We start from the raw sequence: 113788 nt of genomic DNA, 5'->3' as shown, positions 1-113788 counted from the left end.
CCGCGGTGCCGCTGGGGCCGCAGCGCCCCGGTGGCCCACGGCCACGCCCCGCACCCACCCGTTCCGGCGCCCGTCCGCCCCGCTCCCATCCCGACCGGGCGGGCCCCGGAGCGCGCCCGGCGCCGCCCAGACCCCGGACCACTCCCGGAAAGGCCCACCCGCATGAGCCTCCTGCCCGCCCGCCGCCGCCCGGCGACGGCCCTGCTCCTGTGCACCGTGGTCCTGGCCCTCACCGGGTCGGCCGCCACCGCCCCGGAGCCCGCGGCCGCCCCGTCCGCCGCCGTCCTTCCCTACCAGGACGCCTCCCTGCCGGTGCCGGACCGCGTGGACGACCTGCTGTCCCGCATGACGCTGGACGACAAGCTCGGCCAGATGACGCAGATCGAGAAGGACGCGCTGGTACCGCAGTCCGACCTCGCCACGTACCGCATCGGATCGGTGCTGTCCGGGGGCGACTCCACGGTCAGCCCCAACAACGCCCGGACCTGGGCCGACACCTACGACTCCCTGCAACGCACCGCCCTGGCCACGCCGCTCGGCATTCCGATGATCTACGGCATCGACGCCGTACACGGTCACAACGCGGTACGCGGGGCCACCCTCTTCCCGCACAACATCGGCCTCGGCGCCACCCGTGACCCCGCACTCGTCCAGCGCATCGGACGGGCGGTGGCCGAGGAGATGTCCGGGACCGGCATCGACTGGGACTTCGCGCCGTGCCTGTGCGTGGCCCGCAACGACCGGTGGGGCCGTACCTACGAGTCCTTCGGCGAGACTCCCGGGCTGGCGTCGGACATGGCGACGTTCGTCACCGGCCTGCAGGGCGAGACCCTGGGCGCCGGCCCCGCCTCGGTGCTCGCCACCGCCAAGCACTACCTGGGCGACGGCGGCACCACCGGCGGCGTGGACCAGGGCGACACCGAGCTGTCCGAGGCCGAACTCCGGGCGGTCCACCTGCCGCCGTTCCGGGAGGCGGTGCGCCGCGGGGTGGGGGCGGTGATGCTGTCCTACAGCAGCTGGAACGGCGTCAAGTCCCACGCCCACGAGTACCTGGTGACCGACGTGCTCAAGGGGGAGCTGGGTTTCGGCGGGTTCGTCGTCTCCGACTGGGCCGCGGTCGACCAGCTCGACGGGCAGAGCGGCTTCACCGGCGCCGAGATCCGTACGGCCGTCGCGGCGGGCGTCGACATGGTGATGGTCCCGCACGACTACAAGAAGTTCCTCTCCCTGCTGCGCGGCGAGGTCACCGCGGGCCGGATCCCGCAGTCCCGGATCGACGACGCCAACCGCCGCATCCTCACCAAGAAGTTCGAACTCGGCCTGTTCGAGCGTCCGTTCACCGACCGCTCCTACACCTCCACGGTGGGCTCGGCCGCACATCGCGCGCTCGCCCGCGACGCGGTACGCGCCTCGCAGGTGCTGCTGAAGAACGACGGCGGGATCCTGCCGCTGGCGAAGTCGGCCAAGGTGTTCGTCGCCGGCAAGTCCGCCGACGACATCGGCAACCAGAGCGGGGGCTGGACCGTGGGATGGCAGGGCCGCAGCGGCCCGGTCACCGACGGCACCACCATCCTGCAGGGCATCCGCGCCGCCGTCACCGACCCGTCCCGGGTCACCTACGACCGGTACGGCAACGGCATCGACTCCAACTACAGCGCCGCCGTCGCCGTCGTCGGCGAGACACCGTACGCCGAGGGCAAGGGCGACCGGCCCGGCGGCATGGGGCTGGACCAGGAGGACCTGCAGACCCTCGCCCGGCTGAAGGCGAGCGGGGTGCCGGTCGTCACCGTGCTGGTCTCGGGCCGCCCGCTCGACATCACCGCCCAGCTGCCCGACTGGAAGGCGCTGCTCGCCGCCTGGCTGCCCGGCACCGAGGGCGCCGGCGTCTCCGACGTCCTGTTCGGCGACCACGCCCCCACGGGCAGGCTGCCGGTGTCCTGGATGAGCAGCGCGTCCCAGCAGCCCGTCAACGAGGGCGACGGCAAGACCCCGCTCTTCCCCTACGGGCACGGACTCACCTACGCCGGCACGGAGCCGGACCCGACGCCCACCCCCACGCCGACGCCGACGCCCACGCCCACGCCCACGCCTTCGCCGACACAGGACGAGTGCACCGCGCAGTTCCGCACCACCTCGTCCTGGCAGGGCGGGTACCAGGCGGAGATCACGGTCAGGAACGCCGGCTCCGCTCCCCTGACGGGCTGGTCGGTCGACTGGGACCTGGCCGGGGCCACCATCACCAGCCTGTGGAACGGTTCCCTGACCACCGCGCAGGGCCGGGCCGTCGTGGGCAACGCCGCCTTCAACGGCTCCCTGCTCCCCGGCGCCACCACCTCGTTCGGCTTCACCGCGAACGGCACCGCGGGCACCCCCGCAGTGCACTGCACCGGCAGCTGACACACCCCGGACCGCCGTCCGGTCACCCTCATGCCCCACAGACACACCACCGCCGTACCAGCATCCTCGTCTCCGGAGCCGACATGTCACGACACCGCTGGATCGGGCCCTTCTTACTGGCCCTCCTGCTGACCGCCCTCATCCCCTTGCCCAGCGCCGCGGCCCGCCCCCTCCCGGCGGCGGACACCACGCCACCGCGGACATCGGCGGCCGAAGGCACATACCCCGTGCCCCTGCCGTCGCTCAGTGCGACGACCACCCAGGTCGCGTCCGGGCTGAGACGGCCCACCGCCCTCGTCGCCCCCGACGACGGCACCGGCCGGCTCTTCATCACCGAGAAGTCCGGCACCGTACGCGTCTACCACCCGGACACCGGCCTCGCCCGGACCCCGCTCATCGACATCACCTCGTCCGTCGACGAGTCGGGCAACGAACGCGGCCTGCTCGGCATCGCCCTCCCGCCCGACTTCGCCGACAGCCGGTCCCTGTACCTGGCGTACACGGCACTGCCCGACGGCGCGGTCACCCTCGCCCGCTACCGGCTCGACGAGTCCCGCCTGGAGGTCCTGCTCTCCCAGGAGCACGCCGAGTACAGCAACCACAACGGCGGCCAGCTCGCGTTCGGCCCCGACGGCAACCTCTACTGGAGCATCGGCGACGGCGGCGGCTCGGGGGACCCCTTCCGCGCCGGGCAGCGGCTGGACACCCTGCTGGGCAAGATCCTGCGCATCGACGTCAGCCGCACCTGCGGCCCGCTCCCCTACTGCGTCCCCGCCGACAACCCGTTCGTGGACAGGGCCGGCGCCCGCGAGGAGATCTGGCTGTACGGGCTGCGCAACCCCTGGCGGTTCTCCTTCGACGACGCCGACGGCTCGATGTGGATCGGCGACGTCGGCCAGGGCCGATGGGAGGAGGTCGATCACATCGCCCCCGGACGGGGCGGGCTGAACCTCGGCTGGTCCTGCTACGAGGGCCTGGAGAAGTTCGAGGGCGGCCACTGCACACCCGGTGAGACGTACACCGAGCCGGTCTTCACGTACTCCCCGTACACCGGCGGCTGTTCGGTCATCGGCGGCCGCGTCTACCGGGGCGAGAAGTACGCCGGCCTGGTCGGCGGCACGTACATCGCCACCGACTACTGCTCGTCCACGGTGTGGGCGCTGCGCCCCGACGGCAGGGGCGGCTACGAGCAGGCCGAGATCGGGGAGATGCCCACCCAGGTGACGTCGATCGGCACGACCGCCGACGGCGAGTTCTACGTGGTCAACGACCTGCCCGGCGGCCTGCACCGCGTGTCGTTCACACGCGAGGAACCCACCTGCCGTGTGGACCGCACCGTGAAGACCTGGGGTACCGGCACGACGGTCGACCTCACCGTCACCAACACCGGCAGCACTCCGGTGAACGGCTGGACGCTGGAGTTCCCGCTGGCCCTCGGTCAGACCGTCGTCTCCGACTGGAACACCGACCTGACCCAGGGCAGCAACACGGTCACGGCCACCAACGCCCCGTACAACGCCACGATCGCTCCGGGCGCGAGCATCACCCTCGGCTACCTGGCCGACCACACCGGGGACGCGTCGCCGCCCACGCGCTTCATGCTCAACGGGGACGCCTGCGCCCTCGGCAGCCCATGACCGGCCGGCGAGCCGCTGTTCCCGGAGATGTCGAGCCGGAGTCTCATCCGAGCTCGCGGAGATACTCCTCCAGCGCCGCGGCTCCGGTCAGCAGCGCCCGGCCACGGGCGGACAGCCGGCCGTGCCAGTCGCGCAGTGCGGCCTCCAGCGGCTCCAGCCCTCCGGCCGCCCGCACCTGGCTGATCAACGGGGCGATCTGCTCCAGCAGATAGCCGCCCCGCCTGAGCTGGTGGGCCAGCCGGGCGTCCCGTACGTCGGCCTCGTCGTAGACGCGGTAGCCGGTGCGCGGGTCGCGGCGCGGGCGCACCAGCCCGGCGCGCTCCCATGCGCGCAGCGTCGCGGGCCGGATTCCGAGCTGCCCCGCCAGCGTCCCGATGAACGTGCCGCCGGGCCCGGCCACGGCCGGCTCGGACCCCGCACCGGGCCCGGGCACCGTGGCGGGCTCCAGGTCGCCGAGGGCGCTCTCCACGGCCTGGAGGGTCCGCCGGTCGTCGAGGAGCTGGGCGTGGCTGGTGTCGATGAGGCGGAACGCCTCGTCGGCCGCGCCCCGGTTCACGGCCCGCATGATCGCCGCCGCCGTCCGGTGGCCGTGACCGGGCACCAGGGCGAGAAACGCGCGCAGGGCCGCCGCATGCAGCGAGGTGTAGGTGCGGTAGCCGTGGGCGGTGCGACCGGCGGCCGGAAGGATGCCGGCCTCCTCGTAGTTCCTGACCGCCTGCGTGGACAGACCGTGCCCGCGCGCCAGGTCGATCGGCCTGAACCGCCCACCACTTTGAAGGTTTTTGCCCATCTGACTGAGGCTATCGCGGAAAAGCTTCCATCGGATGTTCAACGATACCGTTGAAGGCATGGTCACCGACATCAAGGACACCACCCATGCCGTCGATGCCGCCGCCGTCATGGGGCTGCTCCCCGGCCGGCCCCGGCTGCTCGCCCTCGGCGAGCCCACTCACGGCGAGGACACTCTGCTCGACCTGCGCAACGAGCTCTTCCGGCAACTCGTCGAGCAGGAGGGCTACCGGACGATCGCGATCGAGAGCGACTGCATGATGGGCCTGGTCGTGGACGACTACGTCACATCGGGCAAGGGCACCCTCGACGAGGTCATGGAGCGCGGCATCAGCCACGGTTGGGGCGCGTTCGCGGCCAACCGTGACCTCGTGCGCTGGATGCGCGCCTACAACGACGGCCGGCCCGCGTCCGAACGGCTCCGCTTCGCCGGTTTCGACGGCCCGCTGGAATTCACCGCCGCCGCGAGCCCCCGGCAGGCCCTCACCGCGCTGCACGGCTACCTCGCGGCCCGGGTGGACGCGGATCTGCTGCCCTGCACCGCGGAAACCCTCAACCGCCTGCTCGGCGCCGACGACCGGTGGACCGATCCCGCCGCGATGACCGACCCGTCCCGGTCGACGGGGCAGTCGGCCGCAGCCGGCCGGCTGCGGCTGCTCGCCGACGATCTGGTGGCACTGCTCGACCAGCAGACGCCGCACCTGCTCGTGACGACCTCGCCGGACGACTGGGACCGGGCGCGCCTGTACGGGCGTACCGCGACCGGCCTGCTGCGCTACCACCACTGGATGGCCGACACCTCACCGGCCCGCATGGCACGGCTGTGCGCGCTGCGGGACCTGATGATGGCCGACAACCTCCTCGCCGTCGCCTCTCGGGGCCCGGCACTCGTCCACGCCCAGAACTCCCATCTGCAGCGGGAGAAGAGCACGATGCAGCTGTGGCAGGGGCCGGTGGAGTGGTGGAGCGCGGGTGCGCTGGTGAGCGCCCGGGTCGGCAAGGAGTACGCCTTCCTGTCCACGGCCCTCGGCACGATCCGGCACCGGGGAGTGGACACACCTGCGCCGGACACCGTCGAAGGACTCCTGTACACGCTCCCGGAGGACCACTGCCTCGTCGACGCCCCGCGGCTGGCCACCGCCCTCGGCGACACGCCGCCCGCGCCCCGCGTGTCCCCCTGGTTCGGCTACGCCCCGCTCGACCCGGCCCACCTGGCGGACCGCGACGGCATCGTGTTCGTCAAGGACGTCCGGCAGAGCTGATGCCGGCCTGCGCCCACCCGTGATGCCGTGCCTGCCGGCCCAGTTGAATCCGCGCGGCCACTCCCGCGCGGTCCATCAACGCCCGTATGCGGCGCCGGACGCTGCGGGCGGACAGCTGTAGCCGGTGGGTGACGGCCTCGTCGGTCAGGCCCGCGAGCATCAGGCGGAGCCGCCGCTACGAACGCAAGGCCGACCACTTCCTCGCCTTCACGAGCATCGCCTGCACCCTCATCTGCTACCGCAGACTCGGTGGCCTCCCGTCGCGCTAATTCGATGGCGTGCGTGGAGCGGGGTGATCACCCTGATCCAGTGACAGAACCCAAGCACCAAATCCGAGCCCTGCACACGGACCGCACGATCACCGTCTACCAGGCATACTCGCCGGCGATCGGTCTGCCGGCGGCCCGAGACGGCCGTTTCCCAGCGGAGTGGAAGCGGGACCGAATGACGTGGATCAAGCCGTCGTTCCTGTGGATGATGTACCGCTGTGGATGGGGCAGCAAGGACGGCCAGGAGAGCGTCCTCGCCGTAGAGATCACCCGAGAGGGTTTCGAGTGGGCACTGCAACACGCCTGCCTGTCCCATTACGAGCATGGCCTCCACACCGACCGCGCCACGTGGCAGCGCCAGTTGAGGCGGGCTCCCGCCCGGGTGCAGTGGGACCCCGAACGCGACCTGCACCTCCAGCCACTTCCGCACCGATCACTGCAGCTCGGCCTCACCGGCGAAGCCGCACATCGCTATGCCGACGAGTGGATCGTCTCCATAACCGATGTCACACCGCTGGCCCGCATGATCCACGCCCATGTACGAAACGGAGAGCTGGACGTCGCCCGGCAACTCCTGCCGCGTGAACGTACCTACCCCGTGAGCGGCGAGGCTCTGGCCCACCTACACCGGTAGGTCAGCACCCACCAATTGAGATGACCTCTAAGGTCAAGGGCCACGTCTGCAAGGGGGGTGCCCTGACGGCCTGGGGATACCGCCAATGCGGGCGGGTGGCCGGGGGTGTGGGGGCGGAGCCCCCGGCGTCTTCCCTGACCTGGCCTGTTCGCCTCTTCCTTGATCACCTCGTGTGGTGCTGTGCTGACTCCTTGTCAGTGCCCCCTGTCACCATGGGCGGTCGGCGGGGAGTTCGCTTCGAGGGGGAGGCTTGCATGCCTTGGGTGCGGCCGTACGTGCGCTCTGACGGGACACCGGTTCGCGGGCATTCACGATGGACCCGCGGCCGCAGTCGATGGTGAAGTACCCGATCCGGTTCGACGACGTCCCGGCGATACGGGTGAAGAAGCTGCCGCAGCCCACAGTGTCGTACCCGATCCGGTGGGAGCGGTGACCCGGCGGCGGCCGCCGGCGCGGCGGCGTCCACGGAGGACCAGCAAGAGGCAGCAGCAGCGGGACGCCCGCGGACAGTAGGCCCGTTCGGCCAAGGCGGGCGCCGTCCCGCCGTGAAGCCGACAGGTTCGTTGATGACCGCACAGGACAGGAATCCCCGCCGCTTCACCGAGCGGGCGGGGCCGTTCTTCTGTCACCGGATGGCCGGTCTTGTGGGCCTCTACACGAGCTGGCCGGCGAAGGAGCGGCTGAACCGCCCGCCATCGCCGAGGCCGTCGCATCCGGCCTGCGGCACGGCGCGCCCCTGCCCCGGGCGCTCGCCGCCTACGAACGCAAGCGCCTGGCCCGGGCCAGCAGCCTGATGCAGTCCGGACAACGCCATCGTTGGGGTGTGAGCCGACGGCGGTGAGTCGGCTGGACCAAGCCGCGGCTTGGCAACTCGGAAGCGGCCGACCGGTGGACCTGGCTCGTGATCGCCGCCTACGCCCAGCTCAGGCTCGCCCGGCCCTTGGCCGCCGACCTCCGCAGGCCCTGGGAGAAGCCGACCGAGCCGAACAATCTGACACCCGCCCGCGTCCGCAGTGGGTTCAGAAACCTGTGCACGAAGGCCGGCTCACCCGCCAGTGCACCGAAACGGCCCGGCCCGGCCCAGGCAGGCCGCCGGGCACGAAGAATCACCGCCCAGCAACCCGCCACGAGGTGGGCAGAGTCCTCGCCACCGGCGAGGCGTTCAGCCGTCCGCCCACCACAAGGTCGGCACCAAGCCCCGCCGTGGCGCCTGAAGCTCCGCCCGTCTGTACCGTCAGGAAGCCGGCGAGGTTGGATGGCTTCATGGTGAGACCAAAGCGGGAGAAGAGGCGAACTCCCTTCGGCATGCCGAAAGGCATCGTCCTGCTCGCGACACGTGAAGGCTGGCGCCACAGTGTCCTCACCGCGGAAGGCGGGATGCTCTGCGGGCGCCTCGCCGAGGTTCCGGTCAATGCCGGCCCAGCCGAGGCCATGGCCGCCGCGGCGGCCATGGTGGTAGGACTCGCACACGACTTCCACGAAGCACGCGTCGACGTGACCTGGGAGCCGCCCCGGGAACCCAGGTCCTGGACCGCCCGGGTCACCGTTGCCTCGACCCCGCCGAACACCTGTGGCTAGACGACAAGGTCAGAGTCTGTGAACAAACCCCGTCTGCGAGCAGCGGCGTCCGGTGCGCCCGCCCTTTCGGGCGGACGGCGGTTTGTTCACAGGATCTGAGCTGAACCGCTGACGGGGTGGTTCCGGAATACGCCGGAGACCTGCCTTCTGCCAGCAGCAGAACACCAGCCCGACCGGGCTCGACGATCACTACAGTCCGGGCTCATGACGACGGTTACAACGCGCACGATCGAATACGCGGCCGACGGCCTGACAATGATCGGGCACCTCGCGCTCCCGGCCGGTGTCGACCGCCGGCCCGCGGTCCTGGTCGGGCCCGAGGGGGTGGGGCTCAGCGACGTCGAGCGCCACCGGGCCGATGCGCTCGCCGAGCTGGGATACGTGGCCCTGGCCTTCGACCTCCATGGCGGGCGCTATTTGGGCGACCCTGAGGAGATGCTGGCCCGTTGCATGCCACTGCTCGCCGACCCCGACCGGATGCGAGGCATCGGCCACGCGGCGCTCGACGTGCTCCGCGCCGAGCCGCGGACCGACCCGGACCGGATCGCCGCCGTCGGCTACGGCACCGGCGGCGCCATCGCGCTGGAGCTCGGGCGCGACGGCGTCGACCTGCGCGCGATCGCGACAGTCAACGGACTGACCACGGGCCGACCGGGCGAGGCGGCGCGGATTCGCTGCCCGGTGTGGGCCGGGGTCGGATCGGAAGACCCGATCATGCCGCCCGCGCAACGGAACGCGTTTACCGCTGAGATGCAGGCTGCGGGCGTCGACTGGCGCCTCGTGGTCTACGGCGGCGCCTTGCACGCCTTCCATCACCCACCGGTCGACCACATCGTGCTTCCCGGGGTCGGTTATCACCCGCAGCACGCGCAGCGGGCTTGGCGGGACGTCGTCGACCTGCTCGCCGAGTGCCTGCCCGTAACGGAGTGATCTGGTCGGCAACCACGATCCCGGACCGCGTGCCGACGCCGCTGCGCAGATGGACTCGAAGGGTCCCTGGCCGTAGTCGATGAAGGCGATGAACGAGTCCTGGAGTTGTACGCCGTCGGCGATCCCAGCCGGTCCCCAGCGGGCTGGGTTCCTCGGGGACCCGGCGACGGCTCGACGGTGCAGCAGACCGTGGTCCGCGCCCACCCGGTGCGCTGACGCCCCCGGCCGTCCGTTTAGCGGCTCGGGCAGCCCGGAACACCTCTGCGGGAGCGTGCGGAATCTGCCGAGGGGAATGACGGTATGCAAGGTTTCACCCGGGAGCCGGGGGTCCAAGGCCCTCTCGCGGTGATCCCGGCCGCCGGGAAACGGAAGATCTTCCGGTGGACCGCGACGATCGCGGTCGGAGGATTCCTCTTCGGCTATGACACGGGTGTCGTGTCCGGGGCGCTGCTCTTCGTCACGCGCGAGTTCGATCTGAACGCGGCCCAGCAGGGAAGCATCGTGAGCGTCCTGCTCATCGGGGCGATGGTGGGTGCGCTGACCGCCGGCCGGATCGCCGACCGTCTGGGACGAAGGAGGACGCTGGCCCTGGAGGGCGTCGTCTTCGTCGTCGGTACGGTGATCGCGGTGTCCGCGACCGGATACGGGATGCTGCTGGGCGCTCGCGTGGTGCTGGGCCTGGCCGTCGGCGGAGCGTCGGCCACGGTCCCCGTCTATCTCTCGGAGATCGCTCCGGCGGAGATCCGGGGCCGGATCCTCAGCGCGAACCAGCTCATGATCACTGTCGGCATTCTCGTCTCCTACCTCGTCGACCTCGCGTTCTCGGGAAGCGGTGACTGGCGTGCCATGTTCGCGATCGGTCTGATCCCGGGCTGTCTTCTGGTCCTCGGCGCGCTGCTCGTCGTTCCCGAATCCCCGGTGTGGATGATCAGGAACCACCGCACCGCGGAGGTGCGGAAACTGATCGCCTCGGTGACCGGCGAGGAACAGGCCGACCGGCTGATCGCGAAGTTCAGGAGCCGGCACGAGGAGCAGCAGCGCTCCGGGAGTGCTGCCGGCCGCCCGGAGCGGAAGGGGTGGCGGGCCCTGACGGCACCCGCCGTGCGCCCCGCGCTGATCGTCGGTCTCACGCTGGCCGCCATCCAGCAGTTCGGCGGCATCAACACGATCATCTACTACGCGCCGACCATCATCGAGAAGACCGGTCTGACGGCCTCGAACTCCATCTTCTATTCGGTCTTCATCGGTGTCATCAACCTCGTCATGACGTTGGTGTCCATCAAGCTCGTGGACCGGATCGGGCGCAGGCGCCTGCTGACCGGCTCGCTGGCGGGGATGCTCGTCACGCTCGCCCTGCTGGGCCTGAGCTTCGTGGCCGGGCTGCCCTCCGAGCTCTCCGTGGTGTTCATGGTCCTCTACATCGCCGCGTACGCGTGCGGTGTGGGGCCGGTGTTCTGGGTGCTGGTCGGTGAGGTCTTCCCGCCGTCGGCGCGGGCGGTCGGCTCCAGCGCCTCGACGACGGTCAACTGGCTGTCGAACTTCGTGGTGAGCCAGGCCTTCCTGCCGGTGGCGGGTGCCATCGGCCAGGGTGAGACGTTCTGGCTCTTCGGGGTGATCTGCGTGGCCGGCCTGGTGTTCGTCGGCCGGTTCGTGCCCGAGACCAAGGGGCGTGACTACGACGAGGTCGACATGGAGCTGCAGGCCCGCTTCGGACGACGGCGGAGGCCGGTCGGGACCGGGCAGCGGGGCTGATCCCGGCACGCCGGCCTCATCGCGGGCGTGCCGGTCGCCGAGGCGGCGGCCTACTTGGATTCGACTCGTCCGACGGGGTCGGGGCCGGCCGTCAACGCGTCACACGCCACCTTCCAGGCGGTGTCCCCGGGGTACAGCTCGGTGCGGAGGTAGGCCCAGGTGAGCCGCTGCACCGCGGACACGCGCCCGGGGTTCTCGTCCGTGGTCTCGGCGACGTCGTACCCGGAGATCCCGCCGAGCCCGTGCTCCGCGTCGAACAGGGTCAGCAGGGACTTGGGGCCCGGGGCGAGGACGTACGGATCCGCGTGCCAGTCCGCGCCCATGACCGTCAGGAATTCGGAGTGGTCCTTGTCGCCCGCCACCACGAGCGCGGGCGTCGTCATCCGGGAGAAGTCGGTGGTCCGGAAGAAGGAGTAGTTCTCGGCCGCGAACTCGCTGAGGGCGTCGCCGCCCCGGCCGGGTGCGGCGAGCAGCACGCCCGCCTTGATCCGGGGCTCGGCCAGGTTCACCTCGGTTCCGTCGCGGGGATCGGTGAGCCGGGCGCCCAGCAGCAGGCTCACGGTGTGCCCGCCCATCGAATGCCCGGCCACGGCGACCTTGTCGTGGTCCAGGCGTCCGGCGAGCTGCGGGACGGCGGCCTCGATCACGTCGAGCCGGTCGAGGATGCGCTTCATGTCCTCGGCCCGTGAGCGCCAGTGCGGGACCGCCCCGGGGGCGTCGGGATCCAGGCTCAGCGTCCTGGAGTCCAGGTGGGTGGGCTGGATCACGACGAAGCCGTGTGCCGCCCAGAAGTGGGCGAGCGGAGCGTAGCCGTTCAGTGAGGAGAGGTTGTTCGAGAAGCCGAGTCCGTGCGACAGGAGGATGACCGGCAGGTCGCCGCCGGTCACGGGCGCCGAGACCCGCATCTCCAGGTCGACGGCCCGCCCGGGCACCGACATCACCACCGGGCTGACGGAGAGGACCGGCGTGGGCGAGCCGAAGGTGTCGGCCGGGTGAGTCGATTCGCTCATGGTGCGTGTTTCCCTTCAACGGCCTCCGCCGCCGGTCTCGTCCGGCCGGCGGGTGAGGCGGTCACGAGCATCCGGTTCCCGCCGCGACTGAAACCGGAGCACTGTTCCGATTAACATACGGAGCAGCGTTCCGCTTTGTCAACGGCCGTCGGGGACAGCACGCGGCGGGCGCATCCGGCCCTCGCCGATCCGCCGGTCCGGCAGCCCCTGCCCGACACCCCTGTCAGCGGTTTTTGGACCCACCTGGCCGAACACCAGGGCGCGCGTCATCAGTCCGTTCGCACTTCCGTGCTTCGATCACGCCAGGAGGCACGACGCGACCCTGCCTCCGGCGCTGGCCGCCACCGTCCCGACCGACGAACCGCGCCAGTTCTTCGTCCACTACGGGGCCGCCGGCGATGCCGTGGGGCTCGCCGAGGGCCTTCGCCGGGCCGTGGACGCCACCCACGTCGTACCGATGCCTGGAGGAGCCGGCTGATGACCGGGGACAAAGAGACGATCGTCTGCCCTTTCGACTTCAGCGAAGCGCTGGACTTCGACCCCGCGCTCGCTGATCTGATGCGTCGCGACGGCCCCACGAGGATCCGGCTCCCCTACGGGGACGCCGACGCCTGGCTGGTCACCGGATTCGACGCCGTCAAGCAGGTGACCACCGACCAGCGGCTGAGCCGGGCGGGCATCATCGGTCTCGACTACCCCCGGATGACGCCGGAGCCCATCGTCTCCCCCGAGTCGATCAACGTGATGGACCCGCCTCACAGCACCCGCGTGCGCCACCTGGCTTCGCAGGCCTTCACCCAGAGCCAGGTGGACGCCATGCGGCCCCGTATCGTGCGGCTCGCGGATCTCCTCCTGGACGAGATGGAGAGGCAGGGCCCGCCCGCGGACCTGGTCCGGCACGTCTCCGACCCGCTCCCCCAGCACACCGTCCTGGACCTGCTCGGCATCGAACGGCAGGAATGGCCCCGGATCCAGGAGTCCGTGCACCAGCTGCTGGTCGTCGGTGCGGACAGCAAGGAGGCGGCCGTGACCGCCAAGGCCGACCTCACGGCCTACTTCGCCAAGCTGGTCGAACAGCGCCGGCACTCCCCCGGCACCGACCTCATCAGCGCGATGGCCGCGGCGCGGGACGGCGAGGAGCAGCTCGACGACAAGGAACTGGCGGTCATGGCGCTGATGCTGGCCCTCAGCGGCCAGGACACGGCGACGTGCGAGATCAGCGACATCACCTACCTGCTCCTGACACGTCCCGAGCTGATGGAACACCTCAGGCGCCGGCCCGAGACACTGCCGGACGTCCTGCACGAGATGCTCCGCTACATCCCGTTCCGCAAGGGCATCGGTATCCCCCGGGTGGCTCTGGAGGACCTGGAACTGGACGGTGCGCACATCCGGGCGGGGGACTTCGTCCACGTGTCCTACCTGACGGCCAACCGCGACCCGGAGCGCTATCCGAACCCGGACGTCATCGACCTCGACCGCCCCAACACCCCGCACATGACGTTCGGCTGGGGAGGGCACCGGTGTATCGCGATGCCCCTGGCCATGGCGGAGCTCGAAGTGGCCATCGGGCGGCTCCTGGAACGCTTTCCGGAGCTGCGGCTCGCGGTGGCGCCCGAGGAACTGCGGTGGGACACCGAGACGATCAGGCGGTTCCCGCTGGAGCTGCCCGTGGCCTGGTAGGCACCCCTGCCGGACGAGAGCGGCACGGGTCGTCGGTACTCAGCGGGGGACCCCGGGCCGCTCCCCGAGGGGCACCACACGTGCGTGCTGCCCGCGGGCGCAGGAGACCAGCCGCTCCCGCAGCCCGAGCCGGTCGACCTCGGTGAGGAAGTCGTCGAGCGGCGAGCGGAAGACGGAGTAGTCGTCGTAGTGGACGGGCAGGACGCCGGGGCAGCCGAGCCGGCGGGCGAGTTCGGCGCCCTGCGCGCCGTCCATGGTCACGACGAAGCCACCGGGCAGCCGGGTGCCGCCCAGGTGCAGCACGGCCAGTTCGGCGTGGGGGAAACGGCGCGCGATCTCGTCGAGCCCGTCGTACAGGAGCGTGTCGCCCGAGACGTACAGCCGCAGACGCACCGGCCCGTCGCGAGGGCCGAACTCCAGCATGCTGCCCATCACGGGCGGCAGCAGCCGGCGCAGCACGGGCTGCAGGGAGTGCCGGCCGGGCAGCGACGTCACCCGGACCTGTGAGCCGCCCTGACGGAACGTGCAGCTCTCCCAGGTCCGCAGGCCGCCGGCCCGGTCGAACCCCTGCCAGGTTCTCAGGCGGCGGGCGGCGTGCGGGGTGGTGACGATCGGCACCGAGCGGTCCAGGTGGCGCCGGGCCCGGCGGTCCCAGTGGTCTCCGTGCAGGTGGGAGAGGACCACGACGTCCAGCGGCGGGAGCTCGGTCACGTCCAGGGCCGGTTCGGTCAGGCGCGTGCTCGTGAGCCCGTATCCCAGGTGGGCGCGCTCGCCGCGGTGCAGGAAGTTGGGGTCGGTGAGCAGGGTCAGGTCGCCGTATCGCAGGAGGACCGTCGCGGTGCCGATGAAGTGCAGGTCGAGGGCGTCGTCGTCGAAGGCTGCCATGGGGATCCCTGCCCGACGGGTACCGGCCCGTCCGCCGGCCGGGGACAGTGCCGTCCGGGTGGCCCGGACTCACTCGGAGTACCCCGGGCGCGGTCGGGCACACGGCGCCGCTCGCCGGACATGCGACGTGGGCCGGTGGGCACCCGGTCCGTGTCCGTCCTGGGTCGTGGTGGGCCGGTTCGGGGAGCAGCATGGAGAGAGCAGGCCCGCCGACGGGTGCCCCCGGGGTATGCCACAGAAGGGAGCTGGGCGGGATGGAGGCAGACGCACCTCCCGAGGCCGAACGGCTGGGCTTCGGCCGGACGTGGGAATCGCCAGGGGGGCTGCTGGATCTGCTGAGTGTGTCGGCGGTCGTGCTGGACGCCAGCGGGCGGATCGTGTTCTGGAGCCCGCAGGCCAGTGAGACGTTCGGATACACCGCCGAAGAGGCACTGGGCCGGTACGCCGCCCCGCTCCTGCTCAGCGAGGAGCACCGGGAGCTGGCGATGACGCTGTTCGCCGGGGTGATGAGCACCGGCGAGGGCTGGGCCGGTGTCTTTCCCATCCGGCACAAGGACGGCGACACGCGCCTCGTGGAGTTCCGCAACATGCGGCTGCTCGACGACCTCGGTGACGTCTACGCGCTGGGCATAGCCGTCGACCAGAACACCCTCCACGGGGTCGAGAACAAGCTGGCGCTGTCCGAGCAGCTGGTGTCCCAGGCTCCGGTCGGGATCGCGCTGCTGGACACCGACCTGCGTTACCGCCTGGTCAACCCGGCGCTGGAACGGATCAACGGTGTCCCCGCGGCCGACCACATCGGCCGCCGCCCGCGTGACATCATCCCGTTTCCCGGTGTGGAGACCGTCGAGTTCGCGCTGCGGCAGGTGCTGACGACCGGCACACCGCTGATCGACCAGTACCTCGTGAGCCGTACCCTCGCCGACCCCGACCACGATCATGCCTGGTCGGTGTCGTACTACCGGATTGACGGGCCCGGCGGGCGGGTGATCGGTGCGGCCACCTCGGTCGTCGACGTCAGCGAACGCCACCGGGTCGCCGCCGAGGCCGACCGCGCCCGGCGCAGGCTGGCCGTGATCGCCGACGCCTCCGCCCGGGTCGGCACGACACTCGACGTGGAACGGACCGCGCAGGAACTGTCCCAGGTGGCCGTCCCCGATCTCGCGGACGTCGCGGCGGTGGACGTCCTCGACGCCGTCATGGCCTGCCGTCGCAGTACGGGCGCCCCCGACCGGCCGGAGGTCTTCCGCGCACTCGCGATCGCCTCCGCCTACCCCACGGACATCACCGCTGCCGCGGACGCGGTCGGGGAGGTCGCCACGTACGGGCCGGACCGGCTGATCACGCAGTGCGTGCACACCGCCCGGCCCGTCGTCGTACCCCGGATCGATCAGCAGGCCCTGCTGCGGATCGCACGTGACCCGCAGTCCGCGGCCGTGTTCGCCCGCGCCGGCGTCCACTCGTATCTCGCGGTTCCGCTGCTCGCCCACAACGAGGTCCTCGGTGCCTTCGATCTCCTGCGCGCCCGCAATCCGGACCCCTTCGGCGAGGACGACGTCGTCCTCGCCCGGGAACTGGCGGCACGGGCCGCCGTGGCCATCGACAACGCCCGCTGGCACCAGAGCGTGCGCAACTCCGCGGAAACGCTCCAGCGCAGCCTGCTGCCCAGCCGTCCCCCCGATCTCACCGGCCTGACGGTCGCCTCGTTCTACCAGCCCGCCCAGGCGTCCAGCGCGGTCGGGGGCGACTGGTACGACGTCATCCCGCTGGACGGTGACAAGACCGCCCTCGTGGTCGGCGACGTCATGGGCAACGGCATCGACGCGGCCGCGACCATGGGGCGCCTGCGCACCGCGACGCGTGCCTACGCCGACCTCGACCTCGCCCCTCACGAGGTGCTGCAGCACCTCGACAAGATCACCCATGGGCTGGAGCACTACATCGCCACCTGCCTCTACGCCATCTACGACCCCCACCGCCACCAGTGCCGTATCGCCAACGCCGGCCACCTGCCGCCCGCGCTGATCCGGCATGGCCGGCGCCCCGAGCTCCTCGACCTGCCCACGGGCGCGCCGCTGGGCGTCGGCGGGGTCCGGTTCCGTACCGTCTCGTTCGACCTGAGCCCCGACGACCGGCTCCTGCTCTACACCGACGGCCTGGTGGAGACCCGCGACCAGCCCATCGACGAACGCATCGACACGCTGCTCGACGCCCTGGACGACCAGAGCCCGTCCCTCGACGCCGTCTGCCGGCAGCTGCTGGACGCCATGGGGCATCCCGACGACCACGACGACGTGGCCCTCCTGCTCGCGAAGGCCGGTCCGCTCGCCTCCCGCCCGGCACCGGGCGGCAGCCCGACCGGCATGACGGCCGGCACATGACCCGGCTGCCCGGCGTGCGGCGCTGTCACTTGCGGTAGCCGAGGATGGTCATCATGCCGGTCTCGGAGTGGTACTGGTTGTGGCAGTGGAGCATCCACAGGCCGGGGTTGTCGGCGTCGAAGTCCACGACGAGTTTGCGGTGCGGCAGCACCACGGCGGTGTCCTTGCGGGCTCCCACGGCGCCGAATCCGGTCACGGCGAAGGTGTGGCCGTGCAGGTGCAGAGGGTGCCACATGTCCGTTGCGTTGATGAGGGAGATCCGGACCCGTTCGTCCTGGCGGACCGGGTGACGGTCCGTGAGGGAGTGGGGCTTGTGGTCGAAGCCCCAGTTGTACTCCCGCATGTTGCCGGTGAGCCTGATCCGGATCTCCCGGTCGGGCTTGCGGTGGCGCAGGGCCACGGACTCGTGCGGGCGGAGACGTCGGGCCGGCACGACGGCCCCGTCGAGCTCACGGGGGTGGGCGGAGGGCGGGGGAACCTCCTTGCCCTTGCCGGTGCGCAGCAGGGCCATGGCCCTGCTGCGCTTTCCCTCGGCGAGCGCGACCAGGGGGAACACCCCGTCCTTGGCGGTGACGAGCACGTCGTAGCGCTCGGCCATGCCGATCAGCAGCGCGTCCGTCTTCCTGTGTTCGACCGGGTAGCCGTCCGTGTGCGTGACCGTCATCTTGTGGCCGCCCAGTGCCACCCGGAAGGCGGTCTCGGCGCCGGCGTTGATGATCCGCAGCCGGATGCGGTCCCCGGGGCGGGCCTTGAAGACCGTCGGAGCCTTCGGAAGACGGCCGTTGATCAGGTAGTACGGATAATCGACATGGCCGGCCACACCCTGCAGCAGGCGGCTGTGGGCGTGATGCAGGATGCGGTTCGAACCGCCCCGGCCTTCCTGCAGTCGGGCGAGTACGCCGTCCGGGGTGGAGCCGCCCACGCCGTCCAGCCAGTCGTCCAGGAGGACCGTCCACTCCTTGTCGTACGACAGTGGCTCCTTGGGGTCGTCCACGATCAGCGGCGCGTACAGGCCCCGGTCGAGTTGCATGCCGGAGTGCGAGTGCAGCCAGTACGTGCCCGGGTGCGTCACGGCGAAGCGGTAGGTGAAGTCGGTGCCCGGTTTGATCGGAGCCTGGGTCAGATCCGGTACGCCGTCCATGTCGCAGCGCATGCGCACCCCGTGGGCGTGCAGTGTCGTGTCCTCGCGCAGATGGTTGGCCAGGGTGAGATCGAGGATGTCGCCCGCGGTGATCCGGATCTCCCTGCCGGGCAGGGTGTCACCGTAGGCCCACGTCCTGACCTTCCGTCCGCCCAGGTCCAGCGACGTCTCAATGGTGGTGAGCCGGAACTTGCGCACCGGACCGGTACCGCGCCTCTTCTCGACGGCCAGGACCTCCGGGCCGGACGGATCGATGTATCCGTCGGGTCCCTTGGGCACGAACGGGCGATGTCCGTGGTGACTGTCGCTGTGACCACCGGCGGACGAGCGCGGCGTGGCCTCAGAACCGGTACCGGGCCCTGTGCGCGGGCCGCGTTCGGTGCCCGCGTCGGGGCCGCTCTCCGAACAGCCGGCCAGGATGCCCGAGCCAACAGCCAACATCGAGGCTCTGAACAGGGTGCGTCGCGTATGTGTAGGCACAAGTGAATAACACACCTTTATGACCGCTTTTGCGAGAACTGGACCCTCGCGTTTCGCGATCTGGTCGAGGACCGGAGGCCTCGGATCGGGCCCGGCGTCACGGGGGCCGGCCGCGAAATCCGGTCGACAAGTGTGCCTGCACGGACTGGGATGGGGCCTGACCGCTCGCCGCACGGAGCGAGCCGGCCTCAGGAGGCACCCGTGGCGACGGGTCAGGACCCGGACACCCGCCCGCTGATCGACGACGTACTGGTCAGGCGCCTGGTCGACACGCAGTTTCCGCAGTGGGCCGGGCTTCCGCTGCGGCCGGTCCGGCCGGCCGGCTCGGATCACGTCATCCACCGGCTGGGCCGCGAGCTGGCCGTCCGGCTGCCCCGCCATGCCGGCGCCGCCGGGCAGGCCCGGAAGGAGTTCGCGTGGCTGCCCCGGCTCGCCCCGCACCTGCCCCTGGCCGTTCCGGTGCCGGTGGCGGTCGGGGAACCGGACTTCGGCTACCCCTGGCCGTGGGCCGTCTCCCGCTGGCTGGACGGCGAGGTGGCGACCGTGGAGGCCATGGCGGACTCGGCGGAAGCCGCCGTCGGACTGGCCGGGTTCCTGATGACACTTCAGCGGTCCGCGTCGGCGGAGCTCCCGGCCGAGGACGCCCGCGGGAACCTCACCGGCCGGCCGCTGGCCGCGCGGAACCGGGCGACACGGGCCGCCATCGCGGCGGTCGGGGGCGCCTTCGACACCGCCGCCATGACCGAACTGTGGGACGCGGCGCTCGGCGCCCCCGGTTGGGACGGCCCTCCGGTCTGGTTCCACGGCGACTTCCACACCGGCAACGTGCTGACCGTCGGCGGGCGCCTCAGCGCGGTCATCGACTTCGGCGAACTCGGCGTCGGTGACCCGGCCTGCGACCTGATGATCGCCTTCACCCTGTTGTCGGCCGGCCCCCGGGCCGCATTCCGCGCCGCGCTCGGCGTGGACGACGCCACCTGGCTGCGAGGCCGCGGCTGGGCACTGGCAACGGGTCTGAACGCCCATGTCTCCTACGCCGCCGTCGATGCCCGGGTCGCCGCACAGACCACCCGTCAGATCAACGCGGCTCTCGTCGGCTGACGCGCGGTCTGGCGCGAATGCTCGCAATCGCCCCTTCGGGTCTTGATGGCCGATTCACCGGCTGATCGGGGGGCCGCCAGACCGCGGCAGGGTTCCCGTAACCACCATCGGACAGCCTCCTGTGAGTCGTTGGGATACGGGAGGCTGAAGTGAAGCACACGCGCAGAAGACTCGCCGGTGCCGTCGTGGCCGTGCTGAGCGGTCTCACTCTGGCGATGACCTCGACGGTCGCGCACGCAGACGAGGGACTGGACGTCATCGCGCACCGCGGTTCGTCGGGCATGGCGCCGGAGAACACCGCGGCGGCCGTCGACCTCGCCGTCGCCCAGCGGGCCGACTTCGTCGAGATCGACGTGCAGCGCACGAAGGACGGCAAACTGGTCAACTTCCACGACTGCACCATGGAGCGGACCACCGACATCGAGGAGGTCTTCCCGGACCGTCCCCGCTACCGCGTCTCCGACTTCACGTGGGCCGAACTGCGCAGGCTGGACGCCGGTTCCTGGTTCCACGAGGACTACGCCGGCGAACGGCTCATCACGGTCGACGACGTCATCTCGCGCATCAGGAACACCGACACCGGGCTGCTGGCCGAGATCAGCCCCTGCAGCCACTACACGGGGATCGCGACCGACCTCGCCGAGAGCCTGCTGGACAAGCCGCGCTACGTCCGGCGCGCACTTGCCGAGGAGCAGCTCGCCGTCCAGTCCTTCCAGGTGGACGACGCCCAGGAGTTCCAGGCGCTGATGCCCGAGGTGCCGATCGGTTTCCTGGACGCCGAGCGTCCCACCGACGAGGAACTCGTCCAACTGAGCACATGGGCTGACCAGGTGAACCCGCAGTACACGGTGACCGACCAGGCACTGGTCGACCGGGTGCACGAACTGGGCATGGACATCAACGTGTGGACGGTCGACGAACCCGGCGCGATGCGCCGGATGGCCGGCCTGGGCGTCGACGGGATCATCACCGACTTCCCCCAGTCCCTGACCCAGCACTGACCCACCCGCCGCGGCCGACGGCGACCGGCAGGGCCGAGCCGCGGCCGAAGTGATCACCAGGGCGTTCCCGGGGGCGGTCCGGGGAGGATCGAAGTGCCCCGGCCGGCGTGTCGGGCTGCCGGGGAGGGTACCCGTGCAGGCCGACGGACAGCACCCGGGAGGGGTGACGACGTATGGTCTCCGAATCGGTGAGGGTCCCCTCGGGAGACGCCGCCCTCGCGGGCGACCTGGTGATCCCGGCCGGGGCACGTGGGGTGGTCGTCTTCGCGCACGGCAGCGGCAGCTCGCGTCTCAGTCCCCGCAACCGTGCGGTCGCCGAGGAACTGCAACGGGCGGGGCTCGGCACGCTGCTGCTGGACCTGCTGACCGAGCACGAGGACCGCGAGGACGCGGTCACCGGCGAGCACCGTTTCGACATCGCCCTGCTGGCCCGGCGCCTGGTCGACGCCATCGACTGGCTGCAGCAGCGGCCGGACACCGCGGATCTGCCGGTGGGCCTGTTCGGCGCGAGCACGGGAGCGGCCGCCGCCCTGGTCGCGGCGGCGGAGCGCCCGAGGAGTGTGTCTGCGGTCGTGTCCCGGGGCGGCCGGCCGGACCTGGCGGACGCCGCTCTGCCCCAGGTCAGGGCCCCGGTCCTGCTGATCGTCGGTGGTGACGACGAGATCGTGCTCGACCTCAACCGCAAGGCGGCCGAGGCCCTGTCCGCGCGGAACGCCACCCATGTGGTGCCGGGCGCGACGCACCTGTTCCCGGAGCCCGGCGCCCTGGCACAGGTCTCGGCGGCCGCCACCGACTGGTTCCGCGACCACCTGCACCGGCGCGACGGCGGGGGCCCCGCCGGCTGAGACCGCACGCGCACCGGCCGCCGTCGGCCCCGACGGCGGCCTTCCGCCCACGCGCCGGCGGGTCACGGGCGCCTATCCGCCGGCCGGCGTTCCCGGAGGCAGGGTGAGCGTGAGGGTGCCCGTGGGCTGGAGAGCCACGCCCACGCCGTCACTGATCCTCGCGAGCGTCGCACGCAGCCAGGCACGCTCCTCCTGCGGCGCGGGCTCCAGCCGCATCCGCCGGACCCGCAGGGGAACCATGCGGACTTCGGCCAGCCGGCCGGTGCCGGCCGTCACCGACACGAGGTAGGCGATGCGGAGGTCGTCACGGTACTCCTCGTAGCCGGAGATGCCCTCGTAGTCGTCGATGAAGTCGCCGCAGCCGTGCAGGATCAGCCGGTCGTGGTAGACCTCGATGGGCCGGGGGTGGTGCGAGGAGTGTCCGTGCACGATGTCGACGCCCCCGTCCACCAGGGTGTGAGCGAAACCGACCTGTGCCCGGGGCACGCGGTACCCCCAGTTGGACCCCCAGTGCACGGACACGACCACGATGTCGCCCGGTCCTTTCACCTGCCGTATCCGCCTGACCAGGGCCTCGGCCGCCTCGGGGGTCGGGGCGGGGACGTAGGCGAGTCCGGACTGTTCCGCCGTGGCCGTCCAGCTCGGCGGGATGCCGCTGGACGACATGCCGATGGCGAACACCAGGACGCGGACGGCGTCCCCCACGGGGATCACGGCCGGTCTGCGGGCGGCCGTCGCGTCACGTCCGGCTCCGGCCGCCCTGAGGCCGGCCCCGGCCAAGGCGTCGAGCGTTTCCGCCAGGCCTCGGCGGCCGAAGTCCAGCACATGGTTGTTGGCCAGCACGCAGACGTCGGGCCGGGCCACCGACAGGGCCGGCAGATTGGCCGGGTGCATCCGGTAGTGGACCGCCTTGCCGTGCGCGAACTCACCGTCGCCGGTGATCGCCGTCTCCAGATTCACGATCCGGACGTCCGGGGCCGTCCGCTCCAGTACGTCCAGTGCCTCGCCCCACGGCCACGCCGGTCCGACCGGCGCGGGGATCGGCCCGCCGACCCGTTCCGCCAGCTCCACGTAGGACCGTGCATCACGCACGTAGTCCTCCCGCAGCTCCGGGTCACCGGGGTGCGGGAGGATCTGGTCCACGCCGCGCCCGAGCATCACGTCACCGCACAGGAAGAGCGTCACCACACTGGGGCCCATGTACCCACCGTAGGCCGCCGGAGGTGTGCCGTGGGCGCCGCCGGCCGGAAGGACCGGGCGGGCGGATCGGCGGCCGCCGGACGCGGCCGGGGCGGGCGACGCCGGTGACGGTGGCGTCGAAGCGGACCTTGTCGCCGAGCACGTCGGCGAGCGGCTGCAGATGGCGCTCGGCTTCCAGGACCAGCGGTTCGATGCCGCGCTCGATGAGGCGGACGGCGGCTGCCTGATGTGTGTGCCCATAAGGTGGCCTCATGCCTGCCACGTTGAGTTCCGCGAGAACCCGCGCCGCCCTTCGTACAACCGCCCGTGTCTCGGCCGAGTCGCTGCTGGTGCTCGCGATGCTGGCGGTGGTCCTGTGGGTCCTCGGCCGCATGTGGTCGATCGTGTGGCCGCTGCTCATCGGTCTGTTGCTCACCACGTTGACCTGGCCGCTGACCCGCTTCCTGCGACGGCACGGATGGCCCCCGGCCCTGGCGGCGGCGTCCGTGACGTTGCTGTTCCTCCTGGCCGCCGGGGGCATCGTGGCGCTGATCGCGGTGCCGACGGCGTCGCAGACAGGAGAGTTGACCGACGGCGTGACCGACGGCATCCAGAAACTGCGTGAGTGGGCCGCGGGACCGCCGCTGAACATCGGCGACGACGAGATCACGGGTGCGGTCGACGCCGCGATGGCCCGCCTTCAGGACAGCGTCGGCAGCATGGTCACCGCCGTGGCCACGGGGTTGAGCACCGTCGTCAACGGCCTGATCACCGCCGTCCTGGCGGTCTTCCTGATGTTCTTCTTCCTCAAGGACGGCCCGCGGTTCCTGCCGTGGCTCGCTCGCCAACTGCCCGGCCGGCTCGCCACCGACATTCCGGCCGTCGCCGAGCGCGGTTGGGAGACGCTGGGCTCCTTCGTGCGTTCCCAGGCACTCGTGGGACTCGTCGACGCCCTCTTCATCGGCCTCGGTCTGTGGGTCCTGGGGGTGCCTCTGGTGCTGCCGTTGGCCGTGCTCACCTTCGTATCCGCGTTCGTGCCCATCGTGGGTGCGCTGTTCGCCGGCTTCGTCGCGGTTCTGATCGCGCTGGTGTCCAACGGCCCGACGGACGCGCTGATCGTGCTCGCGATCATCGTCGTGGTGCAGCAACTGGAGGGCAATGTGCTCCAGCCCATCATCCAGAGCCGTGGACTGGGCCTGCACGCCGCGGTGGTGCTGCTGGCCGTGACACTGGGCGGGAGCCTCGCCGGCATCGTGGGCAGTCTGCTCGCCGTACCGGTCACCGCGCTGCTCGCGGTGGTCTGGAACCACGTACGCGAGCAACTCGGTGAGCCGACGGAGGAGTCGGGGAACCCCGAGCCAGTGCACGCCAGTACAGCTACGGCTGCCACGGCTACGGCTACGGCTCCTCAGACGTAACCGTCTTCGCGAAGCGTGATACGACGGTGGCACATCACACGCACGGGTCGACGAGCAGTCGAACGTGCGGAAAACGACAGCACACGTCCCGCTTTCGTAGTATCACTGCAGCATCGGTGTGCAGCAGTAACTGATGTCGTGTATGAAGCACCAGCGCACACAACACATGCGTTTGGTCCTGCAAGCTTGCAGACATGCCGCTCGCAGTCTGCGAAGGCAACAGAGAGGTTCCGAAGAAGATGTCCGAAACCACCGCCAACACACCCGGTCTGACCTCGCAGTACACCGCGCAGGTCGCGGAAGACCTCGAACGCAACAGCAAGGAGCAGGAGCGTGTCAGCGCGGAGATCGCCGCGCTGCAGCAGCAGTTGTCCGCTCTGCAGCAGGACCACAGCGTCCTGGTGAATCTCCAGCAGGCCCTCGGCCTCGCGCCGGCACCGACCGAGCCCGAGCCCCAGCCCGAGCCCGCTCCCGTCGCGACGGTGCCCGCGCCGCGCAAGAAGACAGGCACCAAGTCCGGTGCGAGCAAGCCGGCCCGCACCAAGAAGGCCGCCGCGCCCAGCGTCAAGCCGGCCGCGAAGAAGGCCACGGCGAAGAAGAGCCAGTCGGAGGCGGCCGCCAAGAAGAGCACGGGCACGTCCGCCCAGCCGACACTCGTCGACATCGTCCGCGCCCACCTGGCCGAGCAGAGCGAACCGCGCTCCGCGGCCGAGGTCGCCGCCGAGTTGGGGCGGCAGTACCCCGAGCGTGCCATCAAGACCACCGTCGTCCGCAACACGCTGGAGAGCCTCGTGGCCAAGGAGCAGGCACAGCGCTCCAAGCAGGGCTCGTCGGTCTTCTACACGGCGGGAACGCCGAAGTCGGCCGAAGCGGCGCAGGACAAGCAGGAGCAGTCGGCCTGACGGCGTCGCCGGCCGGCGGACGACATGTGAGGCAGTTGCCGAGGATGTGCTGCCGGGGTGCCTGACGGCCACGGCAGCATCTCCTCGTCCCGGACCCGTGTCCTCACCCGCGACGCACTGCCGGTGAGGGCGGGCGCGGTCACCCCGTGGCGCCGACGGGGGTGAAGGTGACGGGGAGCCGCGTGGGGCCACGCAGTCCGCCGGGCCGCCATGTCAGTTCGGCCGACGGCACGGCGAGGGCCAGTCCCGGGAGGCGGCGCAGCACGGTTCCGATGGCGGTCCGGCCCTCCAGCCGGGCGAGAGGCGCCCCCAGGCAGTAGTGGATGCCGTGTCCGAAGGCCAGATGGCCGTTGTCGGGCCGGGTGACGTCCAACCGGTCCGGGTCGGGGAACCGCGCCGGGTCCCGGTCGGCGATGGCGGATGCGATCAGTACCGTCGCACCGCGCGGAACGGTTGTGCCCGCGATCTCCACGTCCTCGCGTGCGAAGCGGGCGATGCCCGGGCTGACCGGGCCGTCGTAGCGGAGGAACTCCTCGACGGCGGTCGGCAGCAGTTCGGGGTTGTCGCGCAGCAGCCGCAGTTGGTCGGGGTGGGCGAGGAGCGCGGCGATGCCGCTGCCGATCAGGTTGACCGTGGTGACGTAGCCGGCCACCAGCAGCAGGAACACCATGGCGATCAGCTCGTCCTCGTTCAGCCGCTGCTCCTCGTCACGGGCGTTGATCAGGGCGCTGAGGAGATCGTCTCCCGGCCGGGCGCGCTTGTTCTCCAGGAGCCCGGTCAGGTAGGTGTGCATGTGCTGCCACGCCTCGTTCATCGCGCCCGGGTCCGGCCTCTCCGCGCCGCGCATGAGCATGTCGTCGGTCCACCGCTGGAAGTCGTGGCGGTCGTCCACCGGTACGCCGAGCAGTTCACTGATCACCGTGACCGGGAGGGGCAGCGCGAAGTCCGCGGTGAGTTCCGCCCTGCCGACGGGGGCGACGGCGTCCAGCAGCCGGTCGGTGATCTCCTGGATGCGGGGCTGGAGCTCCGCGACCCTGCGTGCGGTGAACGCCTTGGAGACCAGGCGCCGCAGCCGGGTGTGGTCGGGCGGGTCGGTGCGCAGCATGTTCCTCGTCATCGACTCCCGCTCGAAGGCGGGCAACTGCTCCATGAGGCGGGGGTCGGAGGCGTCACGGACGTCGCTGCTGAGCCTCGGGTCGGACAGGGCGGCGAGGCCGTCCTCGTAGCGTGTGACCAGCCAGGCGTCGAGGCCCCCGGCGATGACCGCGCGCCGGACCGGGCCGTCCTCGCGCAGCTGCCGGTAGAGCGGGAAGGGATCCGCCAGGAAGGCCGGGTCGCCGTAGGGAAGAAGGACCGGCTGCTGGTTCATCGTGCCTCCCGGTGCACCTGGTGACCATGTGCGGCGATGCGCTGCGACGCGCCGGCATACGTCCCAGTGTCTCCGACGAGTGGGCATGCCGCCCTGCGGCATCCTCACCCTGCCTGGCCCCTGCGTGGCCCCGGCCGGGGCCACGCAGGGGCGGCCCGCCAGCACGCCCGCCGGACGACGGCTGCTAGAGCTGCGCCGCCCCTGTCGGTGCCGGATACGGCTCGCGGAAGGTGAACGCCTGCGGACCGGGGCCGTGTTCGCGCAGCATCCTGACCCGCTCCATCGCCTCGGCGACGGTCGGGCGGTGGCCGGCCGGGATCCACCACATGGCCTGGTGGGCCTCGCCCATGCGGCGGAACCACTCCCGGCGGCGGCCCAGCAGGCGCAGGTGATCGCTGTGGTAGGTGAAGTTCCGCAGGGCTTCGACCGACTCCCAGACGGAGCAGTTGATCAGCAGTAGGGCGTCGTTCCCGTCGGGACGGATGCCGGTCGCGTCCTTGCCGCCGTCGTCGACCAAGCGCCAGACGAACCCGGGGCTCCGGTCGGCGAGCGCGTTGATCTCCGGCTGCTGGGCGACGAAGTCGGCCAGCTCGGGGCTGTCCAGTGGGGCGACGATACGACCGATGTTGACCTGTGCCAGGTGAGTGTCACTCATGGGGCACAGCATGGCCCGCCCCCGCTTCTATAGTCAATGACTTTTCTTTTTAGAGAGGGCCACGCAGCAGCCCCCGGGACACGGATCCATCTCCGGTGACCACTGCTCGGGCGCCAGGCCCTCGATGAGCGCCAGGTTCATTCCGCAGATCAGTGCCGGGAACTCCGTCGCCAGCGTGTGGAAGGGGCAGTTGCGCAGCCGCAGGGTCTCCCCGTCCCAGAAGGGCTCGTAGCCGCGGTCCCGCAGCACCGCCTCCACGTCGTCGGCACGCGCGTCCGGCTGTGCCGCACCCGCCGTCCTCGCCGCGGCCTGCAGTTCCCGGTCCAGCCCGGCGTTCTCCAGCACCTCGGCGAGCAGCCGGCCTGCGGCGTCGTACGACCTCGGTGGCAGGGAGACGGCGTGCTCCCCCTCGGCGCGCCGGTACAGCTTCGCCGGCCGCCCCGCCCCGGGTCCGGCGCGGCCGGAGAGCCGTCGGAAGGACACGGCCAGGAGTCCGGCCTCGACCAGCTTGTCCAGGTGGAAGGCGGCCAGCGACCGGGAGACGCCGACCGCTTCCGCGGCCGCCTCGCGGCCCACCTCCTCCGGGGCGGCGGCGACATGTCGGTAGAGCCTGCGGCGCACGGGGTCGCTCAGCAAACCCAGCACGTCGAACGTGGAGTCTTCATCAGTCACACACCGACTCTATGACCAACGAGGGCTCGAGAAACACTGCCGCCCGCCCACCCCGCCCACCGCGGGCAGGGTGAGGGCCGAATGGGCCGGTCGTCCCTCGCCGGAGGGCATGGCGCTGAGATTGCGCAGCATGTCGTTGCGCTGCTCCAGGGCCCGAGCGGTGGCCGGGAAGAGTGTGGCACCGCCCTCGCCGGCCTGGTCCTGGTTCACGGTCACGAACTCACGGGTGCTGTGTTCGTAGGCGGCGAAGCCCGCGGCGTGTTCCCGGCCGGCCAGGGAACCGGCGAGCATGTACGCGCCGACGAGCGCGAGGCTGGTGCCCTGGCCGGTAAGGAACGAGGGCGCGTACGCGGCGTCGCCCACCAGCGCTACCCTGCCGCTGGACCAGCGGGGCATGCGGATCTGGCTGACCGCGTCGAAGAACAGGTCATCTGCGTCGCGCAGGGCGGCCAGCATGCCCGGGACCTCCCATCCCGCGTCGGCGAAGACCGCGGCGACCAGCTCCCGTTGGGCTTCCGGGTTCCGGAATGCGTCGGACGGCGGTTCCGGGTGGGCGAAGTCCAGGAAGGCGTGCACGTCGTCGTTGTCCCCCACGGCGTACAGTGCCGCGGCCCTGCCCGGGCTGTTCCACATCACGGTCTCGTGGGAGAGCCCGAAGGTGTTGCGCATGGTGAACACGGCGAAGCAGTGGCCGAGATACCGGTGGAACTGCTCTTCGGGGCCGAACACGAACTCGCGGGTGCGTGAGTGCAGACCGTCCGCACCGACCACCATGTCGAACGTACGCCTGCCGCCCCCGCGGAAGGTGACGTCGACCCCGTCGCCGGGCTGGTCGAGGGTGTCGATGGAGTCGTTGAACAAGAACTCCACGTCGTCACGGACCGCCGCGTAGAGGGCGTCGGTCAGATCCCCGCGCCGCACCTCCAGGTCCCGTCCCGCGACACCGCCGGTGACCTTGTGCGGGTGGAGTGAGGCCACCTCGCCGCCGTCCCCGTCGAGGAAGGTCAGCCGGCGCAGGTCGATGTGCGCTTCCCGCAGTCGCGGCAGGATTCCCATCCTCCGGACGACCTCGAGTGCGGTGCCGCGCACGTCGATGGGGTATCCACCGCTGCGCAGTGTGCCCGCCTTCTCGACCACCGTGACGGCGAATCCGTAGCGGTTCAGCCAGAACGCGAGGGCGGGCCCCGCGACACCGGCACCGGAAACCAGGACCGTGCGCTCCGTGTGGATCATTCCTTGACTCCTTTGTTCATGGTCCGGGCGACAAGCAGGGACAGCGCCGTGACGGCGCCGGCTATGACGAAGCCGGTGACGAAGGCCGATTCGGCCGGGACATCCGACCCGGGAGGGGTCCCGGCGGTGAGGAGCGCACCACCGACCTGCGCACCCACGGCGTAGCCGATCACGCGAGTCACCAGGACCAGGCTGGTGGCGATGCCGGTGTCGCCTCGATCGACGGAAGTGGCGGTGCTGGTCACCATCGCCGTGACGCACAGGCCGTTGGCGAGTGAGATCATCATCTTGCCGATGACGAGGTGCCAGACCTCGGTGTGCACGGCTGCCAGGGCGGTCAGGGCGGCGGCCATGATGACGATCCCGGCGGTGACCACGGCACGCGAGCCGAAACGCCGCGCCCCGATCCCGCCGATCGGCCCGGCCAGCGACGCGGCCACGGCGCCGGGCAGCAGGAAGAAGCCGATCTCGGTGGCGCCGGCGCCGAAGCCGTACTCGTCGGCGGGCACCGCGAACAGCTGCGGGACGAGGTAGACCGCCACCGAGGTGCCGACGCAGATCACGAACGTCAGCACACACGACGTCCACATCGCGGGCCGTGCCAGCATGCGCAGATCGACCATCGGCGAGGCCGCGCGCCGCTCAACGGCTGTCCATCCGGTGGCGAGGGCGGCCAGAAGCACGATGAGGGCGCCGAGCACGAGTGGCTGCGAGCCGATGTCGGGCGCCAGCGCGAGTACGAGCATGAGCGTGACCAGCGTTCCGCTGAGCAGGCCCAGGCCGGGCCAGTCGACCCCGCCGTCGTCCGGCCGGCCCGGCGGATCACTCGGCATCAGGCTGTTCACCAGGATGGTGGACCCGATGACCGCGATCGTCGGCAGCGCGAACATCCAGTGCCGGGACAGCCCTTCCGCCACGGGCCCGGCCGACAGCGTTCCCGCCATCCCGCCGCCCACGAACAGCCCGCTGACCACCCCGATGGCCACCTTCGACTCTCCCGCGGGGAGGTGTGTGCGCACCAGGATGAACGACAGGGGCAGCGCGCCCACCATCGCTCCCTGCAGTACTTGGCCGAGCAGCAGCACGGGCAGGTTCGGCGCCAGGGCGGACACCAGGCCACCGGCGGAGACCACCGCCATCAGCCGGATCAGGACTCGTTTTCCGCCGTAGCGGTCGCCGAACTTGCCTGCGACCGGTGTGACGAGCGCGCCGGTGACGAGGAGCACGATGCTGAGCAGCGCCCCTTCGGCCGGACTCATGTCCAGCTCACGTTGCAGGAGCGGGAGCGTCGGCGTCACCACCGACTCCAGGGCACCGGTGGCGACCGCCAGCGTGCCGAGGGCCCCGACAGCGGCCTTCCCGATGCGGACCGGGGGAGCCAGAGTTGCGGTCATGGACGTCCTTTCCGTCATTGCCGGGCGCGTAAGGGTTCGGGCGTACGCATGGGCTACGACCAGCGGCGCAGCGGCGGCACGTACGGCGCCTCGCCGGTCAGGCCGTGCATCATCGGGACCAGCGTGGCCGCGGCGATCGCGGAGCCGAGGACAGCCGCCGAGGACCGCGGCCATGGCGTTGTCGGACCAGGCGCCCAGCTTCGCGTCGAGGTTCTGCTCGGTGGCCCAGCCGGAGGCGTCGGTGACCTTGCCCAGAGCGGTGAGCGATGTCGCCGAACCGCCCCGTACCAGCAGCGTGCTGTCGAAGCCCGAGGTGACGTGCCCGCGCTCAGCCTCATGGTCCGCCCTTTCGCGATCTTCTCGTTCCGATGAAGAGGAGTGTGCGGGGACGGCTGCGCGCCGGGCGTCACACCCGGGAGCCAATGTGGGGGTGCTACCGCGGTAGGGGGTGGTGGAGGGGCAGGTCCTGCCCCTCCACCGGAGGGCTGCCGCCGGGGGCCGTAGGGTCCGGGCTGCCGCCGGCGAGGGAGCCGCTGTGCTGGGGTTGGGGGCGCCGCCCGCGCCGTCGCGGATCGTGCAGCGCGCCGCCCCGGTGGCAACGTCCTCGGGGTCGCGGGGCTCAGCCCCGGGCAGGGGCTGTCTACTCGCCCGGGGCCACCAGCCCCGATTCGTACGCGAAGACCACCGCCTGGGCGCGGTCGCGCAGGTCGAGCTTGGTGAGGACGCGGCTCACGTGCGTCTTCACCGTCTGCTCGGCCAGCACCAGCGTCTGTGCGATCTCCGCGTTGGACCGGCCGCGGGCCACCAGGGTGAGGACCTCGGTTTCGCGTTCCGTCAGGGCCTTCGGCCGCAGTGCGGGCTTGCCCCGGACTGCGGGACGCTGCCGGGCGAAGTCCGCGATGAGACGGCGCGTCACGGAGGGGGCCAGCAGCGCGTCGCCCGCGGCCACGACGCGTACCGCCGCGATGAGGTCGGCCGGCGGCGCGTCCTTCAGCAGGAAGCCGCTCGCGCCCGCCCGCAGCGCCTCGTAGACGTAGTCGTCGACGTCGAACGTGGTGAGCATCAGGACGCGCGGCCGGTGCTCCTGCGCTGTCCGAGGGGCGTGGGCGGTGCCCCCTCCGCCGCCCGGCGGGGGTGCGAGGATGCGGCGCGCTGCCTCCAGGCCGTCCATCTCGGGCATGCGGACGTCCATCAGCACGACGTCGGGATGGGTGCGCCGGCTCAGTTCGACGCCCTGCGCACCGTCGGGGGCCTCGCCCACCACGTCGATGTCGCTCTGAGCAGCCAGCAGCGCGGCGAAGCCGGCCCGCACCATGGCCTGGTCGTCGACGATGATGACCCGGATCGTCATGCCGCCCCTTCAGTGTCGTTCTCTGTCACCGGCAGCCGCGCCGCCACCCGGAAGCCGCCGTCCGGCAGCGGCCCGGTGTCCAGCTCGCCGCCCACCAGCCGCACCCGCTCGCGCATGCCGACGAGGCCGTGCCCGGTGCGGCCCTGCTCCAGCGGCGCGGCGGGCGGCTCGGGCGGCGGCCCGTTGACGACGAGGACGGTGAGCCGCTCCCCGTCCTCCGACACCGAAACCTGCGTCGGAGCACCGGGCGCGTGCCGCACGACGTTCGCGAGGGCCTCCTGGACGATGCGGTACGCGGACAGGCCCACCGCCTCGGGCACGTCGGCGTCCCGGGGGGTGAACTCCACCGGCACGCCCGCCCTCACCGTCGCCTCCACCAGCTGCTCGATCCGCGTCAGGCCCGGCTGGGGCGCGAGTTCACCGTGCGCGTCCTCGTTCCGCAGCACGCCGAGGAGCCGTCGCATCTCGCCGAGCGACTCGCGCGCGGTCGCCGCGATGGACGTGAACTCCTCCTGCACGTCCGGCGGCAGCCCGTCGAGGCGGTACGCCGCGGTGTCCGCCTGCACCGTGATGACGGACATGTGGTGCGCCACCACGTCGTGCAGCTCGCGCGCGATGCGGGCGCGTTCCTCCAGCAGCGTCCGGCGGTCGCGCTCGGCCTCGCTGATCGTCTCCTGCTCGGCCAGCCTGCGTTGCGCCTCGTACCGCTCGCGGAGCGCACCGGCGAGCAGGAGTGCGACGCCGCTGAGCACAGTGAGCAGGGCGCTCCTGGCGCTCGTGCCGTGGGGTGCGGCAAACCCCAGGCCGACGTTCGCACCCGCCGTCGCCAGCCACACCAGCAGCAGCGTCCGGCGCGGCTCGCGCAGGCCGAGGGCGAGGCAGAGGCCGACGTACCCGACGATCTCCATCGGCGGGAACGGCCACAAAAGCCGCTCTTGGAAGTCGACGGTGAGCAGGGCGAGCGCCCCGGCCACGTCCGCGGCGAAGATCACGTACCAGGCCTGCAGCGGGCGGACGACGGCGAGCATCAGGGGTGCCGTCTGCGCGACGGCCAGCGCGCTCGCGATGCCGCCGTTCAGACCGTAGTCGACGCTGAGGACCTGGATGGTGGTGGGCAGCAGGGCGACGCACAGCACGAACGCCACGCCCCACGGCAGCAGCCGTACCCAGCGACGCGACGCCCCCGCGAGCAGCGCTCGCGGGGGTTCCTCCTGCACCGGCGTCATGGGCCCCAGCCTATGTTCGGCGGGACGGCGCCAGGAGGCGCGCAGCTGTCTGGCGGAGCCATGGGGGCATCCATCCGTCTCCCTCTGCTTTCGTCCGTGGTGACGGGGAGGAAGCATAGGAAGGCGGTGGGAGGCGGGCCATCACACTGGGGAGCCAAGTCGGGAGTGATACCCCGGTAGGGGGTGATCCGGCCGGGGCTCCGGCCGGCCCCTGTCAGGTCTGCGGCTGGAGGGCGGGGCCGAGTGAGGAGAACTTCTCCTTGCTGACGATCCGCCGGGGCGGCCACGTGATGTTCTCCGGCGGCCAGCTCTGGCCGGTGCGCTGCAGGAACCAGGCGGGCGGCTCGTACATCGGCGGCTCATAGCCCTCGGGGAGAGCCGTCCGCCACTCCACTCCCTCGCGCCGCTTGTCGAACTCCTCCTTGAGGCCCCGCAGCAGCTCCGGTTTCACCAGCAGGTCGACGGCCGTAGCCGCCAGGTACTTGGCCGCCGCCCGTATTGCGGCGTGTCCGGGTGCCGAACCCGCACACGAGGCGGTGGACCAGGTGTGCATCTTCGTGCCGATGGGCGCCAGTGCCGCGCCCATGGAGACGGTGGGCACCTGCCAGCTGATGTCGGCGACGTCGGTGGACCCGCCACCGAGGAAGACGGGGTTGGGCGGGGTCAGCTCGCTGATCTCGTCGTGCAGGCCCGACTCCGGCAGCCCCAGCGACTTCTGCAGTTCCTTGGCCAGTCGCTGCGCCTCGGCGGAGAACTCCGGCGGGCCGATCTGCCGCATGTTGTCGTACATCAGCTCGGCGAACGCCTTGGAGGGGAGCTGGTTCCAGCAGGCGGACGTGATCTTGTGCTGCACGGAGGTGCGGCTGGCCCGGGCGGCGGCCTCGGAGACGGCGATCACCTTCTCCAGCAGGGAGTTGACCCGCGCGACGCTGCCCTCACGGACGTAGTACGAGATCTGCGCGATCTCCGGGGTGACGTTCGGTATGTCGCCGCCGTTGTTGATCACCCAGTGCAGCCGGGCGGACGGGCCCATGCTCTCCTCGCGCAGGAACTCCGACATGGACGCCATCATGACGGCCGCGTCCAGCGCGCTCTTGTTGCCGAGCGGGGTGCCGCCGTGGCCCGCGACACCGAGGAAGGTGAAGGTGATGGCGGTCATCGCGTTGGACGTGCCCCAGCCGGTCGCGTTGCCGGTCGAGGGGTGCCAGTCGAGGAACGCGTCCAGACCGTCGTACACGCCCTGGCTGACCGCGTACGTCTTGCCGATGAGCTGTTCCTCGGCGGTGGAGCCGAAGAACTTGACCGTCACGTCGAGGCGGTGGCGCCGGGCCGCCTCCGCGACGGCGGCGGCAGCGGCGGCGGCAGCGGTCCCGAGCGCGCAGTGGCCGCAGCCGTGGCCCGGGCCGTACCCCGGCGCGAAGGGGTCGTGGACGTACTCCCTGGGGTCGTGTTCGCCGGCGCCGGCCTTCTGCGACAGGCCGGGCAAGGCGTCGTACTCGCCGCTGAACCCGATGACCGGGCCGCCCTTGCCGCGCCGGTAGGTCGCGGTGAAGGCGGTGGGAAAGCCCGCCGTGCCGAACTCGATGTCGAAACCGGCCTTGCGCAGGAAGTCGGCCTGGGCGAGGGAGGAGTTCCACTCCCGCAGGCTCAGTTCGGCGTGTTCCCAGATTTCGTCGTTGAGGTCCGTGATCCGCGAGGCGTTCTGCTCGATCCAGGCGAGCGCGGTCCGCTTGGCCGCCGAGTCCTCGGCGAGGCCCTCGGGGGGTGTGTACGCCGCGGCCTGCGCCTCCGTGACGCCGACGGCGCTGTCGGCGGTGGCCGCCACCGCCGGATCGGCCGTCGCGGTCACCGCCGTGGTGGCGATGCCGGCGGCGCCCAGCAACTGCACGATCTGACGCCGGCTGAGCCCGGACCCGGCGGTGGCTTCATGGCTGTGCTCGTTGGGATCGTGCAGGTCACACACGGGCGCCTCCGGCTCGATTGGTGTGTACACGTAGAGGTGGTGCCCGGGTACGATCCACTCCCCGCGTTACGGAGTCAAGAGGTCCGGATATCCGGCGCGTTACGCGTGTCACTCGATGCCACGATTCCTCGAGCAGCGCCGGATCCACGCGCGACCCGGCGCCGGGGCGCGACCGACGCGTCAGGCGGCTGCCTGGGTGAGCTCCGCGCGGCCGAAGAGGATCGCGTAGCCGGTGGGGAGCTGGGCGAGGATACGGTCGAGCAGGGGCTCTCCGGCGAGTTCGGCGACGACGCCGAGGACGGAGCCGACGTCCCAGCGTGTGGTGGCGAGGCTGCCGCCGGTGCGGGAGGCGAGGTCCTTGACGAAGGCCCAGCCGGTCAGCGGCTCGGGGTCGGGGATCGAGGCGACGAAGACCTGCGCGGCCTCCCTGGGAAGGCGGGCGGCGAGGTCGACGCGTTCGTCCCCGGCGAGCCGGCGGCCGAGCGCGGCCAGGACGGCGGTGACGACTTCCTCGGCCCGTTCCCGGCTGGGGTAGGCACCGTCGTGGCGGACCTGTTCCAGCATCCGGGCGAACGTCATGGTCGGCGTGGCGATCGTCGTGGGGACCGTCATGGGCTGCATCGAGCGGTGACGCCTTTCTCGCGAACGGATGGTGTTGTGCCCCGGGGCCGGTGACGGTTCGGCACGTCACCGGCGCTGAGGGCTGTACTCGGGGTCTGCGGTGTCCTGGGGGCGGCCGAAGAGCATGTCGTAGCCCGGCGGGAGCTGGAGCAGGATGCCGCGTGTCAGCTCGTCACCCGCCGCATCGGCGGTCACGCTGAGCACGGCGCCGACGTCCCAGGCCGCGGTCTGTTCGGTCGCTCCTTCGATCCACGCGGCGGTGGCCCGCACGAACCGCTCCGCGGAGAGCGGTTCGGCGGCCTGCAGCGGGTTGAGGAGGATCAGGGCGAAGGTTTCCGGGAGCCGTGCGGCCAGTTCGGCCCGTACCTCGCCGACGAGGTGGGCGCCCAGCAGCGCCAGGACGGCGCGTGCCGCCCGGTCCGCCTCGGAACGCGTCGGGTACTCGCCGCGTTCCTGCACCTGGTCGAGGAACGCCTCGCGCAGCATGGCCACCACACGTCCTCCTTCCACTCGTCGGTGCGTCGCCCCGCAGGGGTGGAGCACGGCGATCCGGGACGGACCGGCCGGCCCGTCTCCTGCCCCGCGGGACGAGGGTTGTGCCTCAGCCGGAGATCTCCTTGCGCGTCGAGCCCCTGCCGATGGAGATCTTGCGGGGCTTGGCACGCTCGGCGATCGGGATCCGCACGGTGAGCACGCCGGCGTCGTAGTCCGCCTTGATGTGCTCGGTGTCGAGGGTGTCGGCCAGCATCACCTGGCGCGAGAAGACACCCAGAGGGCGCTCCGACAGTTCCATCTGGACGTCGTCGCTCTTGGTGACCGGGCGGCGTTCCGCCCTGACGGTGAGCATGTTCCGCTCGACGTCGATGTCGATCGCGTCCGGGTCGACACCGGGCAGGTCGAGGGCCATCACGTACTCGTCACCCTGGCGGTAGGCGTCCATGGGCATCGCCGAGGGCCGCGACCAGGTGCCCGACGTGCCGAGGAGTTGCTGAGTGATCCGGTCCAGCTCACGGAAGGGATCGGTGCGCATCAGCATTGTGAAACACCTCCACTTCAGGCAGTCCCTGCTCATGCGCTGCTTCACCAATTTCTGTAGCATGTCATCGCATCGATGACAAGTCCTGTTGTCGTCCATAGAGTGACGCAACGAAGCGGAGGTGACCCATGACCGCAGACCAGCAGGAATCCGGTTCCCGGCCCGCGTCCTTCTTCGCCGCCCGGGCGGCACTGACGGCGATCGAGGACGCCGTCCGCACCGCACAGGCACCGCAGTCCGGGCAGCAGCCGGGGACCCAGGCGGGTGCCGAGGTCGGCTCCGAGGACGCACTGGCCGCCCTCCTGCTGCTGCGCAGACTGCGTGACCAGCTCGCCGGCTGGGAGAGCGGACTGATCGAAACCGCCCGTGAGGCCGGCGCCAGCTGGGCCGACCTCGCGCACCCCCTGGGCGTGGCCAGCCGGCAGGCCGCCGAGCGCCGCTATCTGCGGCTGCGTCCGGGCCCTCCCGGCACGACCGGCGAACAGCGGGTACGGGCCACCCGGGACCGCCGCGCCGCCGACCGCGCCGTCACCTCCTGGGCCCGGGGCAACGCCGCCGACCTGCGCAGGCTCGCCGGAGAGATCAGTGCCCTCGCCGACCTGCCGTCCGGACCCCGCGCCTCCCTCGTGCGGGCACTGGGCAGCGACGACGCCGCCCACCTCATCGGCCCCCTGACGGACGCCCGCGACCACCTCACGGCGGCACACTCCGACCTGGCCGACCGCGTCGACACCCTGACCCGCCACACGGACCGCCTCCGCCGAACCGGCCCGAGCGGGAACCGGCGGGAGAGCGGGCACTGACGCGCACCGGGAAGACTTCCGGTTCCGCGCCACAGCGTTCGGCTTTCGGCGTTCGCAGAGGTTCTGGTCCGCGGTCAGGCTGGGCAGCCGAGTCGCGCCCGAAGCGGCCCACGCCGCTCGGGATTCAGCGGCGTGACGGACGAATGACACCTGCTGAGAGCCGGTTGCGCATCGACGTGGGTGGCGCACACGACCGCCGGCCGGGACCGCTTCCGGCCCCGGGCCGCGCCCACCCGCCGACAGGTCGGCGAAGATGGTCGCACAAGCCGTTCCCGCCAGCGAGGAGTGTCCGCCCAGATGGTTACCTCCGCCCCCGGCCCGAGGCCGCCGACGATCGCGGACGTCGCGCGTGCCGCCGGGGTCTCGCGTACGACCGTGTCGCATGCCCTCAACGGGCTCGGCAAGGTCGATCCTCGCACGCGGGAGCGCGTCAGGCGGGTAGCGACGGAACTCGGCTACCGCCCCAATCTCCGGGCCCAGCGGCTGCGGCGCGGGCAGGCGAAGGCCATCGCGCTGGCTTCCTCCATGCCGTTCGCGGTGGCGGGCGGGCCGTCGCGGCTCGGGTTCTACATGGAGGTCGCGGCGGCAGCCGCGGAGAGCGCCCTGCTGCACGACTACGCGCTCGTGCTCGTGCCGCCCGTGCAGTCGGGTTCGGCTCTGTACTCGGTGGACATCGACGGGGCCATCGTGGTGGAGCCGGACGTCGACGACGCGGCGGCGGCCCAGCTGCGCGAGCGGGGGCTGCCGTACGTGACACTCGGCAGGCCGGTCTCGCCCGGCGAGGACGTCCCGTACGTCGACCTGCGCGGCGGCCTGGTAGCGGAACTGCTGCTCAGGCACCTGCACGAGCAGGGTGCCGTACGGCCGGCGCTGATCGTGGGGGCCGGTTCTCGGCACTCCTCCGTCGACGCGGTCGCCGCCTACGAGCGCCTGGCAAAGGAGTACGGCTGGACGCCGATCGTGGTCAGGGTGCCGGAGTCGGGCGGTGAGCAGGCGGGGTACGAGAGGTGCGCCGAGCTGCTCGCCGAGCATCCCGAGGTGGACGCCGTGTGCGCGTTGGTGGACGCCTTCGCGGTGGGCGCCGTCCGGGCGATCCGGGACCGCGGGCGGGCCGTACCGGACGACGTCATGGTCGTCACCCGCTACGACGGCCTGCGCGCCCGCACCTGCGAGCCGCCGCTGACCGCCGTCGACCTGCATCTGGACCGGGCCGCCTCGGACGCGGTGGAGCTGCTGCTGGGACGGCTGCGCGGGGACACCGGCACGCCATCGGTGGCGGTGCCCCCGGAGCCGAGGGTGATCGCCCGGGCGTCGTCGCTGCGGACGGCGCGGACGGCCCGGATGTGAGCCCGGGCCGCCGTCGGCAGAAGCCCGGCGGCAGAACCCGAGCACCACGACCCCGGCGGCAGGGCCCCCGGATCAGAAGCCCAGGATCAGAACCAGCCCGGAGGCCAGTGCGAAGACCAGCACGAACAGGCGCATCCGGCCGGCGTCCAGGCGCTGGTGCACCAGGCGGCTGAGCCACGCGCCGGCGGCGATCGCCGGCAGCAGCGCGACCGCTTGGCCCAGCTCCGCGGCCTGTGCCTTCCCCGTGGCGAACAGCAGTGCCAGGGAGGCGACCTCGCCGACGAGGAAGCAGGCGGCGACGGTGGAGCGCAGCTCGGCGGGCGGGCGGTGCTGGTAGACGAGTGCCAGTGGAGGTCCGCCGACGCCGGTGGCGGTCTCCGTCAGACCGGTCACCGCGCCCGCGCCGACGTAGGCGGCCCGGCCCGGCGTGAAGGCGGGCGCGGCCAGGCTCACGACGGCCGCGAGCACGGTGGCGGCGCCCACGAACACCCCGAGGCTGCGTTCCGGGATCAGCCAGAGCAGCGCCAGCCCGGCCGGGGTGGCGGCGAGCCGCGCCCCGGTGATCCAGCCCGCGCCGCGCAGGTCCAGTGAGGTGCGTTCGCGCCAGGCGACGTACAGGTTGAGCGGGATCATCGACGCCAGGACGAAGACCGGCACCAGGTGGGGGTCGAGGATCCCGGCCACGGGTGCGACGATCAGCGCGAAGCCGAGCCCGCTGCTGCCCTGGACGAACGCGGCCACGGCCACGGTGACGGCGAGGACCGCCAGCATCTGCAACGTCACTGCGCCGTGCTCCCCATCCGTGCCCGGTGCAGGGCCCGCGCCGCGGTCGACGTGGGGTGCACCCGGGTGATGTCCGCCCTGCCGACGGCGGCACGGGCCAGTTCGGCCGCGCGTCGTACCAGCGCGGGCCCGTCCCAGTCGGTCGGCCGGCCCCGCCACATGCGCAGGCGACCGGCGACGAAGACGGCCGTGATCTGGTCCCGGTTGCCGCGCCGTACGAGTTCCCAGGGCAGATCCCGGCTGAGCGCGAGTTCCGGGGTGTCGGTGTCGACGAGGAGGAAATCGGCCGCCATGCCCCGGGCGATGGTGCCGGTGCGGGCGCCGAGCCCGACGGCGTCCGCGCCGCGGCGGGTGGCGTGCTCCAGCCAGGTCCAGCCGGCACCGCACGAGGAGTCGCCGGCGGCCAGTCCGTACGCCAGTCGCTGGGCGAACTCGGCTGCCTCCGCGAGCCGGAAGCCGTCGCCACGGGTGCCGTCGGTGCCGAGCCCGAAGCGGATGCCGCGCTCGGCCATGGCGGTCGCCGGCGCGACCGCGTTGCCCTTCCACGCGCTGGCGACGGGGTTGTAGCTGACGGCGGTTCCCGTGTCGGCGAGCAGGGTCAGCTCGTGCGGCGTGAGGAGCGTGGCGTGTGCGGCGAGCAGCTGCGGGCCGAGCGCGCCGACGTTGTGCAGGTGTTCGAGGGGGCGCAGGCCGTGTCGCACCAGGGAGCGTTCGACGCCGGCGAGGTGCTCGTTGACGTGGATCTGGACGACGGCCCCGGCTTCGGCGCCCAGGCGGGCGGTGGCGTGCAGGGTCCGTTCGGTGGCCGCCTCGGGGATGGAGACGGCGAGGGACGGGTGGACGAGCGGATCGCCGGTGTAACGGGCGAGGTGCTTCTCGGCGTGGTCGAGGACGGCGGCGCCCGGGGTCGCGTCGGCCCGGTCGTCCGTGCCGTCCGCGTCGTTGCAGACGAGTCCGAGGACGCAGCGGATCCCGGCGTCGCGCGCTGCCGAGGCGATCACCTCGACGTCGACGTCCGCGCGTGTGCCTGCGTCGGCGACGGTGGTGAATCCTCCGCGCAGCGCTTCCAGGGCCGCCAGTTTGGCTGCCGTGTAGGCCGATTCCTCGTCCAGCGCGCCCTCCAGCGGAACCCAGACCCGGCGGAAGATCTCCGACGGCTCCCCGAAGGCGAGCGCGGAGCCGAAGCTCTGGGTGAGGTGGTGGTGGGCGTCGACGAAGCCGGGCATCAGCAGGTGACCGGCCAGCCGTACGGCCCGCAACTGCTGGTGTCTGCGCTCCAGTTCGTCCGCCGGTCCGACGTCCTGGAAGCTGCCGCCCTCCACCACGACGGCCCAGCCGTCGGCGGGGCCTTCGGGCAGCAGGACCGCGTCGGGGGCGAGGAGGAGCGGGCCGGTGGCGGCGAGGAGGTCGCGGTCGGGTCGGTTCATCGGTCGCTTCCTGTGCGGGCGGTGGTCGGACGGGCGGCGATGCCCGGCCGGACGTGGTGGAAGAGGACGTTGAGGACGGCGGCGACGAACGCGCCGACGGCGACGCCGCTTTCGAGGAGGATGCGGACGTTCGGCGGGAAGTGGCCGTACACGCCGGGGACGAGGATCGGCAGCAGTCCCAGGGCGAGAGCGACGGCGCAGATGAAGGTGCTGGTGTGCTTGTCGAGGTCGGAGCGGCCGAGCATCTGGATGCCGAGCACGGTGATGACGGCGAAGACGACCATGGCGGTGCCGCCGACGACCGCGGACGGGATCACGCTGATCGCGCGGGTGACGGGTGCGAGAAAGCCGATGAGGACGAGCACGACACCGGCCGCGGCGGTGACGAACCGGCTGCGCACGCCGGTGACCCGGACGATGCCGATGTTCTCCCCGCTGGTGACCATGAGCGGCAGGCCGAAGAAGCCGCCGAAGAGCGAGGTGAGCGCGTCGCCCCGGACGGTCTTCGGCACGTCGGTCCGCTTGTCGATCTCCTTGCCGACGGCCTCGGCGTTGATGACGGTCTGGCCGGTGGCCTCGGCCATGGAGGCCAGGGCGTAGAGCATCAGCGGAAGCGCGGCGAGGAGGTTGAACTCCGGTGCGCCGAAGGGCATCAGCTGCGGCAGGCCGACCAGTTCACCGCCGCCGGCGCGTCCGGCGTCGACCGCGCCGAGCACGGCGGCGAGGGCGGTGCCGGCGAGCAGCCCCAGCATCACGGCGAGTTGGCGCAGGATGCCGGTGAAGAGCAGGTAGAAGACGACGGTGAAGCCGATCGTCGCCATGCCGAGACCGAGGTTGAGCGGTTCGGCGAAGCCGGGCGAGCCGGGGCGTCCGGTGACGAGGACCGCGCCGACCTTCACCAGGTTGACGCCGACGATGACGATCATGGTGCCGATGACGAGGGCGGGGAAGAACCTGAGGAGCCGCGAGAAGACCGGCAGCACGAGGAAGGAGAACACCGCCGTCAGCACCACCGCGCCGCCGGCGGTGCGCAGGCCGTGTTGCTCGGCGATCGCGAGGAACAGGATGAGGGGCGCCCCGCCCGGCAGCATGACGAACGGCAGCCGTGGCCCGAACTTCCAGGGCCCCAGCGACTGGATCAGCGATCCCACGCCGGAGAGCACGAAGGCCGCGGAGAGCAGATCGACGGTGAGGCCGGAATCCAGCCCGAGGGTGGCGCTCATCAGGAAGATCGCCGAGATGGGTGTGGCGGCCATGACGAGGACGTGCTGGATCCCGAAGAGCAGGATCCGTCCCAGGGGACGCGATTCGTCCACGGGGTGGACGCCGGGGCGGTCGCTGTCCCGGGGTCCGGGCCGGACGCCGTCCTCCGGGCCGACCGTCTGCGCCGGGCGGGGGGCGCCGGACGCGGTGGGAGGGGTGGCGGGTTCGTCGCTGGGTTGCGTGGCCGCTCCGCGGCCGGGCGTGGGTGGTTGGCCGGCGCCGGGCCGGCTCTGGTGGGGACTGGACACGTTCGGGCTCCGTTCGGGCGTTTGGCACGCTCGGAAGTTCAGCCGCGATCCGGCCCTGGACGGAGAGCCAAATCGATTTGGCCAAATCGATTTGGCCGTCAGTATGTGAGTCCCCCGGGTCACCGTCAAGGGTGGCTGCGCCTACGGCCCCGCCGTGGCCTCGAAGGGAGCCGTGGCTCCCTTCGAGGAAGCGCTCTTCGGGTACCGGACGAAGAGGACGCCGTGGACCTCGCCGTCCGGTGCGCTGTAGAAGTGCGGGACGTCGGCCGGCCAGTGGGCGTGGCCGCCGGGCCCGGCCGTCTGCGGCGCGTCCGGCAGGCCGACGACCGCCGTTCCGGAGAGCACCATCAGGCTCTCCGTCGTGTGCGGGACGTGCGCGGCCGACTCCTGGGTCGCGCCCTCGGCGATGGTGACGCGGAAGACGTCGGTGGCCGCGCCCTCGTCCTCGTACCGCTCCAGGAGGACCGCGGTCACGGCGCTGCCGGAGACCCCGCCCGCGCCCGCCGCGGCGCCGGGCGCCGGGTCGTCGAGGACGGCGCTGAGCGGGCGGCCGAGCGCGGTGGTCAGGGCGTAGAGCGTCTCCAGGGTGGGATTGCGCCGGCCCGTCTCGAGTTCCGAGAGCGTGCCCTTGCCGACGCCCGAGCGGCGTGAGAGCTCGGACAGGGACAGGCCGCTGTCCTGCCGCAGCCGTTTCAGCCTGCGCCCCACCTCGTCGTTCAGACCCATCCGCCCGGTTCCGTCCGTTTCCGCGCCCACCGGCGCTTTGACGTGCCGCCGCCTGCGTCCTTAGTGTTCCACAAACAGAACGTTCCGTTTACGGAACGCCCCTGGAACCCGAACCTGCTCTCCCACCCACTCCGGAAGTGATGCCCGCATGTCCCCGCTCGCCCGCATACGCGCCACCGCACCGCCCTCGGCCGTGGCGGCGGGGCTCATCGCTGTCACCGTCGGCGTGACCAGTGCCGCCGCCCTCGTGTTCACCGCGGCGCGGGCCGCGGGGGCGGACGCCCGGGAGGTGTCTTCATGGATGCTGGCGCTCGGCGTCGGGATCGCCGTGACCTGCGCGGGTCTGTCGCTGCGGTACAAGGCCCCCGTCGTCACGTCCTGGTCGACGCCGGGAGCCGCGCTCCTCGCCACGAGCCTGAGCGGGGTGTCCATGGCGAAGGCCGTGGGCGCGTTCGTGTTCTGCGCCGCACTGATCATGGTGAGCGGTCTGACGGGATGGTTCGCGCGGATCATGGACCGGATCCCGGTGCCGCTGGCGTCGGCGCTGCTCGGCGGTGTGCTGCTCGAGTTCGGGACGGGGCTATTTTCCCAGATGGGCGGCAGTTTCGCGATCGCGTTTCCGGTGTTCGTGCTGTATCTCGTCGCACGTCGGCTGCTGCCCCGGTACGCCGTCGTCGTCGCGCTCGGCGGCGGAGTCGCCGCCTCCGTCCTCACCGGGGGCTGGCATCTGGAACGGGTCCGGCTGTCGCTCGCGCAGCCGGTGTTCACGGCTCCCGAGTTCGACTGGAAGGTGCTGATCAGCGTCGGCGTGCCGCTGTTCGTCGTCACCATGGCCTCGCAGAATCTGCCCGGGGTCGCCGTGCTGCGCGCCTCCGGCTACGAGGTGCCCGTCTCGCCCGTCCTGACGTGGACGGGTGCCGTGCAGGCGGTGCTCGCGCCGTTCGGGGCGTTCGGCCTCAACCTGGCGGCGATGACCGCCGCGATCTGCACCGGCGACGGGGCCCATCCCGACCGGCAGCGGCGCTATCTCGCGGCCGTGTGGGCGGGCGTCTTCTACCTGTGCGTCGGTCTGCTCGGCGCGACCGTGGCCTCGCTGCTCACCGCGATGCCCCACGCGCTCGTCCTGGCCGTCGCCGGGGTCGGTCTGCTCGCCACGATCGAGGCGTCCCTGGCCAGTGCCCTGTCGGACCCCGCGTCCAGGGAGGCGGCCGTCGTCACCTTCCTCGCCACGGCCTCCGGTGTGACGCTGCTCGGCGTCGGGTCCGCGTTCTGGGGGCTGCTCGCGGGCGTGCTCACCAGCGTCATCGCGTCGGCGGGACGGCGGCGCCGAGCCATCGCATCAGCGCCCGCGCCCCGATCCGAAGCGCCGGGTGCCGACACGCCGCTGCTGGACGCCGTCGAGGAGGCACCGGCGGGAGGTCGCTGATCGCGTCGCGCGATGACCGAACACGCCTACGTGGACCGGGAGTACGGCCCGGCGCTCACCCCGGTGGCCCGGCCTGGCTGTGCGAGTCCGGCGTCGTCGGCGACCGCCCGGCCGGCTTCCCCGCCGCCCCCCGACATCCGGTCCTGCCGGGAGGGGTCGAGCACCGCCCGCACCTGACGGGCGGCCCGGCGGCGCTGTCCGGCACCCGGTCGACGCCGGCCGCCCGCCGCGACGACGCCCGCGTCATCGTCGTCACCGCGGCGGCGCTGCGGGAGTGGCTGCGCCTGCCGGAGGAGGTGCCGGCGCCGGTCGCGGCATGACGGCGGCGGCGTCGGCGGGCGGACGGCGCGGGCCGGCGGCCCTGGGGCTCGGACGGCCCCGGCGGCACGGCGCAGGCGCGCGGGCAGCGGAGGAGTTGAGCGCCGGTGCGCGCCGCCCCGCCCGGCGCCTCTAGCGCGGCACCTGCACCACGCACGTCCCGCAGATCCGGTCGTGCCAGGCGCGCATGGTGCCGTGCGGGTCGCGGCGCGCCTGCACATAGCTCCAGAAGACGCCCCCGGTCACGAAGTTGCCGAAGAAGTCGCGGATGCGCTGCCTGACGGCGTTCACCGGCTGCCCGGTACGGACGTCCAGGACGACGATCCCCGCCAGCTGGCGGCCGAAGCTGGTCTTCCCCCAGGCGCGCCGCCCGGTGATCCGCATGGCCAGCAGGTCGTAGCCGACGAAGCCCATCCACAGGCTGGTGCCCCAGCACAGCATCTGCGTGAGCGGCTCGGCGGACAGGGCCGCGCCTGCGGCGCCGGTGGCCACTCCGCACAGCTGGCTGACAACCTTGCAGACGACGTCGACGGAGCGGGCTCTGATCCGCTGCCCCGGTGTGGCGACCGCGAACGTCCCCGTGGGCAGATGGACAACTCCTCTTGCTGCATTGGTCATTGGGCATCCCCTCGCCGTCTCTCACGGACAAGCTAGACAACCCGGCGGCTCTGTCGACGGCAAAGGCCGGGACCGCCCGGAAAACGCCCGGACCCCGCCCGGCCGCCGGACGGGGTCCGCCCGGGGCACACGGTTGGATGACTGGGTGGGAACGGGTTGTGGCGCTGCGTGATGCGGTGACAATCTTTCGTCGCATGACGCCCTCGCCCCTGCCTGACCACACATCGGTTCTCGGGGAGGTGAGGGACGTGCGGCGAGCCGGCCTGCTGCGGCTGCGCGCGCTGGAGCTGCCGTCGCTCACCCGGCTGGCCGCGGCCCGGTTCCCCGGCTCGGCCGGGGAGGCGCGGATCGCGGCGGTGGAGCGCCTGCTTCGGCTCGCGGTGGCGCGGCTGGGCGGCGGGGTGCTCCAGGAAGCCGCCGAGTACAGCCTCGGACTGGCGCCCGGGACCCGGGACTGGCCCCCGGCGGACCGGCGCCGGCGGGCAGCGGAGATTTACGGGGTCAGCGTCGAGCGGTTCCGCAAGAGCGCGGAGCTGAGGGTGCTGGGGGACGTCGCCGAGCAGGTGCTGCGGCTGGCCGGCGAGGCGGCTCCACCCTCGTCGCCCTGGGAGGCCGGGTCCGTACCGCCGGACGCCGCGCCGGCAACGACCGGGGAGGCCGGGCCCGCTCCGGCCTGGGACGCCGCGTCTGTGGTCCCCGGGCTGCCCGCGCTTTCCCCGCTCGCCGGGCGGGCGGCCGTGCCGCCCGCGCCGCGCTCCCCCGGCGGCCCCGCTCCCCGCCGCACCCACCGGGTGCTGCGGCTGTCCGTCGCCGGCCGACCGGTCGCGGTGACCCTGCACGTCCATCCGGTTGATCTGCTGCGGGACGTGGACGTGGTGGTGTCCCCGTCGAATGTGTACTTCGCGCTCCCCGAGCCGTACAAGGCGTCGGTCTCGGCCTCGCTGCGGCGCGCGGGCGCACTGCGCGGCCCCACCGGGGAGCTCATCGAGGACCGGATCCACGACGAGCTGCGTGGGTGGCTGGCCAGGCACGGCGCCGCGCACCGGCCGGTGCTGACCGGCACCGTGGTCCCTACGGACTCCGGCGCGTTGCGGGGCCAGGGCGTGCGCCGGATCTACCACGCGGCCGTGGCCGTCCCCAGGCCCGGTACCAACGACTACGACGTCCTGCCCGCCGACGTCACCCGCGCCGCGGCGCGGGCGCTCGCCCTGCTCGGCGAGGAGAGCGACCGCTTCGACCCCCCGCTGACCTCCGTGTGCTTCCCGCTTCTGGGCTCCGGGCGCGGGGGGCTGCCGCACGCGGCGAGCATCGCCGCCGTGTGGGCCGCCGTGGAGGCGGAGTGGGCGCGCGGTGCCCGCTGGGAGATCCATCTGGTGGTTCGCGCTCCCTCGCGGGCGCAGTTGGTGGAGCGGCTGCTGGGCGGCGGCGAGCACGGCGGGACGGGACGCGGCCACCGCCACGGCCGTGGCGACGAGGGCGGTCGCGTCGGCGGCGCCCGTGGCGGAGACGACGCGATACGGGCCGGTGACGCCCTGTCCCCGAGGAGGCACCCATGAAGCCGGCTGATCCGGACGAACTCGGCGCGGGACGCACCCGCCCCGGCGGCGACGGCGGCACCGGGCCCGACACCGCCGCCGCGGCGCTCGCGCACCGCGCGCTGGGTGCCCTGGCCGCCCTGGCCGCCCGCTGGGACGAGTTCTCCGGTCTTCTCCCGCCCCGCGCGCGGCGGGAGTTGAGGGGCCTGCTGGACGCGTTCCGGACCGCGGAGCCGCGCGGCGTGGAGCAGGCGCGGATCGCCGCGCGGGCCACCGAGGCCGTGCTGGCGGCGCTGCCGCCGGACGCGGCGGAGCGGCTGCGCCGGGACACCGGTGTCACCGCTGGGGAACCGGCCGGCGACGGGACGCGGTTGGTGCCCTCGCCGTCCGCCGCGCTGTCCGGCGGCTACAGCGCGCTCGACCTGTGCCTGCTGGTGGTGGACCGCAATCCGATGGTGGGCCCGCGGCTGGGCCCGGTGCGCCGCCGGCTGCTGGCCGCGCCGGCGCTGTCCGCGACCGAGGTGGCAGACAGCGGCAACGGCACCCGGGCCGCAGATGCCCGGGGCGCCGGCGCCGGGACCGAGGACACCCAAGGCGAGGACACCCGGGACGAGGACACCCAAGGCGAGGACACCCGAGACGAGGGCACCCGCGCCGCGGACTCCCCGGCCGAGGGCAGCCGGACCAAGGACACCCGCGCCCTGGACTCCCCGGCCGAGGGCAGCCGGACCAAGGACACCCGCGCCCTGGACTCCCCGGCCGAGGGCAGCCGGACCAAGGGCACCCGCGCCGTGGACTCCCCGGCCGAGGGCGCCAGGTCCCCGGGCGCACGGGGCGTGGGTGCCGGAACGGAAGGTCCCGGGAGCGAGGGCTCCGGAACCACCGGGGTCGAGGGCCCCGGGGCCGAGGGAGCACGGGACGTAGACGCCGGCGGGCGCTCCCCGCGCGGGCTGATCGCGCTGACGGACGACGGCGGGCAGACCGTCTTCCCCGCCTTCCAGTTCGCGGCGGGCACCACGCCCTGGCCGGTGGTGCTGGAGGTCAACGCCGTGCTGGAGGCCGAGGCCGACCCATGGGGCGCGGCCGACTGGTGGCTGTCCCCGCACACCTGGTGGGGCGCGCCGCCCGCCGGGCTGCTCGGGCGGGGCCGAGACGCCGAACTGCGCGCCGCCGCACGGGCGGTGGCCGCTCCGGAGGGTTGGTGACGCCGTGCCCAACTACCCGCCGCCCGCCGCACTCCCCCGCACCCCGACGAAGGCCACCCTGCCCGCGGGCACACCGGTGTACCGGGTGCACGGCTCGCACCGCTCCGCCACGGAGTTCAAGGCCGTGCCCTCCCCCGCCTTCTACGAGGGCGGGCGCTTCGACAGCACCCCGTACCACCCCTACGGCTTCCTCTACCTGGGGTTCGGCGTCGGCGCGGCGGTCAGCGAAGTGCTGCTGCGCGACATGCCGTTCGACGGCACCGGCGCCTGGCGGGTGCTGCCGCGCGTCCGCACCGCGCGGCTGTGCCTGTCGTTCCTGCGGCTGGCCGCCGACCTGGAGCTGGTGTCGCTGATGTCGGGCGCCGATCTGGCCGCCGTCGGCCAGGACTCGTGGCTGATCCACGCGGACAGCCGGGAGTATCCGCAGACCCGGGACTGGGGCCACTGGATCCGGGAGCGGACCGGCCCGTGGGCGCAGGGCTTCGTCTGGCCGTCCAAGCGGGAGCCCGCCGACCGGGTCGCGGTGCTGTTCGAGGACCGCTGCCCGGTGCCCCCGCTGGAGCCCGCCGGGCCCCCGCCCGTCACCTTCGGCACCGAGGACGGCGAGCGCTGGCTGAACGGCGTACTGGCGCCGTACTGCGCCACGGTGGCGCCCCGGCCGGGGGCGCCCGAGCACGAGGAATCACTGGCGGCCACGGGATCGCCGGAGTACCGGGGAGGGTGAGCGTTGTGCCGGACACGGATTACGACCTGGCCGCGCTGTACGCGGAGGTGCAGCTGCAGGGGGCCGGCGGCGTGGTGGACGCCCGCACCATGTCCCGGCTGTGCGCCGTGATCTGCGAAGGGGTGGGGCGGGACACCCCGCGCGAGGCGTTCGCCCGGCTGTACGCGGACTGGTGCGCCCGCCCGCAGGGCACCTTGCACACCGGTGCGGCGGCGGGCATGGTGCTGATGCTGGTGCCCGTCCTCCAGTACGGCGGGCCCTGCGCCGCCCCGCAGCAGATGACGGAGCTGTTGTCGGCCTTCCTCACGCACGGCCCGCCCGATCCGCTGTATCAGGGCGCCGTGCTGGCCGGTGCGGGGTTCACCGCGCTCAACGGGCTGTTCCAGACGGAGCCCGCGGTGCGGGAGACGGCGCTGTCCCGGCTGGGGAAGGCCCGCGAGCTGCTGGCCGGCCAGCCCGCGGGCGTCGCGGTCGCCGTCGTCCACACGCTCCTGCGGGCCCAGCTGGCGGTGCTGGGCAGCGGCACCGACCGTCTCGACGCCGCCGTGGCGGACCTGTCCGGACTGCTCGCCTCGCCCGAGCTGGCGCACTCCCCGCTCGTGGGGCCCGACGGACGGCTGGAACTGGCCGGGTTCCTGGCCCTGTTCCGCGGCGAGCAGGCGCGCCGCCGCGACGACGGCGCCGGTCTGGAGCGTGCGGTACGAGAGCTGGAGGAGGTCGTCGAACGGCTGCCCGCCGAGCACGGGTCGCGGGACTACTTCACCAGGGCGTCCCAGATGGCGCGGCAGACGGCACGGCTCGGTGACCTCACCCGCACGGGGCGGATGCCGTGGGACGCGGAGGCCGTCCGGCCGGTCGGCGCGGCGGAGGGTGTCCGGCGGCAGGCGCAAGGACTGGCGGACAGTGCCCGCGCCGACCACTTGGGCACCTGGGGCGGCACCCTGCTGGGCCAGGCGCTGCCGTCCGGCGACGTGCGCGGGGCCGTCGAGGCCATGGAGCTGCTGGCGGAGGCCGCCGACCTGCTCGAACCCGAGGACCAGCGCTGGCTGATGTACGCGGGCACGCTCGGCTCCGCCCACCTGTCCCTGACCGGCCTGCCGGGGCTCCCGGACGCCGAGCGCCCCGCCCACCTGGAACAGGGCATCTCCTGGCTGGTCCACGCCCACCGGCTCGCGGACGGCCCGGCGAACCCGCTGTGGGGCGGCCTGGGCACGATGCTCGCCTGGGCCTACCGCGTCCGCGGCGACCGGCTGCGCGACCCCGCCGCGGCGCGCCGCAACCACGAGGAGGCGCGGCGGGTCGGGCTGCGGGCGCTGACCGGGGTCACCTGGAGCGTGCTGCTCCAGTCCGGTACCCCGCACGCGGCGGAGGCCGGCCGTGAGGCGGCGGACCACGCGCTGGACGTGGCCCGCTGGTGCCTGGCCGACGGGGCGTACGAGGACGCGGTGCGCGCGCTGGACGCGGGCCGGGGCCTGCTGCTGCACGCGGCCACGGTCGCCGCGACCGTCCCGGAGACGCTGACCGCCCTCGGACGCGCGGACCTGGCGGAGGAGTGGCGGGCGGCGGGCCCGGTGCCGCCGGATCCGGTCGGGGGCATGGGGGCGGCCACCGGGGCGAGCGGCATGGCCGTCGCGTACGGGGCCGGAGATGCGTGGACCGACGGCGACGGAACCGCGTGGACCGGAGGCGACGGGAGCGTGCGGACCCCCGGCGACGAAAGCACGTGGACCGGCGGCCACGGGAGCACGCGGGCCAGCGGCGACGGAAGCGTACGGGCCGGCGACGGAAGCATGTGGGTGGCTCCCGGCGGCGGCCAAGGGCCCGGCCCGTCCAGTGCGCTGCGCCGCCGGGTGCTGGACGCGCTCGCCGCCTCGCCGCACCGGCGGCGGCTGCTGGAGACACCCGGGCCCGCCGAGATCGGCGCGGCGCTGCGCGCCATGGGCGCCGCCGCGTTGGCCTACCTGGTCCCGGGCGGCGAAGGCGCCCCGGGCAGCGCGCTGGTGGTGTCCGCGGACGGCTCGGTGCGGGCGCTGGAGCTTCCCGGGCTCACGGCGGACGCGGCGCCGCTGGCGGAGTATCGGGCCACGGGCGCACCGGGCGATCGAGGCACCGGTGACCCGGGCCGGCCGAACGGCCACAGCGACCAGGCGCACCCCGACCGCCCGTCGGGACCGGGCGGCCGGACGGACTGGACGCACCCGAACCGCCCGGCCGGGCCGACCGCGCCGGCCGGCCCGAGCGGCCTCCGCGGCCCGTCCTCCGGGACACCGCTCCACCCGGTGGCGTCCCCGTCCACCCGTGACATGGGCGCGTGGCCGCCGGCCGGGCAGTCGCAGCCGGGTCAGCACCCGCCCGGCCACCAGTGGCCGTCGGGGCGGCGGCGTTCCGCCGACGCGCTGGACGCGCTGTGCGACTGGGCGGGGCGTGCGGTGATGGGCCCGCTGCTGCACACCCTCCCGCGTGGGCTGGGCGAGGCCGCGTCGCTGGTCCTGGTGCCCGTGGGGCCGCTGGGCATGGTGCCGTGGCACGCCGCCCGGCTGCCCGGCGCCGCGCCGGAGGGCCCGTACAGCACGCACGGGGCACCGCAAGCCCCGCACCGCTCATACGGCTCACATGGCTCGCGCGGCGCCTCGTACCGGACGGATGCCCCGCACGGCACCCGCAGTCCGCGCGCCCCGCGCTACGCGTGCCAGGAGGCGCGGATCTCGTACATCCCCTCCGCACGGCTGCTGTGCGAGGTGGCCGCCCGGCCCGCGCCCCCGGCGACGGGACCGGGACCGTCCGGCGGACGCCCGGCCCTGGTGGTCGGCGACCCCACCGGGGATCTGCGGAACGCCGCCGCAGAGGCCAGGGCGATCCGCGGCGCCTTCTGCCCGGACGCGCCGCTGCTCGACGAGCGCACCGGTACCCCGGAGGCGGTGCTGCGCTGGCTGCGCAGGCAGCGCGGCGGCCTGCTGCACCTGGCGTGCCACGGACGGGTCGAGCACGGCGAGCGGCACACCGCCCATCTCGCCCTGGCCGGCGGGCGCCTGACGGCGGAGGAGCTGGCCGAGGACGGCGGCCGCTTCCCCGGGCCGGAACTGGTGGTGCTCGCGGCGTGCAGTACGAACGTGTCCGGGCGCGGCTACGACGAGGCGTACAGCCTGGCCACCGCCTTCCTCGTGGCCGGCGCCCGCTCGGTGCTGGGCTCTCTCTGGCCGGTGCCGGACGAGGCCACGTCGCTTCTGATGTACATGGCGCACCACTACCTGCACACCGAGGGGCTGCGGCCCGGCGCGGCGCTGCGCCGCGCGCAGCTGTGGATGCTGGACGAGCGGCGCGTCACGCCGCCGCAGATGCCCGCCGGGCTGGCCGAGCGCGCCCGGTACATCGACCGCGACGACCTGGCAGGATGGGCCGGGTTCACGCATCTGGGCTGGTGAACCGACCCGGACCGCCTCTTACGGCACCACGGTCCGTACCGGCACCAGGGCCGTCCCCCAGCGCCCGGGGTCCGCCGCGGGCCGGGGACCGGCGCCCATGTCGCGGCTGCCGGACGCCGGCCCCGGGGACGTGAACCGCAGCGGGCCGTCCGGGGCGTACGCGCCGCGGGTCGCGGGGGCGTCCGGCGACCAGGCGGGCAGCAGGAACGGGGCGGTGTTGAGCTCGTTCTCGGTGACGAGCAGCTTCAGCCAGTCCTGCACCGACGCTCCTGGCTGGAAGGGGCGGTCCGGCGGCAGCCAGAGGTCGACCGGCGCGCCGCCCAGGGCGACGGCCCGGCGGCGCGGGCCCACGAAATCCCCTTCGTACAGTGCCGGGTCGGCGGCGTAGCTGTCGGTCAGGTCGAGCAGGACGCACCACAGCCGGTACGGGGAGTCGTTGTGGATCCGCACCCGGGCGCGCGGCCGGCTGCCGTCCGGGCCGTACGCGAAGACGTACTCGCCCGCCGGGGAGAGCGTCATCGCCCCGTGCAGCGGCTCCAGGGTGACACGGACGAGCGCCGACAGTGACGGGTCGGGGTTGACCAGGTCGCGCAGCCGGCGCCAGCGGGCGATGTGGGAGAGGCAGTCCACCAGCCGGGCCACGTCGCCGGGCGAGCGCAGGGGCAGGGTCCGCACCGCGTCCACGCCGGGGTGCACCACGCGCGCTGCGGACTCCGTCACCTCGCAGCGCAGCGGCGCCGCCCGGTGGCCGGAGCCGTCACCGCCCGCGGGAGCCAGTCCCGGCGCGGCACCGAGCGCCGCCCGCACCGCGCCGCACCACGGGCCGCCGCCCGCCACGGCGACCTCGGTGGGCGGAAAGGCCAGCGCGGACGGCGTCACCGGATACACCCGGTCCGGATCCCCGGGCCCGGGCCGCCAGCCGACCGGCTCCACGTCGGCCGTCTCGGCGCGTACCTCGCGTACGACCACCCGTGCCCCGGGCCGCGGCCCCGCACCGCCGCCCGGCCCCGCAGCGTCCCCGGGCGCCACCGTCCCCTCGGGCGCCACCGTCTCGTCGAGCACCGTGAACTCGCACCCCGCCGCCCGCAGTCCGTGCGCGAGACCGCAGTCGACCTGCCAGCCGCCCGCGGTGTGGCGGAGCAGGAAGGGCGCGGCGGGCGCGGGCGCGCCGGTGAGGACGTGCTGGTCGGCGTGGCCGACCAGATCCGGGTGCTGGAGCGGTTTGCGCTCCTGGACGCGGGCGTGGACCCGGCTGTGCAGCTTCCGGTAGGTGACCGCCGCACCGGTGCGGTCGAGGGTGTCGAGCACGGTGTGGCTGAAGAGTCCGCGGTGCTCTCCGCCCACCGGAATCTCGTACGCCAGCTCGTCCAGGCGGCTGGCCGCCAGCAGCACATGGCGGCGCCGCACCGGGCCGCCGCCGTGCGCGTCGCGGCTGCGGGGCACCCGCCACCACGCCTGCCAGGCCGCGCCACGGGTCCGCTCCCCCGCGTCGGCGCGCGTGGCGCCCCCGGAGTAGCAGCAGTCCAGCACGGCCAGCACATGCGCGCCGCGCCCGGCGATGTCGTCCAGCAGCGCGCCGAGTTCGCTGTCGAACAGCGGCTGGCCGCCGGGGACGAGGCTGTCGTGGCAGACCAGGGCCTGCGCCATGCCGGTCGCCTCACGCGGGTCGTCGGTCTCCTGCTGGCTGCCGTGACCGCTGAACCACAGCAGTACCGTGTCGCCCGGGCCGCCCCGGCCGAGGTGACCGGCGATGCCGTCGAGGACCGCGGCACGGGTCGCGTCGGAGTCGTACAGCGGCCGCGGCCGCAGCTCCAGGTCGCGCCGGCCCGCCAGCCAGCGCTCGGCGGCGCGCACATCACCGACGCAGCCCCTCAGCCGCAGATCGTCCTTCGGATAGTCGTCGATCCCCACGAACAGGGCGTATACGGTCCGCATGCGTCGAGCATGCCAGCGACGCCGGGCGGCGCGGGGGCGATTCCCGGTCGGATGGCGGTCGGCACGGGCGATCGAGCCCCGACGGCCGGCCCCGTCACGGGCCGACAATGCACCTAGCCGGTGCTCATGGCGCGCCGGACGCTCTCGCGGAGCAGGGCGCGACGCCGCTCGTGCAGTTCCGAGGGCTCCTGGGCGGTCGCCGCGTAGACGTTGCTGACCGGTAACCATGCCATGGACATGGCGATGATCATGGCCATGACGTCGAACGGATCCCCCTCGCGCACCCGGCCGGCGGCTTGCGCCTCGGCGATGGCGCGCAGTTTGCCGTCGTCGAGACGGTCGTGGTCGTCGACCAGGCGGCCCGCCGGGCGTCGCTCCAGACGCGCCCAGGTGGCCGGCCGGATGAGGTCGGGGCGACGGAGGTACTCGTCGTAGAGGCGCACGGCCCAGTCCGCGAGGTCGTCGGCGTCGATCGGGACGACGTTCACGATCCGCTCGATGCGCGCCCCGGCGATCCCGTACTCGGCGAACTCCTGGGTCGCCACATCGAGGATGCGCTGGTACGTCGCGGCTCACACTGCTCACGTCCGGACTCTCCGTCCACTCGTCGGTGGTGGTCTCCCCCCCCCCGCTCTTGGGGAATGCCGCGCTCCTGAGACGACACCGCCATGCCATGACGTGAGATGGCCGAAGACATCCTGGTCAGGAGCCCGGCTCAGGACACCAACCGTGAGATCCCACACCTGCGGTCAGTAGCCTTGGGCGCCATGGGAATTCGGATGGACGTAGTGGCGGGTTACCCGGTCAACGACGAGATGGAGAGGGTGCTCGGGCTGGCCGAGGCGGTCGGCGAGCCCGTCACTGTCACGTTCCTGTGGGAGGGGCGTGAAGGGGCGGAGCGCGCGGTGCTGGTGCCCGCGGCCACGCTGGCACTCTGGGAGCACTGGGCCCCCACCGCCTACCCGGCGGGTGACGCCGGGGACGAGGGCCGGGCCGAAACGGAGCAGCCGGAACTGGCCCACCCAGCGGAATTCGGCGCGTTCACGCTCTTTCGTCGTCGCGTAGGAGGGCGCACGGCGGTGGCTCGCGGCGGCGTGGTGGTCGCCGAGCTCCTGGACCCCGACGAGGCGCACTGGCTCCAGGAGCAGGCTCGCAACGTCCGGCAAGGTTTCATGGATCCGCAGCAGAAGGCGGCGTTCGAGGAGTTCCTCGCCCGGCAGCCGTCCCACGGTGAGCAGTGACGTGCCGGCCCGTGTCTCGCCGTCCGGGTGAGACCCGGGCGCCAGGGCACCTGCCTATGTCGGACCGCCTCCCAGAACACGATCGAGCGCTGCCCGGCCCGCGGGTCCCCATGCCGGCTTGCCGCCGGGAAGGCCCCGGTCTCCGTTCTGGCCCATGAGCATGAGGAACAGGCTCTTCAGAGCAGCCAGCCCGCGGGCGCGCCGGATCGTCGCCTCGTCCGCGTGCGCGTATGCGTCGAAGAACCGTGAGGCGGCGCCCGCGGGAAGGATCACCCATGCGGCCGCGAGGTCCCACGCCGGATCGCCGGCGAACATGTCACCGAAGTCGATCACGCCCGCGAGCGTCCCGTCCGAGACGACGACATTTGCGGGGTGGAGGTCGCCGTGCACCCATACCGGCGGGCTCTCCCACTCGGGGGCCGCTACGGCGTCGTCCCAGACGGCCCGGATCTCGTCGGCAATGCCGCCGGGTGCAACGGCTTGAAAGAAGTGGTCGAAGCCGTCCGTGCACTTCTTGGGGTGGGCACCGCGGTCCGAGCTGGCCGGCGCCTCGGCGGGCGCCTCCACGTGGAGCGCCCTGAGGAAGCCCGCCAGCGTGTCGGCCGCGTGGTCGCCGCGGCCGATCGAGGCGCCGTCGAGTGGCTCGCCGGGGACCCACGTCATGATGGTCCAGGGCCTCGGGAAGCGTGCGGACGGTTCACCGGTCCGCACCGGGTTCGGGACCGGGAGTGGCAGGCGCGGGGCCAGGACGGGCAGCCACCGGCGCTCCTTGCGCTGGAGATCCGGGGCGCGGTCCGTCCGCGGCATGCGCACGGCCAACTCGTCCCCGAGGCGCCACTGTTGGTTGTCCCATCCGCCTGCCACCTCGCGGACGGCCAGTCCCGCAAGGTCCGGATGCTGCTCGCGCAGCAGGTCCTGGACCAGGTCCGCGGTGATCTCGATCTCGGAGTCGGTCATGCGAAGCCACAGTAGTGGGCGAGCGATACGGCTCTCGGTCACGCCCTGGACTTCTCGTGGTCGGCCAGTGCCGGTGCCGGGGTCGCGGGGGCTTGCACGGCGGGGCGACGCGTGGTTGCCAGGTGCCAGAGGAGGGTCAGGACGGTGACACCGGCGGCCACCGGTCCCAGTTCGGCCGGCGCCAGTCCGAACCACTCTTGTGCCAGTCCGCCGAAACCGCCGCCGAGGGCGACGCCGAAGTACAGCGCGGAGGAGTTGATACCGAGCAGGACCGGTGCAGCGGCGGGGCCGAGGGCGATGAGCCCGTGCTGCTGCGGGACTACGACGACGCCGACGGTCACGCCCCAGACCGCCGCCCAGATCAGGGCGGACGTGAGGGCCCGGGTCGCCAGCGGGGTCAGTGCCAGGGCGAGGGCCGCGAGGGCGAGCGTTCCGGTGAGGACGCGGGCGGTGTCGTGACGGTCGACGAGGCGTCCGGCGATGATGTTCCCGGCCAGGGTGCCGACGCCCCAGGCCAGCAGGATCAGGGTCAGGAGCGACTCGTTGCCGCCGGTGGCGTCCCGCAGGGCCGGGGCGATGTAGGTGTACAGGGTGTAGGCACCGAGGAAGGCGAGGGAGGTCACCGCCAGCAGTGCCAGTACGCGGCCCTGCTTGAGTGGACGCAGGCGGTCGGGCAGCGATGCGGCGGGGAGCGTCACCTTGGGGAGGCCGAGAGCCACGCCGACGGTCGCCAGCAGGCCGATCCCGGCGACGGCCCAGAGGGTGAGGTGCCAGTCGGCGCGGCCGATCAGCGTGCCGAGAGGCAGTCCCAGCGCGGTCGCCAGGGTCAGGCCGCCCAGCACGAAGGCCAGTGCCCGGCCACGGCGTTCCGGCGGAGCGATGGCCGCCGCGGTGCTGGAGGCGGCGGACGTGATCGACTCCGTACTGAACGGCCGCTCGCCACACTGCTTGACGGGCCGTCGCCCCGTTGCGCCCGCCGCAGGCGGCTGATCCGGCGCCGGCCGGGCGAGGGGGTCCGATGACGGCCGGGTCCACGGTTCGTCGCGGTGGGGCCCGGACGTCGGCGGCGGCCCCGCTCGGAGGCCGCCGCCGTCGGCCGGCAGGTCCGGGAGCGCCGGACCCGACGGACTCTGGTACCGCGCGGCTAGCCGGCGTAGGTCTCGAACTCGGCGACCCGCGGGGTGCCGTTCGAGCTGGTGATCTCGAAGGTGATCTTGCGCAGCGAGGTGCTGGGGAAGGTGATGACACCCGCACCGCTGCCGGAGGTCAGCACCGCGCCGGTGTCGGCGTTGACGACCCGCCAGGAGCCGATGCGGCCCGTGGCGCCCGCCGCCTCCCGGATGTTGATCTTGGAGACCGTGGTGGCGGAGCCCCACTTCACCGAGACGGAACCGGTGGAGCCGGCCGGTGACCAGTAGGTACTCATGTCACCGTCCCGCACGTTGCCGTAGCTCGTCCCGTCGGCCTTGCTGGAGCCGTCGGCGCCGGCTCCGATGCTGAGGTTGGTCCCGCCGGGCTGAGTCGGCGCCGGCGTGGAGGTGGTCGGGTCCGGCGTGGGCGTGGACGGCTGCGACGTGGAGGCGCTCGGGGTCGGAGTCGGCGTCTGCGGCGAGCAGTTGCCGTCCGACACCCGCAGCCCCTTGTTGGCTCCCGCCGTCTGGCTCACGACGGCCGGCACGCACGAGGCGGCGTCGAGGCGGTACGAGTACGGGATGCCGACGGTGGTGTTGGACTGCGGGTCGGGCCCGGCCGGGTTGTTGTCGCCGCTGCGGGCGGACCAGGTCACGTTGTCGAAGACGTTGCCGCTGACCTGCCAGTAACCGGCCGCGTCGGTGTAGAAGGTGCCCAGGACGTCCTTGGAGTCCTCGAAGTAGTTGTTGTCCACCTTGGCGCGGGCGCCGGCCCGGGAGTTGATCCCGGACTCGTTGAGGCTCACGTAGTGGTTGTTGTACATGTGGGCGATGCCGCCGCGCAGCAGGGGCGCACGCGAGTCGATGTTCTCGTACAGGTTGTGATGGAAGGTCACGTAACCGTTCGAGAGATCGCTCTCGCTGGAGCCGATGAGGCCGCCGCGGCCGGAATTGCGCAGGGTGCTGTAGGACAGGGTCACGTACTGGGTGTTGTCCTTCATGTCGAAGAGGCCGTCGAACCCCTCCGACTCCCCGCCCGACGCCTCCAGGCTGACGTGATCGACCCAGACGTTGCGGACGTTGCTCTCCATGCCGATGGCGTCACCGCCGTTGGAGGTGGGCGAGCCGGACTTCTTGACGTTCCGGACGGTCACGTTCTGGATGATGATGTTGCTGGACTCGCGGATGTGGATGCCTACTTGGTCGAAGACGGCACCGCTGCCGACCCCGACGATCGTGACATTGCTGATCTGCTTCAGCTCGATCACGCCGTCGGCGGTGCTGCAGCTCTCGCCCGACACCTTGCTGGTGTTGCCGTGGTCGATGGTCCCCTCGACCTCGATGGTGATCGGGGTGCTGCTGCTGGCCCGGCCGCACAGGGCCGCGTGTATCGCGGTTCCCGTGGTGGCCCGGACCGTCTGCCCGCCGGCCCCACCGGTGGTCCCGCCGTTCTGGGTCGCGTAGCCGGTCGCGCCGGCGGTCGCCGCCGACGCCGCCTCGGGCAGCGACAGAACCGCGCCGGTGGCGGCCGCGACGGCCATCGTGGCCAGTGCCGCATGAAGTCGCAGTGCGACTGGTCGTCTCATCTTCGTCTCCCCTTGCCTGTCTTCGGGTGCCGGGTGCTGCTGCCACAAGCCGCCGGCCATGTCTGCGGGACCGCAGGGCGCCGGCCCGTCGTCGCCGTGGGTCGGCGGACGGGCCGGATGTCGCTGCTCTTGCTCTGTGCGGAACGGGTCGGCGATCGCGCTGCGGCCCGGATTCGGTGGCGGCTGTGACACGGCGTCGCTGTCAGGTTGCCGCGGTGCTCGCCTCCACCGGAGCGATGCTTGTGGTGCGGTAAGCGCTTACCGCCCGCGAGGATAGGGTGGCGCCAGTTGGCGTGGCAAGGCTCTCGACAGCTTCAGAATGCGCTCTCTATGACGGGCCATTAGCAGCCGACCTTCGTGATCAGCACCGCGGATCGGGGCACAGGCTCCCCAAGCGGTGACGCATCCGTTCGGCGTCGGCGGGGGTGCGCAACGGCGCGGCCGTACGGCAGTCGGGCAGGTTGGCCTTCGCCAGTGTGCTCAGCAGGGCGCGCGGACCGCTGTCGATGAAGGTCGTGTAGCCGGCTCCGCGCAGGGTGCGCAGGGTGCGGGAGAAGGTCATCGGCTCGGTGAGGTGGGCGGCCGCGGCCGCGCGGAGCTGCCGCGGGGTCTGCGCGCGGCGGTCGGAGGCGGCGGTGTACAGCGCGAGTGCGGGCGGCCGGAGCGGGTGTCTGCACAGCAGACGGTGGAAGGCACGGTCGACCTCGTCGAGCAGCGGGTGGTGGAAGGCGGTGCGGCTGGTCAGCGGGGTGGCACGGTGGCCGCGGGCCCGGGCCGCCTCGCGGACGGCGGCCAGTTCGCGGTCGGGGCCGGCGAGGACCACCTGGGCGGGAGCGTTGTGGGCGGCGACACGGACCTGCGGCACGCTGCAGGAGCCGAGCAGTTCCGCCGTCCGGGCCGCGCTCATGTCGGTGGCGAGCAGGCCCCCCGCGGGCAGCGCGGCACAGCGCAGCATCCGGTCACGAGCGCACAGCAGCCGGACGCCCTGGCGTACGGTGATGGCCCCGGCCACGGTGAGCGCCGCGAGGTCGCCCACGCTATGGCCGAGGACCGCGTCGACAGGTGTGCGCAGGTGGTAGATGACCACACCGGCGGATGCGACGACCGCCGCGTAGGTGGCCAGGTCGAAGGCCAGAGGGTGGCAGGCCATCAGTTCTTCCGGGCCGGGTGCGCCCTGGTCCGTGAGCAGCCGGCTCACCCGTGGCGTGGTGTCACCGGGCCCGCGAGGGCGGGCGTCGACGGTGTTCAGCACGCGGCGCACGGCCGGGATGCCGTACAGGTGCCGGAGGGCGCCGGGAAGATAGGCGCCCTGCCCTGGACACATCAGCACTGTTCCCGGCCGCCCGCCGGCGAAGGCCGGCTCCCGGGGGGTCATGAGTCGGTGGCGAAGGCCAGCGCCACGTTGTGCCCGCCGAACCCCATGCTGGTGCTGACGGCGGCCAGGGGACCCGACGGCAGCGGCTGGGCGCCCGGACCGACGACGTTCAGTTCGATCGCCGGGTCGAGGCGGTCCAGCGTGCAGACGGGAGGTGCGGTTCTCTCGCGCAGGGCGAGGACGGTGAGTACGGCCTCGATGGCTCCGGCGGCCCCCAGCGTGTGCCCGAGTGCCGCCTTGGGCGCGCTGACCGCGATGTTCTTCAGCGCGTCGCCGAACACTCTCCGCAGCGCCTGTGCCTCGCTGAGGTCACCGAGCGGGGTGGAGGTGGCGTGGGCGTTGATGTGCTGGACCTGCTCCGCGGCGAGTCCCGCGTCCCGCAGAGTGGCCCTCAGGGCGGCGGCGCAGCCGGTTCCTCCCGGCGCGGGCTGTGCGACGTGGTGGCTGTCGTTGGTGATGCCCGCGCCGGTGAGGTAGCCGTGGACGCGGGCGCCGCGGGCCGCGGCGTGCTCGGCGCTCTCCACGACGACGATCCCGGCACCCTCGCCCATGACGAACCCGTCCCGGTCCGCGTCGAAGGGGCGTGACGCGCCCTGCGGGTCGCCGTGGCGCCGGGAGAGGGCCTGCAGGCGGGCGAATCCGGCGAGGGCGAGCGGAACCAGCGCGGCCTCGGTACCGCCCGCGACCACGACGTCGGCATGGCCGTCGCGGATGATGCCGAGGGCCTGCGCGATGGCCTCGGCACCGGACGCGCAGGCGCTGACGGGGGTGTGGACCCGGGCCTCGGCACCGATCATCAGCCCCACCTCGGCCGCGGGGTGGTTCGGCAGCATGATCGGGATCGTGCGGGGAGTGATCCGGCCGACGCCCCCCGACTCCAGCCGCCGGTACTGTTCCAGGATGCTGGCGAGACCGCCCAGGCCCACGCCGACGACCGCGGCGACGCGGGTGCCGGGGCCGTAGGAGGATCGCCCGTCCGGCAGTCCCGCGTCGCGCAGCGCCTCCTTCGCCGCGACCAGCGCCAACTGCGCCGAGCGGTCGCAGTGCGAGACCTTCGCGGGGGACAGCACCGACCGGGGGTCGACCGCCGCGGGTGCCGCGAGAAAGTCCTGCGCGGAGCCGTCCGGCATCTCGAAACCGAGGCGTTGGACGCCGCACTTCCCGGACAGCAGGGCCGTCCAGGTGGAGGGCACGTCACCGCCGAGTGCCGTCGTCGCTCCGAGCCCGGTGACGGCGGCGACCGCACCCCGGCGGACCGGCCGGGCCTGGTGCCGGAGGCTCACGAGGCCTCGCCGGCGGGGGTGGTGACGGTGCCGAGGTGGGTGATGATCTGCCGCACCGTGCCGAGCTGCTCCGCCTCCTCCATGGGGACCTGGATCTGCCACTTGTCCTCGATGGCGGCGACCAGTTCGAGCAGGGCGAGGGAGTCGACGCCCAAGTCGTCCTTCAGGGAGCTGTCGAGCCGGACCTCCTGCGTGGACAGGTCCTCGACCGTCGCGGCCAGCAGTTCCTGGAGCTCTTCGAAGAGCCGTCGTTCGTCAGCGGCGGGCAGCATCACTGTTCCTCCTCTTGTCCGCGCGGGACGCGGCCGGGGCCGGGCAGGACGCCCGTGCCCACTCGGGTTCCGGCAGTGCACCGGACTCTCGCGGACAGGCCTTCCCGGCCATCCGGAACGGCAAGCGCCACTTGAGGAGGGGTCGCGAAGCACACGGGGCGTCGGACAAGCGCTCCTTCAACCGGCTTGGCATCACCGCGCGTCGAAGCGCCCCGCACGCGGGTGAGGGTGCTGTGCGGTGTGCGCGTAAGAGGGGCGAGCGGTGCTTCGAGGAAGCGGCCGGCGGGCCGATCAGCCGAGAACGAGCGGGAGTCTCGCGGCCAGCTCCCCCAGTTCCGCCTTCTGCGCCGCGCCGGGGGCACGCCGCCCGGTGCCGATCAGCAACGCGTCCTCGTCCGAGAACGACGGGGGGAACGCCACACCCGCGATCTTCTCCAGCATCTCCCGTGACCGGGCCAGGCCCTCGGCGGGCGGCTCCGCCGCGTCCGGGAGGTGCGCGATCAGGTCGAGGTGGTGCAGGGTCCATTCCAGGACGTACGCGCTGAGGTAGTCGCCCGCGGTGAGAACCTGGTCGCGGGTGCCCACCCGGGCCGTGGGATCCGCGAGCTCGGCGGCACGGCCGGCGGCGGAACCGACGTCGTCCAGGTGGAACTTGAGCAGCCACGGCTCTTCGTACGCGGCGGCCAGGCGCACGGTCAGCGCGTCCAGCGGATCGTCGCCGGCCGGGGCTTCGACGATGTCCCAGTACGTCACGGCGTCCCGGGTCGGTTCCGTCCCGGCCGGAGTGACCAGGGTGATCAGGACGTCCTGGGCGTCGATGATCAGGTGGCACACCAGGTCCCGCACGAGCCAGCCGGTGCAGCCGGACGGCCGCGCGAAGTCCTCGTCCTGGAGTTCGGCGACCGCTGTGCGCAACGCCGTCCATGAGCGCGAGAAGAGTTCCACGGCCGCAAGCTAACAGCGCCCGGCCCACGCTGCGAACGGATTCGGGCCCGCTCCTGGGATCTTGGCCCGGGCCGCGCTGTGTGATGATGCACGGCGACGACCGGGCCCGGGGGTGGGACCGGATGTGTGAGAAGGGACGGGAGCGCATCGTGGGCAAGGACGGGCCGTCCATTCCGGACGAGGAGTGGGAGCGGTTCCTGCGGGAGGCCGAGGCCGGGACTCAGGACGCACCCGAGGAGCCGTCGGCGCGGGCCCGGATGGTGGCGCGGCGGCTGCGGGAGGAGGGCGGCCCTCCGGAGGCGTGGCGGGCCCACCGACCGCCCCGGCGGCGCGGGGGCAAGGGCTGGTACGTGCTCGGTCTGCTCGTCGTGGTCGGCCTGCTGGTCGTGGCACTGGTTCCGGGACAGGTGGCTGGATGGTTCGGAGGCGGAGGCGGCGACAGCACGCCGCTCGCCGCGGAGTCGGAACGTCCGGACCAGCCGCCGCCGACGGAGATCGCGGCAGAACTGCCCACGCTGGAAGAGCCGTTCCGCGGTTCGCCCGCGGCGCGGTGGGGCGACGGGACGGCGGGGATCGGCCTGCCCGCGGCACGGGCGACCGGCTGGATGAGCAAGGAGCAGGTGGCACAGGCACTCGATCGCAGCCGGGACTTCCTCGCCGCGTCCAGTCTGGACGCCGGGGTGCTGCGCGGGGAGCGGCCGAAGAAGGCGATCGCGTTGATCAACCCGCATCAGCGGGACGTCCAGGACTATGTGGCCGCCGCGTTCAGTGCACCCGACCGGGACAACGATCCCCGGCTGCTGTTCAGCCGGTTCGACAGCACGAAGGTGCGCCTGGTCGGGGACGTCGTCAAGACGCGGGGAAGGATCACGTACCGGGAGGGTGAGCGCGGAGCGGTCGAGGTGACCGCGGACGTCACCTACGTCTATCCGGTCGTACGCGCCGCGGCGGGGAGCGACGAGGTCGCGCGCACCATCGTGCGCCGGGAGATCGTGATGAGCTGGGACGACCCGGAGAAGGTGGTGACCGAGCCGGGGACGTTCTCCCTCGTCTCGTACAAGGCGGACACGACCAACGGCGGCTGCGACAGCGTCACCGGCTACTTCACCCCCGAGTTCAGGACCGAGCGCGCGGCCGAGGACGCGGGAGGCGGCCCCGAGGTGGACCCGTACGACCGGAGCACGTCGATGGACGAGCGCATGCGGGAGGCCGGCGACGCGGAGTGCGGGACCGCGACACGGTCGTGAGCGGCGGTGCGGGGCCGAAGTGAGCGGCGGTGGGTGGCCGAAGCCGGCAGTGGCCTTCGGTCACCTGGTCGCCGGCTGCGCCGGCCGGACGCGGCCGCCGCGGTCGCCGCGGTCGCGGCTGGTGGTGAAGCGTGACGGCGGCACGCCGAGGGCCCGTGAGAAGGCGGCGGTGAAGGCGGCCGGAGAGGCGTAACCGAGGCGGCCCGCGACCTCACTGACGGAAGCGGTGCGCAGCAGCGGCACCGCCGCGAGCGTGCGGGCTCGGGCCCGCCACACGGCGGGGCTCTCGCCGGTCTCCGTGCGGAAGCGACGAGTGAAGGCACGCTCGCTCATGGCGACCCGCGCGGCCCACACGGCATTGGTCACTCCGGCGTCCGGGGCGGCCAGGTACTCGCGGCACAGCGCCACGAGTTCGGCGGAGGCCGGCATCCGGACGTGGAACGGGAGCGGGGTGCGCGCGGCGATCTCGTGCAGCAGCAGCGCTGCGATGGCGCCTCCCCGGCCCGAGAGGTCGTAGTCGGCCTCGAACTCCACGGCGGCGAGGAGCAGTTCACGCAGGAGCGGTGGCACGTCCACCACCATGCACGTCGTGGGCCACCAGGGGACGGCGTCCGGCTCGACGTACAGGCTCCGTGTGCTGACCCCCAGCATGCGGACGCGATGCCGGGTGGCGGCAGGAATCAGCACGGCACGCTCGGGCGGAACGGTCCAGGTGCCGTCCGCGGTGTCCACGACCATGACTCCCGTGGCGCCGTAGAGGAACTGCGCACGCCGGTGCTCGTGCCAGTCCAGCAGGTGACCGGGCGGGTAGTCGGTGCCGATGGGCAGTACGGCCCGGTCGACGTGGTCGACATCCTCCAGGGCGATGTTCCTCACCCGGCCAGGATAGTGGCCGGGACTCGAAGGAATCGTGCCGACTTTCGGATGCGGGGTGCCGGGTGGGCCTGGTGGGGTGGGGTCCGTGGACGTGATGACATTGATCGGCATCGGACTGCTCACCGGCCTCACCACGGTGCTGTTCGGTTTCGGCGGCGGTTTCGTCGCCGTGCCCGTCGTGGCCTGGGCCGATGCCGGCCTGGGCACGGATGCGATGCGAGTGGCGACGGCCACCTCAGCCCTGGTGATGGTGGTGAACGCCGGGTTCGCCACGGCCGTCACACGGCGGCGGGTGCTCGCCGGCCTGCGCGGCAGCGGCCCGCTGCTCCTCCTGCTGGCGGCCGGCGCCTCGGCCGGTGCCTTCGCCTCCCGCATCGCCCCTCCGGACCTGGTGCGCTGGGCGTTCGCCGGGTATGTCGCCCTCACGGTCGTCGACCTGCTCCTGCGCCCCGGCTTTCTCCGCCCGGACGCGCGGGCGGGCGGCACCTCCCCCGCGCAGCGGCCGCGGCCCCTGCCGGCCGTGCTCGGTGTGCCGATGGGCACGATCGCGGCCTTCCTGGGTGTGGGAGGCAGCGTCATGACCGTCCCCGCGATGCGGCGGGCCGGGCACACGATGCAGGTGGCGACCGCGCTGGCCAACCCGCTCACCCTCGCCGTCGCGCTCCCGGCCACGGCGGTCTCGCTGGGCGGCACCGCGGTCCCGGCCGCCGTCGACGCGCACGTGCACCTGACGGGTCTCGTCGACGCCGGCGCCGCCGGTGCGCTGCTCCTGGGGGCGCTGCCGGTCATCCTGGTGCTGCGGCGGCGCCCGCCACGGATACCGGACCGGGCTCATGCCTGGGCCTACATCGGCCTGCTCGCCGCGGTGGCGGTCGCCGTGCTGCTGTCGGGCTGAGGCGTCACGTCGCCGCGCGGCCGCCGGTCGCGAGCGGCGGGCGTCCCTCGCCGGGTAGCGTGGCGATCATGGTGGACTGGGAGCTTCGGCCGGCTTCGGCGGCGGACGTCGAGGCGGTGGCCGAGTTGCGTGCCGTGGTGCTGCGGGCGGATCTGGAGCGGCTGGGTCGGTACGACGAGCAGCGGGTGCGGCAGCGGCTGCGCGACGGGTTCGCCCCGGCGTACACGCGGGTGATCGAGGTGGGCGGCGCCTTCGCCGGATGTGTGGCGCTGCGGCCGGCCGCCGACGCCCACTGGCTGGAGCACTTCTACCTGGCTCCGCGGCTGCAGGGCGGTGGCATCGGTTCGGGTGTGCTGCGCGGACTGCTGGAGCGGTCCGACCGCGACGGCGTCCCGGTCCGGTTGAACGTACTGCAGGGCAGTGCGGCCCGCCGGCTGTACGACCGGCACGGATTCACGGTGGAGTCGGAGGACCCGGTGGACGTGTTCATGGTCCGCAGGCCGCGGACGTGACCGGCACGGCACGGGCCGTCAGAACTCCCGGGCACGGGCGATGTTGTCGGCAATCCACTCGCGGAACACGAGCCGTGGGAAGAGCCGGCCCTTGACGTCGAAGGGAAGCGAGAAGGTCGGCATCAGACGCTGTTCCCGGTGCCCGAAGCGGACGTCGACGCGGACGTCCGGACGGTGCCAGGCTGACCCGAAAGGGCCGATCCGGAAGATCCTCGCGTGGATCCGGTCCCCGTGGACGAGGGCAGCACAGCCGTGTTCCGCGGCCTTCGCCGCCGGAACGGCACTGGCCCAGCGGCTGAACTCGTCGAGGTGACCGAACCGGTGCAGTTCCCGGAACGTGATCCTCTCCATGCGTACGTGCGTGGGGCCGTCGAGGAACGCCATGAGCTGAGGCACTCCTCTGCGGCGCCGCCAATGGGCCGGCAACTCCCGCACGATGCAGTCCAGGACGCGCAGGACGTCCGTGCACACGGCGGGGTCCACGTCCTGGAGTTGGCTCAACATGAATGCGCCGGCTTCCTGGTCCACCTCGTAAGGATCCACGAGAGCACTCGCCGGTTCAACGGGCCGGCGGCCGGCGGCTGCACCAGGTCTCCATGACACCGACACGTCCCGTCGCTGGACAGCCGACGGAAGAGACCTCATCCTCGGTGCACCGGAGCACGACACGTCGCGTACCGCTGCTGTCTCCTTCACCGGAAGGTGGTTCTGTGAAGTTCAGCTACGCCATGCTCCCCGACTACCCCCTGGCGGAGTCACTGGACTCGATCCGGCTCGCCGACGAACTGGGTTTCCACGCCTGTTATGCCGCCGACGAAACCTGGCACAAGGACTTATGGCTCCTCTTCGCCGCGGCGGCCGGCCGGACCAGCCGGATCCGCCTGGGCCCGAGCGTCTCACCCGTGACGCTGCGAGAGCCGACGCTGATCGCCCAGGCACTCGCCACACTCGACGAACTGTCCGGAGGGCGGGCCGAGGGCGTGCTGTCCAGCGGCAACTTCGGGCTGCTGGCGCAGTACGGCATCGACTGGGCCCGCACCAAGCCCCTGTCCCGGGTCAAGGAAGCCCTCCACGTGGTCCGTACGCTGCTCGACGAGGGGCACATCTCCTACGCCGGCGAGTTCTTCTCGTACGACGGCCTGTTCACCTTCGCCCGGCCGGTCCAGAGCCCGGTACCGCTCAAGCTCGGGGCGATGCGCGGCCCGAAGTCCTTCGAAGCGGCCGGTGAACTGTCCGACGGCTGCCACCACGCCCTGAGCTACACCCGCGAGGCCTACGACTACGCCGTGCGGCACATCCGCATCGGCGCCGAACGGGCGGGCAGGGACTGGCGGGAGCTGGACATCGGCGCATGGGTCGTGTTCGCGACCGGCACCGACTCCGCCGCCGCCAAGGACGCGGCACGCAGCATGGTCGGCATCTACGCCTCCTCGATGCCCGAGGAACAACTGCGCCGCAACGGGGTGGACCCGGCGGAGCTGAAGCCGGTCATCGAGGCCATCGCCGCGGGAGACCTGGCCCGTGGGATCGAGTCGACCAGTCCCGAGATCGCCGAACGCCTCTCCGTCGCGGGCACGCCCGAGGAGTGCCTGGAGAAGATCCGCCGCGAGATCGCGCCGAGCGGGGTGAACCACGTGATCTGCGCCATCACCGACCGCACCCTGGTGAAGACCTTCACCGGCCGTGACCTCCCGGACGTCGCCGACGTGAACACCCAGCTCCGCCTCATCCACGAGCGGATCATGCCCGCGTTCGCCTGATCCGCCCCAGGGAGCCTGCCCGGACTGACTCATGTGGTCGTCACACCGGCCACATGGGAAAATAGCTGCCGGCCAACGCATTGCGCGGTCGAGTGACCTGAGCGAGGCGGCAGGATGGCGAACCGCATTCATACGGTCGGGCATTCCACGCGTGACTTCGACGAGATACTGACGATGCTGCGGGGCTGTGAAGTCACCTGCCTGGTCGATGTCCGCTCGTTTCCGTCGTCGAGGAAGTACCCCCAATGGAACCAGTCGGCGATCATCGACGCCCTGCCACCTGATGTCGAATACCGCTGGATCCCCCAGCTGGGTGGCCGCCGGCACACACCCGAGGGCGTGCCGAGCGTCAACGGTGCTTGGCAGGTCAGGGCCTTCCGCGACTACGCCGACTACATGGCGAGCGAGGAATTCGCGGAGGGCCTGAACGAACTGCTCGAACTGGCCGAGCATGAACGGCCGGCCATCATGTGCAGCGAAGCGGTGCCGTGGCGCTGCCATCGCAGGCTGATCGCCGACGCGTTGATCGTGGCCGGCGCGGAGGTGGTGAACATCATGTCGGCCACGACGGCGAAACCGGCCGTGCTGAACGAGCACGCGCGGGTCGAGAACGGGCACCTGATCTACCCGCCTCCCTCTTCTGACGTCGACGGCTGATTCCCGCGAGACAACCCGCACTTATCACGCGATCAGAAACTCCTCTCGCGGCGGTTGGCGCAGAGGTGTGCACCGCGAAGTGAGCAGTACCGGCACCTTTCGGTGACGGTGGGGACGGCGGTCCTGGGGGTGAGGGCCACCGCGGTCCCGGAGCGCAGCCGAGGGCTGGGCGGCGCGGCGATCGGAGTAATGGCGTCGAGGCGTCGCTCACGGGGAGCCGGGACGCTGGGGGCGTGCGTCGGGCGGCGTGGCAGGGGTGCGCCGCTGGAAGGTCGCGTACAGCAGCCACAGGGAGGGGGCCAGCAGGGCCGCGCCCACGGCCAGCACGATCAGGCACGCGGAGAGGACCGCCGCGTCGGAGGCGGCCTGGTCGACCGTCGTACCGCCCACCAGCATGGCCGGGTACTGCGCCGCGCCCCAGGCCCACAGGACCGCGGCGACGGCCAGCGCCGCGGCGGGCCGTGCCAGTACGTAGCGTCTCCTGTGCAGCAGGACGAGCCCGCCGAGACCGGCGACGGCGCTGAGGACCACGAGGGGCAGGCCGCGGTGGGTCAGTCCGTGGAAGAGGGCCGGCGCATCGGCGTGCAGCACGGCGATGCCGGCGCACGCGACGGCACCGCACGCCAGGCCGCTGACGATGCCGCGGCGGGCGAAGGCGGCGGCGAGCGGGGCCCGGCCCTCGCGGGCGGCGTCGGCGCACAGGTACACCGCGGCGAGGTGGGCGCAGGTGAGCACGGCAAGGACGCCGCCGAGGACCGACGTGGGGTTGAGCCAGCTGGTGAGGACGTCGCCCCCGGCGAGTTTGGGCGGCACCCGTCCGGAGGCGACGCCGCCGGCCACGGTGCCGAGGAAGAACGGAGTGATCAGCGACGAGAGGGCGAAGCAGGCGCCGAACAGACGCTGCTGCCACAGTTCCGTGCTGGCCTTGCGGAAGGCGAAGGCGGCTCCGCGGGCGATGATGCCGAGGGCCGCGAGGGTCAGCGGCAGGTAGAGCGTGGACATCACGGCGGCGAAGACCGGCGAGAAGGCCGACCACAGCAGCACGATCACGAAGATCAGCCAGACGTGGTTGGCCTCCCACACCGGCCCGATGCTGTGCTCGACGAGCTGTCGCTGCGGCCGTCCTCGTCGGGTTCCGCCGGCGAGGAGGTCCCACACGCCGGCGCCGAAGTCGGCACCGCCGAAGACGGCGTAGCAGGTGAGACCCACCCACATGACGGCGAGCGCCGTGTCTGCGAGCACGGTGACCTCCAGTGGTGGCCGGGGATTCGGGACGCGGATCGGGCCGTGCCGGACGGCGGCGGCGGGTGACGCGGGGCTGACGGTCACACGACGGGGTAGCGTTCGACGTCCTCTTCCTGCGGCGCGAGCGGCACGGCCGCGTGCGTGGCCAGACGCCGGAGGACGTATACCGTGGCGACGGTCATGGCGGCGTAGACGATCAGCACCAGCCACAGGCCGGTCATCAGCCCGGGCGCCGGGTTGACGGCTTCCCGCACGCTCATGATCCCCCAGACGATCCACGGCTGCCGTCCGAGTTCCGTGACGCACCAGCCGCTCTCCAGCGCGATCACCGAGGCCGGGCCGGCGATCGCGGCCAGCCACAGGAACGGACGCGATCCGCGCTGATCGAGCAGTTCACGGTTCCCGCGTCGGCCACGCCACCACCACAGCAGCAGCCAGGCCGCCATGAGCAGCAGGAACAACCCGATGGCCACCATCACGTCGAACGCCCAGTGCACCGCTGTCACCGCGGGCCACTGACTGCGCGGGACCTTGTCCAGACCCTGGACGACGGTGCCGGGGTCGTATCCGATCAGCAGGGAGAGCCCGTTCGGGATCTCCAGTCCGTAGCGGAGGGCGTCGTCGCGGGCGATGCCCCCGAGGGTCAGGGGCACGTGGGAACCCGTGGTGAAGACGCCTTCCATGGCGGCCAGCTTCGCCGGCTGGTACTCGGCCAGGAACCGTGCGGCCCAGTCACCGACGACGATCTGGAAGGGTGTCACCACCGCTCCCACCGTGAACGGGATGAAGAACCCGGCCTTGTGATAGGTGTCCCGGCGGCCCCGCAGCATGGCGACCGCGTAGACCGCGGCGGTCAGGAAGGACGCCACCATGAACGCCGCCAGGATCATGTGCACGGTCTGGGGCGGGCTCGCCGGGTTGAGCATGGCCGCCCACGGATCCACGTCCACGACTCTCCCGTCCCGCAGGGTGAATCCGCGGGGCTGGTTCATCCACGCGTTGGCGCAGACGACGAAGAACGCCGAGGCCACGCCCGCCACCACGATCGGCAGGCCGGTGAGCAGGTGCCGCTTGGGCGTCATCCGGTCCCAGGCGTAGAGGTAGATGCCGAGAAAGATCGCCTCGATGAAGAACGCGATGCCCTCCAGCGCGAAGGGCAGCCCGATGACCTGCCCGTACGTGCCCATCAGCCCCGGCCACAGCAGCCCCATCTCGAAGCTGAGGATGGTTCCGGAGACGGCACCCACCGCGAACAGGACGCCCATGCCACGGGCCCACCGGCGTGCCAGCAGGCGGTGCGCGGGATCACCCGTACGGATGCCGTACCACTCGGCGATCAGCGTGAGGGCGGGCAGACCCACACCGAGACAGGCCACGACGATGTGCCAGGCCAGGGAGAAACCCATCTGTGCGCGGGCCGCGGCCAGGTCGCCTTCGGACACGCCGCCGGCCGCCGCCGCGGCGAGCGACTGGGCGCCGGAGGCCAGGCGGTCGAGCACGGGCACGAGTGACTCCCCGGAGCGGTACGTGGCAGAAGCACGGCCCTGCGAATGGCCGGCGAACGGTGCCTTTTGGTCAGATTCGCCGCAGATGACCGTACCGCCATGAGGAGGGGCAGGTGGCGCAACGCCACGCACGGCGCGCGCCGCCGGGTGCCCTCCGTGCCGGGGGACGATGGCGCCCCTCGGTTACGATGCTGGATATTGGGTGTTTTGCGCAACTTTGTATCCGTGTGCTCTCGCATTCCGAACTCGGAGGACCCGCCATGTCCAGCGAATCAGCGCCGATCAGCGAAACCGCCCGTCAGGCCCTGGAGCGGGAGCTCGCCGACCTGTGCGACGAGCGCGCGTCGGTGTCGGCGACCCTGAGAGACAGCGACGCGGTGGGCGACCGAGCCGACGAGGCGGACGAGTTGCAGCGGGCCGACGCCCTCGCGCGTCTGGACGCCCGTATCGCGCAGATCACCACTCGGCTCCGTCGAGCGGCCTCGGCGGGCCCGCCTCCCACCGACATGGTCGGTGTGGGCAGCACGGTGACCCTGCGCTTCGCCGACGGAGCGGTGGAGACCGTGCAGATCGACGAGACGGCGGTGGAGTCGGACCGGACGTCGGTCACGTCCGACAGTCCCCTCGGCCGCGCGCTCCTCGGCCACCGCGCCGGCGACTCGGTGAGCTATGACACTCCCGAGGGGCAGACGTCCGCGGTGGTGGTGTCCCTGGGCCGGCAGCCGTCCGGCGGACAGGAGTGAGATCCACAGCCGGACGAGGGCGCCCGACCCCGGGCGCGTCTGCCGGGTCAGGACTGCTCGCCGGGGGTCGACACGCCGGTCGCGGCCTTCGGCGCACCGCCGCCCGTGTCGCCTTTGGTGACCGTGCAGTGCAGGGAGTCGTCCCGGACGTCGGCGACGATGGTGTCACCGGGTCCGGCCTCGCCGCCGAGCAGGATGTCGGCGATGCGGTTGTCGAGTTCCGCCTGGATCGTGCGCCGCAACGGGCGGGCGCCGAACTCCGGTTGGTGGCCGTGGGCGATCAGCAGCTTCTTGGCGGCTTCCGTCACCTTCAGCGTCATGCCCTGTGCGTGCACTCGCCGCTCGCTCTGACTGAGCAGGTGGTCCACGATCTGCGCCAGATCGGTCTCGGTGAGGCCGTGGAAGATGATGATGTCGTCGATGCGGTTGAGGAACTCCGGCAGGAACCGGGCCCGCAACTCCTCCATCAGCTCGTCCTTGAGGTCGGACACATCACCCTTGTGGTCCAGGATGCGGTGGGCGCCGATGTTGGACGTCATGATGACGACACAGTGCCGGAAGTCCACCGTGCGGCCCTGGCCATCGGTGAGGCGACCGTCGTCGAGGATCTGCAGCAGCGTGTTGAAGACGTCGGGGTGCGCCTTCTCCACCTCGTCGAACAGGACCACGCTGTAGGGCTGCCTGCGCACCCTCTCGGTGAGCTGGCCCGCTTCCTCGTACCCGACGTAGCCGGGAGGGGCTCCGACGAGCCGGGCGACCGTGTGCTTCTCCTGGAACTCGCTCATGTCGAAGCGGATCATGCGGTCCTCCTCGCCGAACAGCAGCTCGGCGAGGGTCTTGGCCAGTTCCGTCTTGCCCACGCCGGTGGGCCCGAGGAAGAGGAAGGAGCCCACGGGGCGGTTCGGGTCCCCCATGCCGGCCCGGTTGCGGCGCACGGCCCGTGAGACGGCCGTGACCGCCTCGTTCTGGCCGACGATCCGGGCGTGCATCTCCTCCTCCAGCTTGAGCAGCCGCTCCTTCTCACTGGCCGTGAGCTGGGAGACCGGGATCCCCGTACGGCGGGAGATCACATCCGCGATGTCGGCGGCGGTGACGGAGACGACGCCCTCGCGCCGTTCCTCGATCCCGGCGAGTTCGCCCTCCGCCTCGGCGATCTCGCGCTTGAGCCGGGCCGCCTTCTCGAAGTCCTCGGCGGCGACGGCCTGGTCCTGTTCACGGCGCAGCTTGGCGATGCGGTCCTCACGGCTGACCACCTCGGTGGAGCGGCCGGCGCTGCGCAGGCGCACCCGTGCGCCCGCCTGGTCCATCACGTCGATCGCCTTGTCGGGCAGGAAGCGGTCGCTGACGTACCGATCGGACAGTTCCGCCGCGGCCGCCAGGGCACCGTCGGCGAAGCGGACCTGGTGGTGGGCCTCGTACGCGTCGCGCAGTCCCTCCAGGATCTGCACCGTCTCCTCGACCGTCGGCTCCGGAACCATCACGGGCTGGAAGCGGCGTTCGAGCGCGGCGTCCTTCTCGACGTACTTGCGGTACTCGTCGATGGTCGTCGCGCCCACCACGTGGAGTTCTCCGCGCGCGAGAGCCGGCTTGAGCATGTTGCCCGCGTCCATCGAGCCCTCGCCCGTGGCGCCCGCGCCGACGACGGTGTGCAGTTCGTCGATGAAGAGGATGATGTCCCCGCGGGCCTTCTGGACGTCCTCGATGACCTTCTTGAGCCGCTCCTCGAACTGCCCCCGGTACTGGGCGCCCGCCACCATGCCGGACAGGTCGAGGACGACCACTCGCTTGTCCTTCAGGGTGCCCGGCACCTCACCGGCCACGATGCGCTGCGCCAGCCCCTCGACGATCGCGGTCTTGCCCACGCCGGGCTCCCCGATGAGCACGGGATTGTTCTTGGAGCGCCGCGACAGGATCTCGACGGTCTGCTCGATCTCCTCCGCCCGTCCGACCACGGGGTCGAGCTTCCCGGCCCTCGCCTCCTCCGTCAGGTCCCGCCCGTACTCGTCCAGGGTCGTCGCGGGCTGCTTGCGCTCGGCCGGCTGTCCCTCGCCGCGGGCCGCCTGTTCCGTGAGGCCCGCCAGCCTCTTCACGTCCTCGCCCTCCGCCCGCAGCAGCCGGGCGGCGCCCGCGTCGGCGCTGTCGAGGAGCGCGCCGAGGATGTGCTCGGGCCCGATGTAGGACACACCGGACGCCTGGGAGCGGGCGTACGCGGCGGTGAGGGTGCGCTTGGCGGCCGGCGTGAGGCCCGGCTGCGCGGACGGCTCCCCCGACTCCCGGGGAAGGATCTCCGAGATCTGTGACGCGAGCGCGTCGGGATCCATGCCCGCCTGCGCGAGGATCCCGCGCGAGGGTTCGACCTTCGTGGCCGCCCACAGGAGGTGCTCGGTGTCGAGGTCGGTCGTCCCGTCCTCCAGCGCCCGCCGCGCGGCCATGTTGAGGAGCTCCTGGGAGGACTCGGTCAGCAGCCGTCCGATCGGTACGCGCTGTACCGCCGGCGGCGACGAGGCGGGCGACATGCCGAAGAACCGGTTCAGCAATTCACTGAACGGGTCGGACGAGCCGAAACCGAACGACGACATCGACATGACAGCTCCTGGTGCAGCGACGGTTCCTTCAACCGAAGCGCGATGCCGACCGCCCCGCAACCGGAACGCGACCCGTGCGGACAAGCACACCGGAACCCCGGAAAACAGGGCGACTTGCCCGGCGCGAGCGGCACACCGCGCGCCCCGCGGCCGGCGGTCCGACGGCGCCGTCACCGCACCCGCGACCACCGCACCCGCGACGGTGCGCCGGCGGAAGCGGCGCCGACGGCTTCGACCAGATCGTCGGCCGGCTTCACCGCCTGATCGCCGTCCAGCTGGTGCACGGTCAGCCTCAGCTGCCCGGCTGCGGCGGCACCGCGCAGGGCGAAGCTGTCGCCGGTGCGGGCGAGCCGGCCACGCCGCGGGAGCCGTTCCGACACCGCCCGCGCACGTACCGTCTTCACCGATTGGCTGCGGGCGGCGTTGCCCGCCGCGGAGGCGGCCGGGGCGGCGCCGAGGGGATGACCCACGGCACCGTGGTCATCGGTCCAGGGCCGGCAGGCCGGCCAGTCCGGTGTCGAGCATGATGCGGTCGACGGTCGCCGTGAGGGTGCTGTCGGCACCGATGACCGTCTCGACGCCGCCGGGCAGCAGGTCCAGCGGCCGGTACCAGTCCCGCAGCTGTGTCTCGCCGACGGCGTCGGCGATCGGCTTGGTCGCGTGCCGGGCGAGGGTCTGCGCGAACGGCACGTCCAGGTAGTAGCCGTGGGTGGGGCCACGGTGGTCGGCGCGCAGCCGGGCGAGCATGTCGCCGTAGCGGTCGGCGTACAGGATGCCCTCCACCACGACGTGGTAGCCGGCGTCCAGGGCGTAGCGGGCGGTCAGGTCGATGAGACCGATGTTCGCCGCACCCGGCCGGTCCCGCTCACGCAGCACGATGCGCCGGAGGTTGTCCTGGGCGACCAGGGCCAGGCCGCGGCCGAACCGGTCGCGGATGCCGGCCGCGACGGACGACTTGCCCGAGGCGCTGTTGCCGCGCAGCACGACGAGCCGGGTCTGTTCGGAGCCCACCATCACCCGCGGCACCTTACCGGCGCCCACCGCCGCCTGCGGCATGCCCGCCGGGCCGCGTACGGGGCGCGCGGCAGCATGAGGGCGGGGACCGTGGTGACGGCGGGCGTGTGCGGCAGCATGGGGCGGGCACGTGGTGACGGCGGGCGTGCGCGGCGGCATGGGGCGGGTGAGCGTGCCGGTCGCGGGCGCGGGGGCCGTGGCGGCGGTCAGGGGCTGTCGCCGGACCAGTCGAATCGGCGCGGGTCGCCGGGGCGCGGCTCGTACACGGCGCGTCCGCCCGCGCCGAACCGCCCGAGCTCCGTCCGGAGGGCGACTCCGGCGTCCGTCTCGTCCCGTGTCCAGCCGGTGATGTCGAGCAGGAGGCCGTCCAGCGGGCCGCCCACCAGTTCGGCATAGACGTGTCCCGGCCGGGGCCCGGGGTGGGGGTCGTCGTGGTCCGCGCCGTAGACCCGGCCGCGCAGCAGCTCCTCGTCCCTGTCCATGCCCGCCAGCCTCCCAGCCGCCACTGACAACGCGGGTCCGGTGACGGCCGACCGCCGCTACCGGCGGTGGGAGTTCCGCGCTCCGTGCAGGATGCGCAGGAGCCCGATCTCCGCGACGTTCTTGGTCAGTTCCACATTGACCCAGCCCGCCACGTCCGCCAGCGACATGCCCTGACCCCAGGGCAGGGTGGCGGTCCTGTCCGTGGAGTCGAGGTCGGTGTCGTCGAGGTCGTGGAGCCTCCGCCGCCACTGCTGATGCAGCCCGCGCAGCCATTCCACGGCGCCTTCGGCGGTGCCCGGCCAGACGATCTCCTCGCGCTCCGGCGGCTCCTCGCTCCCGAAGCAGTGGCCGAGCGTGGTGGTCCACCAGTAACCGACGTGCCAGGTGATCCATCCGATGGTGAGCGCCGGCACGGGGTCGGGCTCGGGCACCTGGAAGTCGGCGACCCATCGCCCCTGCGCGTCCGGCCGCACCGTCCAGTGGTACGGGTCCGGCGCCCAGAGGCACACGGCGTCGTCCAGGCCGTCGGCGTGGTACTCGAACAAGGCCCAGGTGGTGTCGAGCTGACGGATCAGAAGGTCGGTACGGGGTGTGGTCATCCTGTGTCCAGACGATCGTCGGAGTGTCCTGCGGCACGGAGCGCCGGGTCCGGCCGGTCCTCGTGTTCGGCGTTTGCCCCCACAGAACATCACACATATCGTTGAGTAGTCATCGATTTTTCACCGATCGAAGGAATCCCATGGACGACCTCGGCCTCGCTCTCGCGCTGGCCCGCGCCGCGAGCGGTATGCGCCGCCGGCTGGAGGTCCACGGTCTGTCGTTCCGCGAGTTCGCCGTGCTCCACCATCTCGCCGAGGCGCCGGGCCGGCAGCTGCGGCGCATCGATCTCGTGGACCTGCTCGGCCTGACCCCTTCGGGTGTGGCCCGCCTGCTGGCGCCGCTGGAGAAACAGCGGTACGTCACCCGTAGCCCGGATCCGCGCGACGCGCGGCGTGCGCTGGTCACCCTGACCGAGGCCGGGCAGGCTCGCGCCGAGGAGGCCCGGGCCGTCGCCGCCGACAAAGCCACCGAACTCCTCTCCCGGGCGCTCGGCGCCTCCGACCGGGAAGCACTCGCCGGCCTGCTCGACCGACTCACCAGGGTGGTGTGACGCCATGACCGTCGACACGAACCGGCAGTGGGTCCTGGCCCGCAGGCCCCGGGGCGAGCTGACGCGGGACTGCTTCGAACTGCGGACCTCCCCGCGGCCCGCTCCCGGCGCGAAGGAGGTGCTGGTGCGAGTGCACTGGCTCGGCATCGACCCGACCCAACGCGGGTGGCTCAACGCCGGCCCCAACTACCGTTCCCCGATAGCCCTGGGTGAGGTGATCCGCGGCGCCGGTGTCGGCGAGGTCGTCGAGTCGGACGATCCGTCGCTCCCGGCCGGCACCTGGGTCTACGGGGAGCTCGGGTGGCAGGACTACGCCGTCGGCACCGGCGGCGGCCTCTTCGGCGTCAACCCGGTCCCTCCCGGCATCGAGCCGCGCATGATGCTCGGTCTCTTCGGTACGACCGGGCTGACCGCGTATTTCGGGATGGTCGACGTGGGCCGGCCCGAGGCCGGTGACACCGTCGTCGTGTCCGCGGCCGCCGGTGCCACCGGCTCGGTCGCCGCACAGATCGCCCGGGCTCTGGGCAGCCGCGTGATCGGCATCGCCGGCGGCGAACGCAAGTGCCGGTGGGCGGTGGAGGTGGCCGGCATGGACGCCTGTATCGACCACACCTCCGCGGACGTCGCCGCCGAACTGGCCCGACTCGCCCCCGACGGCATCGACGTCTACTTCGACAACGTCGGCGGCGTCCTCCTGGAGGCCGCTCTCGCCAACCTCGCCCTGCGCGCCCGGATCGTCGTCTGCGGCGGGATCTCCTCGGGCTACGACGGCGACGACCCCGCCCGCGGCCCGCGCAACCATCTCCAGATCGGGCTGCGCCGAGCGCGCATGGAAGGCTTCGTCTTCCTGGACCACGTCGACCGGTTCCCCGAAGCCCTCGGCCGGCTCGCCGCTTGGTCGGCGAGCGGCGACATCGTCCTGGAGGAGAGCGTCGCCGAAGGGCTAGAACAGGCGCCTTCGGCGCTCGCCGGCTTGTTCCACGGGCGGAATCTGGGCAAACAGCTCGTCCGGGTCCAGGCCGCCCCGACGGCCCCGTAGGGCTCCGCCCCCGGGGAGCGGCTGCCGGGACGGGCACCACGCGATCTACGGGGCGACCTCCTCCAGGAGCTGTGGGGCGTTGTTGCGGACGTTGTTGACGGCCGGGGAGACGGGCCGGGCGTCGAGACGGCCGTCGGCGGGCCGGCCGAGCAGCGCGCGCAGGTCGTCCGGGTCCCGGTGGTGAGGGTCGAGCCAGGCGTCGTAGTGGTCCGGGGTGAGGGCGAGTGGCATGCGGGGGTGGACGCGACCGGCCGCGTCGGTGGCCTCGGTGGTGAGGATGGTGCACGTCATCAGCCAGGCGGCGGGGTCGTCGTCCCGTTCGACCTCGGGGTCGCGCCAGTACTCGTACAGGCCGGCGAGCGCCATCACCTGGTCGTCCTCGGGGTGGATGAAGTAGGGCTGCTTGCGGGTCTTGCCCTTGTCTCCGGTCTTGATCCGCTGCCACTCGTAGAAGCCGTCGGCGGGCAGCAGGCAGCGGCGCCGGGTGAACGCGCGGCGGAAGGCCGGCTTCTCGTGGACGGTCTCGACCCTCGCGTTGATCAGCCGGGCGCCGATCTTCACGTCCCTGGCCCACGACGGCACCAGGCCCCAGCGCAACGGCCGCAACTCCCGTTCCACCGAGGCGGCCTCGTCGCTGCCGCGCGGGGCGCGTTCGAGGACGGCCCACACGTCGTCGGTCGGCGCGACATTCCAGTTGGGCGCGAGTGCCTCCTCGGCACGCCAGTCGGTGACGTGGAAGAGCTGGACCATGTCCTCGGGGCTCCGCGCGGAGACATATCGACCGCACATCTCAAACCACCTCTCCGACCTGCGCAAACGCCAGATCCTGTGTCCGAGCCACCGTGGTGGGGCGGCGACCGCGGGTCCACCGGATCGCGGCGGGAGCGTGCCGGTCAGTCCTCCTGCGCCCGGTTCGGACCCCGCTGCGGAACGACGGCCACCGGGCACTCCGCGTGGTGCAGCAGCACGTGGGCGACCCTGCCGAGTTGCCTGCCGAAGTGAGCGTGCCGCCTCAGCGACCCCACGACGACCAGGTCGGCGTCGGCCGAGGCTTCCAGGAGGACCTTGTGTGCGGGGCCTTCGACAACGTGGCGGTGCGCATCGACCTGTGGGTGATCCCGTACGGCGTCGCGCAGTGCGTCGGTGAGGAGGGCGGAGGCCCGTTCCTCGTGGGCACCGGCGGTGTGGTCCGCGACCAGGGGGTGGTCCGTCTCCTTGTGGGCGGCGTGGCACCAGGCTCGTACGGCGTGCAGGGCGCAGCCGCGCGCCTCGGCCTCGTCGAAGGCGTACCGCACAGCGGCCGAGCCCTGCGTGGGGTCGCCGACGCCGACCACCACCCGGCCGAAGGAGCCCTGCCGGTTCCGCTCGCCGCCGCGGACCACGATGACCGGGCACACGGCCCGAGCGGCCACCGTGAGGCTGACCGACCCCAGCAGCAACCCGGCGATCTCGCCACGGCCGCGGGAGCCCGTGACCAGGGCGAAGGACGCATGCGCCGCCCGCAGCAGCGCCGACACGGCATCCTCCGGCAGTACGTCGCTCGAGACCTTCACCTCCGGGTTGCACCGCCGGGCACGTTCCGCGCAGGACGCGGCGATGCGCTGGATGATGGCTTCGTCGGCCGAAGTGTCGGTATCCAGGGAGGGACGGCTTCCCTCGTAGCGCTCCCACAAGGAAGCGTGGACGAGCCGGAGGGGCAGCCCACGGCGCGCCGCCTCGTCCACCGCCCAGTCCACGGCATGCAGGCTGGGTTCCGATCCGTCGACACCCACGACCAGCGGTAGTTCCATGGCCGGTACCGCCTTCCTGCCCGGCCATTGCTCCAACCCCCTGTCACCACCGTCGCACCACCCTGCCCCCTTCGCGATACGTGGACCGACTCCGGCCGGCGGGGCCGTGCGGGCGCGGATGCGGCTTGACCCTCACGTTGCGTGAGGCTGGAGGGTGGCACGCATGAGCGACTACTTCAACGCGTTCGAGATGAGTCCCGTGCCCGCCCCCGGCCCGGACGCGGTTCCGCCGGAGCCGTTCCGTGGCATCTACGGAATGCCCGCGTTCGTGACGATCCCCACGAGCGATCTGGCGGCGTCGGTGGACTTCTGGACCCGTGGGCTCGGGTTCTTCGAGCTGTTCGGCATCCCCGGCAGGCTCGTGCACCTGCGCCGGTGGGCGTTCCAGGACGTACTCCTCGTCTCGGAGGAGAGCGTTCCGGAGCAGCCGCTGACGATGGGCTTCAGTTTCGCGTGCGTGCTCAGCCAGGTCGACTCCCTTGCCGAGACCTGTCGCGCATTGCGCCCCGACTCGGTCGACGGTCCACGGGACACCCCCTGGAACACCCGCGACCTGACGGTGATCACCCCCGAGAACGCGCGGATCGTTCTCACCGCGGCGAAGCCCTTCGATCCGGCCAGTCAGGAGGCACGGAACCTTGAAGCCATCGGCATCACCCCACCGGGCGTCGGCCGCGGCGACAATGAGGAGCATGCCTGATACCACTGACGCCGATGGCCTGACCGTCGGTCAGGTCTCGACGCGTCTGGGCGTGACGGTCCGCGCGCTGCACCACTGGGACGAGATCGGCCTGGCGCGGCCGTCGCTGCGCACGGCTGCCGGTTACCGGCTCTACACCGCCGGTGATCTGGAACGCCTGCACCGCATCGTCGTCTACCGTGAACTCGGTCTCGGCCTGGACAGGATTCAGGCCGTCCTGGACGACCCGGCCGCGGACGTGCCCGGGGCACTGCGCGCGCAGCGCGCCCAGGTCGCCGAGCGGATCGAACGCCTCCAGCAGCTCGGTGCCGGACTGGACCGGATGATCGACGCGCACGAGCGCGGCCTGCTGCTGACCGCCGAGCAGCAGGCCGAGGTCTTCGGCGCCCGGTGGAATCCGGACTGGCCCGCCCAGGCCCGCCGGCGCTACGGAGACACGGCGCAATGGCTGCAGTACGCCGAACGCTCGGCCTCTCGCAGTCCGGAGGAATGGCAGGCCGTCGCCGACGCCATGGCCGGCCTCGAACGCGCCCTCGGGGACGCGATGGACGCCGGTGTCGCACCCGGCAGCCCGGAAGCGAACCGACTGGTCGAGCGGCACCGCGAAGTGTTTGCTTCGTACTTTCCCCTCACCAGGCAGATGCAGGTCTGTCTCGGCCGCAAGTTCGAGGCCGATCCGGGATTCGCCGCCCACTACGACGGCATCCGCCCCGGCCTTGCCACGTGGTTCCGTCGCATCATCGACGCCGGCGCCCGCGCCCACGGCATCGACCCCGACACCGCGACCTGGCAGTAGAGCGCGAGGCCGCGGTGAGCCCGCTCCCGGAGGATGGCTCGTTTGGGCAGCTCCCGACGGATCACCCGGCCCGGAGTGCGCAACCATGTCGAGACACCCACCCTGCGGATCGCCTACGAAGCCGACGGCCCGGAAGACGGACAGGCGGTGGTGGCGGTGCACGGCTGGCCGGACGACATCCACTGCTGGGACGGGGTGCTGCCGCATCTGCACCGGGCGGGGCACCGTGTGTACCGGCCGTATCTGCGCGGCTTCGGGGACACCCGGTTCCAGGAGGCCGACCGGCCGCGCAGTGGGCAGATCGGCGCGCTCGGCCAGGACCTGAGCGACTTCATCGAGGCACTGGACCTGCACGACGTGGTGCTCGCCGGGCACGACTGGGGGGCTCGCGCCGGGTACGTCGTCGGCGCTCTGTTCCCGGAGCGGATCCGCGCGCTGATCGCCGTCTCGGCGGGACACTCGACCAACCGACCCGACAGCAGCGTGCCCTACCCGCTGGCCCACGCCTACTGGTACGAGTGGTACGTCGCGACCGCCCGCGGCCGCCGTGCGCTGGAGCGCGACCGGCGCGGATTCGCCCGTTACCTGTGGAAGTCCTGGTCGCCCGGGTGGGACTTCCCCGAGCCGGACTTCGATGAGGCGGCCACGGCATGGGACAACCCCGACTGGGCCGAGATCAGCGTCCACGCCTATCTGCACCGGTGGGGCGAGGCATCCGGCGATCCCGCCTACCAGGACATCGAGGACCGGCTCGCCGGCCCGTCCCCCGTGCGCGTCCCGTGCCTGGTGCTGCACGGTGAGCGCGACGGCGACAACCTCCCCGAGACCACCGAGGGCAAGGACGACCTGTTCACCCGGCACTACGAGCGGGTCCTGATGCCCGGTGTCGGGCACTTCCCGCCCCGGGAGGCGCCGCAGGCCACGGCGCAGGCGATCCTGCGTCTGGTGTCGGCCGTCCGCAGCCCGGGGCCGGCCCGGCGCGCAACCGAGGACGCCGGTCCCGGAAGCGGCTGCGGGCCTGCATGAGTCCGGGCGGTCCGCGGCCGAGCCCTCAAGGGGCGGCCGGCAGAACGGGATCCGGTCCCCATGCGTGGTCCAGCCGGCGGTCGAGCGCGGCCCCGACGTCGGGGCAGTTCCTGCGGACGGTGTCGAGGAAGGCGTCCAGCGCCGGGGAGCGGTCCTGGGCGTTGAAGGACAGGATCAGGTCGGGCAGTGCCGTGCGCGGGGTCACTTCGCAGAACCGGATGCCCGGGCGCGGGGCCGACAGCATGCGGGAGGGCCCGAGGCCCACGCCGACGCCGCAGGCGGCCAGGCCGATGATCGTGTGCACGTCCCTGGCGACGGTCGCACCGTCCAGCGCGGCGGCGTCCTCGCCCAGCAGGGTGCGCAGCTTGGCGGTGACCGCGGGCTCGTCCTCCCCTGCGGCCACGATCAGCGGCTGCCGCCGCAGCTGGTCCAGTGTCACCGACACCTGGCCGGCGTAGGGGTGCGTGCTGCTGACGACGGCGATCAGACGGTCGTGGCCGATCGGGACGGACACCAGGTGCTCTGCCCCCGCACCCCGTGGCGGCCCGAGGGTGACGGCCACGTCCAGTTCTCCGGCGACGAGTGCGGTGGCGCTGCGGCCGGAGGCCATCTCGTGCAGTTCCAGCCGCACGTCGGGCCGCCCTCGGCCGAACCTGCCCAGGACGTCCGGCAGCGGGTCGAGCAACGCGGAGGCCACGAACCCCAGGCGCAGCCGGCCCGTCTCGCCGCGCGCCGCCCGGCCGGCGTCCACCGTGGCCGCCGTCATCTCCTCCAGCGCCCGCCGTGCCCGGGCGAGGAACGCCTCGCCCGCGGCGGTCGGGAACACGCCCTGGCGCGTGCGGTCGAACAGCCGGGTGCCGATCTCGCGCTCCAGGTCGGCGATCTGCTTGGACAGCGGCGGCTGCGCGATGCCCAGCGCGCGGGCGGCCCGGCCGAAGTGCCCGTGCTCGGCGAGGGCGAGCGCGTACCGCAGATGCCGCGCCTCCATGACCAGCCCTTCATACAGGGAAAGTATCGCCGCCCAGCATGTCATATCTTCTCCTGGATGGCTCCGTCGTCGCCGACTGGGATGGGAGCCATGACAGCCTCTGCGAACACCGATGTGAACGGCACCGTCAACGGCGCCGACGCCGGCAACACCGTCTTCGTCCTCGTCCACGGCGCCTGGCACGGCTCGTGGCAGTGGGCGGCGACGCAGCGCGCACTCGCCGGTCTCGGCGCCGCCAGCGTGGCCGTCGACCTGCCCGGGCACGGCTTCGGCGCGCCCCTGCCCAGTGGGTACCTGCTGCCCGGCCGGCCCGGCTTGCTGACCGAGAGGTCACAGCTCGCCGATGTGACGATGGACGACTGCGCCGATGCCGTCCTGGACACGTTGCGCCGGGTCCGACGCTACGGCCGCGTGGTGCTCGTCGCCCACAGCGCGGGCGGCGGTCCCGCGTCGCTGGCCGCCGAGCGCGCGCCCGAGCTGGTCGACCGCATGGTCTACCTCTCCGCGTTCGTCCCGGCCGGCCGCCCCCGGTTCTTCGACTACCTCGGCGCTCCCGAGAACGCCACCGCACGCGGGCAGAGCCTGAACCTCGGTGACCCGCAGGCGCTGGGCGCCGTACGGATCGACCCGCTCTCGGCGGACCCCGCCTACGTCGAGGAGCTGCGGCAGGCCCACTACCACGACACACCCGCCGACCGCTTCGACCGCTGGCGCTCCGCGCTCAGCCCGGACCTGCCGCTGTCCGTCCCGGCGACCCCGGTCACCCTGACCGCGGCGCGGTGGGGCCGTATCCCGCGCACCTTCCTGCGCTGCGCGCAGGACCGGGCACTGCCGACGGCCGCACAGGATCTGATGATCGCGGAGGCCGACCGGGCCATGCCCGGCGAGCCGTTCACCGTCCACACCCTGCCGGGCAGCCACAGCCCGTTCGCCGCCCGGCCGCAGGAACTCGCCGAGGCCCTGGTCCGGTGAACGGCAGCCGGTTCCTGCTGCCGGTGGTGCTGAGTGCGACCTTCGTGCAGCTGCTCAACGTCACGATCGCGCAGATCGCCGCTCCGGCCATCCAGTCCGGCCTGGGCGCGGGCCCCGGCGCGGTGCAGCTCGTCCTGGCCGGGTACACCCTGGCCTACGGGTGCGTGCTCGTCGCCGCCGCACGGCTGGGCGACCGCTACGGCTACGGGCGGCTGTTCGCCCTGGGCACCGCCGTGTTCACGGCCGGCTCGGTGGCCTGCGCCGCCGCGCCCGGCGCCAGCTGGCTGATCGCGGCCCGGCTGGTGCAGGGCGCGGGCAGCGGCCTGGTCGCCCCGCAGGTGCTCTCGCTCATCCGCACCGGTGTTCCCCCAAAGCGCCGCCCACGCGCCCTCGCCCTGTACGGCGCCACCATGGGCGTGGCCTCACTGGCCGGGCCGCTCCTCGGCGGACTGCTCGTCGGCGCCGGCCTCTTCGGCCTCGGCTGGCGGGCGGTCTTCCTGGTCACGGTGCCGGTGGCACTCGTCTCGCCGGCGGGGGCGGGCCTGCTGCCCCGGACGCGCGGTACGGACGGGCAACGCGTGGACTGGGCCGGCGCGGTGCTGGCCGCCACCGGCTTCGGCGCCCTGGTCCTGCCGTGCGCGCTGGGCCGGCAGGCCGGCTGGCCCTGGTGGACATGGACCTCCTTCGCCGGGGCCGCGGCGGCCCTCGCCTGCTTCGCCCGCACCCTCCGGCACCGGCCGGACCCCCCTGATCCACCCGTCGGTCCTGCGGGACCGGGCCGCGCGGCGGGGCGTCCTGCTGGTGTTCGTCTTCAACGCCGGTGTGCCGTCGTTCACGTATCTGCTGTTCCTGCACCTGCAGTCCGCCCTCGGGTATCCGGCGCTGTCCGCCGCGCTGATGTCGGCGCCGTTCGCCGCGGCGGCCGTCCTGGGCAGCCGTGCCGCCCCGGCTCTCTCCCGCCGCCTGGGCCCGGCCGCGCTGACGGCCGCGGCGCTCGTCCTGGCGGGTACGGCCCCGGCCCTCGCGCCGCTCATCGGCACCGGCCCCGGACGCCGGGCGGCCCTGGTGGTACTGGCGGCCGGGGGCGCGGCGTTCGGCCTGTTCACAGCCGCGGTGTTCGCCCTGGTTCTGGCGGGTGTGCGGGGCGCCGCGGCGAGCTCGGTGTCCGGGCTGCTGCCCACGGCCCAGCAACTCGGCGGCTCGATCGGGGTGACGGTGGCCGGGCTGGCCTACTTCTCTCCGGCCGGCGGTGCGAACGCGGCGTTCGGCCACGCCATGGCCTACGAGGCCGCGGTCTTCGTGCTCACCGCGTTGATCACCCTGCGGCTGCGGCGGAGAGTGCGGCCGAGGGCGCCACGCGGCCCGGCGGAATGGCGGGCGGGAGTGCCTCAGGTGACCGCTTCCACGGCCGGGCGTGCCCTCATTCCCGGTGGCCGGCCGACGCGAGGGCGCCGTCGATGAGGTCGCGCAGCTGGGAGCGGGCGGTGACGCCCAGCTTGGGGAAGCTGCGGTAGAGGTGCGAGCCGACCGTGCGCGGGGAGAGGAAGAGCCTCTCGCCGATCTCGCGGTTGGTCAGTCCGCGGGCGGCGAGCCTGATGATCTGCTGCTGTTGCGGGGAGAGCGCCGCGAGCGCGTCGGGGGGCGTGTCCGTGACGTCGAGGCCGGCGGCGCGCGATTCGGCCCGCGCGCGCTCGATCCACGGGCGGGCGCCCAGGCGGCGGAAGGTCTCCAGAGCGTCGGTGAGCGGCGCCCGCGCCTCCGCGATGCGCCGACGGCGCCGCAGCCACTCGGCGAGGTCGAGCAGGGTCTGGGCGCGTTCGAAGGGCCAGTGCTCGAGCACCGGGTCGGCCAGGGCGGACCGGAAGTACGGCTCGGCGTCCTCGGGGTGTGCCAGCAGGCCGCGGGCCCGGCTGACCAGCGCGCGCAGGCGGGGTGAGGCCGTGTCCCCGAGGGCGCGTGCGCAATGCTCGACGGTCCCGGCCGCGTCCTCGCGGCGGCCGCACCGCACGGCGGCGGCGGCCAGATCCGCGAGGAGCGGGAAGGAGGCGTGGTAATGCACGGGCGCGCCATCTGCCGTGAAGGCCAAGCGGAGTTGGTCGTAGGCGGTCTCGTAGGCGCCTTCCGCGGCCGCCGCGGCGCCGAGCGCGCGTCGCGCATAGACCGCGACCGAGCGGCTTTCCAGCGGATCGATCAGGGCGAGCGCCTCATCGGCCCGGGCGCGAGCTGCCGGCGCGTCCCCCTGGTAGGCCAGCACGGTGGCCTCCACGGTGGCCGCACAGGCCGCGGCGTGGCCGAGGCCGGCCGCCCGGCCGACCGCGGTGATGCGGGCACAGGCCTCCCGGGCCTGGTCCCACCGTCCTCGCTCCGCATAGGCCCAGGCGACCGCGCCGCCCAGGCCCTCCGGCAGCGCTCCCTGCAACTCCCAGCGGTCGAAGGCCCTGTCGAAGGCGCGGACGGCCTGCGGGGTCTCGTCCAGCAACCACGCCATGATTCCGACGGTGGTCAGCCGTTCCGGCCGGGCTTCCGCCTCGGCGGCCAGCCGCGGGAGCAGGGAGACGAATTCGTCCCTGTCGCCGAAGGGGTCCGACACGGCCCTCACCCAAGTACGCAGGCCCGCGGATGACGCGTCCTCGGGAAGGCGCCCCAGGATGTCCTGGATGCGGCGGCGCTGGGCGTCCTCCCCTGAGTAGAAGCGGGCCACGGCGGCGTCGCCCAAGAGTTCCAGCGCGGCGGCGGGCTCGGAGTCCGCCCATGCCTCGGCGGCGTCGGTCAGCCAGGAGAAGACCGTGGTGTGGCGCAGGGTCAGGACCGCCAGCCGACCCGCCTGCACGGCGGCGGAAGCCAGCAGCGACGGGTCGTCCGTGCGCGCGCGGGCCGCAGCGGTCAGTTCCTCGACCCAGGCGAGGTCACCGGTGAACACGGCCGCTGAAGCCGCTCGGACCAGCAGCCGGGCACTGTCCTCCCGCCGCGGCGCGAGTTCCGCCGCACGCTGGAGGGCCTTGGCCGCCGCCGCGTGGCCGCCGCGGCGGCGGGCCCGGTCGGCGGTCCGTTCGAGCTCCGCCGACACAGCCGCGTCCGGGCCCGGGCAGGCGGCGGCAAGATGCCAGGCACGCCGGTCCGGTTCGTCCCGCAGCAGCTCGGCGAGCGTGAGGTGGGCCTCGCGCCGGGCGCCCGCGGACGCGGCGTGATACACGGCGGACCGGACCAGCGGGTGGCGGAACCGGACGTCCCGGCCGGTTCGCCGGACCAGCCCGGCCCGCTCGGCCGGCAGCCAGGCGTCGCCCTCGGCGTCCGGCAGCCCGGCCGTGACGGCGACCGGGGAGTCGACACTGTCCATGGCGGCCAGGAGCAGCAGGGCCCGCGTCGTGCCGGCGGGAAGACCGTCGAGGCGAGCGGCGAAGATCCGCTCCAGGTGATCGGTGAGGGGGAGCGGCCCCGCGGACGGCAGCCCGGTCGCCGCGTCCCGGGCGGTGGCCGCCCTCGCGAGTTCCACCAGCGCCAGGGGGTTGCCGCCCGCCTGGTCGAGGATGCGCGCCCTGGTACGGCCGGTGGGACTCTTCGGTTGCCGGTCCAGCAACCGGTTCGCCGCAGCGTCGTCGAGCGGTTCGAGGACGAGCGTGGGCATGTGCCGGTCGAATCGCGCGAGGTGGTCGCCGTCACGGGCCGCGATCAGCATCGTGACCCGTTCACCCTCCAGGCGCCTGGCGACGAAGAGCAGTGCGTCCAGGGAAGCACGGTCGAACCACTGCGCATCGTCGAGCACCATGAGGACGGGCTGTCGGTCGCCCAGGGCTGAGAGCAGGCTCAGCACGGCGACCCCGATCAACAGCTGATCCGGTGCGCTCGTACGCCGGTGCGTGGCCGGGCCCGTGCCGAAGGCGTCCCGTATCGCGGTGCGCTGCCCCTCCGGCAGTCCGTCCACCACCTCCGCCGGCAGCGGCCGCAGCAACTGGTGCAGGGCGGAGAACGTCAGGTTCGCCTCCGACTCGCTGCCTTCGGCACGCAGTACGCGAGCGCCGTTCGCCTCGGCCCGGCGCACCGCACGGTCCAGCAGGACGCTCTTCCCCATGCCCATGGCACCGACGAGCATCATCACCGGGTCGGCCGACGCCGGCTCCACCGCACGGAAAAGGCGTCCCAGCTCCGCGTCCCGTCCCACGAACGGCTCACCCGGGTCCGGCTCCGGTCCCGTGACCGCACCGAGGTCGCCTGTGTGCTCGCCCACGAGGCCTCCACGAACCGTGGCTCACGAACGGGAGCCGCCTTGCCTTGCCCGCCCAGGCTACAAGGGGCCGCGCCCGTACCCGGGCCGCGCGCACAGGTGCAGTCACGTTGCGGATACCCCGGCTGCCGAGGCCGCTCGTACGGTTCGGGAAATCCCCCGAATTGCAAGGACGTCTCATGGACCACATCACGCTCGGCAATGTCAGCGTCACCCGGGTGTGGGAGTACTTCGGCCCCGTCGACATGACGCCCGACACCTTCTTCCCGGAAAGCCCGAAAGAGGTGTGGGAAGACGGCGGCTCCTGGCTGAGCCCTCATTTCCTGGATTCCGACACCAACATCGTGCATTCCGCGATCCAGACCTGGCTGCTGCGCAGCGAGGGCAGGACGATCCTCGTCGACACCGGCGTGGGCAACCACAAGGAGCGCCCGTACGCGCCGGTCTGGAGCCACCTCAGGACGGACTTCCTGGCCAATCTCGCCCGGGCCGGAGTCGAGCCCGAGGACGTGGACATCGTGATCAACACGCATCTCCACATCGATCACGTCGGCTGGAACACCTACCTGGACGGCCGGCAATGGGTGCCCACTTTCCCTGCCGCCACCTATCTGATGCCGAAGGACGACTTCGACTTCTGGAATCCCGAGAACGGCCACAAGCCGCGGCTCGGCCGAGGCAACCAGAACGTCTTCGAGGACAGCGTGGCTCCGGTGCACCAGGCCGGCCGGACGCTGCTGTGGGAGAACAGCCACCGGATCGACGCCGGCCTGCGCCTGGACGCGGCTCCCGGGCACACCCCCGGCTCCTGCGTCCTGACCCTCACCTCCGGGACGGACCGGGCGGTGTTCGTCGGCGACATGCTGCACAGCCCCGTGCAGATCCTCGAACCGGACGCCAACAGCTGCTTCTGCGAGGACCCCGCGGGCGCCCGCGCCACCCGCCGCAAGGTACTCGGCTGGGCGGCGGACAACAACGCACTCGTGATCCCCGCGCACCTGGGCGGCCACGGCGCCGCCGAAGTGGTGCGCGAGGGAAGCAAGTTCGCCATCAAGGGCTGGGCGCCCTTCGCCCCGTACACCGAGCAGGCCTGAGACCCTGCGGAGAGGCACCACCGTGAACCACCACCCCGGCCCCGTCGTGACCACCGCTCAGGGAGCCGTCCGCGGCCTGCGCCAGGGCGACACCACCGCGTTCCTGAACATCCCCTACGCCGCCGCGCCCCGCGGCGCCGGCCGGTTCGCGCCGCCGCGGCCGCACGAGCCGTGGGACGGCGTACGGGACGCCACCGTGCCCGGGCCCAACGCGCCGCAGTCCGAGCGCAGGCTCGGCAGCGTGGACATGTCCCCTTACTTCGGTGCCGGTTGGAGCCGCGGCGAGGACTACCTCACCGTCAACGTCTTCACGCCCGCAACCGGCGACGGCGGCCTGCCCGTCATGGTGTTCGTCCACGGTGGCGGATTCGTCGCCGGATCGACGCGGTCCGCGCTGTACGACGGCTCCGCCTTCGCCCGCGACGGCGTCGTCCTCGTCACCCTCAACTACCGGCTCGGCATCGTCGGGTTCCTCGACCTCCCCGGCGCGCCCGCCAATCGCGGGCTGCTCGACGTCGAAGCCGCGCTGCGCTGGGTGCGGGAGAACATCGCCGCCTTCGGCGGTGATCCGGACAACGTCACCCTCTTCGGCCAGTCGGCGGGGGCGACCGTCGTCGGCGGTGTCCTCGCCACCCCGGAAGCCGCAGGCCTCTTCCATCGGGCGATCGTCCAGAGCGGCAGCGGCCTGGGTGCCTTCACCACCGAGCAGGCCGCCCGCGTCACCCGGGCGGCGGCCGACGTCCTGGGCGTCGAACCCCATGCCGACGCCTTCGCGGAGCTCCCCGACGAGCGCCTGGTCGAGGCCGCCTCCCGGCTCGCCGGCATCGACCTGCGGACCGGGACCCACCGTGACCCGCTGATCGGGCTCAGCCCCTTCAGCCTGGTCCTCGACACCCAACCCGCCGAATCCGTCGCCGCCGGCCTGAGCACCGGCATCGACCTGCTCATCGGGACCAACGCCGAGGAAGGCAACCTCTACCTGGTCCCGGTGGACAAGTACGCCACCTCGACCGCCGAGGACGTCGACGACGCGGCGGCGCGCTCGCACCCGGACGCGGCCCGGCTCGTCGAGACCTACCGGAGGACACGCCCCGAGGCGTCATTCGGCGAGCTGCGCTCCGCCATCATGGGCGACGCGCTGTTCGGCGCGGGCAGCTGGGCCCTGGCCGGGGCACACGCCGCACATGCCCGGTCCGCCACGTACGCCTACGAGTTCGCCTGGCGCTCCCAGGCCCTGGACGGAGAGCTCGGCGCCACCCACGCGGTCGAGCTGCCCTTCGTCTTCGACCTCGCCCACCTCCCCCGGCTGCACGGCCCCGCCGCCCTGCTCGGGCCCGGCAAGCCCCCCGCGGATCTCGCCGCCCGGATGCACCAGACCTGGGTACGGTTCGCGAGGACCGGCGACCCCGGCTGGGACCGGTACGACACCCGGCGCAGGTCCACCATGCGCATCGACGCCGAGTGGACCCAGGTCGACGACCCCCGCAGCCGGGAACGACAGGCCTGGCGCTGACCCTCTCGTCGGAGTGGAGGTCTTCGCCGCTTTGTCAGCCGTGCTCGTTGTGGGTGGAAGAGGTGTCCTCGGGAGGCACGGTACGGCCGCCGTCGCTTCCGCTGATGATCACACCGATGAGGGCGGCGATCACCCCGACGACGGCCAGACGGCCGCTCAGGCGCAGGGCCCAGCCCGTCGGTGAGCCGGTGTGGGCGCGACGGCCGCGCAGCTTCTCCGAGCGCCGTGCCGGCTGCAGCAGGCGCAGCAGGAGGAGCGCGGCGATGGGGAGCTGGAGCAGCCAGATCGCGGTGCGGAACCAGCCGTCGTACCAGACGTTCGTGCCGTAGAGGAGGGTGTGCCAGACGCTCAGGACGTACACGGCGATCACGAAGCGGTGCAGGACGCGCCAGGTCCTGGGGCCGATGCGGTGCCTGATGTAGAAGAGCAGGCCCAGAGGGATGGCCAGGTAGAGGGCCGCCTGCCCCAGGGGGATGGCGAGCTTGCCGGTGCCCGAGTCGTAGCCGCCGGGGACGAAGGTCTCCACGAAGGCCGTGGCGACCGCGGAGTGCCAGCGCGCGGTGTCGGACCGGACCAGCTGGGCGGCGAACAGCAGCGCGTGGGCGGCGATGAGGGCGATGGTGTTGAGGCTGGTGGTGCGGTGCAGGCGTTCCAGGCGCCGGCCGGACAGGTGCAGCCAGGAGGGGCGGGGGCCGGAGAGCAGGAGTCCGAGGACGACGGTGATCCAGGCCCACAGCAGGGCGGACCAGCCGAATGCCTGGCTGAGGAAGTACATCCAGAACTCGCCCGTGTCGGTCATGAAGGGCATGACGGACACGGTCGAGGAGGTCTCGGCGCGGATGCGTGCGTACAGGAGAGCGAAGACGGCGCCGGTCACGAGCAGTGCGATCAGGCCGTCGGGTACCGAGGCACGCAGGTCGGACCGCAGGGTGGGGCGTCGCTGCCGGTCACCGGCCTCGACGACGGGGTCGTCGGCCGGTCCGGAGGCGGGCTGCGCTGGTGATGACGTCATCGTGCGGCCTTTTCCGTCGCTTCGGCTGGTGAGCGGGTGCCTCGGCTTTCCGGGCACGAGTGTGCCCGGTCGCGCTGTTGGATGAGTCGGAGGGCGAGGGACGAAAGTTCCCGCCATCGGCACGTGGCGTGGGTCACGCGGAGGAAGTGCCGTCTCTCTTCTTCGCGATGGCCGCCGCCGCTCTGCGGATGACCGTGCGCCGCCGGGCTCCGGGACCGGCCGCGCTGCGACGGCGGCGTACCACGGACGCCAGCAGGACGGGAAGAAGCAGGGCTTGGACGCATACGGCGAGCCAGAACCCCCGGGCCGAGCCCATCGCTTCCGCGGCCGCGTACACCTGGCCGCCGACCACCGCACTGCCGAACGCTCCGAGGCCGGCCGCCAGCCGCTGCCGGCCGAAGACCGTGGCCGGTGCCGCGGTCGAACGGGCCAGCGCCTCCAGGTCGTTCTTCAGGAAGAGCACGACCTCGCCCACGCACATGAGCGCCGCTCCGGCGCCGATGCCGGCGTATCCGCCGTAGGCGATGACGGCCGTCCCGGCCGCCATACTCCCGAAGCCCGCCTTCACGGCGTCCCGGTAGGAGAGCGCGGCGATCCGCCCTGACAGCAGCGGCTGGGCGACGACCAGGAGGCAGGCGTAGCCCGCCAGCACCGCCCCGTAGTAGCCGGCCGAGGTGCGCGGGACGGCGTAGAGCGCCAGGTAGTGCTGGAAGAACATGAAGACGTACACACTCAGCACGGTCACGGCGAAGGGCGGCAGGCCGTCCTCGTGCCGCTGGGGCAGGCCGGCGTCGCCGGTGGCCTCCCGCGCCCCGTCGGCCACGGGACGCACCACGGCCGGAGGCAGCAGTGCGTGGCCGGTGCCGACGAGCGCGAACAGCGCGGTGACGCAGGAGAACAGCACAGTGGGCGAGCCCATGACGAGGGGTGCCGCGGCCGGCGGGCCGAGGGCGATGCCCGCGTTGAAGGCCGACCCGCTCGCCGACAGCAGGCGAGGCCGGTCGGCTTCGCCGGCGCCCTCCACCAAGTACGCCTTGTTCGCCGGGAGATACAGGGCCGCGCCGCAGGAGACCAGGAACAGGGCGCCGACCGCGAGCGCGGGGCTGGTCATCCCGGGCACGAACGCCGCGAACCCGGCCGTCCGCACGGCCAGTGCCGCCAGCATGGTGGCCCGCAGGCCGATGCGCGCGGCCAGCGCGCCGGAGGCCACTCCGCCGGAGAACTGCACCAGCGAGGCGACGGCCAGCACGATGCCGACCGTGCCGAGCCCCAGTCCGAGCCGCTGGTGCAGCAGCACGGACATGTACGGCAGGACGGCGAAGCTGCCCAGGGTGATCAGGAAGGAGGCGGCGAGCAGAAACGCCTGCGGGCCCGTGACCCGCCACCCGCCGGGCCGGGGCTTACGGGCCACTGTCGGCGACGACGGGGCACACGCGGGTGGCCGCGCTCCATGCCCGGTGCTGCGCCAGCTCCGCCGTCGCGGCTTCGGCCAGCACGATGCCGGTGCAGCCGCGCTGGTCCCCCACCTGCGGCAGCACGTCTCCCGGCGCCCGGGTCGGGTACCAGCGCGCGTCTCCGGGAAAGGCCGCCAGCTCATCGAGCCCGTGCCAGCCCTTGAGGACACCCGGACGGTCCGCGTAGACGAGAACGAAGGCGTGCGCGGGGCCTGTGTGGTCGAGCGGGGCGTCCATGAGGCGCGGTCTGCGGCCCAGCGCCTCCTCCATCATGGCGGTGTACACGTTGGTGCCGAGCGAGCGGCACATGACCTCCCCCACCAGGGCGCCGCCGATCCTGCGGTTGATCTCGACGAGTTCCGGTCCCTCGGTGGTGAGGACGAACTCCACGTGGGCGAAGCCGCTGTGATGCCCCGCCGCGTGCAGGAGGTCTCCGGCCCACTGCTCGATGGCGGCCGAGTCGGCCGGTGGCAGCGCGACGGGGAAGGCGGCGGCCTCCTCGCGCACCGCGGGCTGCCGGGACGTGTGCCGGCTGAGGACGCCGAGCAGCCGGGTGGCGCCGTCCCAGCTGAGGGTCTCGGCGCTGTAGAGCGGTCCGGCCAGGAACGCCTCCGCGAACAGTTCACCCATGAGCTGCTGACGGGCGGCTTCGTCGAGCGCGCGGCGCAGCGCTTCCTCGTCGTGGGCGATCCAGACATTGCGGGAGGAGGTGCCCGCGGAGTCCTTGAGCACCGCCGGCAGACCGACCGCACGGCGCACCTCGTCGGCGCTGTCCGGACTCGCCGCGACACGCACGGCACCGCTTCGGCTCAGTCCTCGGCGGTGCAGAAGCTCGCGTACCCGGTACTTGTCGCGGAGCAGCCGTACCGCGTCCGGATCGGGGCCGGGGAGCCCCAGCTCGGCGGCGAGGTCGGCGGCCGGCACGCTCCAGGTGTCGGTGGTGTTGAGCAGGCCGGCCAGGCCGGGCAGGGCCCCCAGCGCGCTGCGGGTCGCCGACTCGTCGAAGGTGTCGACGTCGACGACGGTGAGCGCGCCGTCGGGCAGGGTGTCGAGTTCGTGCCGGTAGACGGACCGGTCCGCGGTGAGCAGGCACAGCCTGTGCCCTGCCTCCGCCGCCGCCGCGGACATCCGGCCGAGCCCGAAGGACAGGGATTCCAGGGCCGCGATGGTCACGGCGTCACCTCCACGGGCGAAACGGGTTCGACGCCGGTCGTGCCGGAGCGTCGGCCGGGCCGTACCGTCGCGGGATCGGGACGCCGCCCCCACTCCATCACCGACCAGGGCGGACGCAGCTCGTCGAGGGTACGGATGGGCCGGGGCCTGAGGGTGCGCAGGTCCTGGGCCTCGGTGTGCCGGGCGAAGACCCGTTCGGCGTATCGGTGGCCGGTGTCCGCACCCAGGACGAGGTGCAGGCGCGCGGGATCGCGCTCCGCCTCCCAGGAGGAGACCAGGTGTGCGGCTCCGGTCGACAGGCCCGCGAAGGTCGCGTGTTCCTGCAGGAGGCCGATCGCTCCGGCCATGGCGTGCCGGAAGTCCAGCCAGTGGATGGTGTCGTACAGCTCGTGCCGCACGTTCCCGAAGGGGATGGAGCTTCCGATGCCCGCGATGATCGCCTCGGGATCGCTGAAGTGCTCACTGCCGAAGGTGACGCTGCCGAACGGCTGGATCCCCACCAGGCGCACCGTCCTGCCCGTCTCCCGCAGCGCCTGCACCAGCCCGCCGGTGGACGCCCCCGTACCGACCGCTCCGACGACGGTGAGGGCCGCGTCGGGCAGTGCCGCTGTGACGAGGTCGGCGAACTCCCGGTATCCGGCGTAGTGGACGGAGTCGTGGTACTGCCGCATCCAGTGGAAGTCGGGGCGGTCGGCCAGCAGTTCGCGGACACGGCGTACGCGGCGTTCCTGGTCGAGCTTGAGGTTCTGGGACGGAGGCATCTGGTCGACCGTCGCGCCCAGGACCTCCAGCTGGGCGCGCATGACCGAGTCGACGGTCGTGGACGCCACGATGTGGCACCGCAGGCCGTACCGGTGGCAGGCCATGGCGAGCGCCAGGGCGTAGATGCCGCTGGAGCTGTCGACGAGGGTCTGTCCCGGGACGATGCGCCCGCGGCGCAGCAGCGTGCGCACGGCGCCCAGAGCCGCGTAGACCTTCATCGTCTCGAAGCGGGCGAGCACGACGTTGCCGCCGAGCCGGATCAGGTGCGGCGCCTTCAACGCGTCGGTGATGTGCTCATGGACGGGTGCGGCGGTGGTGACGGGCGTGGGATGGTGGTTCTCGTGGTGCGGTGACATGGTGTACCGGTCCTCCGGGGCTGCGGGCGCCGAGCGGTTGGCCACGAGCGGGCGGCAAAGGCAGGCGTGCGCGTGAGGCTGCCGTCCCTGCCGGGGCGGGGCGGACCACGCGCAGAGGCACCCGGCCGTGGAGCGACGCGTGCGGAGTCGGTGGTTCGCCTCACTTCTTGCGTCCCCGGACGATCAGCCGCCGGGAGTGGTTGTCGTACGCGCAGCCGTCGAAGCCGCCGAAGCACTCGACGTCCGAGAAGCCGGCGGTCACGAACAGGTCGTGCAGTTCGGCGGCACTGTAGAGGTAGGACGTCACGGACGCCGTGCGCGCCGAGGTGCCGCGCACCAGCGTCCAGTCGGTCCGAAGCCTGCGCCAGCTGTCGAGGACGACGTCCCGCTGGACCACGTACGAGCCGTCCGGCAGGTCGACGGCCTGGGGCCGCCCGATCCAGCCGGCCAGGACCTCCTTGCCCATGACGTCCACGAGGAGCTGTCCGTCGGGTGCGAGGCTCTCCCATGCGTTGCGCAGGACCCGGAGGTTGTCGTCCGGGTCGTCGAAGTACCCGAAGGACGTGAACACGTTCAGGACGACGTCGAATGCCTCGGGAGCCGTGTACGTGAGCATGTCCCCTCGTACGAGCCGCACATCGGCACCTGCCTCCTCGCAGGCGCTCCTCGCCCGCTCCAGCATCGGCTCACTGAGGTCGACGCCCGTGACGTCGAACCCCCGGGCGGCCAGCGGCACCAGGAACAGACCCGGACCACAGCACAGGTCGAGCACCTTGGACCCCGGGGGAAAGCCGAAAAGAGGTGATGTGGCCACCAGCTCGGCAACGGACTCCGCGCGTGCCGGGGAGAACATGGCGGGCGCGAAGTCGGACCACAGGGAGTCGTCCTCGTACCACTTCAAGACGCTCGGCCTCCTCTTGGACCCATGGGCCCCTCCTGCCACTCCCGTCGTTTCAGTAGTCGGCCGCTCGCGGCGGGTGGTTCCCGGCGGTTCACGACGGCGGCGAGGGCCTCGGCGTCGCGTGCGGTCGACGCCAACACCCCTTCAGTTCTTGCCAATTGCCGTGGCATGGTTCACACGAGCCACGGTGAGTGGCAGGCTCGATCGCCGTCCGTATCGATCCGTATCGATCCGGCAGGAGTACCCGTGACGCGAGAGGCGCGGATGCGAGGATGAGTCCGCCATGACTGTCGGCTGGGGCTGTCGCGCGACAAGGGCTGCGGTGTTCGCAGCCGTCTGTGTGCTGCTCGCCGCCCTGGGACATCGCATGATGTCGGACTCCACGGTGCCCTGGTGGGCCATCGCCGCGGCATTCGTGGGGGCGGGTGGCATGGCATGGTGCCTGACCGGGCGAGAGCGCGGACTACCCCTCGTCGCCTCCGCCGCGATGGCCGCCCAGACCGCCCTGCACGTGTGGTACTCGCTGGCCGAGACGGCTGCGCGGCCCCACCGGCCGGCCCCTGCCATGCCCGCCGCTCACCACCACGCCCTGTGGAACGGCACGCCGCCGGAACACATGGCCCACCAGGGGCCCATGGACCCCGACATGGCAGGCATGTCGTCGACCGGCATGGTCGCGGCCCACCTACTGGCCGCGCTGCTGTGCAGCCTGTGGCTCGCGTACGGCGAACGCGCCGCCTTCCGCATCCTGCGGACACTCGCCGGATGGCTCCTCGCACCGCTGCGGACGCCCCTCCTGCCGCCCGCCCCACCGCACCGTCCGCGCGTCCGCCCGCGCCGGAACCGAGCCGCCCGTACGCCGCGGCAGGTCCTTCTCGTCCACGCCATCACCTCTCGGGGCCCGCCCGCCGGCACCGCTGTCGTCTGACAGCCGGTTTCCCGATGCCGCCACGGCGCTCCGCGTCCGGACGGCCCGGGCATCGGCCGTACGCCTCCGTGCGGTCGTACGTCGATCGTCTCCGCGTGGCCGCACGCCATCACCGCGCCCGCCGCCGTTCACCGCCGGGCCCGGATTCCCGAGAAGGACGCCAGATGATCACTCCTGCCCTGCCCACCCCGCCGGACGAGTCGACGACGGCCTGGGCTCTCGCCGCCCGCGGCGGTGACGCCGAAGCGGTCGAACACTTCGTACGGGCCCTGCACCGCGACGTCCGCCGCTACGTGACGAGCCTCGGTGCCGACCCTCAGGCCGCGGACGACCTGACCCAGGACACCTTCCTGCGGGCCCTCACCAGCCTGCACCGCTTCGAAGGCCGCTCCTCGGCCCGCACCTGGCTGCTGACCATCGCCCGCCGCACGGTGGTCGACAGCCTCCGGTACGCCGCCGCCCGGCCCCGCCTGTCGGACACGGCCGACTGGCAAGCCGCCGCCGAACGCGCCCAGCCACACGGCCTGCCCGGCTTCGACGACGGCGTCGTCCTCGCCGATCTGCTGGCCGGCCTGCCCGACGAACGCCGCGAGGCCTTCGTCCTCACCCAGTTGCTCGGGCTGCCCTACGCGGAAGCGGCACTCGTCATCAACTGCCCGGTGGGGACGGTGCGTTCCCGGGTGGCTCGCGCCCGCACCTGCCTGATCGAGTGGCTGAACGCCGCCGAGCACCCCGCGCCGATGCGCTCCGCGGCCTGACCACCGACGACCCGGCCCCTGGGCACGGCGCCGAGCCACCGGGACGCGGCACTTCGAGGCCGATTCCCGCGTCGCGCAGCCCGGCCCCGGGGCCGAGCCGGCGGAGCAGCGAATGCAGCGGTCCGCCGGCCCCCGGGCCCGAGTGTCCGCTCTGTGGCAACCCCTGGCGCCCGGAGGCCGGCTCGTGCCGATGCGTCGGCGGTGTTCGCTCTCGCCGGCTACACCACCGCCTTCGTCCCGCTCGCGGTCGCGGGTGTGCGTGCCGTGTCGCCGATCTCGTCGAGTTCGCGGTCGCGGTGGTCGGGGGCGTAGGCAATGGCCACCATGGCGACGAGGGTGGTCACAATGGCGAAGGCGATCACCATCCAGAGGCTGCCGTCGGCCCACAGCACCATCGCTCCGGCGAGGGCCGGGGTGAAGCTCGCCAAGAGGATGGACGCCATCTGGTAGCCGATGGAGATGCCGGAGTAGCGGACCGCGGTCGGGAACATCTCGCAGTACAGGGCGGGCAACGGCGCGTACACCATGGCGTGGCCCAGGGCCAGGAAGAGCACCACGCCGGCGACGATCGCCCACAGCCGCCCCGTGTGGACGAGTGCGAACACGGGCCATGTGGTGATCACGATGAGGGTGCCGCCGATGAGGAAGGTGCGGACCCGACCGATGCGGTCGGACACGGCGCCGAACACCGGGATCATCACGATGTTCACCGCTGCGCCGATCATCGACGCCGTCAGGCCGTAACTCTTGGGCACCCCCAGCGTGGTGGTGACGTAGGACAGGATGAACGTCGTGAACAGGTAGTAGTTCCCGGCCTCGGCAAACCGGCCGAAGACCGTGATCAGCAGCGGCCTGCGGTGATCGCGGAAGAGGACCGCCGCGGGCGCCTTCCGGCGTTCCAGCTCGGCGTCCATCTTCGCCTTCTCCGCGAGGAACGCCGGGCTCTCCGTGGCCCGCAGACGGATCGCGAAGCCGACGCCGGCCAGCACCGTGCTCAGCAGGAACGGCACACGCCAGCCCCACGTCTCGAACGCGTCGCCGGACAACCACGCCGCAAGCGAGACCGCGGCCGTGCCCAGGAGCAGCCCCGCCGAGACCCCGATCTGCGGCCAGGCACCGAAGTAGCCTCGCCGTGCTCGCGGCGCGTTCTCCACCGCGATGATGGCCGCCCCGCCCCATTCGCCGCCCACGGCGAAGCCCTGCGCCAGGCGCAGCACACACAGCAGCAGCGGTGCCGCCACCCCGATCTGTTCGTACGTCGGCACGAGACCGATCGCAGCGGTCGCGACAGTCATGATCGAGAAGGTGAGTATCAGCGTGGACTTGCGCCCGATACGGTCCCCGAGGTGCCCGGCGACGAACGCGCCGATCGGGCGGGCCAGGAAGCCCACACCGAACGTGGCGAGCGAGACGATCTGACCGATGCCGGGAGCGAGGTCCGGGAAGAACAGATGCCCGAACACGAGCGCCGCGGCGACGCCGTAGATCGTGTACTCGTACCACTCGACGATCGCGCCGATGGTGCCGGACTGCAGGGATCGGCGTCTGACCTGCTCCGGTGTCAGGGTGGCGGCGGTGGCCATGGGATCTCCGTTGATCGGGGACGAAGCGGGGGGGGAACGGGGACGATACGGGGACAGTCGGAGGACGTGCGGGAACGGGGCGGGGCGGCCGCTGTCCCGCCGGGCGGGGTCAGGCGCCGGTGGCGCTCGCATAGTGGTCGGTCCAGGTCAGCGGGGCGCCGGCGTACTTGGCCGCGCGCACGTCACCGGAGCGGGCGTGGCCCTCGAACAGCTCGACGCGGGCGGCCCGGCCGCACAGCTCCCCCAGCGCCGCAGAGGCCTTCGGGTCGCGGACCTCCTGGTAGGTGACGGTGCGCAGGTACATGCCCACCCACAGGCCACCGGTGTAGCGGGCCGCGCCGCGGGTCGGCAGGACGTGGTTGGTGCCGATGACCTTGTCGCCGTAGGACACACAGGTGCCCTCGCCGAGGAAGAGGGCGCCGTAGGCGTGCATCTTGTCCAGGGCCTCGCGGGGGTTCCCGGTGAGGATCTGGACGTGCTCGTAGGCGAAGGAGTCGGCAATGCGGTAGGCCTCGTCGAGGTCGTCGGCCAGGATGATCCGGCCGTGGTCGCGCCAGGCCGGGCCGGCGATGTCGCCGGTCTGCAGCCCGGGCAGGATCTCCTCGATGTGCTGCTGCACGGCGGTGGCGACACGCTCGCTGGTCGTGATCAGCACAGCAGGCGAATCGGGGCCGTGCTCCGCCTGCGAGAGCAGGTCGACCGCAGCGACGAACGGGTCGGCGGCGTCGTCGGCGACGATCAGGATCTCCGTGGGTCCGGCGAACAGGTCGATGCCGACCTCGCCGAACAACTGCCGCTTCGCCTCGGCCACGTAGGCGTTGCCCGGTCCCGCCAGCATGTCCACGGGCGTCATGCTCTCGGTGCCGACACTCATCGCGGCGATCGCCTGGACGCCGCCGAGGATGTGGATCTCGTCCGCGCCCGCCAGATGCATCGCGGCAACGGTCGCCGCGGGGATCTCACCCCGGATCGGCGGGGTGCAGGCGACCACGCGCGGCACACCGGCCGCCTTGGCGGTCACGATCGTCATGTGCGCGGAGGCGGTCAGCGGGTAGCGGCCGCCGGGGATGTACGCGCCGACGGACCGGATCGGCACGTGGCGGTGGCCGAGGAAGACGCCGGGCTCGGACTCGATCTCGATCTCCGTCATCGATGCGCGCTGGGCCTCGGCGAAGCGGCGGACGTTGGCCTGCACGGTCTTGATGTCTTCGATGACCTGCGGGTCGAGGCTCTTCATGATCTCGGCCAGCTGTGCGTCGTCGAGACGGAAGGACTCCGGCTCCCAGCGGTCGAAGCGCGCCGAGAGCTCACGGACCGCTTCGTCGCCGCGGCTGCGGACGTCCGCGATCAGCTCGCGGACGGTCTGTGCGACGGCGTCGTTGCCCGAGGGGGCGGTGGAAGGGGTGGCAGCGGCCTTGATGGTGCGGGACACGCCGAGCTCCTCACTCGTTGATGGATACGTATCCATTGGATACGTATCCACAGCATGGGAGACGGACGGCTCGATGGTCAAGGGGTGATTCGCGGGCAGTTCGGAAACCGTTCACGTGGAGGCTTCGCCCGGATCCGGGGAGACTGGCGAGATCCTCGCGCGGTGCGCCAGGGCACGGCGCTGGCCGCAACCCTGGTGCGGGAGGGACGGCCCGGGAGTTCGGAGCCGGGCCGATCCGTTCAAGTGACCTGTCGCAGGAAGAAGTTCAGTCGGGGCCGCACGAGAGCGTGCACACCGGCGCGAGCCGCACGGGATCAGGCAGGAGGCGCGGTGGTGGAGCGTTCCACGAACTCCACGGGAAGGATCTCGTGCCGGTGCGGCAGGTCCGGATTCTCCAGCCGGTCCAGGAGCAGCTCCACGCCCACCTGCGCGATCCGTTCCAGCGGCTGGCGCACCGTCGTCAGGTCGATGCGCTCCCACGCCGACAGCGGCACGTCGTCGCAGCCCACTACGCTCAGCTCCCCCGGCACCGCGACGCCCGACGCCGCGGCCGCGTTCAGTGCCGCGTACGCCATCACGTCGTTGTGGCAGAACAGTGCCGTGGGCCGGTCGGCGCTCACGAGCAGGGTGCGCACCGCCTCGTACGCGGTGGCGTAGTCATAGGCTCCGTCGATCTCCGTGAGGGTGACGCCGCGCGCGGCCGCGACCCTGCGGCGGAAGGCGAGACCGCGCTGCTGGGCGGTGCTCGCCCCGGCCAGGCCGCGCACCATCGCGATCCGCCGGTGACCCAGGTCCAGCAGATGCTCGGCCGCGAGCTCGCCGGCGGTCGGGTTGTCGGCCTCGACCTGATCGGCCGGGAAGCCCTCGAGCGTGCGGTGACACAACACCACCGGGATCCCGTGACCGACCGTCCGGTGTGCCAGGGGCTCCCCCTCGGCCGCCGACGTGAACACGACCCCGTCGACTCCTTCGCGGCGCAGCAGCGCGAGCCCCTCCTCGGCCGACATCACATCGGTGACCAGCGACAGTCGCAGGCCGCGCTCGTGCAGAACGTGCTCCATCGCCTTGACCATCACCGGGTAGAACGGGTTCGTCAGGTCCCGGATCACCACTCCGATCAGCCCCGAACGCGCACCCACGAGACTCCGCGCCGCCTGACTGGGCTGGAAGTCGTACTTGGCGACCACCTCGAGCACCCGGCGCCGGGTCTCGGGAGCCACACTCCCCCCGTTCAGAACGCGCGAGACCGTCGACTGCGCGACACCCGCCTCCCGCGCAATCTGCACGCTCGTGACAGTGGGCCGCCGCGCCATGTGTCCTTACCTCCGGGTCGTGTCGAGGCAAGAATACGGACCCCTGTCGGACGTGCGCTCCCCCCATCCGCACACCGGGCCGCGATGCGCCGCGGGCGCCGTCGGCGAACGCCGCCCTCGGCCGGGAACTCGAGGGGAGAGGACCCGCCGACCGTGGTGCCGCCACTGTCGGCAGGTGACCGGACGGAAGAGGGTCATTGCTGGCCGGCGAAGCGAGCAGGTTGCAGGGCCGGAAGACGCGTACGGCCGATCAGACGTCCGGGGCGGAAGTCCGCCAGGAGGTCGTCGGGCTCGCCGGTGAGCAGCTCCTGCGCGGCCAGCCTGCCGAGCAGGGGTCCGAGGGTGATGCCGCTGTGGGTGGCGAGGGTGTAGATGCGCGCGCTGTCGCCGAGGAAGCCCGCGACCGTGAGGCCGTCGGCGGGCAGGGCCCGTTGTCCGACACGCAGCGATTCCAGCCGGGCGCCTTCGGTTCCGGCGAGCAGGTCGGTCAGGCGGCGGCACAGTTCGCCGGCGTGCCGGCCGTCCACGGCGGGCGGGGCCGTCGGGTCGGCGTCCGCGTCCAGGTCGAGGCCCTGCACGATCAGCCGTCCGGCGCCGTCCGGGCGGACGTTGAGCCGCGGTGTCGTGAGCACGCGGTCGAGGCGGGCCGGGAGCGGGTTGGTGTAGCCGAGCAGGCCCACCGTGGCCGTGCCCGCGGCATCGGGGTCGGCCATGGGGATGCGGCGGCCGGCCGCCGCGGTGAGGGCCTCGGTCCAGCGGCCGACCGCGGTCACGACCGCGTCGGCCTCCGCGGCGGTGCCGTCGGACAGCTCGATGCGCACTGCGTCCACGGTCTCGTACAGGCCTGTGACGTTCGCCGGACGGCGCAGTCGGGCGCCCAGGTCCCGTGCTTCTCCCCACAGGCGGGAGACGAGCAGGGCGGGAAAGACATGACCTTCCTCGGGGTAGTGGGCGATGTGCTCGACGTGAGGTGCGAGGCGCAGGTCGGGGACGAGTTCGCGGGCCTGTCGGCGGGTGATCCAGCGCACGGGGTAGTCGCGGTCGACGAGTTCGGCGACCGATGCGGCGAGCCGCTCGGTTCCTGCCGCGTCCTCGGCCCACTCCAGGTTCCCGTTGCGGACGTACCAGGCCGGGGCAGCTCCGGGTCGCTGGGCAAGAGCGTCGTGCTCGAGCATTCCGGCGATGTTGAGGTCGTGGTACGAGCGGGGGTTCTTGTTGTGCGAGTTGGTCCAGGCGAACGAAGTGGCGGAGGTGCCGGCCATGGCGGTGGTCCGTTCGAAGACGGTGACCTCGGCCCCCCTCCGCGCCAGGGAGCAGGCGGCGGCGGCGCCCAGTACACCGAGTCCGATCACAGCGATCTTCATGCGTTGCTCACAATCTCTTGCGGGACGGCGGGGGTGCGCTTGTCGGAGGTTGTCGCGGTCAGCAGCAGGAGGACGACGGCCGAGGCCGCGATGCCGTACACCGCGTACGGCACGGTGGTGCCGAGCAGTTGGGCGCCGCCGCAGCCGACGAGGCCGGCGACCATGCTGCCGATCGCCGCGGCAGGCCGCAGCCGGCGACGGCGGTGCAGCACGTAGCCGAGGAAGATCGGTGCGGCAAGGGCGGCCGCGGAGTAGGCGTACGACGCGACCAGCCACGTAAGGGCGCTGGGGAACGCGATCGCAAGGAGTGCCGCGAGGGCTGCGACGACGCAGGTGATGAGGCGTGAGAGCGCGACGGTGCGGCGCTCGCCCGGCTCCCGGCCGGCGACGGTCTGGTAGACGTCACGCGTCAGGTTGGCCACGGTGGACTGCAGGGCGGCACCGCTGGTGGCCACGATCGTCGCCACCAGGAAGGCCGCGAAGAGAACGAGCATCCAGGTCGGAAGCTGGGTGAGCAACCACCCCGCCGCGTCCTCCTGGTTGGACAGATCCGGATTCATCGCGTGCACCGCGAGGCCGATACAGCCTGCGTACACCCCGCTGACGAGCATGGTCAGTCCGGAGAACGCCAGACCGCGACGTGCGTCGGAGATCCTCTTGGTGGCGAACACCCGCTGGTAGTAGAGCTGATTGGTCAGGGTGCCGGGAATGATCGCCGCGGCCCACAGCCAGATCTGCTGCCACCCGACCGCCGTCACCCCCGCTGGGCTCCACAGCCGCTCCGGCACCGTCTCGGTGATGCGACTCCAGCCGCCGGCCAGGTGGATCCCGTAGAACGCCACGACGAGCGCCATCGCGATCTTGAAGAGTCCGAAGACGAAGTCGGCCCATGCCACCGAGGTCAGCCCGCCGGGCAGGACGAAGGTGAGCGAGGCCAGCGTGATCACCGCGACGAGCACGGGCGCCGGTATCCCGGTCAGCTGACCGAAGAGTTTGGCGAAGGCGACGAACTGGGTGACGATCCAGCCGAACGGGACAGCGAGCGCGGCCAGGGCCGCGATGGCGGTGACCAGTCTGTGCTGCCCGAACAGCCGGGTGACGACGTCGGGAACCGTGGTGAAGCTCTGTTCGCGCAGCCATCTGGCGATCAGCGTCAGCAGGAGGAAGCCGACAAGTACGCAGCCCTCGTAGATGAATACGGACCACCCCGAGCGGTAGCCGATCCCGACGTGGGCGATGAGTACTCCGCCTCCCGCCGCGGCGGCGAACTGGGTGATGACGACGACGAACAGCGGGAGCGACTCGTTGGCGGAGAGCCAGTCACGGGATGTCCTGGCGCGGCGTCCGAAGTAGAGGGACATCGCCGCGCCCCAACCGATCACCAGCAGACTGGCGATGCTGATGCCGATGATCTGTCCGGTCGAACCTGTGTGCATGAGGTGCCTCCGGCGGCCGGGCGTCGCTGAGGCGGCCCGGCTCGTGTGGGTGATGTCGTGCTCGGGTGCCGCCATGGAAAGGCGCCGCGCAGCACGAGTCCGGTGGGAGGGGGAAACCACGCCCGGAGCGTCCGGGCGGGGCCGAGGCAGTGCACAGGCAGGGCAGTACGCCCGGCCGGGGTGGTCATCTGGAGCAAGGCCCTCGGTGAGTGCGCCGGAGGGTCCGGCAGTGGCCGGACAGCGGCCACCGTGGCCGCGCAGGTGTCCGGGAGGGCGACCTGATCCGTTCAACGGGCACGCCACTTCCTCTCGGCGAGCGTGCCGCCGGTCAGGGTGACGGGTGGAGAGGGGTCGGTGCCGGGTGAGGAGCGGTCGGTGCCTGGCCGTCTGACGATTCGCCGCGGGGCAGGTGGGGAGTTGCCGGACAGACCTCAGGAGTCCGCAGGAGGCTGCACGGTGTGTTCGAGGAAGAACTCGACGAGGTCCGGACGGCTGATGTCCCACCGTGCCTCGGCGAGTTTGCCGTCGGACAGCCAGGTCAGGCGACGCAGCCGGATCACCGCCTGCCCCTCGGGCACACGGAGCCGGGTCGCGGTCTGTGCGTCGAGTGCGATCGGGTCGATGTAGACGCGGGACTTGGCCGCCGGGACGCCCAGCCGGGCGAAGTAGTCGTGTGTGGTCAAGTGGTCAAGGTCCTCCTCCTGCAGTCGGGGGGCGAGTGCGAACGGGATGGCGGAGAGCTCTACCGCGATCACACTGTCATCCAGGTCGTATTTCAGCCGTCGCAGTCGGTGCACCGGCGTGTCCTCGGCGATGCCGGGCATGGACACGCCGGCGTCGCGGGCCGGGACGACCGTCGCGGACTCCACGGCGTGCCGGCCCGGGATCTCCGGGCCCCGCAGTGCCGGGTTGACGAAGCGCAGCAGGTTTTCCTGGCGTGCCCCGTCGGTGACGAAGCTGCCCCGTCGGCGGTGGCGCTCCACCATTCCGGCCTGCGCCAGTTCCGTCAGTACTCGCTGCGCGGTCGCGCGGCTGATCGAGTACTGCTCCTGGAGCTCGGCCTCAGTGGGCAGCCGGCTCCCGGGCGGGAGGGCGCCGGAACGAATCTGCTGCTCGAACTCGTGGCGGATGCGCAGGTACACCGGGACTGCCATGGCCAGAAATGTAGGGGGCTCTCAATTGACCGGTCAATACCCGTTTTTTGCAGTCAATTCGAGGGGATTTCACGTGGTCGTCGACGACAGCCGGGGCGCGCCGGAAGGGTCCTGCCGGCGGGTTCGCCGGGCATTCCGGGCGGCCCGTCATGAGCCCCTGTGGAACGCCTCTTGACGGCTCCTCAATTCACGTTGATTCTTTGGATACGTATCCAGCGATGCGCGGGAACCGACATGTCCCGCACCCGAGGGCTGCCACCACGCCGCCTGCCCGTTCCACGACGACCGCACCGGCAGGCCGTGTGCGGAGCCGATCGCCAACGCAGGAAGCCGCAGTGCGGCGCGGCGCGTCACCGGCCCCGACGCCCACGACCGAGCGGCTCGGCCGACATGGCACCGGCCCCTGCTCTGCGAGCAGACGACTCCACGAGGAGAGTGCATGCCCAGCACAGTGACCACCCGCCGGACGCGCGGCGCGATGCCCAGGCATCTGCGGGTTCTCGCGGCCGCCGACCGCGAGGGCCTTCCGGCCGTCTCCGGGCCTCTCCCGGACACCGCGTCCTCACACGCATTCGGTGCGGCCGCATACGAGGACGTCCCCGAGGACCTCGCCAAGTCCGGCTACACCGAGGGCGAATACATCATCAGCGGCATGGCGAACGTCTACGACTGGCCACAGCCCGGACCCGCCGTCGTCCGCACCCCGAGGGCTCCGTACACCACGCGCATGCTGGTGCGACGTCCCGCCGACCCGAAGAAGTTCAGCGGGCGGGTCGTCGTCGAGATGCTCAACCCGTCCAGCCTCTTCGACCTCAACATCGGCTGGGCGCACATGCACCGGCAGCTGGTACGGAACGGCGACGCCTGGGTCGGCGTCACCGTCAAGCCCACGTCCATGCAAGCACTGAAGAACTTCGACCCGCAGCGCTACAAGGACCTCTCGCTGGCCAACCCGCTGCCGCTGAGCGACCCGCGCAACTGCGGCAAGGTCGCGGCCGACTCGTCCCGCACCACCGAGAACGGCCTTGCCTGGGACATCTACACCCAGGTCGGACTGCTGATGCACAGCACGTCCGCGACGAACCCGCTTTCGTACGACGGGCGCACGACCGTCCGCCGCGTCTACGGGTTCGGGTACTCACAGACCGGTGGCTACCTCTACAACTGGATCAACGGCGTTCGGCCTCTCGCCGAGAAGGCGAACGGAGGGCGGCCCATCTATGACGGCTACCTCATCGCGGGCGCCGGGGGCTCCTTCGTCGGAATGGTCCCCATCAACCAGTGCGCTGCGGTCCCACCCGCCGGTGCCCCCCGGTACCAGCTGAAGAATGTCGGGGTGCCCGTCATCCATGCAATGACGCAGTCCGACTACCTTACCGGCATCGACTCCCGTCGCCCCGACAGCGACGCCCCCGAGGACCGCTACCGCCACTACGAAATGGCCGGCACCGGGCACTCCAGCCCCGACCACCCGTACTACTCGGCCCGCCCCGCGGATGTCGCCAAGGCCGGGCGCGAGGTCCCGCGGATGAACTGCAACGAGGGACCGCGCAGCCGATTCCCCAGCTACATCTTCCTCGACGCGATGCTGCGGAACCTGGAGCAGTGGACCGAGAACGGCGTAGCCCCACCGCACGCGGCCCCCGTCACCGTGGAGAACGGCGAGCCGGTGCTGGACGAGCACGGCAACGTCACCGGCGGCCTGCGCTCCCCGTACCTGGACGTCCCCACCAGCACCTGGTACGGCAACTCCACCCCCGATTCCTGCGACATCGCCGGGCACGAGGTGCCCTTCTCCCGGGCCGAGCTCGCCAAGCTGTACCCGTCGCACGGCGCGTACGTGGCAGCGGTGTCGGCGAACACCCGGCGCCTGGTCGCAGGCCGCACGATCACTCCCGAGGACGGCCGCGCGCTGATGCGGGAGGCAGCGGCGTCGGACGTCCCGTAAGGCCACTGCGGCTCCCCGCACTTCGGTGGCACCGCCGCCGGGGTGCCGGGACGCCGTGATGTCGCGGATGGGCCCCGACTCCGCCCCCCGGGGAAAGCAACCGGGCCGTCGCGGCCGGGCGGACCACGCCGGCCAGAACTCGTACCGGACCCGGCCGACGATCGCCCCGATCCGAAGAGCCCGCTCGTCGGCGGAGTCGAGCAAGAGCCGGCGCGGGGTCCGCTCGACCGGGATCAGGTCGTCGGCCGGGCGACGGAGCGGACCCGGGCATCCGGCGGACGAGCCGGCCGTGGAGCCAGTGGCGAGCATGGACAGCGGCGCGGGTGGGCGGGGGCCTCGCGCGGAGTGCGGGTTGCGGGCGAATCGGCGTCTGCATCCGGCGCAGGCGGCGTAGCGGAGGGGAGCAGGGCATGTAGACCTGCGAGGACTGATCCGCTCTGCCGTCCCTCCCCTTGCGTCACCGCTGACCTGGGCGGCAAGAACCGTGAGGCACCACTCGGCGGCCCCCGGATCGCTTTCCGGCCCGGCTGGGCCAGCCGGGAAGGCAGCGGACCGGCGTCCCGACTGGGGAGCACCTGAACGGGCTAGTTCCCCGCGCGGCCCCCGTGTTCCGGCGGGGATTCTTTATTCGGGCCGTCCAAGGCGCTCGTTCGCGTGCGCAATGTGCGCCGGTGACCCGTAGTGCCCGGCCCGGCGAGCCGTGGCGCGGGCCGTCGCGCCTTCCGGGGACCCGAGGGAGGAAGCACAGGCATGGAGGCGCCCGCGCAGACCGGCGTGACGGGGCTGGCGGTCTTGGACCGAAACCTGGCGCGGAGCTTCGCCCGCAAGGGTCCGGACGGAGTCGCCGCGGCAGTTCGTGACCGCGCTGGAGCACCCCCGCAGGCTGCTGATCACGGGGAAGTCCGCCCAGGTCACCGACGAGGTCGTCGAGGAGTTCGCGCCCACGTCGACGGCGAGCCGTGCCGCACCCGATGTGCGGGCGGTTTCCACGCGCAATGGGCCGAGCCCGGCCGTCCCCAGACCCGGACGCACGCCGGGGCGGCGTAGGCGCAATCAGACGCGGCCCGCTGCCGGTGGGCCGCCACCACTTTTCGAGAGGTGCTCGCCCGATGCAGATCGATCTCAGTGGACGTACCGCGCTGGTGACCGGGTCGACAGCGGGAATCGGGGAGGCAACCGCGGAGGCGCTGGCCTCCGCCGGGGCCGACGTCGTGGTCAACGGCCGTAACCCCGACCGTGTCGCCGAGACGGCGGAGCGGATCGGCGGACGCGGCGTCACAGCCGACGTCGGGACGGCCGAAGGGACGGCCGACCTGATCCGGCAGCTGCCCGAGACCGACATCCTGGTCAACAACACCGGCATCTTCGAGACCAGGCCCGTGTTCGACATCCCCGACGCGGACTGGCTGCGGTTCTACGAGGTCAACGTGCTCTCCGGCGTGCGCCTGGCGCGCCACTACGCACCACGGATGGCCCAGCGGGGATGGGGCCGTGTGATCTTCGTCAGCAGCGAGGCGGGCATCCAGACGCCGACGGACATGGTCCATTACGGGATGACCAAGACGGCACAGCTGGCCGTGTCCCGCGGCATGGCCCAGGAGGTCGCCGGCTCCGGGGTCACGGTGAACTGCGTGCTGCCCGGGCCGACGATGAGTGACGGCGTACTGGCCATGTTCGACGACCTCTATCCCGGTCTCGACCCCGGTGAGCAGGAGCGGCGCTACCTGGCCGAGAACCGCGCGGCCGCGTCCCTGCTCAGACGCCTGATCCGTCCCCACGAGGTGGCCAGCATGATCACTTACGTGGCCTCGGAGCAGGCCTCGGCGACCACGGGCAGGGCGCTCGGCGCCGACGGCGGTCTCGTCCCCACGATCCTCCCCTGAATCGGACGCCCGGCGGGGAGCCGGCACCATGCCGGACGGCTCGCACCCGACGCGTCCGCGGGCGCCGGAAGCCAGGTCAGGCGGTCGCACTGGGGGTGATCGACGGTGCCCGTCCTCTGCGTCCTGTTCGCCTTCCTCGGCTCGTCGAGCAACACGATCGGCACCGTTCCCTGCCGTTGCTCCGGCTTCCAGACCGCTCGCGCCGACCCAGCCGGTCTTCAACCTGCAGTTGCCGTCCGCCCTGATGATCGGCGCGCTGCTGCTCCGGCCGCACCAGACCTGTACCGAACGTGAGGCCTCCACTGCTTCGGGACGTCCCTTTGTGCACGACAAGACCGACACGCTCGACATCCATGGCTGCGCTCGGCCGGGAGCCCCGGCGACCCACGCGGCGTCTCCCACGGGATGCGGCGCACCGTATCGGCTCGGGCGGTCATCGGCGGACACCTTCGGCTTGCGAGCCCTCAAGGAGCGAGTGAGGTTGACGGTGGCGCCGGTCTCGGGCTCGGAGAGCCATTTGCATTACCCGGCGTCTGCAATTATTGTCTTCTTTCGTAAGGCGCTCCTGCAACTAACTGGCCGCACGTCCGGCTCCCCGCAGAGCCGCCAACCGCAGAGGCATCCGTTCCCCCTCATGCCTCACCCCGACCGGGGATGCCATCGGACCCCGGCAGCACTGATCGAAAAGGCACTTTCATGTCCCTCAAGGAAATCCTTCCCGGCCGTCTCGGCTTCGGTACCGCCCCGCTCGGCAACATGTTCCGCGCGATCCCCGACGACGAGGCCACTGCCACCGTCGAGGCCGCCTGGGACCAGGGCGTCCGCTACTACGACACCGCCCCCTTCTACGGCGCCGGCCTCTCCGAGGAGCGCCTCGGCAAGGTCATCTCCACCAAGCCCCGCGACGCCTACGTCCTGTCCACCAAGGTCGGCCGCGTCATCCTCGACGAACTGGAGGAAGGCGCCCGCGACCTCGGCGAGAAGGGCGGGATCTTCGAGCACGGCAACCCGAACAAGATCGTGCACGAGTGGACCGCCGAGGCCACCGAGCGCTCCATCGAGGACAGCCTCAGGCGCCTCGGTGTCGACCGGCTCGACATCGTCTGGGTCCACGACATCGCCCAGGACTTCCACGGCGATGCATGGCTGCAGAAGTTCGAGGAGGCCCGCACCGGCGCCTTCCGCGTTCTGTCCCGCCTCCGGGACGAGGGCGTCATCAAGGCCTGGGGTCTCGGCGTCAACCGCACCGAACCCATCGAGCTGACCCTCGCCCTCGACGAGCCGCAGCCCGACGGCTTCCTCCTCGCCGGCCGCTACACCCTCCTCGACCACGACCACGCCCTCCAGCGCCTGCTGCCCATGGCCCAGGAGCAGAACGTCGACATGGTCGTCGGCGGACCCTACAGCTCCGGCATCCTCGCCGGCGGCACCCACTTCGAGTACCAGCAGGCGCCGCCGGAGATCATCGACCGGGTCGGCAAGCTCAAGGCGCTCGCCGAGAAGCACGGCGTGAGCATCAAGGCCGCCGCCCTGCAGTTCTCCCTCGCCCATCCGGCCGCCGCCGCGGTCATCCCCGGCGCCACCCGGCCGAGCCGCATCGCGGAGGACGTCGCCGCGCTGAACGAGGACATCCCGGCCGCGTTCTGGACCGAGCTCCGTGCAAGCGGCCTGGTCAGCGCTGCCGCCCCGCTCCCGAACGGCGCCTGACCTCCCACTTCCCCACCCCCCACACAGCACGACCTTCAGGAGAAGGATCATGGCTTCCACCTCCGTCAGCCGCATAGTCCCGGCCCCGCCGCAGCAGGTCTGGAACCTCATCGGCGGATTCGACGCCCTGCCCGACTGGCTCCCCTACATCCCCGAGAGCACCGCCCTCGAAGGCGGCCGCGTCCGCCGGCTGACCAATCCCGACGGCGACACGATCATCGAGCGGCTGGTCGACTTCAACGAAGCCGAACGCCACTACAGCTACGCCATCCTCCAGGCTCCGTTCCCCGTCAACGGCTACGTCTCCACCCTCCGGGTCCACAGCGTCCCGGGCCGCGACGACGTCGCCGAGGTCCAGTGGTCCGGACGCTTCAACCCCGACAACGCCACCGAGGACGAGGTCGTCGACCTCTTCACCGGCATCTACCGCGACGGCCTCGACGCCCTCC

The 113788-nt window shown here is 72.3% G+C and carries 99 protein-coding genes and 2 pseudogenes; 46 read left to right on the top strand and 55 right to left on the bottom strand.

The window, feature by feature from the left end; genetic code table 11:
• The first annotated feature begins 162 nt into the window (after positions 1 to 162).
• Together H0H10_RS36275 and H0H10_RS36270 are read left to right on the top strand one after the other, a co-directional pair.
• On the top strand, positions 163 to 2397 hold the full coding sequence (locus tag H0H10_RS36275; RefSeq protein ID WP_188185447.1) for a glycoside hydrolase family 3 N-terminal domain-containing protein: 2235 nt from the start codon (positions 163 to 165) through the stop codon (positions 2395 to 2397).
• An 83-nt stretch (positions 2398 to 2480) separates the two neighbouring features.
• Entirely contained in the window at positions 2481 to 4034 is a 1554-nt protein-coding gene (locus tag H0H10_RS36270; RefSeq protein WP_188185446.1) for a PQQ-dependent sugar dehydrogenase, read from the top strand.
• A gap of 43 nt (positions 4035 to 4077) precedes the next feature.
• Here H0H10_RS36270 and H0H10_RS36265 read toward each other — a convergent pair whose 3' ends face one another.
• The gene (locus H0H10_RS36265) at positions 4078 to 4824 is read right to left on the bottom strand and encodes a TioE family transcriptional regulator (protein ID WP_188185445.1); all 747 of its coding nucleotides are present in this window, start codon (positions 4822 to 4824) and stop codon (positions 4078 to 4080) included.
• Between the two features lie 58 nt (positions 4825 to 4882).
• Between H0H10_RS36265 and H0H10_RS36260 the strand changes: the two genes are divergently transcribed.
• The 6 genes and pseudogenes from H0H10_RS36260 to H0H10_RS36240 all read left to right on the top strand — a co-directional run bounded on the left by H0H10_RS36260 (position 4883) and on the right by H0H10_RS36240 (position 11248).
• A complete protein-coding gene (locus H0H10_RS36260) occupies positions 4883 to 6085 on the top strand; it encodes an erythromycin esterase family protein (RefSeq protein WP_188185444.1) in 1203 nt (400 codons plus the stop codon).
• A 273-nt stretch (positions 6086 to 6358) separates the two neighbouring features.
• Positions 6359 to 6988, top strand: a complete 630-nt coding sequence (locus H0H10_RS36255; protein WP_188185443.1) for a DUF4291 domain-containing protein — start codon at positions 6359 to 6361, stop codon at positions 6986 to 6988.
• Positions 6989 to 7829: 841 nt separating this feature from the next.
• A pseudogene (locus H0H10_RS40375) lies at positions 7830 to 8202 on the top strand (NF041680 family putative transposase); the annotation flags it as partial.
• 91 nt (positions 8203 to 8293) lie between these two features.
• Positions 8294 to 8566, top strand: coding sequence for a hypothetical protein (locus H0H10_RS36250; protein ID WP_188185442.1), 273 nt, complete (start codon positions 8294 to 8296; stop codon positions 8564 to 8566).
• A gap of 204 nt (positions 8567 to 8770) precedes the next feature.
• Positions 8771 to 9496 (top strand): dienelactone hydrolase family protein, encoded by a 726-nt coding sequence (locus tag H0H10_RS36245; RefSeq protein ID WP_188185441.1) that lies wholly within the window; start codon positions 8771 to 8773, stop codon positions 9494 to 9496.
• 300 nt (positions 9497 to 9796) lie between these two features.
• On the top strand, positions 9797 to 11248 hold the full coding sequence (locus H0H10_RS36240) for a sugar porter family MFS transporter (RefSeq protein ID WP_188185440.1): 1452 nt from the start codon (positions 9797 to 9799) through the stop codon (positions 11246 to 11248).
• A gap of 50 nt (positions 11249 to 11298) precedes the next feature.
• Here the strand turns inward: H0H10_RS36240 and H0H10_RS36235 are convergent, their stop codons facing one another.
• Positions 11299 to 12258 (bottom strand): alpha/beta hydrolase family protein, encoded by a 960-nt coding sequence (locus H0H10_RS36235; RefSeq protein WP_188185439.1) that lies wholly within the window; start codon positions 12256 to 12258, stop codon positions 11299 to 11301.
• A gap of 109 nt (positions 12259 to 12367) precedes the next feature.
• Here H0H10_RS36235 and H0H10_RS41360 point away from each other — a divergent pair, with 109 nt between their 5' ends.
• On the top strand, positions 12368 to 12736 hold the full coding sequence (locus H0H10_RS41360) for a DUF1259 domain-containing protein (protein WP_373566963.1): 369 nt from the start codon (positions 12368 to 12370) through the stop codon (positions 12734 to 12736).
• On the top strand, positions 12736 to 13941 hold the full coding sequence (locus tag H0H10_RS36230; protein WP_188185438.1) for a cytochrome P450: 1206 nt from the start codon (positions 12736 to 12738) through the stop codon (positions 13939 to 13941). The genes H0H10_RS41360 and H0H10_RS36230 overlap by 1 nt, the downstream gene beginning before the upstream one ends.
• A gap of 39 nt (positions 13942 to 13980) precedes the next feature.
• Here H0H10_RS36230 and H0H10_RS36225 read toward each other — a convergent pair whose 3' ends face one another.
• On the bottom strand, positions 13981 to 14826 hold the full coding sequence (locus H0H10_RS36225) for an MBL fold metallo-hydrolase (RefSeq protein WP_188185437.1): 846 nt from the start codon (positions 14824 to 14826) through the stop codon (positions 13981 to 13983).
• 254 nt (positions 14827 to 15080) lie between these two features.
• Here H0H10_RS36225 and H0H10_RS36220 point away from each other — a divergent pair, with 254 nt between their 5' ends.
• Positions 15081 to 17207: a SpoIIE family protein phosphatase gene (locus tag H0H10_RS36220; RefSeq protein WP_188185436.1), complete on the top strand. Its 2127-nt coding sequence runs from the start codon at positions 15081 to 15083 to the stop codon at positions 17205 to 17207.
• 25 nt (positions 17208 to 17232) lie between these two features.
• Here H0H10_RS36220 and H0H10_RS36215 read toward each other — a convergent pair whose 3' ends face one another.
• Positions 17233 to 18828, bottom strand: coding sequence for a multicopper oxidase family protein (locus tag H0H10_RS36215; RefSeq protein ID WP_373566961.1), 1596 nt, complete (start codon positions 18826 to 18828; stop codon positions 17233 to 17235).
• A 201-nt stretch (positions 18829 to 19029) separates the two neighbouring features.
• Here H0H10_RS36215 and H0H10_RS36210 point away from each other — a divergent pair, with 201 nt between their 5' ends.
• From H0H10_RS36210 to H0H10_RS36200, 3 genes are all read left to right on the top strand, one after another.
• Complete coding sequence (locus H0H10_RS36210; RefSeq protein WP_309141980.1) at positions 19030 to 19929, top strand: aminoglycoside phosphotransferase family protein; 900 nt, start codon at positions 19030 to 19032, stop codon at positions 19927 to 19929.
• Positions 19930 to 20078: 149 nt separating this feature from the next.
• Positions 20079 to 20930 (top strand): glycerophosphodiester phosphodiesterase, encoded by an 852-nt coding sequence (locus H0H10_RS36205; RefSeq protein ID WP_309141979.1) that lies wholly within the window; start codon positions 20079 to 20081, stop codon positions 20928 to 20930.
• 173 nt (positions 20931 to 21103) lie between these two features.
• A complete protein-coding gene (locus H0H10_RS36200; protein WP_188185433.1) occupies positions 21104 to 21775 on the top strand; it encodes a dienelactone hydrolase family protein in 672 nt (223 codons plus the stop codon).
• Between the two features lie 72 nt (positions 21776 to 21847).
• Here the strand turns inward: H0H10_RS36200 and H0H10_RS36195 are convergent, their stop codons facing one another.
• A complete protein-coding gene (locus H0H10_RS36195; RefSeq protein WP_188185432.1) occupies positions 21848 to 22975 on the bottom strand; it encodes a CapA family protein in 1128 nt (375 codons plus the stop codon).
• Positions 22938 to 23228 carry a hypothetical protein gene (locus tag H0H10_RS40370; protein WP_223181022.1) on the bottom strand — a complete coding sequence of 97 codons (291 nt, stop codon included), beginning with the start codon at positions 23226 to 23228 and terminating at the stop codon, positions 22938 to 22940. The genes H0H10_RS36195 and H0H10_RS40370 overlap by 38 nt, the downstream gene beginning before the upstream one ends.
• On the opposite strand from H0H10_RS40370, the gene H0H10_RS36190 reads away from it, so the two are divergent.
• Both H0H10_RS36190 and H0H10_RS36185 read left to right on the top strand, forming a co-directional pair.
• Positions 23227 to 24372, top strand: a complete 1146-nt coding sequence (locus tag H0H10_RS36190; protein ID WP_188185431.1) for an AI-2E family transporter — start codon at positions 23227 to 23229, stop codon at positions 24370 to 24372. The genes H0H10_RS40370 and H0H10_RS36190 overlap by 2 nt on opposite strands.
• Before the next feature lie 239 nt (positions 24373 to 24611).
• Positions 24612 to 25274 carry a hypothetical protein gene (locus H0H10_RS36185; protein WP_188185430.1) on the top strand — a complete coding sequence of 221 codons (663 nt, stop codon included), beginning with the start codon at positions 24612 to 24614 and terminating at the stop codon, positions 25272 to 25274.
• 139 nt (positions 25275 to 25413) lie between these two features.
• Here H0H10_RS36185 and H0H10_RS36180 read toward each other — a convergent pair whose 3' ends face one another.
• The 11 genes from H0H10_RS36180 to H0H10_RS36130 all read right to left on the bottom strand — a co-directional run bounded on the left by H0H10_RS36180 (position 25414) and on the right by H0H10_RS36130 (position 36794).
• Positions 25414 to 26643 (bottom strand): cytochrome P450 family protein, encoded by a 1230-nt coding sequence (locus H0H10_RS36180; RefSeq protein ID WP_188185429.1) that lies wholly within the window; start codon positions 26641 to 26643, stop codon positions 25414 to 25416.
• A gap of 184 nt (positions 26644 to 26827) precedes the next feature.
• A complete protein-coding gene (locus H0H10_RS36175; RefSeq protein ID WP_188185428.1) occupies positions 26828 to 27298 on the bottom strand; it encodes a DUF3291 domain-containing protein in 471 nt (156 codons plus the stop codon).
• A gap of 33 nt (positions 27299 to 27331) precedes the next feature.
• Positions 27332 to 27970 (bottom strand): helix-turn-helix transcriptional regulator, encoded by a 639-nt coding sequence (locus H0H10_RS36170; RefSeq protein WP_188185427.1) that lies wholly within the window; start codon positions 27968 to 27970, stop codon positions 27332 to 27334.
• Between the two features lie 9 nt (positions 27971 to 27979).
• Positions 27980 to 29203 carry an FAD-dependent monooxygenase gene (locus H0H10_RS36165; protein ID WP_188185426.1) on the bottom strand — a complete coding sequence of 408 codons (1224 nt, stop codon included), beginning with the start codon at positions 29201 to 29203 and terminating at the stop codon, positions 27980 to 27982.
• Positions 29200 to 30597: an MFS transporter gene (locus tag H0H10_RS36160; RefSeq protein ID WP_188185425.1), complete on the bottom strand. Its 1398-nt coding sequence runs from the start codon at positions 30595 to 30597 to the stop codon at positions 29200 to 29202. Before H0H10_RS36160 ends, H0H10_RS36165 begins: the two co-directional genes overlap by 4 nt.
• 640 nt (positions 30598 to 31237) lie before the next feature.
• Positions 31238 to 31948, bottom strand: a complete 711-nt coding sequence (locus H0H10_RS36155) for a response regulator (protein ID WP_188185424.1) — start codon at positions 31946 to 31948, stop codon at positions 31238 to 31240.
• Positions 31945 to 33174 (bottom strand): sensor histidine kinase, encoded by a 1230-nt coding sequence (locus H0H10_RS36150; RefSeq protein ID WP_188185423.1) that lies wholly within the window; start codon positions 33172 to 33174, stop codon positions 31945 to 31947. Before H0H10_RS36150 ends, H0H10_RS36155 begins: the two co-directional genes overlap by 4 nt.
• 214 nt (positions 33175 to 33388) lie before the next feature.
• Positions 33389 to 35167 carry an amidohydrolase gene (locus H0H10_RS36145; RefSeq protein ID WP_309141978.1) on the bottom strand — a complete coding sequence of 593 codons (1779 nt, stop codon included), beginning with the start codon at positions 35165 to 35167 and terminating at the stop codon, positions 33389 to 33391.
• A 150-nt stretch (positions 35168 to 35317) separates the two neighbouring features.
• The gene (locus H0H10_RS36140) at positions 35318 to 35758 is read right to left on the bottom strand and encodes a DUF2267 domain-containing protein (RefSeq protein ID WP_373566960.1); all 441 of its coding nucleotides are present in this window, start codon (positions 35756 to 35758) and stop codon (positions 35318 to 35320) included.
• Positions 35759 to 35824: 66 nt separating this feature from the next.
• On the bottom strand, positions 35825 to 36244 hold the full coding sequence (locus H0H10_RS36135) for a DUF2267 domain-containing protein (RefSeq protein WP_223180985.1): 420 nt from the start codon (positions 36242 to 36244) through the stop codon (positions 35825 to 35827).
• 115 nt (positions 36245 to 36359) lie between these two features.
• Complete coding sequence (locus tag H0H10_RS36130) at positions 36360 to 36794, bottom strand: Hsp20/alpha crystallin family protein (protein WP_188185422.1); 435 nt, start codon at positions 36792 to 36794, stop codon at positions 36360 to 36362.
• Between the two features lie 128 nt (positions 36795 to 36922).
• Here H0H10_RS36130 and H0H10_RS36125 point away from each other — a divergent pair, with 128 nt between their 5' ends.
• Complete coding sequence (locus H0H10_RS36125) at positions 36923 to 37597, top strand: type III effector protein (protein ID WP_188185421.1); 675 nt, start codon at positions 36923 to 36925, stop codon at positions 37595 to 37597.
• 297 nt (positions 37598 to 37894) lie between these two features.
• A complete protein-coding gene (locus H0H10_RS36120; protein ID WP_188185420.1) occupies positions 37895 to 38944 on the top strand; it encodes a LacI family DNA-binding transcriptional regulator in 1050 nt (349 codons plus the stop codon).
• 72 nt (positions 38945 to 39016) lie between these two features.
• On the opposite strand, the gene H0H10_RS36115 is transcribed toward H0H10_RS36120, so the two are convergent.
• From H0H10_RS36115 to H0H10_RS36100, 4 genes are all read right to left on the bottom strand, one after another.
• Complete coding sequence (locus tag H0H10_RS36115; RefSeq protein WP_223180984.1) at positions 39017 to 39715, bottom strand: TSUP family transporter; 699 nt, start codon at positions 39713 to 39715, stop codon at positions 39017 to 39019.
• Positions 39716 to 39723: 8 nt separating this feature from the next.
• On the bottom strand, positions 39724 to 41154 hold the full coding sequence (locus H0H10_RS36110; protein WP_188185418.1) for an amidohydrolase family protein: 1431 nt from the start codon (positions 41152 to 41154) through the stop codon (positions 39724 to 39726).
• Complete coding sequence (locus tag H0H10_RS36105; protein WP_188185621.1) at positions 41151 to 42470, bottom strand: uracil-xanthine permease family protein; 1320 nt, start codon at positions 42468 to 42470, stop codon at positions 41151 to 41153. The genes H0H10_RS36110 and H0H10_RS36105 overlap by 4 nt, the downstream gene beginning before the upstream one ends.
• Positions 42471 to 42806: 336 nt before the next feature.
• Positions 42807 to 43391: a helix-turn-helix domain-containing protein gene (locus H0H10_RS36100; RefSeq protein ID WP_188185417.1), complete on the bottom strand. Its 585-nt coding sequence runs from the start codon at positions 43389 to 43391 to the stop codon at positions 42807 to 42809.
• A gap of 148 nt (positions 43392 to 43539) precedes the next feature.
• Between H0H10_RS36100 and H0H10_RS36095 the strand changes: the two genes are divergently transcribed.
• Positions 43540 to 44817, top strand: a complete 1278-nt coding sequence (locus tag H0H10_RS36095; RefSeq protein WP_188185416.1) for a benzoate/H(+) symporter BenE family transporter — start codon at positions 43540 to 43542, stop codon at positions 44815 to 44817.
• Between the two features lie 450 nt (positions 44818 to 45267).
• Here H0H10_RS36095 and H0H10_RS36090 read toward each other — a convergent pair whose 3' ends face one another.
• The gene (locus H0H10_RS36090; RefSeq protein ID WP_188185415.1) at positions 45268 to 45753 is read right to left on the bottom strand and encodes an RDD family protein; all 486 of its coding nucleotides are present in this window, start codon (positions 45751 to 45753) and stop codon (positions 45268 to 45270) included.
• Positions 45754 to 45947: 194 nt separating this feature from the next.
• On the opposite strand from H0H10_RS36090, the gene H0H10_RS36085 reads away from it, so the two are divergent.
• The 4 genes from H0H10_RS36085 to H0H10_RS40360 are packed head-to-tail and all read left to right on the top strand — an operon-like array spanning position 45948 to position 52639.
• On the top strand, positions 45948 to 47309 hold the full coding sequence (locus tag H0H10_RS36085) for a hypothetical protein (RefSeq protein ID WP_223180959.1): 1362 nt from the start codon (positions 45948 to 45950) through the stop codon (positions 47307 to 47309).
• The gene (locus H0H10_RS40840) at positions 47306 to 48493 is read left to right on the top strand and encodes a hypothetical protein (RefSeq protein ID WP_188185414.1); all 1188 of its coding nucleotides are present in this window, start codon (positions 47306 to 47308) and stop codon (positions 48491 to 48493) included. The genes H0H10_RS36085 and H0H10_RS40840 overlap by 4 nt, the downstream gene beginning before the upstream one ends.
• Positions 48494 to 48497: 4 nt before the next feature.
• The gene (locus H0H10_RS36075; protein WP_188185413.1) at positions 48498 to 49217 is read left to right on the top strand and encodes an RES family NAD+ phosphorylase; all 720 of its coding nucleotides are present in this window, start codon (positions 48498 to 48500) and stop codon (positions 49215 to 49217) included.
• A gap of 5 nt (positions 49218 to 49222) precedes the next feature.
• Positions 49223 to 52639 (top strand): CHAT domain-containing protein, encoded by a 3417-nt coding sequence (locus tag H0H10_RS40360; protein ID WP_309141976.1) that lies wholly within the window; start codon positions 49223 to 49225, stop codon positions 52637 to 52639.
• Positions 52640 to 52657: 18 nt separating this feature from the next.
• Here H0H10_RS40360 and H0H10_RS36065 read toward each other — a convergent pair whose 3' ends face one another.
• Both H0H10_RS36065 and H0H10_RS36060 read right to left on the bottom strand, forming a co-directional pair.
• Complete coding sequence (locus H0H10_RS36065; protein ID WP_188185412.1) at positions 52658 to 54574, bottom strand: caspase family protein; 1917 nt, start codon at positions 54572 to 54574, stop codon at positions 52658 to 52660.
• 113 nt (positions 54575 to 54687) lie between these two features.
• Positions 54688 to 55128 (bottom strand): TetR/AcrR family transcriptional regulator, encoded by a 441-nt coding sequence (locus H0H10_RS36060; RefSeq protein WP_188185619.1) that lies wholly within the window; start codon positions 55126 to 55128, stop codon positions 54688 to 54690.
• 213 nt (positions 55129 to 55341) lie between these two features.
• Here H0H10_RS36060 and H0H10_RS36055 point away from each other — a divergent pair, with 213 nt between their 5' ends.
• Positions 55342 to 55815 (top strand): hypothetical protein, encoded by a 474-nt coding sequence (locus H0H10_RS36055; protein ID WP_188185411.1) that lies wholly within the window; start codon positions 55342 to 55344, stop codon positions 55813 to 55815.
• A gap of 54 nt (positions 55816 to 55869) precedes the next feature.
• Here the strand turns inward: H0H10_RS36055 and H0H10_RS36050 are convergent, their stop codons facing one another.
• The 7 genes from H0H10_RS36050 to H0H10_RS36020 all read right to left on the bottom strand — a co-directional run bounded on the left by H0H10_RS36050 (position 55870) and on the right by H0H10_RS36020 (position 63363).
• A complete protein-coding gene (locus tag H0H10_RS36050; protein WP_188185410.1) occupies positions 55870 to 56772 on the bottom strand; it encodes an aminoglycoside phosphotransferase family protein in 903 nt (300 codons plus the stop codon).
• A 38-nt stretch (positions 56773 to 56810) separates the two neighbouring features.
• Complete coding sequence (locus tag H0H10_RS36045; RefSeq protein ID WP_309141990.1) at positions 56811 to 57686, bottom strand: MFS transporter; 876 nt, start codon at positions 57684 to 57686, stop codon at positions 56811 to 56813.
• A gap of 230 nt (positions 57687 to 57916) precedes the next feature.
• A complete protein-coding gene (locus H0H10_RS36040; RefSeq protein ID WP_188185409.1) occupies positions 57917 to 59488 on the bottom strand; it encodes a pectate lyase family protein in 1572 nt (523 codons plus the stop codon).
• A 361-nt stretch (positions 59489 to 59849) separates the two neighbouring features.
• Positions 59850 to 60812 carry an ACP S-malonyltransferase gene (locus tag H0H10_RS36035; RefSeq protein WP_223180958.1) on the bottom strand — a complete coding sequence of 321 codons (963 nt, stop codon included), beginning with the start codon at positions 60810 to 60812 and terminating at the stop codon, positions 59850 to 59852.
• Between the two features lie 47 nt (positions 60813 to 60859).
• Positions 60860 to 62146, bottom strand: coding sequence for a beta-ketoacyl-[acyl-carrier-protein] synthase family protein (locus tag H0H10_RS36030; protein ID WP_188185407.1), 1287 nt, complete (start codon positions 62144 to 62146; stop codon positions 60860 to 60862).
• Positions 62143 to 62418: an acyl carrier protein gene (locus H0H10_RS36025; protein WP_188185406.1), complete on the bottom strand. Its 276-nt coding sequence runs from the start codon at positions 62416 to 62418 to the stop codon at positions 62143 to 62145. Before H0H10_RS36025 ends, H0H10_RS36030 begins: the two co-directional genes overlap by 4 nt.
• 291 nt (positions 62419 to 62709) lie before the next feature.
• Positions 62710 to 63363, bottom strand: a complete 654-nt coding sequence (locus H0H10_RS36020; RefSeq protein ID WP_188185405.1) for a maleylpyruvate isomerase N-terminal domain-containing protein — start codon at positions 63361 to 63363, stop codon at positions 62710 to 62712.
• Positions 63364 to 63512: 149 nt separating this feature from the next.
• Between H0H10_RS36020 and H0H10_RS36015 the strand changes: the two genes are divergently transcribed.
• Positions 63513 to 64610 carry a hypothetical protein gene (locus tag H0H10_RS36015; protein ID WP_188185618.1) on the top strand — a complete coding sequence of 366 codons (1098 nt, stop codon included), beginning with the start codon at positions 63513 to 63515 and terminating at the stop codon, positions 64608 to 64610.
• Positions 64611 to 64670: 60 nt separating this feature from the next.
• Here H0H10_RS36015 and H0H10_RS36010 read toward each other — a convergent pair whose 3' ends face one another.
• A complete protein-coding gene (locus H0H10_RS36010) occupies positions 64671 to 65486 on the bottom strand; it encodes an AraC family transcriptional regulator (RefSeq protein ID WP_188185404.1) in 816 nt (271 codons plus the stop codon).
• An 85-nt stretch (positions 65487 to 65571) separates the two neighbouring features.
• Between H0H10_RS36010 and H0H10_RS36005 the strand changes: the two genes are divergently transcribed.
• A complete protein-coding gene (locus H0H10_RS36005; protein WP_309141973.1) occupies positions 65572 to 66381 on the top strand; it encodes a sulfite exporter TauE/SafE family protein in 810 nt (269 codons plus the stop codon).
• A 68-nt stretch (positions 66382 to 66449) separates the two neighbouring features.
• Positions 66450 to 66893: a GNAT family N-acetyltransferase gene (locus H0H10_RS36000; protein WP_188185403.1), complete on the top strand. Its 444-nt coding sequence runs from the start codon at positions 66450 to 66452 to the stop codon at positions 66891 to 66893.
• Between the two features lie 18 nt (positions 66894 to 66911).
• Here the strand turns inward: H0H10_RS36000 and H0H10_RS35995 are convergent, their stop codons facing one another.
• The gene (locus H0H10_RS35995) at positions 66912 to 67397 is read right to left on the bottom strand and encodes a hypothetical protein (protein WP_188185402.1); all 486 of its coding nucleotides are present in this window, start codon (positions 67395 to 67397) and stop codon (positions 66912 to 66914) included.
• A 206-nt stretch (positions 67398 to 67603) separates the two neighbouring features.
• On the opposite strand from H0H10_RS35995, the gene H0H10_RS35990 reads away from it, so the two are divergent.
• Both H0H10_RS35990 and H0H10_RS35985 read left to right on the top strand, forming a co-directional pair.
• Positions 67604 to 68653 carry an LLM class flavin-dependent oxidoreductase gene (locus H0H10_RS35990; protein ID WP_188185401.1) on the top strand — a complete coding sequence of 350 codons (1050 nt, stop codon included), beginning with the start codon at positions 67604 to 67606 and terminating at the stop codon, positions 68651 to 68653.
• A gap of 114 nt (positions 68654 to 68767) precedes the next feature.
• Complete coding sequence (locus H0H10_RS35985; RefSeq protein WP_188185400.1) at positions 68768 to 69310, top strand: DUF488 domain-containing protein; 543 nt, start codon at positions 68768 to 68770, stop codon at positions 69308 to 69310.
• A 207-nt stretch (positions 69311 to 69517) separates the two neighbouring features.
• Here H0H10_RS35985 and H0H10_RS35980 read toward each other — a convergent pair whose 3' ends face one another.
• Together H0H10_RS35980 and H0H10_RS35975 are read right to left on the bottom strand one after the other, a co-directional pair.
• Positions 69518 to 70552: a cytochrome d ubiquinol oxidase subunit II gene (locus H0H10_RS35980; protein ID WP_309141972.1), complete on the bottom strand. Its 1035-nt coding sequence runs from the start codon at positions 70550 to 70552 to the stop codon at positions 69518 to 69520.
• An 83-nt stretch (positions 70553 to 70635) separates the two neighbouring features.
• Positions 70636 to 72060, bottom strand: a complete 1425-nt coding sequence (locus tag H0H10_RS35975) for a cytochrome ubiquinol oxidase subunit I (protein WP_373566959.1) — start codon at positions 72058 to 72060, stop codon at positions 70636 to 70638.
• A 260-nt stretch (positions 72061 to 72320) separates the two neighbouring features.
• Between H0H10_RS35975 and H0H10_RS35970 the strand changes: the two genes are divergently transcribed.
• A complete protein-coding gene (locus tag H0H10_RS35970) occupies positions 72321 to 72803 on the top strand; it encodes a GreA/GreB family elongation factor (RefSeq protein WP_188185399.1) in 483 nt (160 codons plus the stop codon).
• Positions 72804 to 72850: 47 nt separating this feature from the next.
• On the opposite strand, the gene H0H10_RS35965 is transcribed toward H0H10_RS35970, so the two are convergent.
• The 5 genes from H0H10_RS35965 to H0H10_RS35945 all read right to left on the bottom strand — a co-directional run bounded on the left by H0H10_RS35965 (position 72851) and on the right by H0H10_RS35945 (position 77484).
• Positions 72851 to 75388 (bottom strand): ATP-dependent Clp protease ATP-binding subunit, encoded by a 2538-nt coding sequence (locus H0H10_RS35965; protein ID WP_188185398.1) that lies wholly within the window; start codon positions 75386 to 75388, stop codon positions 72851 to 72853.
• A gap of 170 nt (positions 75389 to 75558) precedes the next feature.
• A complete protein-coding gene (locus tag H0H10_RS35960) occupies positions 75559 to 75858 on the bottom strand; it encodes a hypothetical protein (protein ID WP_188185397.1) in 300 nt (99 codons plus the stop codon).
• A gap of 10 nt (positions 75859 to 75868) precedes the next feature.
• Entirely contained in the window at positions 75869 to 76402 is a 534-nt protein-coding gene (locus tag H0H10_RS35955; RefSeq protein ID WP_188185396.1) for a P-loop NTPase family protein, read from the bottom strand.
• A gap of 206 nt (positions 76403 to 76608) precedes the next feature.
• Positions 76609 to 76884 (bottom strand): hypothetical protein, encoded by a 276-nt coding sequence (locus tag H0H10_RS35950; RefSeq protein ID WP_188185395.1) that lies wholly within the window; start codon positions 76882 to 76884, stop codon positions 76609 to 76611.
• A 57-nt stretch (positions 76885 to 76941) separates the two neighbouring features.
• On the bottom strand, positions 76942 to 77484 hold the full coding sequence (locus H0H10_RS35945; RefSeq protein ID WP_188185394.1) for a DinB family protein: 543 nt from the start codon (positions 77482 to 77484) through the stop codon (positions 76942 to 76944).
• Between the two features lie 140 nt (positions 77485 to 77624).
• On the opposite strand from H0H10_RS35945, the gene H0H10_RS35940 reads away from it, so the two are divergent.
• Both H0H10_RS35940 and H0H10_RS35935 read left to right on the top strand, forming a co-directional pair.
• Entirely contained in the window at positions 77625 to 78035 is a 411-nt protein-coding gene (locus H0H10_RS35940; protein ID WP_188185393.1) for a MarR family winged helix-turn-helix transcriptional regulator, read from the top strand.
• Positions 78036 to 78039: 4 nt separating this feature from the next.
• Positions 78040 to 79074, top strand: a complete 1035-nt coding sequence (locus tag H0H10_RS35935; protein WP_188185392.1) for an NADP-dependent oxidoreductase — start codon at positions 78040 to 78042, stop codon at positions 79072 to 79074.
• Between the two features lie 45 nt (positions 79075 to 79119).
• On the opposite strand, the gene H0H10_RS35930 is transcribed toward H0H10_RS35935, so the two are convergent.
• The gene (locus H0H10_RS35930) at positions 79120 to 79863 is read right to left on the bottom strand and encodes an SOS response-associated peptidase (protein ID WP_188185391.1); all 744 of its coding nucleotides are present in this window, start codon (positions 79861 to 79863) and stop codon (positions 79120 to 79122) included.
• Between the two features lie 104 nt (positions 79864 to 79967).
• Positions 79968 to 80864, bottom strand: coding sequence for a universal stress protein (locus tag H0H10_RS35925; RefSeq protein ID WP_188185390.1), 897 nt, complete (start codon positions 80862 to 80864; stop codon positions 79968 to 79970).
• 163 nt (positions 80865 to 81027) lie between these two features.
• On the opposite strand from H0H10_RS35925, the gene H0H10_RS35920 reads away from it, so the two are divergent.
• From H0H10_RS35920 to H0H10_RS35910, 3 genes are read left to right on the top strand one after another with little or no spacing between them, the layout of a single operon-like run.
• A complete protein-coding gene (locus tag H0H10_RS35920; RefSeq protein WP_188185389.1) occupies positions 81028 to 81564 on the top strand; it encodes a VOC family protein in 537 nt (178 codons plus the stop codon).
• Positions 81557 to 82360 carry a MerR family transcriptional regulator gene (locus tag H0H10_RS35915; RefSeq protein WP_188185388.1) on the top strand — a complete coding sequence of 268 codons (804 nt, stop codon included), beginning with the start codon at positions 81557 to 81559 and terminating at the stop codon, positions 82358 to 82360. The genes H0H10_RS35920 and H0H10_RS35915 overlap by 8 nt, the downstream gene beginning before the upstream one ends.
• A 42-nt stretch (positions 82361 to 82402) precedes the next feature.
• Positions 82403 to 83386: an alpha/beta fold hydrolase gene (locus H0H10_RS35910; RefSeq protein ID WP_223180956.1), complete on the top strand. Its 984-nt coding sequence runs from the start codon at positions 82403 to 82405 to the stop codon at positions 83384 to 83386.
• 25 nt (positions 83387 to 83411) lie between these two features.
• Here the strand turns inward: H0H10_RS35910 and H0H10_RS35905 are convergent, their stop codons facing one another.
• A complete protein-coding gene (locus H0H10_RS35905) occupies positions 83412 to 84374 on the bottom strand; it encodes a LysR family transcriptional regulator (protein WP_188185386.1) in 963 nt (320 codons plus the stop codon).
• 90 nt (positions 84375 to 84464) lie between these two features.
• On the opposite strand from H0H10_RS35905, the gene H0H10_RS35900 reads away from it, so the two are divergent.
• The 3 genes and pseudogenes from H0H10_RS35900 to H0H10_RS40350 all read left to right on the top strand — a co-directional run bounded on the left by H0H10_RS35900 (position 84465) and on the right by H0H10_RS40350 (position 86807).
• Positions 84465 to 85346, top strand: coding sequence for an alpha/beta fold hydrolase (locus tag H0H10_RS35900; protein ID WP_188185385.1), 882 nt, complete (start codon positions 84465 to 84467; stop codon positions 85344 to 85346).
• Positions 85343 to 85855 (top strand): annotated as a pseudogene (locus H0H10_RS40355) (MFS transporter); the annotation flags it as partial. The gene H0H10_RS35900 and the pseudogene H0H10_RS40355, both read left to right, overlap by 4 nt.
• Positions 85856 to 86093: 238 nt before the next feature.
• On the top strand, positions 86094 to 86807 hold the full coding sequence (locus H0H10_RS40350; RefSeq protein ID WP_223180974.1) for an MFS transporter: 714 nt from the start codon (positions 86094 to 86096) through the stop codon (positions 86805 to 86807).
• Here H0H10_RS40350 and H0H10_RS35890 read toward each other — a convergent pair.
• Positions 86767 to 89571, bottom strand: a complete 2805-nt coding sequence (locus H0H10_RS35890; protein WP_188185384.1) for a helix-turn-helix transcriptional regulator — start codon at positions 89569 to 89571, stop codon at positions 86767 to 86769. The two genes, H0H10_RS40350 and H0H10_RS35890, sit on opposite strands and share 41 nt — an antisense overlap.
• A gap of 176 nt (positions 89572 to 89747) precedes the next feature.
• Between H0H10_RS35890 and H0H10_RS35885 the strand changes: the two genes are divergently transcribed.
• Positions 89748 to 90662 (top strand): MBL fold metallo-hydrolase, encoded by a 915-nt coding sequence (locus tag H0H10_RS35885; protein ID WP_188185383.1) that lies wholly within the window; start codon positions 89748 to 89750, stop codon positions 90660 to 90662.
• A gap of 22 nt (positions 90663 to 90684) precedes the next feature.
• On the top strand, positions 90685 to 92175 hold the full coding sequence (locus H0H10_RS35880; protein WP_188185382.1) for a carboxylesterase/lipase family protein: 1491 nt from the start codon (positions 90685 to 90687) through the stop codon (positions 92173 to 92175).
• Between the two features lie 34 nt (positions 92176 to 92209).
• Here H0H10_RS35880 and H0H10_RS35875 read toward each other — a convergent pair whose 3' ends face one another.
• From H0H10_RS35875 to H0H10_RS35855, 5 genes are all read right to left on the bottom strand, one after another.
• Positions 92210 to 93187, bottom strand: coding sequence for a ferric reductase-like transmembrane domain-containing protein (locus H0H10_RS35875; protein WP_188185381.1), 978 nt, complete (start codon positions 93185 to 93187; stop codon positions 92210 to 92212).
• Positions 93188 to 93320: 133 nt separating this feature from the next.
• Positions 93321 to 94598 (bottom strand): MFS transporter, encoded by a 1278-nt coding sequence (locus tag H0H10_RS35870; protein WP_188185380.1) that lies wholly within the window; start codon positions 94596 to 94598, stop codon positions 93321 to 93323.
• Complete coding sequence (locus tag H0H10_RS35865) at positions 94588 to 95814, bottom strand: ATP-grasp domain-containing protein (protein WP_188185379.1); 1227 nt, start codon at positions 95812 to 95814, stop codon at positions 94588 to 94590. Before H0H10_RS35865 ends, H0H10_RS35870 begins: the two co-directional genes overlap by 11 nt.
• Complete coding sequence (locus H0H10_RS35860; protein ID WP_188185378.1) at positions 95811 to 96932, bottom strand: pyridoxal-phosphate dependent enzyme; 1122 nt, start codon at positions 96930 to 96932, stop codon at positions 95811 to 95813. The genes H0H10_RS35865 and H0H10_RS35860 overlap by 4 nt, the downstream gene beginning before the upstream one ends.
• A gap of 160 nt (positions 96933 to 97092) precedes the next feature.
• Entirely contained in the window at positions 97093 to 97833 is a 741-nt protein-coding gene (locus H0H10_RS35855) for a class I SAM-dependent methyltransferase (protein ID WP_188185377.1), read from the bottom strand.
• A 283-nt stretch (positions 97834 to 98116) separates the two neighbouring features.
• On the opposite strand from H0H10_RS35855, the gene H0H10_RS35850 reads away from it, so the two are divergent.
• Both H0H10_RS35850 and H0H10_RS35845 read left to right on the top strand, forming a co-directional pair.
• Positions 98117 to 98761, top strand: coding sequence for a hypothetical protein (locus tag H0H10_RS35850; RefSeq protein WP_188185376.1), 645 nt, complete (start codon positions 98117 to 98119; stop codon positions 98759 to 98761).
• 164 nt (positions 98762 to 98925) lie between these two features.
• Positions 98926 to 99519, top strand: a complete 594-nt coding sequence (locus H0H10_RS35845; RefSeq protein ID WP_188185375.1) for a sigma-70 family RNA polymerase sigma factor — start codon at positions 98926 to 98928, stop codon at positions 99517 to 99519.
• A 218-nt stretch (positions 99520 to 99737) separates the two neighbouring features.
• Here the strand turns inward: H0H10_RS35845 and H0H10_RS35840 are convergent, their stop codons facing one another.
• From H0H10_RS35840 to H0H10_RS35815, 6 genes are all read right to left on the bottom strand, one after another.
• Positions 99738 to 101102: an MFS transporter gene (locus H0H10_RS35840; protein WP_188185374.1), complete on the bottom strand. Its 1365-nt coding sequence runs from the start codon at positions 101100 to 101102 to the stop codon at positions 99738 to 99740.
• Between the two features lie 109 nt (positions 101103 to 101211).
• A complete protein-coding gene (gene hisD, locus H0H10_RS35835; RefSeq protein WP_309141971.1) occupies positions 101212 to 102534 on the bottom strand; it encodes a histidinol dehydrogenase in 1323 nt (440 codons plus the stop codon).
• A gap of 314 nt (positions 102535 to 102848) precedes the next feature.
• Positions 102849 to 103847: a LacI family DNA-binding transcriptional regulator gene (locus tag H0H10_RS35830; protein ID WP_223180955.1), complete on the bottom strand. Its 999-nt coding sequence runs from the start codon at positions 103845 to 103847 to the stop codon at positions 102849 to 102851.
• Positions 103848 to 104041: 194 nt separating this feature from the next.
• Positions 104042 to 105211, bottom strand: coding sequence for an NAD(P)/FAD-dependent oxidoreductase (locus H0H10_RS35825; protein WP_188185371.1), 1170 nt, complete (start codon positions 105209 to 105211; stop codon positions 104042 to 104044).
• Positions 105208 to 106647: a sodium:solute symporter family protein gene (locus H0H10_RS35820; RefSeq protein ID WP_188185370.1), complete on the bottom strand. Its 1440-nt coding sequence runs from the start codon at positions 106645 to 106647 to the stop codon at positions 105208 to 105210. Before H0H10_RS35820 ends, H0H10_RS35825 begins: the two co-directional genes overlap by 4 nt.
• Before the next feature lie 431 nt (positions 106648 to 107078).
• Positions 107079 to 107801 (bottom strand): GntR family transcriptional regulator, encoded by a 723-nt coding sequence (locus H0H10_RS35815; RefSeq protein WP_188185369.1) that lies wholly within the window; start codon positions 107799 to 107801, stop codon positions 107079 to 107081.
• A 439-nt stretch (positions 107802 to 108240) separates the two neighbouring features.
• On the opposite strand from H0H10_RS35815, the gene H0H10_RS35810 reads away from it, so the two are divergent.
• The 4 genes from H0H10_RS35810 to H0H10_RS35795 form a co-directional block, all read left to right on the top strand.
• Positions 108241 to 109749, top strand: a complete 1509-nt coding sequence (locus tag H0H10_RS35810; protein WP_188185368.1) for an alpha/beta hydrolase domain-containing protein — start codon at positions 108241 to 108243, stop codon at positions 109747 to 109749.
• A gap of 1109 nt (positions 109750 to 110858) precedes the next feature.
• Entirely contained in the window at positions 110859 to 111632 is a 774-nt protein-coding gene (locus H0H10_RS35805; protein ID WP_188185367.1) for an SDR family NAD(P)-dependent oxidoreductase, read from the top strand.
• 696 nt (positions 111633 to 112328) lie between these two features.
• Positions 112329 to 113339, top strand: coding sequence for an aldo/keto reductase (locus H0H10_RS35800; RefSeq protein WP_188183217.1), 1011 nt, complete (start codon positions 112329 to 112331; stop codon positions 113337 to 113339).
• Between the two features lie 49 nt (positions 113340 to 113388).
• The coding region (locus tag H0H10_RS35795) for an SRPBCC family protein (RefSeq protein WP_188185366.1) at positions 113389 to 113788 on the top strand (400 nt) is incomplete at its 3' end.

Source organism: Streptomyces griseicoloratus, assembly GCF_014534645.1.
GTDB classification, from domain to species: Bacteria; Actinomycetota; Actinomycetes; order Streptomycetales; family Streptomycetaceae; genus Streptomyces; species Streptomyces griseicoloratus.
The sequence above is the reverse complement of the archived record's forward strand: the minus strand, read 5'-3'. Positions and strand labels throughout refer to the sequence as shown.

Bases quoted from the DNA above. Each gene is read 5' to 3' on its own strand.
- H0H10_RS36225 (WP_188185437.1), bottom strand. From the start codon at position 14,826: ATGGCAGCCTTCGACGACGACGCCCTCGACCTGCACTTCATCGGCACC.
- H0H10_RS35840 (WP_188185374.1), bottom strand. From the start codon at position 101,102: ATGGCCACCGCCGCCACCCTGACACCGGAGCAGGTCAGACGCCGATCC.
- H0H10_RS35875 (WP_188185381.1), bottom strand. From the start codon at position 93,187: ATGACGTCATCACCAGCGCAGCCCGCCTCCGGACCGGCCGACGACCCC.
- H0H10_RS35920 (WP_188185389.1), top strand. From the start codon at position 81,028: ATGAGCGACTACTTCAACGCGTTCGAGATGAGTCCCGTGCCCGCCCCC.
- H0H10_RS35860 (WP_188185378.1), bottom strand. From the start codon at position 96,932: ATGTCACCGCACCACGAGAACCACCATCCCACGCCCGTCACCACCGCC.
- H0H10_RS35915 (WP_188185388.1), top strand. From the start codon at position 81,557: ATGCCTGATACCACTGACGCCGATGGCCTGACCGTCGGTCAGGTCTCG.
- H0H10_RS35950 (WP_188185395.1), bottom strand. From the start codon at position 76,884: ATGGACAGGGACGAGGAGCTGCTGCGCGGCCGGGTCTACGGCGCGGAC.
- H0H10_RS36055 (WP_188185411.1), top strand. From the start codon at position 55,342: ATGGGAATTCGGATGGACGTAGTGGCGGGTTACCCGGTCAACGACGAG.
- H0H10_RS36260 (WP_188185444.1), top strand. From the start codon at position 4,883: ATGGTCACCGACATCAAGGACACCACCCATGCCGTCGATGCCGCCGCC.
- H0H10_RS36000 (WP_188185403.1), top strand. From the start codon at position 66,450: ATGGTGGACTGGGAGCTTCGGCCGGCTTCGGCGGCGGACGTCGAGGCG.
- H0H10_RS36275 (WP_188185447.1), top strand. From the start codon at position 163: ATGAGCCTCCTGCCCGCCCGCCGCCGCCCGGCGACGGCCCTGCTCCTG.
- H0H10_RS36180 (WP_188185429.1), bottom strand. From the start codon at position 26,643: ATGAACCAGCAGCCGGTCCTTCTTCCCTACGGCGACCCGGCCTTCCTG.
- H0H10_RS36190 (WP_188185431.1), top strand. From the start codon at position 23,227: ATGCCTGCCACGTTGAGTTCCGCGAGAACCCGCGCCGCCCTTCGTACA.
- H0H10_RS36065 (WP_188185412.1), bottom strand. From the start codon at position 54,574: ATGCGGACCGTATACGCCCTGTTCGTGGGGATCGACGACTATCCGAAG.
- H0H10_RS40840 (WP_188185414.1), top strand. From the start codon at position 47,306: ATGAAGCCGGCTGATCCGGACGAACTCGGCGCGGGACGCACCCGCCCC.
- H0H10_RS35885 (WP_188185383.1), top strand. From the start codon at position 89,748: ATGGACCACATCACGCTCGGCAATGTCAGCGTCACCCGGGTGTGGGAG.
- H0H10_RS36085 (WP_223180959.1), top strand. From the start codon at position 45,948: ATGACGCCCTCGCCCCTGCCTGACCACACATCGGTTCTCGGGGAGGTG.
- H0H10_RS36110 (WP_188185418.1), bottom strand. From the start codon at position 41,154: ATGAACCGACCCGACCGCGACCTCCTCGCCGCCACCGGCCCGCTCCTC.
- H0H10_RS35970 (WP_188185399.1), top strand. From the start codon at position 72,321: ATGTCCAGCGAATCAGCGCCGATCAGCGAAACCGCCCGTCAGGCCCTG.
- H0H10_RS36115 (WP_223180984.1), bottom strand. From the start codon at position 39,715: ATGCTGGCGGTCCTCGCCGTCACCGTGGCCGTGGCCGCGTTCGTCCAG.
- H0H10_RS35810 (WP_188185368.1), top strand. From the start codon at position 108,241: ATGCCCAGCACAGTGACCACCCGCCGGACGCGCGGCGCGATGCCCAGG.
- H0H10_RS36150 (WP_188185423.1), bottom strand. From the start codon at position 33,174: ATGACGCCGGTGCAGGAGGAACCCCCGCGAGCGCTGCTCGCGGGGGCG.
- H0H10_RS36050 (WP_188185410.1), bottom strand. From the start codon at position 56,772: ATGACCGACTCCGAGATCGAGATCACCGCGGACCTGGTCCAGGACCTG.
- H0H10_RS35900 (WP_188185385.1), top strand. From the start codon at position 84,465: ATGACAGCCTCTGCGAACACCGATGTGAACGGCACCGTCAACGGCGCC.
- H0H10_RS35820 (WP_188185370.1), bottom strand. From the start codon at position 106,647: ATGCACACAGGTTCGACCGGACAGATCATCGGCATCAGCATCGCCAGT.
- H0H10_RS36130 (WP_188185422.1), bottom strand. From the start codon at position 36,794: ATGCTGATGCGCACCGATCCCTTCCGTGAGCTGGACCGGATCACTCAG.
- H0H10_RS35800 (WP_188183217.1), top strand. From the start codon at position 112,329: ATGTCCCTCAAGGAAATCCTTCCCGGCCGTCTCGGCTTCGGTACCGCC.
- H0H10_RS35925 (WP_188185390.1), bottom strand. From the start codon at position 80,864: ATGGAACTACCGCTGGTCGTGGGTGTCGACGGATCGGAACCCAGCCTG.
- H0H10_RS35805 (WP_188185367.1), top strand. From the start codon at position 110,859: ATGCAGATCGATCTCAGTGGACGTACCGCGCTGGTGACCGGGTCGACA.
- H0H10_RS36175 (WP_188185428.1), bottom strand. From the start codon at position 27,298: ATGAGTGACACTCACCTGGCACAGGTCAACATCGGTCGTATCGTCGCC.
- H0H10_RS40370 (WP_223181022.1), bottom strand. From the start codon at position 23,228: ATGAGGCCACCTTATGGGCACACACATCAGGCAGCCGCCGTCCGCCTC.
- H0H10_RS35825 (WP_188185371.1), bottom strand. From the start codon at position 105,211: ATGAAGATCGCTGTGATCGGACTCGGTGTACTGGGCGCCGCCGCCGCC.
- H0H10_RS36250 (WP_188185442.1), top strand. From the start codon at position 8,294: ATGCCGAAAGGCATCGTCCTGCTCGCGACACGTGAAGGCTGGCGCCAC.
- H0H10_RS35955 (WP_188185396.1), bottom strand. From the start codon at position 76,402: ATGGTGGGCTCCGAACAGACCCGGCTCGTCGTGCTGCGCGGCAACAGC.
- H0H10_RS35930 (WP_188185391.1), bottom strand. From the start codon at position 79,863: ATGTGCGGTCGATATGTCTCCGCGCGGAGCCCCGAGGACATGGTCCAG.
- H0H10_RS36140 (WP_373566960.1), bottom strand. From the start codon at position 35,758: ATGCAGCCCATGACGGTCCCCACGACGATCGCCACGCCGACCATGACG.
- H0H10_RS35815 (WP_188185369.1), bottom strand. From the start codon at position 107,801: ATGGCAGTCCCGGTGTACCTGCGCATCCGCCACGAGTTCGAGCAGCAG.
- H0H10_RS36240 (WP_188185440.1), top strand. From the start codon at position 9,797: ATGCAAGGTTTCACCCGGGAGCCGGGGGTCCAAGGCCCTCTCGCGGTG.
- H0H10_RS36255 (WP_188185443.1), top strand. From the start codon at position 6,359: ATGGCGTGCGTGGAGCGGGGTGATCACCCTGATCCAGTGACAGAACCC.
- H0H10_RS35945 (WP_188185394.1), bottom strand. From the start codon at position 77,484: ATGACCACACCCCGTACCGACCTTCTGATCCGTCAGCTCGACACCACC.
- H0H10_RS35965 (WP_188185398.1), bottom strand. From the start codon at position 75,388: ATGTCGATGTCGTCGTTCGGTTTCGGCTCGTCCGACCCGTTCAGTGAA.
- H0H10_RS36155 (WP_188185424.1), bottom strand. From the start codon at position 31,948: ATGACGATCCGGGTCATCATCGTCGACGACCAGGCCATGGTGCGGGCC.
- H0H10_RS35985 (WP_188185400.1), top strand. From the start codon at position 68,768: ATGGCGAACCGCATTCATACGGTCGGGCATTCCACGCGTGACTTCGAC.
- H0H10_RS36135 (WP_223180985.1), bottom strand. From the start codon at position 36,244: ATGCTGCGCGAGGCGTTCCTCGACCAGGTGCAGGAACGCGGCGAGTAC.
- H0H10_RS36245 (WP_188185441.1), top strand. From the start codon at position 8,771: ATGACGACGGTTACAACGCGCACGATCGAATACGCGGCCGACGGCCTG.
- H0H10_RS35845 (WP_188185375.1), top strand. From the start codon at position 98,926: ATGATCACTCCTGCCCTGCCCACCCCGCCGGACGAGTCGACGACGGCC.
- H0H10_RS36125 (WP_188185421.1), top strand. From the start codon at position 36,923: ATGACCGCAGACCAGCAGGAATCCGGTTCCCGGCCCGCGTCCTTCTTC.
- H0H10_RS36025 (WP_188185406.1), bottom strand. From the start codon at position 62,418: ATGCTGCCCGCCGCTGACGAACGACGGCTCTTCGAAGAGCTCCAGGAA.
- H0H10_RS36160 (WP_188185425.1), bottom strand. From the start codon at position 30,597: ATGACCGCAACTCTGGCTCCCCCGGTCCGCATCGGGAAGGCCGCTGTC.
- H0H10_RS36200 (WP_188185433.1), top strand. From the start codon at position 21,104: ATGGTCTCCGAATCGGTGAGGGTCCCCTCGGGAGACGCCGCCCTCGCG.
- H0H10_RS35935 (WP_188185392.1), top strand. From the start codon at position 78,040: ATGACCGTCGACACGAACCGGCAGTGGGTCCTGGCCCGCAGGCCCCGG.
- H0H10_RS36095 (WP_188185416.1), top strand. From the start codon at position 43,540: ATGTCCCCGCTCGCCCGCATACGCGCCACCGCACCGCCCTCGGCCGTG.
- H0H10_RS36035 (WP_223180958.1), bottom strand. From the start codon at position 60,812: ATGTGTCCAGGGCAGGGCGCCTATCTTCCCGGCGCCCTCCGGCACCTG.
- H0H10_RS36090 (WP_188185415.1), bottom strand. From the start codon at position 45,753: ATGACCAATGCAGCAAGAGGAGTTGTCCATCTGCCCACGGGGACGTTC.
- H0H10_RS36185 (WP_188185430.1), top strand. From the start codon at position 24,612: ATGTCCGAAACCACCGCCAACACACCCGGTCTGACCTCGCAGTACACC.
- H0H10_RS35940 (WP_188185393.1), top strand. From the start codon at position 77,625: ATGGACGACCTCGGCCTCGCTCTCGCGCTGGCCCGCGCCGCGAGCGGT.
- H0H10_RS36120 (WP_188185420.1), top strand. From the start codon at position 37,895: ATGGTTACCTCCGCCCCCGGCCCGAGGCCGCCGACGATCGCGGACGTC.
- H0H10_RS36230 (WP_188185438.1), top strand. From the start codon at position 12,736: ATGACCGGGGACAAAGAGACGATCGTCTGCCCTTTCGACTTCAGCGAA.
- H0H10_RS36265 (WP_188185445.1), bottom strand. From the start codon at position 4,824: ATGGGCAAAAACCTTCAAAGTGGTGGGCGGTTCAGGCCGATCGACCTG.
- H0H10_RS35830 (WP_223180955.1), bottom strand. From the start codon at position 103,847: ATGGCGCGGCGGCCCACTGTCACGAGCGTGCAGATTGCGCGGGAGGCG.
- H0H10_RS36165 (WP_188185426.1), bottom strand. From the start codon at position 29,203: ATGATCCACACGGAGCGCACGGTCCTGGTTTCCGGTGCCGGTGTCGCG.
- H0H10_RS36235 (WP_188185439.1), bottom strand. From the start codon at position 12,258: ATGAGCGAATCGACTCACCCGGCCGACACCTTCGGCTCGCCCACGCCG.
- H0H10_RS36220 (WP_188185436.1), top strand. From the start codon at position 15,081: ATGGAGGCAGACGCACCTCCCGAGGCCGAACGGCTGGGCTTCGGCCGG.
- H0H10_RS36270 (WP_188185446.1), top strand. From the start codon at position 2,481: ATGTCACGACACCGCTGGATCGGGCCCTTCTTACTGGCCCTCCTGCTG.
- H0H10_RS36195 (WP_188185432.1), bottom strand. From the start codon at position 22,975: ATGGGCCCCAGTGTGGTGACGCTCTTCCTGTGCGGTGACGTGATGCTC.
- H0H10_RS36040 (WP_188185409.1), bottom strand. From the start codon at position 59,488: ATGAGACGACCAGTCGCACTGCGACTTCATGCGGCACTGGCCACGATG.
- H0H10_RS36100 (WP_188185417.1), bottom strand. From the start codon at position 43,391: ATGGGTCTGAACGACGAGGTGGGGCGCAGGCTGAAACGGCTGCGGCAG.
- H0H10_RS35995 (WP_188185402.1), bottom strand. From the start codon at position 67,397: ATGTTGAGCCAACTCCAGGACGTGGACCCCGCCGTGTGCACGGACGTC.
- H0H10_RS35905 (WP_188185386.1), bottom strand. From the start codon at position 84,374: ATGGAGGCGCGGCATCTGCGGTACGCGCTCGCCCTCGCCGAGCACGGG.
- H0H10_RS35850 (WP_188185376.1), top strand. From the start codon at position 98,117: ATGACTGTCGGCTGGGGCTGTCGCGCGACAAGGGCTGCGGTGTTCGCA.